This window comes from Clostridium sp. JN-9, from assembly GCF_004103695.1.
Taxonomy (GTDB): Bacteria; Bacillota; Clostridia; order Clostridiales; family Clostridiaceae; genus JN-9.
Genome location: NZ_CP035280.1, coordinates 2,940,878 through 3,056,220 on the forward strand (window position 1 = coordinate 2,940,878; position 115,343 = coordinate 3,056,220).

124 protein-coding genes, 2 tRNA genes, 1 pseudogene, 2 riboswitches and 1 other annotated feature (2 of these 130 running past the window's edge) are annotated in these 115,343 nt (G+C 33.5%); of the genes and pseudogenes, 6 read left to right on the plus strand and 121 right to left on the minus strand.

Annotated features, from left to right (window positions below):
• The 34 genes and pseudogenes from EQM05_RS14090 to cdaA form a co-directional block, all read right to left on the minus strand.
• Positions 1-1,763, minus strand: partial view of a BglG family transcription antiterminator gene (locus EQM05_RS14090; protein ID WP_128750643.1) — the 5' portion only. The gene continues 292 nt to the left of window position 1, outside the view; only the first 1,763 of its 2,055 coding nucleotides appear in the window; its start codon is at positions 1,761-1,763; its stop codon lies beyond the left edge, outside the window.
• 23 nt (positions 1,764-1,786) lie between these two features.
• A complete protein-coding gene (locus EQM05_RS14095) occupies positions 1,787-3,208 on the minus strand; it encodes a PTS mannitol transporter subunit IICBA (protein ID WP_128750645.1) in 1,422 nt (473 codons plus the stop codon).
• 200 nt (positions 3,209-3,408) lie between these two features.
• Positions 3,409-3,954, minus strand: a complete 546-nt coding sequence (locus EQM05_RS14100) for a phosphatase PAP2 family protein (protein ID WP_243108178.1) — start codon at positions 3,952-3,954, stop codon at positions 3,409-3,411.
• 172 nt (positions 3,955-4,126) lie between these two features.
• Positions 4,127-6,274, minus strand: coding sequence for a heavy metal translocating P-type ATPase (locus EQM05_RS14105; protein WP_128750647.1), 2,148 nt, complete (start codon positions 6,272-6,274; stop codon positions 4,127-4,129).
• Between the two features lie 190 nt (positions 6,275-6,464).
• Positions 6,465-9,026, minus strand: coding sequence for a magnesium-translocating P-type ATPase (gene mgtA / locus EQM05_RS14110; RefSeq protein WP_128750649.1), 2,562 nt, complete (start codon positions 9,024-9,026; stop codon positions 6,465-6,467).
• A gap of 427 nt (positions 9,027-9,453) precedes the next feature.
• Positions 9,454-9,615: riboswitch (M-box (ykoK) riboswitch) on the minus strand.
• Positions 9,616-9,706: 91 nt separating this feature from the next.
• Complete coding sequence (locus EQM05_RS14115) at positions 9,707-10,981, minus strand: transposase (RefSeq protein WP_128748436.1); 1,275 nt, start codon at positions 10,979-10,981, stop codon at positions 9,707-9,709.
• A gap of 273 nt (positions 10,982-11,254) precedes the next feature.
• Positions 11,255-11,794: an NUDIX domain-containing protein gene (locus EQM05_RS14120; RefSeq protein ID WP_128750651.1), complete on the minus strand. Its 540-nt coding sequence runs from the start codon at positions 11,792-11,794 to the stop codon at positions 11,255-11,257.
• A gap of 91 nt (positions 11,795-11,885) precedes the next feature.
• Positions 11,886-13,196, minus strand: a complete 1,311-nt coding sequence (locus tag EQM05_RS14125; RefSeq protein ID WP_128750653.1) for an MATE family efflux transporter — start codon at positions 13,194-13,196, stop codon at positions 11,886-11,888.
• 64 nt (positions 13,197-13,260) lie between these two features.
• Positions 13,261-14,079 (minus strand): MerR family transcriptional regulator, encoded by an 819-nt coding sequence (locus tag EQM05_RS14130; protein ID WP_164917309.1) that lies wholly within the window; start codon positions 14,077-14,079, stop codon positions 13,261-13,263.
• An 11-nt stretch (positions 14,080-14,090) separates the two neighbouring features.
• Positions 14,091-14,537: a hypothetical protein gene (locus tag EQM05_RS14135; protein WP_128750656.1), complete on the minus strand. Its 447-nt coding sequence runs from the start codon at positions 14,535-14,537 to the stop codon at positions 14,091-14,093.
• 72 nt (positions 14,538-14,609) lie between these two features.
• Positions 14,610-14,963 (minus strand): hypothetical protein, encoded by a 354-nt coding sequence (locus tag EQM05_RS14140; RefSeq protein ID WP_128750658.1) that lies wholly within the window; start codon positions 14,961-14,963, stop codon positions 14,610-14,612.
• Between the two features lie 173 nt (positions 14,964-15,136).
• Positions 15,137-15,676 (minus strand): DUF6155 family protein, encoded by a 540-nt coding sequence (locus EQM05_RS14145; protein ID WP_205694145.1) that lies wholly within the window; start codon positions 15,674-15,676, stop codon positions 15,137-15,139.
• Between the two features lie 252 nt (positions 15,677-15,928).
• A complete protein-coding gene (locus EQM05_RS14150; RefSeq protein ID WP_205694146.1) occupies positions 15,929-16,375 on the minus strand; it encodes an AlwI family type II restriction endonuclease in 447 nt (148 codons plus the stop codon).
• On the minus strand, positions 16,305-16,511 hold the full coding sequence (locus tag EQM05_RS15925; protein ID WP_164917310.1) for a hypothetical protein: 207 nt from the start codon (positions 16,509-16,511) through the stop codon (positions 16,305-16,307). The genes EQM05_RS14150 and EQM05_RS15925 overlap by 71 nt, the downstream gene beginning before the upstream one ends.
• Before the next feature lie 301 nt (positions 16,512-16,812).
• Positions 16,813-18,441 carry an IS1182 family transposase gene (locus EQM05_RS14155; protein WP_128748757.1) on the minus strand — a complete coding sequence of 543 codons (1,629 nt, stop codon included), beginning with the start codon at positions 18,439-18,441 and terminating at the stop codon, positions 16,813-16,815.
• Positions 18,442-18,785: 344 nt separating this feature from the next.
• Complete coding sequence (locus tag EQM05_RS14160) at positions 18,786-19,484, minus strand: sulfocyanin-like copper-binding protein (protein ID WP_128750660.1); 699 nt, start codon at positions 19,482-19,484, stop codon at positions 18,786-18,788.
• A gap of 254 nt (positions 19,485-19,738) precedes the next feature.
• Positions 19,739-21,565 carry a glutamine--fructose-6-phosphate transaminase (isomerizing) gene (gene glmS, locus EQM05_RS14165; protein ID WP_128750662.1) on the minus strand — a complete coding sequence of 609 codons (1,827 nt, stop codon included), beginning with the start codon at positions 21,563-21,565 and terminating at the stop codon, positions 19,739-19,741.
• Between the two features lie 409 nt (positions 21,566-21,974).
• Positions 21,975-23,324, minus strand: a complete 1,350-nt coding sequence (glmM, locus tag EQM05_RS14170; RefSeq protein ID WP_128750664.1) for a phosphoglucosamine mutase — start codon at positions 23,322-23,324, stop codon at positions 21,975-21,977.
• A 101-nt stretch (positions 23,325-23,425) separates the two neighbouring features.
• Positions 23,426-24,160: a polymer-forming cytoskeletal protein gene (locus EQM05_RS14175; RefSeq protein ID WP_128750666.1), complete on the minus strand. Its 735-nt coding sequence runs from the start codon at positions 24,158-24,160 to the stop codon at positions 23,426-23,428.
• 160 nt (positions 24,161-24,320) lie between these two features.
• The gene (locus EQM05_RS14180; protein WP_205694147.1) at positions 24,321-25,493 is read right to left on the minus strand and encodes an RNA-guided endonuclease TnpB family protein; all 1,173 of its coding nucleotides are present in this window, start codon (positions 25,491-25,493) and stop codon (positions 24,321-24,323) included.
• Positions 25,456-25,746, minus strand: a pseudogene (locus tag EQM05_RS14185) (recombinase family protein); the annotation flags it as partial. The pseudogene EQM05_RS14185 and the gene EQM05_RS14180, both read right to left, overlap by 38 nt.
• Positions 25,747-25,871: 125 nt before the next feature.
• A complete protein-coding gene (locus EQM05_RS14190) occupies positions 25,872-27,101 on the minus strand; it encodes an MFS transporter (RefSeq protein WP_128750670.1) in 1,230 nt (409 codons plus the stop codon).
• 26 nt (positions 27,102-27,127) lie between these two features.
• Entirely contained in the window at positions 27,128-27,766 is a 639-nt protein-coding gene (locus EQM05_RS14195; RefSeq protein ID WP_128750672.1) for a DUF4004 family protein, read from the minus strand.
• Between the two features lie 122 nt (positions 27,767-27,888).
• Positions 27,889-28,419: a 2-oxoacid:acceptor oxidoreductase family protein gene (locus EQM05_RS14200; protein ID WP_128750674.1), complete on the minus strand. Its 531-nt coding sequence runs from the start codon at positions 28,417-28,419 to the stop codon at positions 27,889-27,891.
• Positions 28,420-29,169, minus strand: a complete 750-nt coding sequence (locus tag EQM05_RS14205) for a thiamine pyrophosphate-dependent enzyme (RefSeq protein WP_128750676.1) — start codon at positions 29,167-29,169, stop codon at positions 28,420-28,422.
• Positions 29,169-30,236, minus strand: a complete 1,068-nt coding sequence (locus EQM05_RS14210; RefSeq protein ID WP_128750677.1) for a 3-methyl-2-oxobutanoate dehydrogenase subunit VorB — start codon at positions 30,234-30,236, stop codon at positions 29,169-29,171. Before EQM05_RS14210 ends, EQM05_RS14205 begins: the two co-directional genes overlap by 1 nt.
• 21 nt (positions 30,237-30,257) lie before the next feature.
• Positions 30,258-30,467: a 4Fe-4S dicluster domain-containing protein gene (locus tag EQM05_RS14215; RefSeq protein WP_128750679.1), complete on the minus strand. Its 210-nt coding sequence runs from the start codon at positions 30,465-30,467 to the stop codon at positions 30,258-30,260.
• A 14-nt stretch (positions 30,468-30,481) separates the two neighbouring features.
• Entirely contained in the window at positions 30,482-31,159 is a 678-nt protein-coding gene (locus tag EQM05_RS14220; RefSeq protein WP_128750681.1) for an ATP-binding protein, read from the minus strand.
• Positions 31,160-31,457: 298 nt separating this feature from the next.
• Positions 31,458-32,528, minus strand: a complete 1,071-nt coding sequence (gene buk / locus EQM05_RS14225) for a butyrate kinase (protein ID WP_128750682.1) — start codon at positions 32,526-32,528, stop codon at positions 31,458-31,460.
• Between the two features lie 41 nt (positions 32,529-32,569).
• Positions 32,570-33,481 (minus strand): phosphate butyryltransferase, encoded by a 912-nt coding sequence (gene ptb, locus EQM05_RS14230; protein ID WP_128750684.1) that lies wholly within the window; start codon positions 33,479-33,481, stop codon positions 32,570-32,572.
• Positions 33,474-34,568 (minus strand): butyrate kinase, encoded by a 1,095-nt coding sequence (buk, locus tag EQM05_RS14235; RefSeq protein WP_128750686.1) that lies wholly within the window; start codon positions 34,566-34,568, stop codon positions 33,474-33,476. Before buk (EQM05_RS14235) ends, ptb begins: the two co-directional genes overlap by 8 nt.
• Before the next feature lie 109 nt (positions 34,569-34,677).
• Positions 34,678-36,276: an FAD-dependent protein gene (locus EQM05_RS14240; RefSeq protein WP_128750688.1), complete on the minus strand. Its 1,599-nt coding sequence runs from the start codon at positions 36,274-36,276 to the stop codon at positions 34,678-34,680.
• Positions 36,266-37,498: a CdaR family protein gene (locus EQM05_RS14245; protein ID WP_128750690.1), complete on the minus strand. Its 1,233-nt coding sequence runs from the start codon at positions 37,496-37,498 to the stop codon at positions 36,266-36,268. Before EQM05_RS14245 ends, EQM05_RS14240 begins: the two co-directional genes overlap by 11 nt.
• On the minus strand, positions 37,468-38,316 hold the full coding sequence (gene cdaA / locus EQM05_RS14250; RefSeq protein WP_128750692.1) for a diadenylate cyclase CdaA: 849 nt from the start codon (positions 38,314-38,316) through the stop codon (positions 37,468-37,470). Before cdaA ends, EQM05_RS14245 begins: the two co-directional genes overlap by 31 nt.
• 259 nt (positions 38,317-38,575) lie before the next feature.
• Here cdaA and EQM05_RS14255 point away from each other — a divergent pair, with 259 nt between their 5' ends.
• Positions 38,576-39,583 (plus strand): hypothetical protein, encoded by a 1,008-nt coding sequence (locus EQM05_RS14255; protein ID WP_128750694.1) that lies wholly within the window; start codon positions 38,576-38,578, stop codon positions 39,581-39,583.
• A 72-nt stretch (positions 39,584-39,655) separates the two neighbouring features.
• Positions 39,656-39,782: riboswitch (cyclic di-AMP (ydaO/yuaA leader) on the plus strand.
• A 4-nt stretch (positions 39,783-39,786) separates the two neighbouring features.
• Positions 39,787-40,314 carry a cell wall hydrolase gene (locus EQM05_RS14260; RefSeq protein ID WP_128750696.1) on the plus strand — a complete coding sequence of 176 codons (528 nt, stop codon included), beginning with the start codon at positions 39,787-39,789 and terminating at the stop codon, positions 40,312-40,314.
• Between the two features lie 51 nt (positions 40,315-40,365).
• Here EQM05_RS14260 and EQM05_RS14265 read toward each other — a convergent pair whose 3' ends face one another.
• The 5 genes from EQM05_RS14265 to ptsP all read right to left on the minus strand — a co-directional run bounded on the left by EQM05_RS14265 (position 40,366) and on the right by ptsP (position 45,525).
• Positions 40,366-41,229, minus strand: coding sequence for an NAD(P)/FAD-dependent oxidoreductase (locus EQM05_RS14265; protein WP_243108081.1), 864 nt, complete (start codon positions 41,227-41,229; stop codon positions 40,366-40,368).
• A gap of 16 nt (positions 41,230-41,245) precedes the next feature.
• On the minus strand, positions 41,246-41,563 hold the full coding sequence (trxA, locus tag EQM05_RS14270; RefSeq protein WP_128750700.1) for a thioredoxin: 318 nt from the start codon (positions 41,561-41,563) through the stop codon (positions 41,246-41,248).
• 109 nt (positions 41,564-41,672) lie between these two features.
• Positions 41,673-42,911 carry a tetratricopeptide repeat protein gene (locus EQM05_RS14275; RefSeq protein ID WP_128750702.1) on the minus strand — a complete coding sequence of 413 codons (1,239 nt, stop codon included), beginning with the start codon at positions 42,909-42,911 and terminating at the stop codon, positions 41,673-41,675.
• Positions 42,912-42,956: 45 nt separating this feature from the next.
• Positions 42,957-43,691 (minus strand): DUF4652 domain-containing protein, encoded by a 735-nt coding sequence (locus tag EQM05_RS14280; RefSeq protein WP_128750704.1) that lies wholly within the window; start codon positions 43,689-43,691, stop codon positions 42,957-42,959.
• A 217-nt stretch (positions 43,692-43,908) separates the two neighbouring features.
• Positions 43,909-45,525: a phosphoenolpyruvate--protein phosphotransferase gene (gene ptsP, locus EQM05_RS14285; protein ID WP_128750706.1), complete on the minus strand. Its 1,617-nt coding sequence runs from the start codon at positions 45,523-45,525 to the stop codon at positions 43,909-43,911.
• Between the two features lie 293 nt (positions 45,526-45,818).
• Here ptsP and EQM05_RS14290 point away from each other — a divergent pair, with 293 nt between their 5' ends.
• Both EQM05_RS14290 and EQM05_RS14295 read left to right on the plus strand, forming a co-directional pair.
• Positions 45,819-47,822 (plus strand): sigma 54-interacting transcriptional regulator, encoded by a 2,004-nt coding sequence (locus tag EQM05_RS14290; RefSeq protein ID WP_128750708.1) that lies wholly within the window; start codon positions 45,819-45,821, stop codon positions 47,820-47,822.
• Positions 47,823-48,051: 229 nt separating this feature from the next.
• Positions 48,052-48,963, plus strand: coding sequence for an IS1 family transposase (locus EQM05_RS14295; RefSeq protein ID WP_128750710.1), 912 nt, complete (start codon positions 48,052-48,054; stop codon positions 48,961-48,963).
• Between the two features lie 166 nt (positions 48,964-49,129).
• Here EQM05_RS14295 and EQM05_RS14300 read toward each other — a convergent pair whose 3' ends face one another.
• The 6 genes from EQM05_RS14300 to iscB form a co-directional block, all read right to left on the minus strand.
• A complete protein-coding gene (locus EQM05_RS14300; protein ID WP_164917311.1) occupies positions 49,130-50,491 on the minus strand; it encodes a fructose-specific PTS transporter subunit EIIC in 1,362 nt (453 codons plus the stop codon).
• 73 nt (positions 50,492-50,564) lie between these two features.
• Positions 50,565-51,008 (minus strand): PTS sugar transporter subunit IIA, encoded by a 444-nt coding sequence (locus tag EQM05_RS14305; protein ID WP_128750714.1) that lies wholly within the window; start codon positions 51,006-51,008, stop codon positions 50,565-50,567.
• Positions 51,008-51,946 (minus strand): 1-phosphofructokinase, encoded by a 939-nt coding sequence (pfkB, locus tag EQM05_RS14310; RefSeq protein ID WP_128750716.1) that lies wholly within the window; start codon positions 51,944-51,946, stop codon positions 51,008-51,010. Before pfkB ends, EQM05_RS14305 begins: the two co-directional genes overlap by 1 nt.
• A gap of 27 nt (positions 51,947-51,973) precedes the next feature.
• Positions 51,974-52,738 (minus strand): DeoR/GlpR family DNA-binding transcription regulator, encoded by a 765-nt coding sequence (locus EQM05_RS14315; RefSeq protein ID WP_128750717.1) that lies wholly within the window; start codon positions 52,736-52,738, stop codon positions 51,974-51,976.
• 209 nt (positions 52,739-52,947) lie between these two features.
• Complete coding sequence (locus tag EQM05_RS14320; RefSeq protein ID WP_128750719.1) at positions 52,948-53,679, minus strand: tetratricopeptide repeat protein; 732 nt, start codon at positions 53,677-53,679, stop codon at positions 52,948-52,950.
• 81 nt (positions 53,680-53,760) lie between these two features.
• On the minus strand, positions 53,761-54,999 hold the full coding sequence (gene iscB, locus EQM05_RS14325; protein ID WP_128750721.1) for an RNA-guided endonuclease IscB: 1,239 nt from the start codon (positions 54,997-54,999) through the stop codon (positions 53,761-53,763).
• Between the two features lie 453 nt (positions 55,000-55,452).
• On the opposite strand from iscB, the gene glgP reads away from it, so the two are divergent.
• Positions 55,453-57,075 (plus strand): alpha-glucan family phosphorylase, encoded by a 1,623-nt coding sequence (glgP, locus tag EQM05_RS14330; protein WP_128750723.1) that lies wholly within the window; start codon positions 55,453-55,455, stop codon positions 57,073-57,075.
• A 263-nt stretch (positions 57,076-57,338) separates the two neighbouring features.
• Complete coding sequence (pepT, locus tag EQM05_RS14335; RefSeq protein WP_128750725.1) at positions 57,339-58,565, plus strand: peptidase T; 1,227 nt, start codon at positions 57,339-57,341, stop codon at positions 58,563-58,565.
• A gap of 62 nt (positions 58,566-58,627) precedes the next feature.
• Here pepT and citX read toward each other — a convergent pair whose 3' ends face one another.
• The 76 genes from citX to EQM05_RS14715 form a co-directional block, all read right to left on the minus strand.
• Positions 58,628-59,167, minus strand: coding sequence for a citrate lyase holo-[acyl-carrier protein] synthase (citX, locus tag EQM05_RS14340; RefSeq protein WP_128750727.1), 540 nt, complete (start codon positions 59,165-59,167; stop codon positions 58,628-58,630).
• A 4-nt stretch (positions 59,168-59,171) separates the two neighbouring features.
• The gene (gene citC, locus EQM05_RS14345) at positions 59,172-60,251 is read right to left on the minus strand and encodes a [citrate (pro-3S)-lyase] ligase (RefSeq protein WP_243108082.1); all 1,080 of its coding nucleotides are present in this window, start codon (positions 60,249-60,251) and stop codon (positions 59,172-59,174) included.
• Positions 60,229-61,767, minus strand: coding sequence for a citrate lyase subunit alpha (citF, locus tag EQM05_RS14350; RefSeq protein ID WP_128750729.1), 1,539 nt, complete (start codon positions 61,765-61,767; stop codon positions 60,229-60,231). The genes citC and citF overlap by 23 nt, the downstream gene beginning before the upstream one ends.
• A gap of 30 nt (positions 61,768-61,797) precedes the next feature.
• On the minus strand, positions 61,798-62,670 hold the full coding sequence (locus EQM05_RS14355) for an aldolase/citrate lyase family protein (RefSeq protein ID WP_128750731.1): 873 nt from the start codon (positions 62,668-62,670) through the stop codon (positions 61,798-61,800).
• A 29-nt stretch (positions 62,671-62,699) separates the two neighbouring features.
• Entirely contained in the window at positions 62,700-62,963 is a 264-nt protein-coding gene (gene citD / locus EQM05_RS14360; RefSeq protein ID WP_128750733.1) for a citrate lyase acyl carrier protein, read from the minus strand.
• Positions 62,964-62,975: 12 nt separating this feature from the next.
• Positions 62,976-63,533: a Fe-S-containing hydro-lyase gene (locus EQM05_RS14365; protein ID WP_128750735.1), complete on the minus strand. Its 558-nt coding sequence runs from the start codon at positions 63,531-63,533 to the stop codon at positions 62,976-62,978.
• A 17-nt stretch (positions 63,534-63,550) separates the two neighbouring features.
• Entirely contained in the window at positions 63,551-64,393 is an 843-nt protein-coding gene (locus tag EQM05_RS14370; RefSeq protein ID WP_128750737.1) for a fumarate hydratase, read from the minus strand.
• An 87-nt stretch (positions 64,394-64,480) separates the two neighbouring features.
• Positions 64,481-65,728, minus strand: a complete 1,248-nt coding sequence (locus EQM05_RS14375; protein ID WP_128750739.1) for a methylaspartate ammonia-lyase — start codon at positions 65,726-65,728, stop codon at positions 64,481-64,483.
• Positions 65,729-65,845: 117 nt separating this feature from the next.
• The gene (locus tag EQM05_RS14380) at positions 65,846-67,303 is read right to left on the minus strand and encodes a methylaspartate mutase subunit E (RefSeq protein WP_128750740.1); all 1,458 of its coding nucleotides are present in this window, start codon (positions 67,301-67,303) and stop codon (positions 65,846-65,848) included.
• A gap of 12 nt (positions 67,304-67,315) precedes the next feature.
• Positions 67,316-68,707 carry a methylaspartate mutase accessory protein GlmL gene (gene glmL, locus EQM05_RS14385; protein WP_128750742.1) on the minus strand — a complete coding sequence of 464 codons (1,392 nt, stop codon included), beginning with the start codon at positions 68,705-68,707 and terminating at the stop codon, positions 67,316-67,318.
• Positions 68,708-68,734: 27 nt separating this feature from the next.
• On the minus strand, positions 68,735-69,145 hold the full coding sequence (gene glmS, locus EQM05_RS14390; protein WP_128750744.1) for a methylaspartate mutase subunit S: 411 nt from the start codon (positions 69,143-69,145) through the stop codon (positions 68,735-68,737).
• 20 nt (positions 69,146-69,165) lie between these two features.
• Positions 69,166-70,128, minus strand: a complete 963-nt coding sequence (locus EQM05_RS14395; RefSeq protein ID WP_128750745.1) for a GntR family transcriptional regulator — start codon at positions 70,126-70,128, stop codon at positions 69,166-69,168.
• Positions 70,129-70,398: 270 nt separating this feature from the next.
• Positions 70,399-71,097, minus strand: a complete 699-nt coding sequence (gene cwlD / locus EQM05_RS14400; RefSeq protein ID WP_128750747.1) for an N-acetylmuramoyl-L-alanine amidase CwlD — start codon at positions 71,095-71,097, stop codon at positions 70,399-70,401.
• Positions 71,098-71,194: 97 nt separating this feature from the next.
• On the minus strand, positions 71,195-72,802 hold the full coding sequence (locus EQM05_RS14405) for a Na/Pi cotransporter family protein (protein ID WP_128750749.1): 1,608 nt from the start codon (positions 72,800-72,802) through the stop codon (positions 71,195-71,197).
• 89 nt (positions 72,803-72,891) lie between these two features.
• Complete coding sequence (gene rpsI / locus EQM05_RS14410; RefSeq protein ID WP_128750750.1) at positions 72,892-73,284, minus strand: 30S ribosomal protein S9; 393 nt, start codon at positions 73,282-73,284, stop codon at positions 72,892-72,894.
• Between the two features lie 25 nt (positions 73,285-73,309).
• On the minus strand, positions 73,310-73,744 hold the full coding sequence (gene rplM / locus EQM05_RS14415) for a 50S ribosomal protein L13 (RefSeq protein WP_128750752.1): 435 nt from the start codon (positions 73,742-73,744) through the stop codon (positions 73,310-73,312).
• Positions 73,745-73,766: 22 nt separating this feature from the next.
• Positions 73,767-73,991 carry a hypothetical protein gene (locus EQM05_RS14420; protein WP_205694148.1) on the minus strand — a complete coding sequence of 75 codons (225 nt, stop codon included), beginning with the start codon at positions 73,989-73,991 and terminating at the stop codon, positions 73,767-73,769.
• A gap of 100 nt (positions 73,992-74,091) precedes the next feature.
• Positions 74,092-75,423 carry a transposase gene (locus EQM05_RS14425; RefSeq protein ID WP_128747874.1) on the minus strand — a complete coding sequence of 444 codons (1,332 nt, stop codon included), beginning with the start codon at positions 75,421-75,423 and terminating at the stop codon, positions 74,092-74,094.
• Positions 75,424-75,545: 122 nt separating this feature from the next.
• A complete protein-coding gene (gene truA, locus EQM05_RS14430; RefSeq protein ID WP_128751135.1) occupies positions 75,546-76,280 on the minus strand; it encodes a tRNA pseudouridine(38-40) synthase TruA in 735 nt (244 codons plus the stop codon).
• Positions 76,277-77,086 carry an energy-coupling factor transporter transmembrane component T gene (locus tag EQM05_RS14435; RefSeq protein WP_128750755.1) on the minus strand — a complete coding sequence of 270 codons (810 nt, stop codon included), beginning with the start codon at positions 77,084-77,086 and terminating at the stop codon, positions 76,277-76,279. The genes truA and EQM05_RS14435 overlap by 4 nt, the downstream gene beginning before the upstream one ends.
• A 31-nt stretch (positions 77,087-77,117) precedes the next feature.
• The gene (locus tag EQM05_RS14440) at positions 77,118-77,975 is read right to left on the minus strand and encodes an energy-coupling factor transporter ATPase (RefSeq protein WP_128750757.1); all 858 of its coding nucleotides are present in this window, start codon (positions 77,973-77,975) and stop codon (positions 77,118-77,120) included.
• Complete coding sequence (locus tag EQM05_RS14445) at positions 77,960-78,805, minus strand: energy-coupling factor transporter ATPase (protein ID WP_128750759.1); 846 nt, start codon at positions 78,803-78,805, stop codon at positions 77,960-77,962. Before EQM05_RS14445 ends, EQM05_RS14440 begins: the two co-directional genes overlap by 16 nt.
• 106 nt (positions 78,806-78,911) lie before the next feature.
• Complete coding sequence (gene rplQ, locus EQM05_RS14450) at positions 78,912-79,253, minus strand: 50S ribosomal protein L17 (RefSeq protein ID WP_128750760.1); 342 nt, start codon at positions 79,251-79,253, stop codon at positions 78,912-78,914.
• 34 nt (positions 79,254-79,287) lie between these two features.
• Positions 79,288-80,235 carry a DNA-directed RNA polymerase subunit alpha gene (locus tag EQM05_RS14455; protein WP_128750762.1) on the minus strand — a complete coding sequence of 316 codons (948 nt, stop codon included), beginning with the start codon at positions 80,233-80,235 and terminating at the stop codon, positions 79,288-79,290.
• A 61-nt stretch (positions 80,236-80,296) separates the two neighbouring features.
• Positions 80,297-80,917, minus strand: coding sequence for a 30S ribosomal protein S4 (gene rpsD, locus EQM05_RS14460; protein WP_128750764.1), 621 nt, complete (start codon positions 80,915-80,917; stop codon positions 80,297-80,299).
• Positions 80,918-80,940: 23 nt separating this feature from the next.
• Positions 80,941-81,339 carry a 30S ribosomal protein S11 gene (gene rpsK, locus EQM05_RS14465; protein ID WP_128750766.1) on the minus strand — a complete coding sequence of 133 codons (399 nt, stop codon included), beginning with the start codon at positions 81,337-81,339 and terminating at the stop codon, positions 80,941-80,943.
• 12 nt (positions 81,340-81,351) lie between these two features.
• Positions 81,352-81,723 carry a 30S ribosomal protein S13 gene (rpsM, locus tag EQM05_RS14470; RefSeq protein ID WP_128750768.1) on the minus strand — a complete coding sequence of 124 codons (372 nt, stop codon included), beginning with the start codon at positions 81,721-81,723 and terminating at the stop codon, positions 81,352-81,354.
• A 132-nt stretch (positions 81,724-81,855) separates the two neighbouring features.
• On the minus strand, positions 81,856-81,969 hold the full coding sequence (rpmJ, locus tag EQM05_RS14475) for a 50S ribosomal protein L36 (RefSeq protein WP_017753001.1): 114 nt from the start codon (positions 81,967-81,969) through the stop codon (positions 81,856-81,858).
• Positions 81,970-81,985: 16 nt separating this feature from the next.
• A complete protein-coding gene (gene infA, locus EQM05_RS14480; protein ID WP_128750770.1) occupies positions 81,986-82,204 on the minus strand; it encodes a translation initiation factor IF-1 in 219 nt (72 codons plus the stop codon).
• Positions 82,205-82,211: 7 nt separating this feature from the next.
• A complete protein-coding gene (locus EQM05_RS14485) occupies positions 82,212-82,493 on the minus strand; it encodes a KOW domain-containing RNA-binding protein (RefSeq protein WP_128750772.1) in 282 nt (93 codons plus the stop codon).
• 189 nt (positions 82,494-82,682) lie between these two features.
• Positions 82,683-83,333 (minus strand): adenylate kinase, encoded by a 651-nt coding sequence (locus tag EQM05_RS14490; RefSeq protein ID WP_128750773.1) that lies wholly within the window; start codon positions 83,331-83,333, stop codon positions 82,683-82,685.
• Positions 83,334-83,355: 22 nt separating this feature from the next.
• Positions 83,356-84,633, minus strand: coding sequence for a preprotein translocase subunit SecY (secY, locus tag EQM05_RS14495; RefSeq protein WP_128750775.1), 1,278 nt, complete (start codon positions 84,631-84,633; stop codon positions 83,356-83,358).
• Complete coding sequence (rplO, locus tag EQM05_RS14500; RefSeq protein WP_128750777.1) at positions 84,634-85,074, minus strand: 50S ribosomal protein L15; 441 nt, start codon at positions 85,072-85,074, stop codon at positions 84,634-84,636. It abuts the gene before it with no gap.
• Positions 85,075-85,095: 21 nt separating this feature from the next.
• On the minus strand, positions 85,096-85,275 hold the full coding sequence (rpmD, locus tag EQM05_RS14505) for a 50S ribosomal protein L30 (RefSeq protein WP_128750779.1): 180 nt from the start codon (positions 85,273-85,275) through the stop codon (positions 85,096-85,098).
• Between the two features lie 12 nt (positions 85,276-85,287).
• Positions 85,288-85,785 (minus strand): 30S ribosomal protein S5, encoded by a 498-nt coding sequence (gene rpsE, locus EQM05_RS14510; protein WP_128750781.1) that lies wholly within the window; start codon positions 85,783-85,785, stop codon positions 85,288-85,290.
• Between the two features lie 15 nt (positions 85,786-85,800).
• Positions 85,801-86,160, minus strand: a complete 360-nt coding sequence (rplR, locus tag EQM05_RS14515) for a 50S ribosomal protein L18 (RefSeq protein WP_128750783.1) — start codon at positions 86,158-86,160, stop codon at positions 85,801-85,803.
• 18 nt (positions 86,161-86,178) lie between these two features.
• Positions 86,179-86,721 carry a 50S ribosomal protein L6 gene (gene rplF, locus EQM05_RS14520; protein WP_128750785.1) on the minus strand — a complete coding sequence of 181 codons (543 nt, stop codon included), beginning with the start codon at positions 86,719-86,721 and terminating at the stop codon, positions 86,179-86,181.
• A 22-nt stretch (positions 86,722-86,743) separates the two neighbouring features.
• On the minus strand, positions 86,744-87,142 hold the full coding sequence (gene rpsH, locus EQM05_RS14525) for a 30S ribosomal protein S8 (protein WP_128750787.1): 399 nt from the start codon (positions 87,140-87,142) through the stop codon (positions 86,744-86,746).
• A gap of 30 nt (positions 87,143-87,172) precedes the next feature.
• A complete protein-coding gene (locus tag EQM05_RS14530; protein ID WP_128750789.1) occupies positions 87,173-87,358 on the minus strand; it encodes a type Z 30S ribosomal protein S14 in 186 nt (61 codons plus the stop codon).
• 14 nt (positions 87,359-87,372) lie between these two features.
• Positions 87,373-87,915, minus strand: a complete 543-nt coding sequence (rplE, locus tag EQM05_RS14535; RefSeq protein ID WP_128750791.1) for a 50S ribosomal protein L5 — start codon at positions 87,913-87,915, stop codon at positions 87,373-87,375.
• 22 nt (positions 87,916-87,937) lie between these two features.
• Entirely contained in the window at positions 87,938-88,261 is a 324-nt protein-coding gene (gene rplX / locus EQM05_RS14540; RefSeq protein WP_128750793.1) for a 50S ribosomal protein L24, read from the minus strand.
• A gap of 20 nt (positions 88,262-88,281) precedes the next feature.
• Complete coding sequence (gene rplN / locus EQM05_RS14545) at positions 88,282-88,650, minus strand: 50S ribosomal protein L14 (RefSeq protein WP_128750795.1); 369 nt, start codon at positions 88,648-88,650, stop codon at positions 88,282-88,284.
• A gap of 28 nt (positions 88,651-88,678) precedes the next feature.
• A complete protein-coding gene (rpsQ, locus tag EQM05_RS14550; protein ID WP_128750797.1) occupies positions 88,679-88,933 on the minus strand; it encodes a 30S ribosomal protein S17 in 255 nt (84 codons plus the stop codon).
• 21 nt (positions 88,934-88,954) lie between these two features.
• Positions 88,955-89,167: a 50S ribosomal protein L29 gene (gene rpmC / locus EQM05_RS14555; RefSeq protein WP_128750799.1), complete on the minus strand. Its 213-nt coding sequence runs from the start codon at positions 89,165-89,167 to the stop codon at positions 88,955-88,957.
• Positions 89,157-89,600, minus strand: coding sequence for a 50S ribosomal protein L16 (rplP, locus tag EQM05_RS14560; protein ID WP_128750801.1), 444 nt, complete (start codon positions 89,598-89,600; stop codon positions 89,157-89,159). The genes rpmC and rplP overlap by 11 nt, the downstream gene beginning before the upstream one ends.
• A gap of 17 nt (positions 89,601-89,617) precedes the next feature.
• Positions 89,618-90,289 (minus strand): 30S ribosomal protein S3, encoded by a 672-nt coding sequence (rpsC, locus tag EQM05_RS14565; protein WP_128750803.1) that lies wholly within the window; start codon positions 90,287-90,289, stop codon positions 89,618-89,620.
• 15 nt (positions 90,290-90,304) lie between these two features.
• The gene (gene rplV, locus EQM05_RS14570; protein WP_128750805.1) at positions 90,305-90,640 is read right to left on the minus strand and encodes a 50S ribosomal protein L22; all 336 of its coding nucleotides are present in this window, start codon (positions 90,638-90,640) and stop codon (positions 90,305-90,307) included.
• A 21-nt stretch (positions 90,641-90,661) separates the two neighbouring features.
• The gene (gene rpsS / locus EQM05_RS14575; RefSeq protein ID WP_128750806.1) at positions 90,662-90,946 is read right to left on the minus strand and encodes a 30S ribosomal protein S19; all 285 of its coding nucleotides are present in this window, start codon (positions 90,944-90,946) and stop codon (positions 90,662-90,664) included.
• Between the two features lie 67 nt (positions 90,947-91,013).
• Positions 91,014-91,847, minus strand: a complete 834-nt coding sequence (gene rplB / locus EQM05_RS14580) for a 50S ribosomal protein L2 (protein WP_128750808.1) — start codon at positions 91,845-91,847, stop codon at positions 91,014-91,016.
• 50 nt (positions 91,848-91,897) lie between these two features.
• Positions 91,898-92,194: a 50S ribosomal protein L23 gene (gene rplW / locus EQM05_RS14585; RefSeq protein WP_128750810.1), complete on the minus strand. Its 297-nt coding sequence runs from the start codon at positions 92,192-92,194 to the stop codon at positions 91,898-91,900.
• Positions 92,194-92,814, minus strand: a complete 621-nt coding sequence (rplD, locus tag EQM05_RS14590) for a 50S ribosomal protein L4 (protein WP_128750812.1) — start codon at positions 92,812-92,814, stop codon at positions 92,194-92,196. Before rplD ends, rplW begins: the two co-directional genes overlap by 1 nt.
• A 17-nt stretch (positions 92,815-92,831) precedes the next feature.
• A complete protein-coding gene (rplC, locus tag EQM05_RS14595; RefSeq protein WP_128751136.1) occupies positions 92,832-93,467 on the minus strand; it encodes a 50S ribosomal protein L3 in 636 nt (211 codons plus the stop codon).
• Between the two features lie 79 nt (positions 93,468-93,546).
• Positions 93,547-93,855, minus strand: a complete 309-nt coding sequence (gene rpsJ, locus EQM05_RS14600) for a 30S ribosomal protein S10 (protein WP_128750814.1) — start codon at positions 93,853-93,855, stop codon at positions 93,547-93,549.
• A gap of 353 nt (positions 93,856-94,208) precedes the next feature.
• A complete protein-coding gene (tuf, locus tag EQM05_RS14605) occupies positions 94,209-95,402 on the minus strand; it encodes an elongation factor Tu (RefSeq protein WP_128750816.1) in 1,194 nt (397 codons plus the stop codon).
• Between the two features lie 40 nt (positions 95,403-95,442).
• Positions 95,443-97,506 carry an elongation factor G gene (gene fusA / locus EQM05_RS14610; protein WP_164917312.1) on the minus strand — a complete coding sequence of 688 codons (2,064 nt, stop codon included), beginning with the start codon at positions 97,504-97,506 and terminating at the stop codon, positions 95,443-95,445.
• 80 nt (positions 97,507-97,586) lie between these two features.
• Positions 97,587-98,057, minus strand: a complete 471-nt coding sequence (gene rpsG, locus EQM05_RS14615) for a 30S ribosomal protein S7 (protein ID WP_128750819.1) — start codon at positions 98,055-98,057, stop codon at positions 97,587-97,589.
• A 132-nt stretch (positions 98,058-98,189) separates the two neighbouring features.
• Positions 98,190-98,567, minus strand: a complete 378-nt coding sequence (gene rpsL, locus EQM05_RS14620; RefSeq protein WP_128750821.1) for a 30S ribosomal protein S12 — start codon at positions 98,565-98,567, stop codon at positions 98,190-98,192.
• A gap of 83 nt (positions 98,568-98,650) precedes the next feature.
• Positions 98,651-98,893, minus strand: coding sequence for a ribosomal L7Ae/L30e/S12e/Gadd45 family protein (locus EQM05_RS14625; protein ID WP_128750823.1), 243 nt, complete (start codon positions 98,891-98,893; stop codon positions 98,651-98,653).
• Positions 98,894-99,018: 125 nt separating this feature from the next.
• Positions 99,019-102,561, minus strand: a complete 3,543-nt coding sequence (rpoC, locus tag EQM05_RS14630; RefSeq protein WP_128750825.1) for a DNA-directed RNA polymerase subunit beta' — start codon at positions 102,559-102,561, stop codon at positions 99,019-99,021.
• A 21-nt stretch (positions 102,562-102,582) separates the two neighbouring features.
• A complete protein-coding gene (gene rpoB, locus EQM05_RS14635) occupies positions 102,583-106,296 on the minus strand; it encodes a DNA-directed RNA polymerase subunit beta (protein ID WP_128750827.1) in 3,714 nt (1,237 codons plus the stop codon).
• 294 nt (positions 106,297-106,590) lie between these two features.
• The gene (rplL, locus tag EQM05_RS14640) at positions 106,591-106,956 is read right to left on the minus strand and encodes a 50S ribosomal protein L7/L12 (protein ID WP_128750829.1); all 366 of its coding nucleotides are present in this window, start codon (positions 106,954-106,956) and stop codon (positions 106,591-106,593) included.
• Between the two features lie 24 nt (positions 106,957-106,980).
• Positions 106,981-107,481 (minus strand): 50S ribosomal protein L10, encoded by a 501-nt coding sequence (gene rplJ / locus EQM05_RS14645; RefSeq protein ID WP_128750831.1) that lies wholly within the window; start codon positions 107,479-107,481, stop codon positions 106,981-106,983.
• 31 nt (positions 107,482-107,512) lie between these two features.
• Positions 107,513-107,638 (minus strand) — a sequence feature (ribosomal protein L10 leader region).
• A 36-nt stretch (positions 107,639-107,674) separates the two neighbouring features.
• Positions 107,675-108,364: a 50S ribosomal protein L1 gene (rplA, locus tag EQM05_RS14650; RefSeq protein WP_128750833.1), complete on the minus strand. Its 690-nt coding sequence runs from the start codon at positions 108,362-108,364 to the stop codon at positions 107,675-107,677.
• 56 nt (positions 108,365-108,420) lie between these two features.
• The gene (gene rplK, locus EQM05_RS14655; protein ID WP_128750835.1) at positions 108,421-108,846 is read right to left on the minus strand and encodes a 50S ribosomal protein L11; all 426 of its coding nucleotides are present in this window, start codon (positions 108,844-108,846) and stop codon (positions 108,421-108,423) included.
• A 72-nt stretch (positions 108,847-108,918) separates the two neighbouring features.
• Positions 108,919-109,440 (minus strand): transcription termination/antitermination protein NusG, encoded by a 522-nt coding sequence (gene nusG / locus EQM05_RS14660; protein WP_164917313.1) that lies wholly within the window; start codon positions 109,438-109,440, stop codon positions 108,919-108,921.
• 171 nt (positions 109,441-109,611) lie between these two features.
• On the minus strand, positions 109,612-109,845 hold the full coding sequence (secE, locus tag EQM05_RS14665; RefSeq protein WP_128750837.1) for a preprotein translocase subunit SecE: 234 nt from the start codon (positions 109,843-109,845) through the stop codon (positions 109,612-109,614).
• Between the two features lie 35 nt (positions 109,846-109,880).
• Positions 109,881-110,030, minus strand: a complete 150-nt coding sequence (rpmG, locus tag EQM05_RS14670; RefSeq protein WP_128750839.1) for a 50S ribosomal protein L33 — start codon at positions 110,028-110,030, stop codon at positions 109,881-109,883.
• Positions 110,031-110,209: 179 nt separating this feature from the next.
• Positions 110,210-111,403, minus strand: coding sequence for an elongation factor Tu (tuf, locus tag EQM05_RS14675; RefSeq protein WP_128750816.1), 1,194 nt, complete (start codon positions 111,401-111,403; stop codon positions 110,210-110,212).
• Positions 111,404-111,485: 82 nt separating this feature from the next.
• Positions 111,486-111,561: transfer RNA gene (locus EQM05_RS14680), tRNA-Thr, on the minus strand.
• A gap of 13 nt (positions 111,562-111,574) precedes the next feature.
• Positions 111,575-111,649: transfer RNA gene (locus tag EQM05_RS14685), tRNA-Gly, on the minus strand.
• Between the two features lie 79 nt (positions 111,650-111,728).
• Positions 111,729-112,352 (minus strand): RNA polymerase sporulation sigma factor SigH, encoded by a 624-nt coding sequence (sigH, locus tag EQM05_RS14690; RefSeq protein ID WP_128751138.1) that lies wholly within the window; start codon positions 112,350-112,352, stop codon positions 111,729-111,731.
• A gap of 88 nt (positions 112,353-112,440) precedes the next feature.
• A complete protein-coding gene (locus tag EQM05_RS14695) occupies positions 112,441-112,953 on the minus strand; it encodes an NYN domain-containing protein (protein ID WP_128750841.1) in 513 nt (170 codons plus the stop codon).
• Entirely contained in the window at positions 112,950-113,759 is an 810-nt protein-coding gene (gene rlmB / locus EQM05_RS14700; RefSeq protein WP_243108179.1) for a 23S rRNA (guanosine(2251)-2'-O)-methyltransferase RlmB, read from the minus strand. The genes EQM05_RS14695 and rlmB overlap by 4 nt, the downstream gene beginning before the upstream one ends.
• A gap of 88 nt (positions 113,760-113,847) precedes the next feature.
• Entirely contained in the window at positions 113,848-114,369 is a 522-nt protein-coding gene (locus tag EQM05_RS14705; protein WP_128750845.1) for a dihydrofolate reductase, read from the minus strand.
• Positions 114,370-114,381: 12 nt separating this feature from the next.
• Positions 114,382-115,212 (minus strand): thymidylate synthase, encoded by an 831-nt coding sequence (gene thyA, locus EQM05_RS14710; protein WP_128750847.1) that lies wholly within the window; start codon positions 115,210-115,212, stop codon positions 114,382-114,384.
• Between the two features lie 57 nt (positions 115,213-115,269).
• Positions 115,270-115,343: the end of a ribonuclease III domain-containing protein gene (locus EQM05_RS14715; RefSeq protein WP_128750849.1), read on the minus strand. Its footprint extends 352 nt past the window's final position; only the last 74 of its 426 coding nucleotides appear in the window; its start codon lies beyond the right edge, outside the window — the gene reads right to left on this strand; it ends in the stop codon at positions 115,270-115,272.

The following is a 115,343-nucleotide window of genomic DNA, read 5'->3' on the forward strand; positions in this document are numbered from 1 at the left end:
GAATTTGGAATTACTACACTTCCTGCTTTTTCCCTGTTTAGTATAAGTTCCTCCACTTCCTCTTTATTGCTTATTATATTTTCATCATAAACGCTTTCAGAAATGAATCCAATCATTTCTTTAAATGATTTGGTATCTATGGTTTTTAGCTGCAGACTCTTCAGCATATTATTTATCATCTCATATTTTTCTTCTTCTGAACCATTATTATTTTCAGCTTTATATAGGGATGTAATCTTATTAAATGAACTCTGATTTCTCTTATGCTGTTCCAGGTAATGGTTAATATTATCAATATCATTCTGCTTAAGAAAAGGAGAAACAATTATAATATTATCCTTAGGATTTTTTCCTGTATCAATATTCACTGTGGAAAGCACAATATCATATTCATCATTGCTGCTGCACCAATCCTTAATGGATTTAATTGCAACTCTGTCAATGCTGGGTATTGCTGATTTAACCTTGTTTAAAAGTATTCTTGCTGTTCCAATGCCATTTGGGCAGATAATCAGTGCAGAAAATTTATTGGTTAAACTTCCTGTGCGTTCTATGGCTGCACCCACATGCATTGTAATAAAGCCAATTTCATCTTCAGGCATTGTAATGTTATATTTTGAAAATACCAGCCTGCAGGCATTATTTACCACACTAAACAAACTTCCGTAATATTTTTTTATTTCATCAACTAAAGGGTTCTTAACCTGTATTCCCATTTTAATTCTATATAAAGCAGGGTTGAAATGCTGAGAAAGTCCCATAATTAACTGCTCATCACAGTTAATTTTAATATTCAGCCTTTTTTCTACTTCATACAGAACTTCTTTGGATAATTCCTCTAGGGACATTCCAAGTTCCGCAAATTTTCCATCTGATTTATATATATATTTGTTTCCTAAAAGCTGTATTGCAATATATACAAGCTCACTATCAGGTATATCTATATTTAAAGAAATTAAATAGTCTTTTATTTTCTTTGTAAAAGAAAACTCATTGGATGATAGTACGTCATGTATTAAATAATCAGGCAGGCTTATTGGTGAACCAAGCTTTACTTTTTTTAATGACAGCATAATGTGAATCAGCGAACTGAAATAAGCCATGTCATCCATCTTTACCATGTCATTGCTGACAATTTCTAATATATCTTTTGAAATATTAATAAGTTCCTTATGAAAAAACATATTAAAGAAAGCATGTATTGCAGGATCCTGCTTGTCTTCATATACATAAGCAAGCAGTTCATCTATGGGCTTATATTCATATAATAGTTCTAAAAATGTGTTTCTTTTTACCCATTCTGAGCCTATTACGATAAGTCCATATCCTCTCTTTCTTTCAAGGCTTAAATATCTCACTGCAAGCCACTGCTGAATTTTATCTACATAAAGACTTATAGTTCCCTCCACCACATTAAGCTGATAGCTGAAATAAGCAGATTTTATGGGTTCCTCTGAAAGGAGAAGCTGTGCAGTAATAAGCAGCATTCTTTGCTCTTGAGATACCAGCCACTGCATGGGTATTCCTCCCAATGAATGTTTTAGATTATTTAACTTTCCTGTTTTCCCATTAATATTTAAATTTGAGTTGTTTTCCTTTATTGCTATGCCATCATGTTTCAATACAATATTAATAGCAGCTATTTCTCTTGATATAGTTCTGTTGCTGACATGAATCTGCCTGGAAAGATCCTTTATATTTAAAGGACCTTTATCCAATATGGCATTTAAAATAAACCTTTGTCTGGCAGTTAATTCATTCATATATTCACCCGCCATTTACAATATTATTTTTTTAAAGTTTTAATATATTCATCGTAAACTTTGTTGTCCAGAAAATTTTTTATCGTAATAATTTTTGCATTTGGGCATGACTGTGAAGCTCTTTCAGCAAGGCTTTCCTGTGTAAATACTACCTCAGCATCCTTTGGTATTTCACTAACTGCTGAGTGTTTTACATTTATTTTTAACCCTGCGTCATTAATTTTCTTTTTAAGTATAGATTCTCCCATTGCAGATGAACCCATACCTGCATCACAAGCAAATACTATTAAAGCTGGTGCTTCTGCTGACATTTCAACCTTTTGTCCTTTACTTTCTGCTTTCATTCCCTGTACTAATGTTTTTGCACTGTCAAAGGTAGAATCATCTTCAGCTGCATTACTACTCTTTACTATTATGGATCCTATTAAGAAGGAAACTACAGCGCCTACTAATATTCCTAATAATACAGGTGTAAGGCCGCCTTTTGGACTCATTGCTATTTCTGCAAATATACTTCCTGGTGAAGGAGAAGCAACAAGGCCTGCCCCAGTGATTACGAAAGTTAAATCAGCTGCCATTCCTCCGCCGATTACTGCTAAAAGAAGCACTGGATTCATTAAAACATAAGGGAAATATATTTCGTGAATTCCACCTAGAAATTGAATGATTATTGCTCCTGGCGCTGATTGCTTTGCATTTCCCTTACCATACATCCAGTATGCAAGAAGTATCCCAAGTCCTGGTCCTGGATTTGACTCCAGTAAGAAGAAAATTGATTTTCCAACTTCTTTAACCTGTGCTATACCAAGAGGGTCAAATATTCCATGATTAATTGCGTTGTTTAAAAATAATATCTTACCTGGTTCAACAAATATTGCTATAAGAGGAAGTAACTTTGCGTTTGTTACCCATTGAGCTGCATTTCCAAGTGCCACTGAAAATGAATTAACAACAGGTCCTATTACTGAATAGGCAATTATTGCTAAGATTCCTCCTAAGATACCCGATGAAAAGTTATTTACAAGCATCTCAAATCCTGTTGCTATTTTGCCGTCAATAAGCTTGTCAAACTTTTTAATACAATATCCTCCTAGTGGTCCCATAATCATTGCTCCTAAGAACATTGGTATGGAAGAACCAATAATAACTCCCATAGTTGCTATGGCTCCCACTACACCACCCCTGGTACCATATACAAGTTTACCCCCTGTATATCCTATAAGTACTGGAAGCAGGTAGGAAATCATTGGGCCAACAAGTTTGCCAAGATATTCATTTGGTAACCAGCCAGTAGGTATAAATAATGCCGTTATAAGTCCCCATGCAATAAATGCTCCAATGTTTGGCATAACCATTCCAGAAAGAAATGCGCCAAATTTTTGAAGCTTGGCTTTACCGCTTGAACCTCCTTTTGTATTGGAATTGGTTTTACTTGAAATCTCCATATAACATACCTCCTTGTCTTGATACTTATAATATATTTCATGGTAAACGTTTTTACAACACTCACTACTTCAATGCTGACAGCATCTATCAGTGACAATTTTGAGATTTGGCATGCCCCTAGGATTCATAAGCTTCTTTATGTGCAAAAAAATAGAGAAGATCAGTAATCTCTAATCTTCTCTATTATTAAATAAATATCTTAATTTCTTTGTTTTTGCATACTTAACTTATTGCATAAATATAATGCTGCTTTGCTGCATATTAATCCCAAAACTATACCCGCTGCCACATCTGTAGGGTAATGTACATATAAATACAGTCTTGAAAATGCTATAATTGATGCCATAGAATAAAACTCAAGAGCATAATCCTTAAAATACTTTGCTAACACTCCTGCAGCTGCAAATGATGATGCAGCATGACCTGAAGGGAAGGAAAAAGATAAAGGCTCTGCAATTAACAGCTTCATAGAAGGTACATGTGTGAAAGGTCTGGATCGCTGAACTAAATGCTTTAATATTCCTTCTCCTAAAATTGCACTGAATAGTAATGCTATTAAAGTAATAAAACCAGCCTTTCTGTATTTTTTACTTATTAATAAAATTATTCCTATAACGATCCATATAAATCCGCCGTTTCCTAATGAAGACATAATAACCATAAACTTATCCATAATTGGCCCCTGCATATAATCCTTAATATAAATAAGAATTGAATTATCTAATCCTTGTACTGATGATATTATTGCATTCAATGTAATCGTCCTTTCATTTTACAATCTCTTTTAAACAAAGCTGACTATTATATTATGTGTTTTCATATATATTATCACTATATTAAATTAAAATTCCATTAAAATAAGCAGATTTAAAAAAAAATCGTCATTTCGACGATTTTTCCAAAGATATAGTTATATATTAGATATCTTTAACATTCATAACTCTCATAGAATTTAAAACTGCAATTAATGTTACTCCTACATCTGCAAATACAGCTTCCCACATTGTAGCTATACCAACTGCACCTAATATAAGGACTATAGCTTTAACTGTTAATGCAAATATAATATTCTGCCATACAATTTTCTTGGTTCTTTTAGCTATATTTATAGCACTTACAATCTTTGAAGGCTCATCATTCATTATAACTATGTCTGCAGCCTCAATTGCAGCATCTGAACCAAGCCCTCCCATTGCAATGCCTATGTCAGCCCTTGCAAGTACAGGAGCATCATTTATTCCATCACCTACAAATGCAAGTTTCCCGATGGATGATATTTGTTTATCAAGCTGCTCTAGTCTTTCAACTTTCTGATCTGGTAAAAGCTCTGCATAGACTTCATTCAGTCCTAATTCTTTTGCAACCTTTTCCCCAACCTGCCTGCTGTCACCTGTAAGCATAACTGTTTTTTTAATCCCAATTCTCTTAAGTTTGGAGATTGCTTCCCTGGAGTCATCTTTAATCTCATCTGATATTAATATATATCCTGCATACTTTTTATCTAAGGCTACATGAACTACTGTTCCAGCTTCGTCTACATTACTAAATTCAATGTTGTCCCTATTCATCAGTTTCACATTTCCTGCAAGAACTTCTTTTCCACTAACATTAGCCTTTATTCCATAACCTGATATTTCCTCATAATCACTTATGTTATCTTTATTAATTTCCTTGTTGTATTCATTTAAAATAGATGCTGCAATAGGATGATTTGAATAGCTTTCTGCATATGAAGCATACTTTAACAGTTCATCTTTTGTTATTCCGTTTTCATTGCTTATTTTTGTTACTTTAAATACACCCTTTGTTAATGTTCCAGTTTTGTCAAATACAATTGTTTCAACATTGTTTAGTGCTTCTAAATAGTTACTTCCCTTAACCAAAATTCCATTTTTTGATGCACCTCCAATGCCCCCAAAGAAACTGAGAGGAACTGATATAACTAATGCACAGGGGCATGATACCACTAAAAACACCAAAGCTCTGTATAACCAGTTAGAAAATTCAGCACCTGGAATTATAAGTGGAGGTATAACTGCCAGAAAAGCAGCAGCAAAAACAACAGCTGGAGTGTAGTATCTTGCAAATTTAGTTATAAAGTTTTCAGTTGGAGCCTTTCTGCTTGTGGCATTTTGCACCAGATCTAATATTTTGGCTACTGTTGATTCCCCAAATTCTTTAGTAACTTCAATTGTTAAAACACCATTTGTATTGATAAATCCTGCAAGTACATCATTTCCTGCCTGAACTTCTCTTGGAACTGATTCCCCTGTTAATGCAGATGTGTTAACCATGGATCTGCCTTCAAGTATTCTTCCATCCAATGGTATCTTCTCACCTGGTTTAACAATAATTCTATCCCCAATTCTGGCATCATCCGGATCTATCCTTTTTTCTTCATTACCAGCAATAAGGTTTGCATAATCAGGCCTTATATCCATTAAGGATGAAATTGATTTTCTTGAACTGTTTACGGCAGCGTCCTGAAAATATTCTCCTATCTCATAGAACAGCATTACTGCAACTCCCTCTGGAAATTGTTTTATTGAAAATGCGCCAATTGTTGCTATAGTCATTAAGAAATTTTCATCAAAGACCTGGCCTCTTGCTATATTTTTAATTGCCTTTATTACAACTTCTCCGCCAACTAAAATATAACTTGTAAGGTAAATTGTAAGTTCTGTCCAGAATGAAAATTTAAATATCAATCCTATAGCAAACAGTGCAGCACCTATACCAAGTCTTATAATTTCATTCCTGTTTGATTCATTCTTTTCTTCATCCTCTAATGATTTCACATTCTTTTTGGTATTTTTCGCAGAACTTTCATCAGGCTCTATTATCTTAACATCTGGCTCAATTGTATCTATAATTTTTTTAGCCTTATTTATTATCTCCTCTGACTTGTCAGCATCACTTATTTCAATGGTGATTGTCTTATTTGCGAAATTCATGGAAGCCTGTTTTACACCCTCAAGAGCATTTATCTTAGCTTCTATTTTTGCTGCACAATTTGCGCAATCCAGTCCATCTAATATAAGCTTTTTCATTAATACCGACTCCATAAAATCCCTTCCCCTCTATTTATTGATAATAAATGTTTAAATTTTATATATTCAATTTATGAACATATGAATAGGCATTCATATGTTATGATATAATTATATGCCTTTTGTTATTAAAAATCAACTATAGAGTCAATATTTGAAAATTAAAAAACAGGCCGTATATTATTAATATAAGCCTGTTTTCATTTTATTCAATATCATATTTTTTTATATACCATACTTTTACTATTTGAGTTAACACTACATAACACAATAATGTAAGTGCTAACAGTAAATAATATAATGCAGGTAATTTAGTAAACCCAAATGCACTTGCAAGTGGTGAATTAACTAATATTACACCAAAAATCACTATCAATAATGAAGTTATCATAAGAGGATTACTTGCCCTGCTTTGAATAAATGGTATTTTATTTGTTCTTATTACATGTATTATTAATGTCTGTGTAAACAGCGATTCAAGAAACCAGCCTGTTTGGAACAATGCTGGATTATTCCAGGCATTAAATATAAATAACATCATAAGATAAGTGGTGTAATCAAATATAGAACTAATTGGCCCTATATGAATAATAAAGCGCTTTATTTCATCAACTGCCCACTTTCTCGGTATTGATATCCATTCATCATCTACTGAATCTGTAGGTATAGTAGTCTGTGATATATCATACAATAAATTATTAGTTAAAACCTGTATTGGCATCATTGGTAAAAAAGGTACAAATATACTTGCCCCAAGCACACTGAACATGTTGCCAAAATTAGAACTTGCAGTCATTTTAATATACTTAACTATATTTCCAAATACTCTTCTTCCTTCAAGTACACCTTCTTCAAGTACAAGCAGATTGTTTTCAAGAAGTATAATGTCTGAAGACTCTTTTGCAATATCAACAGCTGTGTCAACTGAAACTCCTACATCTGCTGCTTTAAGTGCCGGAGCATCATTGATACCATCTCCCATAAAACCAACTACATGTTCTCTGCTTTGCAGTGCTTTTATTATTCGTTCTTTGTGCATTGGTGAAAGTTTAGCAAAAACAGAAGTTTTCTCTGCTGCCTTACTTAATTCTTCATCGGACATCATATCTATCTCATTGCCTAGAAGTATTTTATCTACAGGTAAATTAACTTCCTGACAAATCTTCTTGGTTACTGTTTCATTATCTCCTGTAAGAACTTTCACATCCACATTATATTTATGGAATTTGGAAATGGCCTCTGCTGAAGTATCCTTTGGCGGATCAAGGAATGCCAAAAATCCAAGTAATGTTAATCCGCTTTCATCTGATACAGCATATTCTTTTTTATTTTTATCAAATATCTTATATGCTACTGCAATAACCCTGTAACCTTCAGCATTTAAATTCCATATCATATTTTCAATTTTATCTGTCATTCTGCCCATAAAAGGTTCTGTACCTTCTTTAGTTTCATATACATTACATAAACTTAATACTTCCTCTACAGCACCTTTACAAATTAATACATGCTCCATTCTTTTGTTTTCTACAACAACTGACATTCTTTTTCTTATAAAATCAAATGGAATTTCATCTATTTTATCATATTTCTTCTCAATATTAAAATAATCTTCTTCCTCATCTTTATGAGCAAGAATAGCAGTATCCATAACATTTCTTAATCCTGTTTGATAAAAGCTATTGATAAACCCATACTTTAAAACCCTTTTCGAGTCATTACCATAGATATTTAGATATTTTTCAAGAATAACTTTACCACAAGTAATGGTGCCTGTCTTATCTGTACAAAGCACATCCATTGCTCCAAAATTTTGTATGGCATTTAATTTCTTTACTATTACATTCTTTTTTGCCATAGTCATGGCACCTTTAGTTAAATTTACTGTAACAATCATAGGAAGCATCTCTGGAGTAAGACCTACTGCTACTGCAATACCAAATAAAAAAGCCTCAAACCAATTTCCTTTAGTTAAACCATTAATAAGAAATACCAGTGGTGCCATAACAAATATGAATTTAATCATTAGCCATGTATACTGGTTTACACCTTTATCAAAACTAGTCATTGGTCTTTCAGCAGTTAATTTACTGCTTAATTGACCAAAGTAAGTCTTCTTACCTGTAGTCAGCGCAACAGCAATGGCAGTGCCGCTTTCTACGTTAGTACCCATAAAACATAAGTTAGGGTTCTCCAGTTCACTTTCCCAATGACCGTCTACAACATTTTTCTCTACTGGAAGTGACTCTCCAGTAAGAGATGATTGATTTACAAACAAATCCTTGGATACTACAAGCTGTATATCCGCTGGTATCATATCACCTGATGCCAAATGAATAATGTCACCTGGTACAATCAGTCTTAGGGGAATTTCTTTTTGCATTCCATCTCTTATTACAGTGGCAGTAGTGCTTACCATTGATCTTAATTCTTCAGCAGAATTATCTGCTCTTACTTCCTGCACAAACTTTAATACTACCCCAAGTATAATCATTATTACCATTACTACTGCTGCACTTGTATCTCCAGTAATATATGATATTACTGCAAGTACAGCCAGTAAAATAACTAAGGGGTTCTTTAAGTTTGATAATAATTTCTTAATTATGGAGTTGTTTGTACCTTCTCCTATTTCATTATATCCATACTTATCAATTCTTTCCTCTGCTTCTTGTTCAGATAATCCATTAATAGTAGTATCTAAATTTTTTAAAATAGTTTCAATAAATTTATTTTCAATTGAATTTACTAGCTTTTTTAATACCATAACAGCCACCTCACTTTTACTAAATTCTTCATATAACCAATTTAATACTTTATCTGTTATGCTATATACTTTGCAAAAAAAGCAATAACAGAGTAAGGATTAAGAAACTGCTTTTTAATCCCATTAATTGGCTATTAATTACAAGATATCTTTGCTGATTTTAGTAAATAAACAGTGAAGACATTGAAAACTTCCAATAAAAGAAAGGCGTATAGAAAAGGTTATTTAAATATTCATAACTACAATTTTAGATGGGACTCTTCTATGAAAAGAATGTCATCTAAGATAGTATATATTTTATTCCTCTTGCAAAATAAGCCTTTGTCTTCACAGTTCATACTACCGGCTCCAGCATCCATCCTTTTCACCTCCGAAAATTCAAAATAAAAAACCTCCGTCAAAACCTGAGCATGACGAAGGCATAAAAAGCAATGCTTTCTCGTTCAAGTTTTGGCTCTGCAAGGCAATGAAGCTGCATTAGATTAAGCCTTCTTTGTTCGGCAAAATCTGCTGACCAGTTCAAAGTGTTTCCACTCTTTTTCGGCAGCAACCCGTATCCTTGTAGTAACCTCACCTACCGAGGTTTATTCAATTTACAATATTATTTTATGCTCATCATCCAGAAATGTCAACACATTTTTAATTTAGAGTTTCCCCAAAATTAATATCTTGAATTAAGGTTATCCTACTAATTCTAGTACCTGAGCCATAATTAGTTGTTGTGTAGTCTTGGTTTTGGAAACCGGTTTAATAAAATTTTTAATACCAGTATGCGTTTTCTTTAATACTGCATAAATACCATCAGCTAATGCATAATAATTAAAATCAGGTATATCATAAATACGCTTAGATATGTTTTGAATGCATATGATTAATGCACTTTCTCCTCTTTTTTCTGAAAGTGTTGCAGCAAAACCTATAATTAAGGTTAGAAATAAATTCATAGTTCTTATTGAATTTAAACTTCTTACTCTTATATTTTCAAAATCAAACTGCTGTTTTTTAAATCTGAAATATTCTTCTATCTTCCAACGTTTAATGTAAACCTTAATTATAGCTAAGGTTAATTTCTTATCATTAGGCTTAATATTGCTGATAAGCATCATAGGTATTTTGCCAAAGCCTCTTATTACTACAAGTGTAAGAGGCTTATCAGGTATATCTGGCAATGTTATTTGTATAAAGCTAAATTTGCATTTTTTAGCCCTACCAGCTTTATTGGTGACTATAGTCGAAAACTTTCCTTTATACTTGTTTGCAAGTTTAAGTATATTCATAACTTTACCATTATGAATAACATTTCTATTGCCTTTTGCTCGAATAACAAAGTTTTCTTTATTATCTATAAAGTATTCATAAAACTTTCTGCTATCATAACCCCTATCAAGAGCTTTAATGCCCTTATTATTAAAACTTTGTCTAATAAAATTTAATCCTTTAAAAGTTTCTTCATTCTCACTTACAAAGCCTTTTTCAATGTTTGAATACATTTTTGAGTACACAGATATAGGCATACTATACTTACTTGTAAGTGCAGCAATTTCAAGACAATTATATCCATTGACATTGGTTTCACCTGTGCTGCCATCACGTACCTTGCCCATAGCTTCTAAAACTTTACTATTACGTTTTGTGATTTCAGAACCATCAACGCAAAATACTGTATTGTCATTAATGTATGGTTTTATTTCAGAAATGTAGTTGTTTATTACAACACTTTGTTTATCAAACGTTCTAAGGTTATTAGAAAGTCTTTCAATGGTTTTCTTTAAAGAGATATCCTCTTTAAGAGCTCTTGATATGCCACTTAAAAGCACAGTCTGGCTTTCTGAAATTCCATAAATCATCTGTGCAATAAATTTATAATTAGGTCTTGATAAATTTATTGAGATTTTTTTTGAAAAAGTTAATAATTTTCTTTTTATTTGGTACGATAATTTGCTATAATTAATCATGAATAAAACATCTCCATCTGCTATTGATTTTTGTTTTGTCGCAAATTCATTATATCAAAACAATGGACTGTTTTATTCATTTTTTATGCAATTTTATAAATCTGTGGATAGTTTTAAATCTTAAATTTACTTATCCACAGGTTTTATTTAAATAGTCTTTTAAAAAAAGGGGAAACTCTAAATTTTTAATCTGTAGATAGTTTTAAATCTTAGATTTACTTATCCACAGCTTTTATTCAAATAATCTTTTAAAAAAGGGGAAACTCTAAATTATTAAGAAGGATTATGTTTAGCAATTTTGTTATCATTTTGGCGATTTAATAATAACCTTAATATATTTGTTTCTCTTTTAATGAATTCCAAACCCTCTTTACTCTCATAAGTACTATTTTGCTTTATTGCCTCATCTATAGTGACATATTCTAAATGATAACCAAGTTCTGCTTCATACTTGTCCAGATTAGTGTGTGAAATTTCATTTTCAATTACTTTACAGAAATAATAATATGAAATTTGTTCAAATACTTCATTATCATAAAGGCTTTTTCTTATTTCCTTAACCTTGCCATATACCTTTATGGAGGAAGTATCTATATTCAAACCAGTTTCTTCTTTTGTTTCTCTTATTAGTGTTTGTTGATGTGTTTCTCCATTCTCAATGCCTCCGCCTGGAAACTTGTAGTAACCTGCTTTTTCACTTTTCACCAGGGCTATTTTTTTATTAGTAAGTATTATTGCACGCACTGCCTCTCTGAAGAAGCGCGGCATAGAATCATCATAATTATTTGAATCCATTACAATTAACGTTTTCATCTATAACCTCACAAATTAAATTTTTAATACATATGATACTTATTATTTATAGTTTTATTATATTTATTTATACTTACCTTCTTTTGATATGTCATTTGTCAAGTGGATGACACCAATCCCTTCTCTCATACTTCTTCTGGCTGGCCATTACTACTAAGAAGACTAATAATTCTCCGCCTAAATTACTAAGCCATATTCCGTTATCACCTATTAATCCTGGCAATATGAATAAAGAAATTTGCGTGGCCATAAATCCTCTAAATACGCATATGGCAGTTGAAATTTTGCACATTTTGATGCTTTGAAAATAGGCAGATTCAATTACATTAATACCAGCAAAGAAAGTTCCCAAGCTAAATATCTTAAGTGCATTATATGTTACGTTTATCAAATCCATATCGTTAGTAAAAAATGATATTATCCGTTTTCCAAATAGTAGGAAAACAAAATAATTAACAAAGGCTGCTGCAAGTACACTTTTTATAGATAGTGAATAATAGTATTTAACTTTATCCTCTTCTTTAGCCCCATAATAAAAGCTTAATAGCGGCTGCATTCCTTGGGCTATGCCCACAAATATCATATTTATCACTGTTAAAGTATAGTTTATTATGCTGTAGGTTGCAGCACCAGTTTCCCCAATTCTTTTTAAAATTACCATGTTAAAGGCCATGGTTACAACTGCTATGGTACACTCTGTTAAGAATGCTGGAAATCCTATTATTGTTATATCTTTGATTGATTTAAAGGATATTTTGCATTTTTTAAATCTGAGGATTCCTTTTCCACTTAGAAAGTAAATAATTGCTATGGTCATGCTTACAAGTTCACCTAACCCTGTAGCAATAGCAGCCCCTATAACTCCCCATTTAAATATAAAAATAAATATATAATCCAGCAATATGTTAGTTAGTGATCCTGATATCATTGCATACATGGCAAGCTTTGGTGCACCATCATTTCTTAAAAAACAGTTTAGTCCCTCGCTTAAAACTAAAGGTACAGAAAATATGAAACAAAATTTTATATAATTATACACATCCTCTATTAAAGAATCCGGTGCTCCCAAGGCATAAGCTATAGGCTTTGAAAAAAATACACCTACAATAAGTAGTACTATTGCCACTATAATCAGAAATAAAATAGATTCATTAAATTTATCTATAGCATCCTCATTTTTGCCAGCCCCCAAGTTCATGGCAACTAAGGTTGATCCACCAACAGAAATTATTAGCGCTAATGCCGTGGCTATCAGGTTTGGTGGAAATGCTATATTTACTGCTGCCAATGCATTGCTTCCTACCCCTTTGCCAACAAACATTCCATCCACAACTATATATAATGATGTCACCAGCATTCCGATTACAGCTGGAATTACATAGTTGAAAAATTTTCTTATCAATATAATCTCCTCCTTACAGAGAAGAATTATATACTCTACAACTATTGTAGAGTCAATAAAATTCTTACTTTGCAACCTTTATAAATAATTCTATAAAACCTTTCTCTCTATCATCACAAAACTCTGAAGCTATATAGCTTTCATACAAAGACCCTTCAGCCTTTAAGTTTTCATCCTCAATAAATTTGAAGAGTAGTCTTACATATTTTTCGTAGTTACTATAATAGTCAATATAAAGGATAGATGCATATAATCCTTCTTGAAGTTCACAAACCTTAATGTTTTCATCATCTTCTATATCGTTGTCCGTAATATTAAAATAAATATTATATTTTGCCTCTTTATTTTTGTTAAACTGTTCATAGTTTATTTCATACAGAACTTCCAAATTCAAAAGGTCATCTAGCTTAGGGAATGTATTTAAGGCTTTTCTAAAACTTATTTCTGCATCCTCTAAATTTTTATTCTCCATATTTACCTTAGCAATCTTCTTTTTAGGTTTTTCATTTAAAAATGCTGTTTCTAAAGGCTTCGCAAGCATAGATTTTATGTGTTGGTTTTTCTTTTGAATTAAGTTCCTTTGCTTTTGAAGCTCCTTAATTTGTCTATCCATTTCATATTCTTGATTTTGTAAGAGTCCAAGTGCATCTTCTATATTAGCTTTGTTTGATATAATTTCTTTTATTTCTGAAAGGGATAATCCTAATTTTCTATAAAATATTATTAAATCTAACTTATAAAATTGTTCCAGAGAATAATACCTGTATCCATTATCCTTAGCTAAACTGGGTTTTAAAAGTCCTAATTTATCATAATGTCTTAAGGTTTGAACAGATAAATTGGATAGTTTAGATATCTCTCCTATTGAAAAATATTTCTCCATAAAAACCTCCATCAATCTTGCAAGAATGCTAATACTTCATCTTTTATATCACTAAAGGATAACTTTGCAGTTAATTCAATACTATACTTTTTATCAAGTCTTTTAATTAGTCCTGAGCCTAAAAGGTAACCAGCATCACTTATACCCAATACCTGAAACCAATCTCCAAAGAAGTTGCGAACTCCTATGTCATTATCCTGTAGTGCCTCTAAATACAACCTTTTTAATTCTTTAGTATTTTCATTACATTTTAGAATCCACTCTTTACCTCTGCTGTCAATTTCATTTAGCAGCAATTTGTTTTGAAAATATTGAGCAAAGCCTTCTTCGTATATTCTCCATATTCCTATATTATAATTATTTCTTTCAACTCCGTCTGGCAGATTATCCTCGCCTCTTAATTGGAAGTGAATAACATGACAAAGTTCATGTGCAGCAAGAGATTGCAGCTTTCCCATGGTATGCCAACCAAGTTCAGCAATCTTATCTATGCCAAATAAAACTGACCTCTTGCCGCCATAAAAATCTACTCAACCTGCACTATTACAAAGGCCCGCATATAAAACAACATTTATATCTATTGTCAATCTAAATACTTCCTCCACTTTTTCATTTATATCACATATGATTGAAAGAATGTTACTATAGGCCTCTTTCATCTTAGAAAAATCATTCTTAGTTCTATTAAAAACCATGGTGCTTGCTATATCTCTCCAATCGTATCCAATGTTTTCATAATCCTTTTTACATTTATTTTCAAGTTCGGGATATTTGCTTATATAGCACTTTTCCCACAAATCAATTTTATCTTCTACTGAAGCATCTAATTTATCTTTAAAGCATTCTTCAAAATCCTTAAAAGTATCAATTATTTTAACTCCCATAAACTACACCTCCATTTATTAAATTATACACTATCTTATACATATAATGGAATCGACTAAATAAAAAAAGAACCACTTTGTCTAAGTAGTCCCTTAATACGCCTTTGTCTTTTACTGTTTAATTAGAATCATCAATAAGAATATCCAACATCTTATTTTTATTATTAATAAAATTATTCACCTTCGAAATCGCTATAATAATCGTAATATATCTCATTCATATTTTCATTAAATCCCCAACCTATACAACCAGTATTAAGTTTTATTTCATCAGCCTTATTTTTAAATTTCTCTTGTAAGTCATTTTTAAAAATATATTCCAACGCATTATTATATGCTCTTTCAATGGTGTTATAAAATCTTTCATCTATGTCACCAAATTCATTAGTGAACTCTACACCTACCTCTGCATAATAAAGCATAAGTTCAGCAATTAACTGAGTATTATTGGATATCTTCTTAAAGTCACTTATAGCCTTGTTTACATTTGAATATCTCATTTTACCAAGGCCTCTATCAGGAAAGAATTCATTTTCGATAATCTTTTTATATTTTTCAAAGACTTCTGTTTCAGAAGCAGGATTTAATTTTACTCCATAGTATTGTTTTACTTCCGGGAACTGCTTTGTTAATTCTATTATCTCTTTTATTAGTCCATCATTGCTCTTATCTTTCAAATATGATTTTAGATCATTTATCTTTAAGTTTGACATAGTTTTTTTCTCCTTCATATAAATAAAATTTATTACTATTATTATATATAAAAAGGAAGCCCAATGTAAGCTTAGATCTCAAAATATCATAATAAACTTACTGTTTATATAAAAATATATCTTAAAAAGGAACATGGCTTATCGTGATATCTGCTTTTCATGATATCTTCTTTTCTAGTTAACTAGCTGCTTTTAGAATTGAAATTATAAGAAAGAACCTTATTATACATTACTCCTTTTAAGCATTGTGAATTAAAGGCCATTACTCCAAGCTTCTATAATATTGTCAAAATTACCAACCCATTGTGTGCAATCCATATAGTTCTTAGAATCCTCATAAATTAAATCAATTAAATTTTTTATATGTTTATTATTAATCCTAATAGAATTTTGATTTTTCTTTTCTATGGCAATATTTAAAATTTTCGTATACTGTTCAATACTTAATGGTATTATTTTTTGAATTTTGCCTTCATATCCCATCTTAATGCTAAACCAAAAGGTATTTAATGTATCCCTATGAATGATTGGCGCTATAAATAAACAATAATTTTCTTTATTTTGTTCCTTGCTCTCAAAGTCCCTTAGATGTCTCATTACTGGTTGTCCTTCATTAAACCATTGATCTCTACTTTTTAATAAAGTAATAACTCGTTCTTTCAAAGATTTTATTATTAATATTGTTTGTATTATCTTCATATATTTTTCCCTCATATTTTATACTGGCACATTTTTTATCTGCTGTAACTTCTTCATCTGTAGAACCACATCTACACACACCTATTTTTTCACCTACAAAACTTTCAAACCAAATACAGTTTCCACAAGTATTCATTTCCTTTTCCTCCAACAATACGTTTTGAGAGTATTATCCCATAACTTGCATTTTATATACCTTGACTATATTTGTTATAAATTTTATTCATAGCATTGCCTGTTGCCTCTATAAAGGGGCTGTCGCATTAGCATAAAAAAATATGCTAACGCGGCAGCATTTTTTTTGTGTTTTATAGAAAATTTAATGATATTTTAGTCCCCAATGAGCTTGATAATTAAAAAAAGACGCACTTTAATAAGCCTTTCATATTAAGGCTTTTTTTGATTTGCAGAGTTTTTAAAATTTTAAAGTTTGATAATTATGCACCTTTTTTAAGTGGAAAAAGATGCGTTTCAGTTCTATCTAACTGAATTTTATTATGTAGCTTATTTATATTATGTGCCATTGCTAACAAAATACTTTCTGCCAAAACATTCTTTTTACCTTTGCATAGATATCTACGAAATCCCATATCCTGTTTTATCTCTCCAAAAGAGCCTTCGGCTTGAATACTTCGATTCATTCTCAACTCGCAACCATCATCACTTATAATTCTTTCAAGATCCTCTTTGCGAAGCATGTTGAATAGTTTTGAAGTCTCAAGATTTTTAACCCTTTCTTCTAATGGCGTTTTACAGTTATGTCCTCTTATGCATTTACTCTTGTAAACACAGTTACTGCAGTCCTCACAAGTATAGATTGTTTTTTCACTTATATAGCCAGTCTTACTTTTCCTTTTTACTATTTTATTTACTGTTAGTTTCTTATTATTTTTGCAAGTATAATAATCGCCCAATTCAGTATAATCCATGTTTTCTATTCTGCTTATATCATGTTTATATTTTCTTGTTTTTGATATTTCATAATTTGCTGGTTTAATATATGATAGCTGTCCATTTTCTTTGATATAAAGATAATTTTCTTCACTCTCGTAACCTGAATCCGCATCAATTTTAAAATACTTAAAGTACAAGGAATCCTCCATGCTTTTTATAAATGGAATCAATGTTGTTGTGTCCCCAGGCTTATCGCAAACAGTAACCCATACTATATATTGGGAATCTACTCCATTCTGAACATTGTAACCTGGTTTTAACTGACCATTTTTCATAGCATCCTCTTTCATCCTCATAAAGGTTGCATCTTTATCTGTCTTGGAATAGCTATTACGTTTACCGCAGGTATGGATTTTCTGTGTATATTCTTTTAACTTTCTAAGGTATTCCTCAAGTTTTTCAATAGAACGTTGAATAGGAGTTTTCCTTTTACCACATCCATGTACAAATTCAATATTTTCTTCCTTTTTCAAGGCGTAAAGCTTTTTGCGTAGCTTTTTTACATGTTTCATTTTTACTTTGTTTTCGTATACAAGCTTTATTCCATACAATTCCTCACATTCGGCTACAAAATCAGCTAATTTAGAAAGTAATCTCTCCAGGTTTTTTGAAACTGCTTTTTTCCAGACGAAAGTATACTTGTTAGCACATGCCTCTATCTTTGTACCATCAATAAATATAGTATCTCCTGATATTTCTCCAATCTCATAAAGAAAATTTGACATTTCAGCCATTATTGTTTCTGAGCACGGGGCAAAATGAATACTACGAAATCTTGCAAAAGTAGAATGATCTGGTGCTGGTGAACCTTCTAAAAGGTACATGAAATTTACATCTCTTTTGCAGGATAGCTCCATTGCTCTTGATGAATAATTATGATTCATATAGGAGTAAAGTACAATCTTCAGCATCTGACGTGGCGTAGCCTGATTTTCCCTTATTCGGGAATAAGTCGAATATAAATCTGTTAAATCCATCTCCTCTACAAATTGACTTAGCAAACGCACTGAATCATTATTGGGAATCATGTACTCAATATTTAATGGAAGTTTTAATTGATAATTTCCACGATATAAAGTATAATTTTTGTGTGAATTAATGTATTTTCTCATATGTTAATTTTACTATAAATCTTTCACTCTTTCGAGTGGAAGATTTATTTTTATGTAAAAAAGCTGCCGCACCAATTATTTTAGTGCAACAGCCCCTTTTACCATATAAATTTTTCAGGGCTTATAATACCAATTTTTACAGTTTCATTGTCTTCATAAACTGGTATCTTGCATGGAAAAAATAGCCCAAATCATCTTATAAATATAGAACCGTTCTTGAATCTTCAGCATATCGGAAAAATTCATTTTGACTTGATACTACTGCTCCGTCAATTAATTGATTTTCTTTAATATCTAATTTTTTCATTTGTATTCCTAAATTAAAATATCATTTTTTATTTAATTTATTGCACTATTATTTTTCCGTACATTCCTTGTGCAGCATGGCCTGGATATTGACATATATAATAAAAACTGCCATCATGACTTGCTGTGAATGATACTGATGCTGAATAAAGCTTTCCATTTGCTGCACTTGGAATTGGATTTATAAAACTTCCCGGATAAACTTCGCCCTGCATCATAGACATATATCCATAGGGAGGCGCTGCACTGGTAATTTCTAATGCATGTGACACGTCTTCATCCTCATTGATCAATTCTAAAGTTACAGTGGAATCTCTTGGGATATATATTGTAGGATTTATTAAACCAGCTGCTTCAAATTTATCATCTGCCTGTTTACCACTGGCCAATAGCACTATATTTATACTGTTTCCAGAATAAGTTATACTATTACTTTGTTTATCAATTTTTGCATTTGCTGTGGAATTTTTTATTTCCTCATTAACTTTATCTTCGCTTATTAACCCTTGTAAATATGAACTTGAATTGTAACCTCGGTTTCTTCCCATCATTCCATATCCATAAGATTCGTTTCCTCTTCTGCTGTAGTTATTTGCTGTATTCAAATTGCTGCTGTTATTATTAACTACTTTAGCCGCTGCATTTGTTCTATAGTAAGATTTGGGTATTATATAAGATGCACATAAAAGCAAACTCAATGCTATAAGACTTGACCATAATAATTTTGATGATTTCATTATTAATCTCTCCTCACTTTAATTAATATATTTTCTATTTAAATAATACTAATAAATTATGTGGGAATTATGGAAACTTTATATTGAATTTGCAATAAAATTGTTATGTGATCATTGAATAATCTTTAAAATAACAAAAGGCAGAGATAATCACTTTCAATGATTATCTCTACCCTTATTCAAATAAGTTCCCTTAAACTTATTATATTTTAAGACTTCTTAGAAATACTGCAAAAGGCTATTCCCTTTTTAACCTATTCTACAGTAACTGATTTTGCTAAATTTCTTGGCTTATCTACATCGCAGCCCTTTTGTACTGCCATATAGTATGCAAGTAACTGCAAAGGTATAACTGAAAGAACCGGAGTTAATATATCCAATGTTTCAGGAATATATCTGGCTGAATCAACAGTTTTTTCAACCTCTGTATGACCTTCCTGTGCAAAAGCTAATACTTTTGCTCCTCTTGTTTTTATTTCTTTAATGTTACTAACCATTTTTTCAAATAATTTCTTCTGAGTGGCAAGAACTATAACAACAGTTCCATCCTCTATAAGAGCTATTGGGCCGTGCTTTAATTCTCCGCCTGCATATGCATCTGCATGAATATAGGATATTTCTTTTAACTTTAATGAACCTTCTAAGGCAACTGCATAATCAACGCCTCTTCCTAAGAAGAACATATCCTTGTGCATATAGTTTTTTGAGGCAAATTTCTGAACTACTTCCTTATTTTCAATTGCCTTTTCAGCCTTTTCAGGAAGTTTCAGCATCTCAGCTTTTATAGTTTCAATTTCTTCACTGCTTAATGTTCCTTTTTCCTGTGCAAAATACAATGCAACCACATATAATGCAATAAGCTGTGTTACATATGCTTTTGTTGAAGCAACCGCAATTTCAGGTCCTGCCCAGGTGTACAGTACATCGTCTGCTTCTCTTGAAATAGAACTTCCAACTACATTTGATATAGCTATAACCCTTGCTCCCTTTTCTTTTCCTAATCTTAGTGCTGCTAAAGTATCAGCTGTTTCACCAGATTGGCTTATCACTATCATCAGTGTTTTTTCATTTACCAGAGGATCTCTGTATCTGAATTCTGATGCAACGTCAACCTCTACTGTTATTCTTGCAAGCTTTTCAATGGCATATTTGCCTACTAAACCTGCATGGTAAGCTGTACCACATGCAACAATATATATTTTATCAATATTTGCTATTTGTTTTTTTGTTAAAGTAATGTCATCAATTGTTACAGGTTTCCCAAGCATAATTCTTGATGTCATTGTATCTTTAATAGCCTTTGGCTGTTCATGAATCTCTTTCAGCATAAAGTGCTCATATCCGCCTTTTTCAGCAGCATCGGCATTCCATGTTACATGGAAGATATCTTTATTTATTTCTTCTTTTTCATCAGTATAGAGTTTTACACCATCTTTTGTCAAAACAACAAATTCCTTATCATTTAAAAGATAAATATCTCTTGTATGATTTAGTACTGCTGGTATATCTGAAGCTATGAAATATTCATCCTTACCTAAACCTACTATTAATGGGCTGTCTTTTCTAACAGCTACTATTTTATCTGGTTCTTCAGTACTAACTACACCAATGGCATAACTTCCTTCCATTTTTGAAACAGCTTTCATTACTGCATCTAAAAGGTCCCCCTCATAGTAGTAGTCTATTAGCTGAGGAATAACCTCAGTATCTGTTTCAGAAACGAATTTATATCCTTTTTTAGTTAACCACTCCTTCAAATGAAGGTAGTTTTCAATTATTCCATTGTGGACAACGCTGATAGTTCCTTTTTCATTGGAATGTGGATGTGAATTAACATCTGACGGCTCTCCATGAGTAGCCCATCTTGTGTGGCCAATGCCAATTTGTCCAGGTGCCTTTTCAGTCTTAAGTTTTTCCTCAAGGTTTACAAGTCTTCCTTTACATTTAACTACCTGCAGGCTGTCTTTATCAATTACTGCCACACCTGCTGAATCATATCCTCTGTATTCCAGTTTTCTAAGTCCTTCAATTAAAATATCTGAGGCTTGTTTTTTACCAATATAGCCTACTATTCCGCACATAAATATCTTCCTTCCTAAATTTAGAAACACTTCTACCCTTACATTTCAGGGATAAAATTGAATCCAACCCCCTAAAATTGAATTTTGGTTGGTATTTAAAAAGTTTTTAACACCTGATTGATGTTGTTCCAGAAATCACTTTCTGGCTTTACCAATCTTTAACGGTAGTGCTTACCGCGGGGCATCCGCCGAAGACTTCGATACTCCCCGTCCTCGTCAAGTTAATCCAAAAGGCTTAACTTCTGGCGCTTTAAAGATTTTGTATATTTACTAATTCTCACCTGCCTTTGTAATTTAATGTTACCTCCCATATTAAAGGGGACAATATATTATATTAATATAATTGTCCCCAGGTCAATAAAAATAAATTTTATTTTATATAATAATTAATTTTTGAAATTTAACTTCATTAATTTGCTTTCTTCTCAATTAGTTCTGCTAAAGAATGAGCCATCCCATCAAGTTCCTGCTGGTCTTCCCCTTCCAGCATTACCCTTACAAGCGGTTCTGTTCCTGAAGGTCTTATAAGCACTCTTCCGCATCCATCTAATCTGGCTTCCATCTTCTTTATTTCAGCAATGATTTCTTCATCTTTCTCATGAATATCCTTTTTATCATTTGGTACAGAAGCATTGACCAATACCTGAGGCAGTTCCTTCATCATTGAAGCTAAATCTGAAAGTTTCTTTCCGGATTTCTTTACTATTGATGCAATTTGGAGAGCTGTTATAAGTCCATCACCAGTAGTATTAAAATCCAGGAAAATAATATGACCTGACTGTTCTCCACCCAGCTTATAGTCCTCCTTAAGCATTTCTTCAAGCACATATCTGTCTCCAACTTTTGTTTTTACAGATTTTATTCCAATTTTATTTAAAGCAATATCAAGACCCAGGTTGCTCATTACTGTAACTACAACCGAGCTTTTATTTAATTTATTCTTTTCATTTAAATATTTTCCACAAATAGCTATAATAAAATCTCCATTTATTAACTTGCCGTTACTGTCTACAGCAAGGCATCTATCAGCATCTCCATCAAAGGCAAATCCTAAATCACAATTTTTTCTTACAACATAATCCATAAGTTCTTCAGGATGGGTTGACCCGCAATTCTTATTAATATTAATTCCATCAGGATCATTATTAATTACTAAAACTTCGGCTCCAAGTTCTTTAAAAGCTTTTACTGAAGTAATATAGGATGCCCCATTTGCACAGTCTAAAGCTATTTTCAAACCATTTAAGTTTACATCAATAGTAGATTTTGCAAACTCCACATAATCTCCAATAGCTTCACCGCATTCCTGAGTTTTTCTTCCCAGGCTGGCTCCAGTTGGTACTGGTACTTCTGCAAAATTGCTTTCAATAACGCTTTGAATCTTATCCTCTAATTCATCCTTTAGTTTATAACCTTCACCATTGAAAAACTTAATTCCATTGTATTCCACAGGATTATGTGATGCAGAAATTACTACACCAGCATCTGCATTGTATTTTCTTGTAAGATATGCCACTGCTGGTGTTGGGATTACTCCTACACATACAGCTTCCGCACCAACAGATAAAATACCCGACACCAATGCTGATTCCAGCATGTCACCAGATATTCTTGTATCCATTCCAACTAATATCTTAGGCTTATGAGCTCCTTCTGTAAGAACATATGCCCCTGCTTTTCCTAATTTATATGCCAATTCAGCACTTAATTCACTGTTTGCTATACCTCTGACTCCATCTGTACCAAACATTCTTCCCATAATAATAATTACCTCACTTTATTTAGCTTTTGGGTTTTGCATATTATTTAACATTATATATTATATTATACTATTTAAGGTATAACAACTCTTATTATTGGTTACAGTTTTTTCTGTTCAGACACATGAGCCTTTGGATCCACTTCTATACTGTCCTTATATTCCACTGTGTGTATATTACAGCCCTTACCTATAACAACTTTATTTCCCCTTACTATGCTTGCCATTGTATACTCAAGGAAAATATCATCACCTTCGATTATGCTCACTGTAAGCTCTTTTCTTTCTGATGTGAAAATGCTATTTAACATCTTGCCAAGTGAGCTTCCCACTCTATACCCTTCAACTACTTTTATTTTTTCTCCTCCTATTTCTCTTGCTCGGCATCTTCCATCTATTTCAATATCTATATTATCCGCATTTAGTAAGCCTCCAATGTCAAATCCGCCCCTGGCAATAAAGCTCTCAGCGTTACAATCCCCGTTAATTTCTGATGCCCCTGAAATTTCAACTTTGTTAGCTGAAAGATTCCCCTTTATTTCAGAAGCCCCGCTGGTCTTTATATTATTGGTACTAACATCTCCCCTTATATGTGATGCCCCGCTTATTGTAATTTCTTCGGCAGATACTTCTCCCTTTATGTCAGAAGAGCCGCTGGTTTTAATATGCTTTGCTTTAACACCACCCCTTATTTCAGAAGCCCCGCTGCAGTGCAGGTCTGTGCATTCTATGCTCCCGTTTATTGAACATGCCCCGCTTAATCTTACGTTCAGAAATTTTCCTCCACCTGCATTGCCAGCACCTGACAATCTTAAATCATTTAAATTTTCCTCCATATAAATTTACTGCTACTCAAAATATGGTCAAATGTACCCATACTGAGAAAATTCCTGTTTCATCGTACTCTGCCTTGCCTAAGCTACTACAGTTTGTATAGCACTCCACAGGCGTAAATTCCCGAAATAGCCTTCGGTACACATATAAGCGCTTGTTTAATTAAGCTATCTTATATTCTTTAGCATTAGCTAAATTGATTGAAGCATTTAAATCTCTATCAATAGAAGTATTGCAATTATCACATTTATACACCCTATCTGATAGTTTTAAATCTTTCTTAATCCTGCCGCAGCAACTACAGGTTTTACTACTTGGATAAAATCTATCAACTATTCTTACTTCAATACCATTTTGTTTACTTTTTGAAATAAGTTTAATTCTAAATTCATAAAACTTTTGCTGTGCAACTGCCTTTGCTAAATGTCTATTCTTCATCATTCCTCTTACATTCAAATCTTCTATTGTTATAAAGCTTGGTTTTTGCTTTATTAACTCATGCACAATCTTATTAATATAATCGGTTCTAATATTCGTAAGTCTTTGATGAAGTTTTTGCACCTTGACTATTTGTTTTTGGATATTTTGACGAGTAGTTTCCCCTTTCTCTTTTTTATTTCTTAATTTTAAATTTTCATATTTTCTTGAAAGTTTTCTTTGCTCACGTTTCAGTTTCTTTTCAATTTTCTTAACTTTTATAGTCTTATTAATATTCTTTTTAGTTATTCCATTAGAATAAACTGCAAATTCTTTAATCCCCAAATCGATGCCTATTCCAATAGATGTAGTTTTATTGTTTGTTTCAGTATCTTCATCAACTAATACAGAAACATAATATCTATCAGCTTTCTGACTTACTGTTCCACTTGTTATTCTGCCATTAGCTGGTATATAACCGTATTCCTTGAGCCTAATCCAGCCTAAAGTTGGTATTTTAATCCTATGCCTTTCAATATTCCAGTCTGTTTCATTGTTTTTGGGGAAGTAGGCTTTAACGTCTTGATTTTTCTTTTTCTTGAATTTTGGGAAACCAGTTTCACCTTTGAAGAACTTCTTAAAAGCTTTTTCTCCATTCATAATAGCCTGTTTAACTGCTTTTGAAGATACTTCTTTTATCCAAAGTTTATCTTGATTATTAGGTATATACTCATTATTAAACCATTTAGAAAAACCCATGCCGCTAACAAATCTTTTTTCTTTTTCATAAACTTCTTTATTATGAGCAATATAGAAGTTATATATGAATCTGCTTACCCCAATGGTTTGATGTATCTTTATTATTTGTTCTTCTGTTGGTTTAATCTCTGTTTTGTATGCTTTTTTCAACTTCTTCATCTTCCTTTATTTTTTTTATACTTTCTTAAGCCATAAATTCTGCAGCTAAAAACATGAAGTATTGAGATTACAGATGTCATTCACTCATCAATAAGTTTATCCCATCTTTGCGATTATAATTCAATCCACTTCCATAATCTTCAATCACTTCATCTACAATAATTCCTTTTGCATTAGCATATTGTTTAAGAAATATAACTTGATTTTTTAAATCATCTTTTTGATTAGAAGTTGAAACTCTTGTATATATAACTACCTTTAATAATTCAGCAAATTCTTTAGGCTTATAGTTCTTACTCAAATATAATCACTCCTTTTTTTGTGATTATATTACATCATGTCTGAATATATTTGCATATAAACTTATAAACTATTTTATTACTCCTTTCTATTTTTAAATTTTGTCAGCATCCTCATAAATGCTGAAGCAAATAACATAATTATTCCTATAATTATCCATGAGGTTGTATAGCCATAGTTTTTCAGCCATGTTCCCATAACTGCAGGCCCTACAGCTCCTCCAGCCCCGTATATCAATGGAAGTATTCCATTGATTCTTCCCCTGTGAGATGCAGGAGTATTATTAGCAACAAATGTTGATGAATTAATTGTTATAATAATTTCTCCAATTGTTAAAATAAAAATTGATAAAAAGAAAAACTGAAGCTTAAATACAAATGCCAGCATTCCTAGTGATATACTGTAAAGCAGCCCGCCTAAGGATATAACCTTTAAAACTTCTGCCTTATGGGTTAATCTTACTGCTAATGGAGTTAATACTATTACTATAAATCCATTAAAGGCTCCCATCATTCCATAATATCTGGCTCCTGCATTTCCATAATAATCTCCTAACTGCATTGGTATTGCAAATCCCCACTGAGTGTATGCGAACTGATAAAAGAATAATATAAAAGCATATATCAAAAGTATTGGTCTCTTGGATAATACCTTAAATACAGAGCCTTCCTCATTTTTCTCAAGTACTCTCTCTTCGTTTTCAAACTGTTCATTGTCATTTCTATATTTAGTTTCTTTAACAAAAATAAGAATAAGTATAAGGGACAATAATGTTGTTATACCATCTCCTATGAACACAATGGATAAATGATTTTCAAACAGCAGTCCCCCAATAAATGGCCCAATACAGTATCCCAGGTTGTGCCCCATATATAAAAGAGAATATGCCTGTTTTCTATTACTTGGAGTGGTCAAGTCAGCAATCATTGAATCATGAGCTGGAGAACATACTGATGAAACTATTGGTGCTGCCATAAGTATATATGCCATTGTCATACCTGGCTTTAAAAAACCGCATAAAATAAATATTATTGCTCCAAGGCCTTGAAAAATAACAAGTATTAGCTTCCTTCCTATTTTATCTACAAGTTTTCCTCCAATTATCATTCCCGGTGCAGTAAACAGTGCTATTGAAGTTATAAAAATTCCTGCTTCATCCTTTTGCATTCCTATTTTTTTTGTTAATATTAAGGCTAATAAAGGGTAAACAAAGCTTCCTATACTGTTTACCATTCTGGAAATAAAAATGACATAGACTTCCTTAGGCAGATTTTTATACTGGCTTATTAATTTAATATCACGCCCCAAATATATTCCCCCCACCTTTAAACCAATTAATTTTTATCTGATTCAATATTATATTCTTTTAATTCAGAGATTATCTCCTGAATACCTATCCTACATACCAGTTTCGATGATGAATCCAAATAGATATTTTTGAAATCAGAAATTAAAATACAGTTAGTTACTCCCAGCTTTCTAATAATCAGCATGTAAAAATTTACATTTTGCAGATTGTTATAGTTTTCCTTTAAGGTATTAATTGATAACTTTGCTTCATCAAGACTTACCAGTGCTGAGTTAAGCAGTTTATCCAATGTTTTTACAAGTATCATACTTTCAAAGTTAAATTCTTTTATTTCCCCAAAGTTATCATTAAAAACTTTTAAGCTTTGTTTCGTAACAATGTTTCTTTTTATCAGTTCATCTTTTGTGATATTTATATTTATAGGATTTGAAGTAAGCTTTTCAGCTAATACATCCAAGGGTAGGTCCTCTTTTAGCGATTTTATTTTCTCTATCCTTAAAAGGATTTTTTCCTTCGGAAAGAAAGTTTCCTGTCCTGTAAAGGAGGACTTTTTTATAAACCACTCCTCGGGTATTAATTTTTTTCTTTTCCATCTGTACAGTTGACCATATGATATTTCCGTCAATTCCAGCAATTCTTTCTTGGAAATTAAATTATCTTCCATATTTACACTATCCCTCCTTTAGAATAGTGTAACATAACATTGTTTCATTGTAAATATAAAAAATAGGTTCTATAAAAATATTTATAAAACCTATTTTTCTTCTAAGAAATTTAGTATAAAGTTTAACTTACAAATTCCATTCCCTTTTCAATAGCTTCTTTATTAATATCAAAGAAACTTTCTTTGCCATGAGCTTTTAAAGCATCAAGCAATTGATCAGTGGAAACGATTCCTGTCTTTTTAACCAATGCACCAAGCAATATCATGTTTGCGATTTTTTTGCTTCCCATCTTCTCTGCAATGGTCTGAGCAGGAATAGCTATAATCTCAAGATCATTTCTCACAGGCATTCTGTCAACTAAGTCTGAATCCATTACTATTAACCCGCCGGAATTCACTGCTTCTTCAAACTTATCCAGTGAAGGTCTGTTCATAACAATAAGAGTATCAGCTTTTGTAACTATAGGAGACCCTATAGATTCATTTGTGAGAATAACTGAGCAGTTGGCAGTGCCTCCTCTCATCTCAGGTCCATATGATGGCAGCCATGAAACATTTAAATCAGCATCCATACCAGCGTAAGCCAGAAACTTACCCATGGAAAGTATGCCCTGACCTCCAAAACCAGCAAATATCAATTCTTGTGATGCCATTTATTTCACCTCCGTAGTTATATCCTTTTTTACTCCAAGAGGATAATATGGTATCATATTATCTCTTAGCCACTGGAAAGACTCCTGAGGAGATAATCCCCAGTTAGTTGGGCATATTGAAAGCACCTCTATTAATGAGAACCCTTTTCCAGCCAATTGATTCTCGAAGGCCTTTTTAATTGCTTTTTTTGCTTTTACTACATTTGGAACAGTATCCACAGATACTCTTTCTACATAGCAGGCTCCATCCAGTGTTGAAATCATCTCTGATACTCTTATAGGATGTCCTGCAAGTTTAACATCTCTACCATATGGAGTAGTTTCAGTCACCTGCCCTGGAAGTGTTGTTGGAGCCATTTGTCCTCCAGTCATTCCATAAATGCAGTTGTTTACAAATATTGTAACTATATTTTCTCCTCTTGTTGCTGCATGTACTATCTCAGCTGTACCTATTGCAGCAAGATCTCCATCTCCCTGATATGTGAATACTACTGAATCAGGATGAGTTCTTTTTATTCCTGTTGCCACAGCAGGTGCTCTGCCATGAGCTGCTTCAAACATATCACATGCAAAGTAGTCATATGCCAGCACAGCACAGCCAACTGGTGCAACACCAATGGTTTTATCTAAAATACCTAATTCATCAATAACCTCTGCCACAAGTCTATGAATGATACCATGAGTACATCCAGGGCAGTAATGTGTTGGAACATCCAATAATGCTTTTGTAGGTTCAAATACTATTGACATTATTTTGCACCTCCTACCATAGCCTTTACTTTAGCTAATATATCTGATGGATCCGGAACCATTCCGCCAGTTCTTCCATAGAAATCTACCGGCTTTCTTCCATTCACTGAAAGTCTTACATCTTCAACCATCTGTCCGCAGCTCATTTCCACTGACAAATAGCCATGCTTTGTATTATTTACAGTTTTTTCAAAAGCCTCTGCTGGATATGGCCATAATGTAATTGGCCTTATGAGACCAACCTTTATTCCTTCCTTTTCAGCCATCTTTATTACATTCTTACATATTCTTGAGGTAGTTCCGTAAGCAACCATGATTAAATCGCAGTCACCTTCACAGTTATACATTTCATATCTTGTTTCTTTTTTAGTTATTTCTTTATATTTATCCTGAAGATGCATATTATGTTTCTCTAATACATCGGGTTTTAAATATAAAGAATTAATAACATTATGCTTGGCTCTTCCGTTTAAGCCATTTGCTGCCCAGTCTTTTTCAGGTAACTGCTTCTTTTCTCTTTCTTTAAATTCCACAGGTTCCATCATTTGTCCAAGCATACCATCTCCCATTACCATGCAGGGAGTTCTATATAAATCTGCCACATCAAATGCATCCTGTATTAAATCTACCATTTCCTGTATTGTAGCTGGAGCAAATACAGGCATTTTATAATCTCCATGTCCTCCGCCTTTAGTAGCCTGGAAATAATCTGACTGCGCTGGCTGTATGCTCCCAAGGCCTGGACCACCTCTAACAATATTTATAATTACACATGGCAGTTCAGCACCTGCTATATATGAAATTCCTTCTGATTTTAAACTTATTCCAGGTGAGCTGGAAGATGTCATACTTCTTACACCGGAGCCTGCTGCTCCATATACCATATTTATTGCAGCGACTTCACTTTCTGCCTGAAGAAATACTCTGCCAATCTTAGGCATCTTTCTTGACATATATGCAGCTACTTCAGTCTGTGGGGTAATTGGATAACCGAAGAAGCATTGACAGTTTGCTCTTATAGCAGCTTCTCCTATGGCTTCGTTACCCTTCATTAATACTTTTTCCATGGATTGTCCCCTCCTATTATATTATTTCTCCACAGTAATTACACAATCAGGACACATTCTTGCACAGAATGCACATGCTATGCATTCTTTCATTTTTTCTTCAGTTATAGTTGCAGAATGATATCCTTTGATATTAAGCTTTTCAGAAAAACTTATGATTTTCTTTGGACAAACTACAACACAATTACCGCAGCCCTTACATCTTTCTTCTCTAAAAGTTACCTTTGCCATACCATTTCCCTCCTTTAATAATTTTCATCTTTCATCCATGGTGTTTTCATATAAATATTAATGGGCAGTATATCACCATGAACTTTTCCCCTTATATTGTCTTCAAGATCTTTTCTGCAAACTGTGTATTTATAAGGTATGTTAATTTTTTTACTTAGTTCCGATACTAATTTGTCTCCTTTCAAAATATCTTTTTCTGAAGTTTCATATGACATATTAGTATTTGATACTAAATAATTAACTTTTAACCTTGAAGATTTCTCTATGGTCCTTAAATATTCAATGGTACTTTCTGTGTCTGAAGTCAGCGGCCTGTTATTATTTATTACGAAGAACATATTATATGGTTCTTCCTTAAAGTATTTATTATATTGCCCTAATACCACAGCCCCTAAATCATCACCGCCCACATCCATGACTACCTGATAACTTTTGTCATTGAAAACAGCATAGACTTCCGGGGTCACAACCATTAATTCTGCATTTGACAAATCTGGATTTGATGCAATTACCCTAACCCCCTGTTGTTCTAAAGTTTTTCTTACATCTCTTGTACAAAAATATGGGTTTACAATATCTACATCTACAATAGCGGTTTTATTTCCTTCTTTAGCCAGCTTAATTGCATAATTAATTGCAATTTCAGTCTTGCCGCTGCCAAAATGTCCTGTGAATACATTTATTCTACTCAAGCAATCACCTCTTTTAAATTCTTAAACCCTTTGAATTATTCTAAATCTGCATTTTAAAAAGTATTGAAATCGTATACATAAAGATGATTATGTGTGTATAGAACTGCAATAATTTTCCTACTAATATATGTTATTTATCCCAAATTCAATTATATCATATTATAATTTAATAATCTAACAAAATTTTATTTTTTTATGAAAATTAAATGATTTATTTCATAATAGCTTCTAAGTACAAGTAATAATGCAGAATCAGCACTAGCCAATTCTGCATTACTTAAAATACTTATTAAAATTTTTATTTATATTCCTTAGCTTCTTCTTCTCCGCTTAGTACTCTAAGTCCGCCTTGTGCTAGTGCAAGTAATTCATCTTCACCAGGATAAACAGTTATTGGAGCTATAAATGAAACCATTTTTCCTATATCTTCAGTAGCCTGCTTACTGTATGCTATTCCTCCTGTTAAAATAATTCTGTCTACTTTTCCGTGCAGGACTGCAGCACATTTACCTATCTCTTTACCAAGCTGGTATACAAAAGCATCATATATTAATTTAGCCTTTTTATCCCCTTTTTCAACTGCAGAAGTCATATCTCTAAAGTCATTTGTATTAAGATATGCAACTATGCCTCCCTTTCCATTGATTTTTTTCATCAATTCTTTTTCTGTATATTTTCCGCTAAAGCATAATTTTATCAAATCTCCAACTGGAAGCTCTCCTGTTCTTTCTGGAGAAAATGGTCCTTCTCCTATTAGTGCATTATTTGTATCAATAATTCTTCCGGCTTTGTGAGCTCCAACAGAAATACCGCCACCCATGTGGGCTACTATTAAGTTCAGATCTGAATATTTTTTCCCGATTTCCTTAGCATATCTTCTTGCCACTGCCTTTTGATTTAGTGGATGGAATATACATCTTCTTGGGATTTCAGGCATTCCTGAAATTCTTGCAACTTCCTGTAATTCATCTACAACTACAGGGTCAACTATAAATGCAGGTATATGTAATGGTTTTGCAATATTATTGGCAATTATGCCTCCTAAATTTGATGCATGCTGTCCCTGAAATCCTATTTTTAAATCATGAAGCATAGCATCATTAACGCTATAAGTACCGCTTGATATTGGTTTTAATAATCCTCCTCTGCCTACAACAGCATCCAGAGTATTAATGTCAAAGTCCTTTTTCTTAAGAACATTTAGTATTAATTCCTGTCTAAATTGATATTGATCATATATAGTATCATATTTTCCGATTTCCTCTGTGGAATGTCTTAAAGTTTCCTCTAAAATTTTAGTTTCATCTTCATACACTCCAATCTTTGTTGAAGTAGAACCAGGGTTAATAATCAATAATTTATATGACATGTTTTTCCCTCCTAAAATCTTTAATAATATATGATTTAGCTTTATTTTCTTGACTGTTCTGCAACTAAAGCAGCCATGGCAATTGAATTCATTTTAGTTTCATGGCTGTCATTTCTTGAAGTTAAAACAACAGGTGCAGCTGTTCCTACCAGTATCCCGCCGTTTTTTGAATCAGATGCATATGTTAATGTTTTATACATTATATTTCCTGAATCTATATTTGGTAATAGGAGTATATCTGCCTTTCCTGCTACAGGACCTGTTACTTTTTTATGAGCAGCAGCTTGTTCTGATAATGCATTATCCAAAGCTAGTGGTCCATCAACAATACAACCTTTAATCTGTCCTCTGTCACTCATTTTTGACAGTGCAGCTGCATCTAAAGTAGGCTGCATTGCAGGATTAACAACTTCAACTGCACATATTGGTGCAACCTTTGGCATTTCTATGCCTACTGCATGAGCAACACTTACTGCATTATTTATTATATCAACCTTGTCTTTTAATTCTGGATACATATTAAATGCTACATCAGTTAAAAAGATTAATCTGTCAAATTTAGATATTTCAAATACTGCCACATGGGACATTAGCTTTCCTGTTCTTAAGCCTACTTCTTTATTTAGTACTGCTCTAAGGAAATTAGCTGTATCCACCAAGCCCTTCATCACAATATCTGCCTTACCTGTGGATACAAGTTCAACAGCTTTTAATGCAGCTTTTTTCATATCCTTTACATCTACCAGTTCAAACTTAGAAAGATCCATATTAATTTCTTTTGCAACTGCTTTTATCTTGTCCACATTTCCTACTAAGATTGCATTTGCAATTCCTCTTTCATTTGCATCCTTAACAGCCTCAAGCACTGGTCTGTCTTCAGCTACTGCCACTGCTACTTTTTTCATTGGCTGTTCACTGGCCTTTTTTAACAATTCATTAAAACTTTTAATCATTAATCTGCACCTCTTCCTCGTATACTTTGTATTTTTCTTCACCTTTTATTATTCTTAAAGCTCCTTGTGCTAATGCAAACATTTCGTCTTCTCCAGGCACTATTTCCACAGGCGCTATAAAACTAATCATGTCTGATATCCATTTTGTAAGTCTTTTATTGTAAGCCATGCCTCCTGTTAATATAATTGCATCTACTTTACCAAATAGTACTGTTGACATTGCTCCAATTTCTTTTCCCAATTGATATGCCATGGCCTTTAAAATTAATTCTGCCTTTTTATCTCCGCTTTCAATTAATTTATCCACTACTCTTCCATCATTGGTTCCAAGGTAACCCATGAGTCCGCCTAAGTTGTGAGCCTTCCTTTTAAGTTCATTATAAGTATATTTCCCGCTGTAAGCCATTTTTACCACTTCTGAAGCAGGCAGCCCTCCAGCTCTTTCTGGTGAAAAAGGTCCTTCTTCATTAGCATTATTTGCATCCAGTATTCTTCCGTTTTTCACTGGGGATACTGAAATTCCTCCTCCTATATGTGCCACCACATAAGAGCTGTTGTTGAATTTTTTACCTAGTTTTAGACATGTTTTCCTTGTAACAGCTTTAATATTAAGTGCATGCACCAGAGATCTCCTTGGAATATCCGGCAGCCCGGAAATCCTTGCCTTATCCTGATACTCATCTACTGATACAGGATCCACTATAAAGGCATTAACCCCTGCCAGATCAGCTATGTCCTTAGCAATTATTCCGCCTAAATTTGACGCATGCTGCCCCTGATATCCTCTTTTTAAATCTTCCAGCATTTTATCGGTAACTATGTAAGTCCCGCCAGGCATTGGTCTTAAGAGTCCTCCTCTGCCAACTACCACTGATATTTGTTCTAATTTAATTTTATTCTCATTAAGCCAATTTAAAATTACATTTTCCCTCATTTGTCTTTGGTCATAAATAGTTTTATATTTATTTATTTCATCTATGTCATGAGATAGATTTTCGCTTAAAATACACTGTTCTTCTTTAAATAAAGAAATTTTTGTAGATGTGGAACCTGGATTTATTGCTAATATAAATTCCCCTTTATTCATAATATACACCCCATAGTTTATATTTTAACAAATAAAATTGTCAAAACTTTATTTTTCAGAATATTTAATATATTTTATAAATATAGATATAAAGTAAATCAGCCATTTACTAAATAGAATTATATAGTTTCATTATGTTTTCAGAAACCTTTAATCCATCCACAGCAGCAGATATAATTCCCCCTGCAAAGCCAGCTCCTTCACCACATGGATACAGCCCCTCTGCTGAAATGCTTTCTAATCTGTCATTTCTTTCTATTCTTACAGGAGCCGAAGTCCTGGTTTCAATACCAGTTAAAATTCCATTACTTGTGGCAAATCCAGTTATTTTTTTATCAAACTGAATCAATCCTTCTTTTAATGTTTCTATAACGTATGGAGGCAGACATTGTCTTAAATCTCTGAATTCATATCCAGGTTTATAACTTGGTTTTATACTTCCTATTTTCATGCTTATTTCATCATTTAAAAAATCTTCAATAAGCTGAACAGGAGCAATATAATTACCTCCACCCAGCTTATATGCCAGGTTTTCATAATGCCTTTGAAACTCCATACCGCTAAGAGGGTTATTCCCCTGAAAATCATTAGGTCCTACTGTTACAACTATTGCTGAGTTTGCATTTTCTTTATTTCTTTTATAATTACTCATACCATTTATGGCAAGCCTGTTTTCCTCGGAGGAAGCAGCTACCACTTCTCCACCTGGACACATACAGAAGCTGTATACGCCTCTTCCAGTTTTTTTGCTGGTATAAGTTAATCTGTAGTCTGCTGCTTTTAATCTTGGATGGGAAGCATATTGTCCATATTGATTTTCATTTATTAATTTTTGACTGTGCTCACATCTCACTCCAATAGCAAATGGTTTTACAGTTAAAAGTATACCACTTTTGTAAAGCATTTCATAAGTATCTCTTGAACTGTGTCCAATAGCTAATATTAATACTTCGCAGGGTATCTCCTCTCCGTTTACTATGATACTTTTAATTTTTTTATCTTTTATTCTCAATTGTTGAAGCCTGCTGTTAAATCTGATTTCGCCGCCAAGTCTTTCAATCTCTTCTCTTATGTTTTTTACCACCCCTTTTAATATGTCAGTGCCTATATGAGGCTTGCCATTATATATTATTTCTTCCGGAGCCCCAAACCTGACAAACTGCTGAAGTACATAGTCGCACCTTGGATCTTTAATTCTTGTTGTTAGCTTTCCATCTGAAAAAGTGCCGGCTCCCCCCTCTCCAAATTGAACATTGGATTCTAAATTTAATCTTCCGGTTTTCCAGAATTCTTCTACGGATTTAGTTCTGGTTTCCACATCCTCTCCTCTCTCTATAATTAAAGGCTTAAAACCCTTTTGCGCCATTAAAAGACCGGCAAACATTCCTGCCGGTCCCATACCTACTATCACTGGTCTGCTGCTGAGTTTTTTTGTCCCCAGCTGAAAGTCAGCCTCATATTTTTCTTTTTCAAGTTTAATATTATTATCATGAAGCCTTGAAACGATTCTCTCCTCGTTTTCACAGCTTAATTCTACAGTATAATTAAACTTAATAGTATTCCTTCTCCTGGCATCTATAGACTCTCTGAGTATTTTAAAATTTTTAATATACTCATCCTTTATTTTAAGCTTTTGTGAAGCTTTTTTTCTTAATAAATTGATATCTTCATCAATATCTAAAATTATATTGCTTACTCTAATTGCCATTATTACCCTCCAGTATTTTTTTCTTTATGTTAACCTGTATTGAAGGCGGATCCACAGAAACTTTTGTAAAACCCTGGGGTATCGTAACGTTCACTTGAGTAGTATGATCTCCTTCTAAGGCACCGCTTAGATCCACTGCAGCTGTGATATCTCCATTGTTCAGACTGTTTATAACGCTGTCAGCTGCCGTAACCGTTACAGATACCTGTTTTGTATTCAGTACTGCATCATAGCCGCTCTGTAAGTTATTAATGGTTACACTCACTGGCAAAGTTCTTTGAGATATTTTTTCACTTGTGATTTTAGCTTTTACATATCCGTTATTATTTATTAAAAATACCCCCTGAGGCACCACAAGCTTAACATCTGTACTATCATTCCCATTTAACTTGGATAAGTCCACGGGCTCAGTATCTATAGACTGTATGTTGTCTATAGCACCATCGTCCCCGGCAATATCCACCTTTTCAGGGATTGTCTCAAATCCCTTTAAAATCAATCCATTACTTAAATTGCCCTTAGTTTTTACATTTATACCCACTGTTTTAACTTTTTTTATTGGTACCATTACTTCTACAGCTGCAGGCTGGAATTTTACATAATTAACTTTATTATTGGAATTATCCACGGCAGATAAAACCACATTACTTGTAAAATCTTTAGATAAATTATCTATCCTTATCTTCCCTAAAAGGCTTGTAACCTGATTTACATACTTTAAAGGGCCGCTGACCTCAATTTCACTTAAGCTTGGTTTAGGCTGCAGCTGGTAAAAACCGGTTTTAGCTTTTCCCTCTATGCCTATTTTAATTGGGACTTTCTTTTTTGCATATTCATCTACATTTAATTTAACCCAAAGCTTTTCTGTATTTACTATCTTTATATTATCTGGCTGCTGCACAAGCTTAACAGGTACAATGTTTTCTCCTTTTTTTATAGCGTATCCGCTTAAATCAACTCTTAATTTAAAGTTTGATGGTTTAACAGAATATACATCTGAAGTAACACCGCTGATAGTCAGATTAACATATAATGGCTGATCATCAATTAATGCTAATTTAGAATTGGTAAGCACATCTTTATTTACTATTTCCACAGGAACAGAAATAGTGTTTTCCCTAACAGGGTTTTCTACACCATTAATGTATAGCCAAAGCCCAAAAGCTGCAATGATACAGCATATTCGAATTATTATTTGATTCCTTTTAACTTTTTCGTCCACGCCATCACCTGCTCCCTAAAAGTTAACTTTTTAAGTTGTCTCTTTTTAATTATTCTACTTAAAATATTTTTCAGTTTATTTTTATCATAATTTCTAGTTATACTTCCGTTAACTGCCAGAGATATAGTCCCTGTTTCTTCAGATACAACTATTACAAGGGCATCAGATGTTTCAGAAAGGCCGATAGCTGCTCTATGTCTGGTTCCTAATTTTTTATTTAAATCGTTATTACTTGTTAATGGCAGAAAGCATCCTGATGAGACTATTCTATTATTTCTTATAATTGTTGCCCCATCATGCAAAGGAGTATTTACTACAAAAATGTTTTCAAGCAAAGCAGAGGATACCAAAGCATCAAGTTTAGTACCTGTGTTTATAATTTCCCCAAGGCCTGTAGTTTGCTCAATAACAATAAGTGCACCAGTATTTGTTTCAGATAAATTCTCTACTGCTGTTGTAATTTCCTCAAGTACCTCTGTCATAATACTTTCATCCTGTAAAATATGTCTATCGTTAAATGCGCTTCTTCCAAGGTGTTCAAGGGCTCTTCTGATTTCCGGCTGGAAAATAATAACAAAAGATAAGACACCTATTGTGATGGTTTTTGAAAGAATCCAGTTTAACATAGTCAGATGCAGCAATGAACTTATTGGTATTAATAGAAATATAAGAACTAATCCTTTTAATAGCTGCTCTGCCCTTGTTTCTTTGATTAACATATATAACTTATAAAAAATGTATGATACTACTAAAATATCTAAAATCGACCAAAGGTCAATATGTTTAACTGAGTTAATTAAGATCTCAATGATCTGCACAGAATTCACCCTTTCAAAGTTAATACTAGTATTAATTATACACTATTTAATTATGTTTATATCAATAATTCTGTTATTATTGACTATTTATTAATATTTTTTTTGCTTATGATAATTGATTTACATCTCTAATCTTTATATAATTATATCAATTATTTTTAATTATAAAAAGTTCTAATAATAACTTTGAAAGAATATATAATGTATTATATAATATGGTTAATATGGAATATGCAGTTAACAGTGGGGAGGAGATTAAATGGATTCAAAAACTAAAAAAATAATAAAAATTACTTCCATTACCATTGGTATTATAGCCGCGATTTTTGTGATTTTTTATGGGACATACTATTTTACTGTATCCAGATCATATAGTGAATATGAAAAGCAAGTGAAATATTACACAGATAAAATAAATGAAATAAATGAATCTACCTCGTCCCTTATAAAGCAGCAGACTATAGACAGCAATAAATCTAAAAAGGATTTGCCTTCAAAAATTGATTCTTTAATAGAAATAAAAAATCACATTCAGGCAATTAATCCATCAGAAAAATATTATAAAATTAATTCCAGCTTAGTAGATGGGCTTAACACTAATATCCTCATTTACAAGCAGATTATTTCAATAATTTCTAATCCGGAAAGCAAGGATATTGAAAAATCTTTAGAGAATTTGAAAAGCTATAAAGATAAGTGTATTAATTCTTATTCTTTATTTAAAACAAAAAAATTATCTGTTTCTTTATCCCCATCATCATTGCAATTTATAAATAATTCTATTTTTTATACTTCACAGCTTATACGATTAAATAATGATAAAACAATTAAGGATGGTCAAAATTCTGAATTTATAAACAGCATAGACAGTATTTTAAATGATTTTCTTGCACTTAAGAAGGATTATAATTCACAGATAGAAGCATCCAGAAAAAGCAGGAAATTTAATGATTTACTTTTTGACCTCAGTAAAGATACCACCTCTTTTTTAGCATTAAAAAGTAAACTTTCTAATATTATTGTTCCAGCTAAAGGTGTTAATCTGTATAAAACATTTAGAAATACAATGGACAGCTACTCTTCTTACTTAGACAGCATCTATAAGGCAGTTAATTTTGAAAACTCTCAATTAAACTCTGATTCTAAAGATAACTCTTCAATCGATGCAAATTATACATTTTCAAAAGATAAATATAATACAGTAAATGATAATCTTGAAGAATTTTATAAAATATACAATGAGTTTAAAAATGGAAATAATAAATAACTGAAACAGGAACTTAAAACTTTAAGTTCCTGTTTTTTTAAATTTATGTATTTTTTTTAAAAAAGGTGAAATAATAATCAATAGCCTAAGTTTTTAAATAAACGCGGGGAAACCAGTTTTTTGGGGTGAATCGCTTCAAGCGTAGGTTATGCCTTTACCAAACCCGTCAGCTAACCCCGTCGGTAAAAGGAGAGATATAAAAAATGAAAAAACTTACAACATTTTTATTGTTTTTCTGCTTAATCTTGTGCTCTTTAAACTTTAAGGTTAAAGCATCCTATGATGAAAATGCTGAAAATGACTTATTTAAACAGGAATATGACGTTGTCCAGGTATTTAACAATGGAAATAAAGATATTTACATCACAGATGATGATATTTACTTAATGGCACAAGTAGTATACGCTGAGAGCAGATCAGAACCTTATGCAGGAAAAGTAGCAGTGGCCTCAGTTATTTTAAACAGAGTAAAGGATCCTAAGTTTCCAAAAACCATAAGCGGAGTAATAACTCAGAAAAGTGCTTTTTCCTGTGTACAAAATGGGAAAATAACTGTTGTGCCAGATGAAAGCAGCTACAAAGCTGTTTTAGATGCACTTAAAGGAAATGATCCTACCGAAAAGGCAGTATTTTTTTACAATCCTAAAATAGCTACATCCAAATGGATGAAAAATGTAAAAAAGGATAATATAAAAACTATAGGCAATCACGTATTCTTTGTATCAAAGTAAAATAAAAAATACTAAAGCAATAAAGCTTTAGTATTTTTTATTTTATATTAATTATTTTATTGAGTCTAAATAAGCTGCTGCACTTAAAGCAGCCACCTGGCCTTCACCTGCTGCCTTCATATATTGATAAGGCTTTCCAGTGCAGTCTCCAGCTGCAAAACATCCTTGTATATTTGTACTCATATTTCTGGATACCTTTATATGGCCATTCTCCATATCAAGACCAGGAACCAATTGATTAGGAGATATACTATCCTTTAATACAAATATACCATCTGTTTGTATTTCTCTATTTCGCAGTAATAATTTATTAACTCTGTCTTTTCCCTGGATTTCAAGGGGAATGTCCTTAACTATTTCTATGTCAGGATTAATATTATATTCACTTTTGTATAAAGGAACATAATATAATTTTGAGGCTAGTTCACTAACATAGTTTGCCTCTTCTTCTGCTTCCTTTGTATAAGCAATAATTGTAACAGGCTTATTTCTATAAAGAGGTGCATCACAGGTTGCACAATATCCAACACCTTTCCCAAGGAATTCTTCTTCACCTTTTAAAGGCTTTCCATACTCCATACCAGTAGCCAAAATCACTGTTGCTGCCTCAAACATCTTATCATTTGCCATAAGTGAAAAATAATCTCCCATGGCATAAATTGCTGTTATTTTCTCCTCATTAATATTAATATCCATTGAATTAATATGGTTTGTGAATTTAGCTCTTAATTCCCCACCAGTAAGACCATAAAATCCTAAATAATTATTAACTTTTGGAGCCTTGATTAATTTATTGCTTAAATATTTGTATCCAAAAAGTATTATATTCTTATTCCTAATCTTAGCATTTATGGCTGCTGAAATTCCAGCTGGGCCGCTTCCAACAATAGCAATATCATATCGCACTGATAACACACTCCTATTTATAGAACTAAATATGATTCTCTATTAATGATTTAATGGATTGCTTTGGTCTAAAGCCAACCATTGTATCTACAACTTTACCGTCTTTAAATAACATTACAGTTGGTATACTTGCTATTCTGAATTGAGATGAAACCACAGGGTTTTCATCAACATTCACTTTAACAAACTTAGCTTTTCCATCTAATTCGCCTGAAATTTCATCTAAGACTGGTGACAGCATTTTACATGGTCCACACCATGGAGCCCAAAAATCAACTACAACTGTTTCATTTGCATTTATAACCTCCAAAGGAAAATTATTATCATTTACTTGATTTACCATATCTATACCTCCATTATACCCCGTATGGGTACCTTATTAATTATATTTTACTCCACTTTTGTGGAAAGGTCAATATTTGTTTTCCTCAGGTATTCCCAAATAATGACTATTAATTATTTAAAATCTGTTTTATATTTGAGTTATTATATATTGAATCAGGATAACTATTTACCAGCCGTTTTGCATATTCTTTTGCTTTTGCTTTATCTATTTCACCATAAATTACTGCTAATCTGTATAATACGGTTTCCTCATAATCACCCTTAAAGCTTTCATCATATATAGTATAGTATTTTAAAGCCGTTTCCATATCATTACTTTCTTCGCTTGTTAATCCCAGAAAATAAACAATATGAGGATAAAGATAACTTTCTTTACCAACTGTGTATGCTTTTGAAAACTCATTAATACTATCTTTGTATTTTTTATTTTTTAAATATGCACTTCCATTATTATAAAAGCTTTGTGTTCCATCTTTTTTTAAAGTATTAACAGCATTATTTAAAAGGGTTTTATTATTAATGCTTAAATCTTTGTCCTTCCATGACTGATAAATGTCATACATAGTATTATAATCACCATTGTTAATAGAAGCTTCCAATTGGCTGTATGGAAATGCCGTGTTTACTTTGTCTTTTGTGTCCACAGGCTTTTTTACAGCTGCAGAAATTTCAGGCTGTTTATTTGTATTGTTTACAATAGATGCTTTTTTATTAGTATTTTCTTTTGCAATTTTATATTTATTAAAGAATCCCTGGCCCAATGCCAGATAAATAATAACTACTGCCGCTATTACTAGTGTGGCAGCAGTTATTATTTTCTTATAATTATATGTTTTTTTAATACCGTAAAAACTTTTTAATATTTTTAGTATCTGTCTGGATTTATCATTTTTTCTATCCAATGATACTGCTTTATTTACATATTTAAATGCAGTATCATATTCTCCTGATTTAATATAACAATCTGCAATGGCATTATTAACATTTATTGCATTAAAATCACTGTCCATGCACTTTATAAGCATTTCCTCAGCTTCATCAATCCTTAGATCTTTAATCAGCCCCAATGCCCTTTTATATCTATCTTCCATATCTTTATCGTCTTTGCTGTCATTTAGGTAATTAAGGGCTACATCATTTTTATTCATTTTATAATTGAGCTGCCATATAACCTGAGCTTCACTTAACTTGCCTGTTAAATAATACAGCAATCCCTTTAAATTTAATGCAGAACTGTTTCTATTATTTAATGCTATGCTTTTATTACATAATTCAAAGGCCATACTTATATAACCATCATTGTATTTATTTAATGCCTTTAAATAATACTTTGTACTTTTGTCCATTTTATGGCTCCTTACTGGTATTGTACATATATTTACCAAGCTTATTTATTTAAGCATAGTAAGCTTGGAATATGGTATGGTAAATTCCTCATAATGTGATTTTGTAAAATTGTCATCTTCATAAACCAGCATTTTAATATATAAATCATAGTTACCATCTTTACTTTTAACTTTTGTTACAGCTGTAACATTTTGTTTATCCTCTGCCTTATATGCCAAACTTACCTTCCCCGTTGCAATATTTAAATTATATAAACTCCCGCCTTGTGAAACTGTGCCATAGCCCATGCCTATTACTACTAATAGATTTTTATCGTCCCACCACTGAACATACTTTGGAGAATTCTGTTTTTTATTATCAGCTATTTCGTAGCTGTACATTTTTCCGCTGCCATCTTTTACAATAATCTTTCCTATTCCCTCTTCTGATGCTGTGTCTCCCTTACCTTCTATAGATGCTTGTACAGTGCCATATACCTTCCATGGTGTATTGAACTTTGGACTTGATGTTGTTTCTGTTTTATTAAATTTAGGAACAGTTGGATCTACAGTTTCAGTATTGGTAGTGTTTGTAGTGCTTGTAGTTTTTGAACTGTTGTCTTCAGTTTTGCTTGTTTGATTTTTGCTGGGTGCTGGTGCAGACTGCTGCTGATTATTTGAACTGGAATTAGTTGAAGGTTCTGCACCTTTTTTATTACTACTGCAAGCTGTTAAAGTTAATATTAAAGATATTATTAAAGATGTGCTTATTATTCTTTTTAAATATGCTTTCCTTGTCATTTACATCACTCCCAATTATTATTTTTATTATTTCTTTAAATAAATCCAAATTAGAAGAATATATATCTAATTATAGCAAATATATTGTTATTATAATACCATTAAAAAATATAATTAAGTAAATTGGGCCATAAATAAGGCGGCTCTGCTGTAGATGCATTATTATGTCAGCATCTTAAGCAGAGCCAATGAAAAAATAATTAAATATAAGGCGTTATTAATTGTTCATAATGAGCTGTTTTGCTTTAAGCATTGAGGATGCACTCATGGAGAACTCATCTAAGCCATATTCCACAAGAGTTGGAATTGCTCTTTCATCTCCTGCCATTTCTCCACACATTCCACACCATTTTCCTTCTTTATGAGCAGATTCTATTGTGATTTTTATTAACTTCAATACTGCTGGGTGCATTGGATTATATAAATATGAAACTTTTTCATTCATTCTATCTGCAGCTAATGTATATTGGATCAAATCATTTGTTCCAATACTAAAGAAATCAACATACTTTGCAAGTTCCTCTGAATTAACTGCTGCAGCTGGTATTTCCACCATAATGCCCACTTCCATGTCATCTCTGTATGGTATACCTTCTTTTTTCAGTTCCTCAGCACATTCTTTTAATATTTCCTTTGCCTTTAAATATTCCTCTAAGGAAGATATCATTGGGAACATTATCTTTAAGTTTCCATATACAGCTGCTCTTAATAATGCTCTCAGCTGAACCTTAAATATATCTGTTCTGTCAAGGCATAATCTTATGGCTCTGTAGCCTAAGAAAGGATTCATTTCTTCTGGCATTGGAAGGTAAGAAAGTTTTTTATCCCCGCCAATATCAAGTGTCCTGATAACAACTGGTCTAGGATTCATTTTTTCAACTGCAAATTTATATGATTCAAATTGTTCTTCTTCAGTTGGCATACTATCCCTGTCCATATATAAGAACTCTGTTCTGAACAGGCCTACACCATCTCCGCCATTTTCAATAACCTTTAGAACGTCAATTGGTTTTCCTATATTTCCTGCTACCTCTACGTGTTTCCCGGCTTTAGTAACAGTTTTAACCTTAATAAGCTTTTTTAACTCTTCTTTTTCTTTTTCATATGCTTCTTTCTTATTCATATATTCTTTTAAAGTTGCTTCATCAGGATTTACAATAGCCACCCCTTCTATTCCGTCAACTATAATTTTGTCTCCATTTTTAACAGACTTCGTTATATCATTCATTCCAACTATTGCAGGTATTTCTAAAGTTCTGGACATTATTGCGCTGTGAGAAGTTCTTCCTCCCACATTTGTTAAGAAGGCTATTACCTTATTTTTATCCAGCTGTGCTGTATCTGATGGAGTCAGGTCATGAGCTACTACTACTGTATTTTCAGGAAGATTTGCAAGGCCGTCAGGATTCTTACCAACCAAATTAGCTAATATCCTGTGTCCAACATCTTTTACGTCTGCGCCTCTTTCTCTCATATATTCATCTTTCATGGAAGCAAATATTCCAGAATACATTTCAACTACATCGCTTAATGCTTTTTCAGCATTAACTTTATTATCTTTTATTTTTGTTTTTACAGCTCCAGTAAATTCAGGATCATCTAACATCATTATATGGCTTTCGAATACTGCTGCTTTATCCTTTCCAAGTTCTTTTTCTGCTTTTGTTTTTATTTTAATTAATTGTTCTCTTGATGTATTTAAAGCTTTCTCTAATTTTGTCTGTTCTGATGCTATATCACTTATTGCTCTTTCCACAATGGAAATTTCACTATCATCTTTTATTACTACATTACCAATTGCGTATCCTTTTGAAGCTGCAATACCTTTTTTCATTTTCTTATCCTCCTACAAATTTCTACATAATTCATCAAAGCACTAAATAAAATAAGCAATTTTTATGCCAATACATTAAAATCTCTTACAACTGCCTTTTTATGCGCTTTAATTAGTTTATGCAAATCATCATATTTTTAGTATATTGATAAATTTTATCAATATACTATAACTATTATATCATATTTTTAAAAATATACTGGACAACCCTCTATATTGTAATGTATTATGAGGTTGATACTTTTTATCAATAATTTATATAAAACTGATACTTTTTATCAAGGAGATAACATATGTATAAAAATAGTATAGTAGTAAATATTCATAACGGTATTCATATAAGAATAGCCGCAATGATTGTTCATAAAGCCTCAGAATTAACCTCAAAGTACAATGTTAATTTATATGTAAGAAATATTTCCACCAAAGAGCCTCTGGCTATTAGTATGCTTGCTCTTGTTTCACTTAAAATAAGGGAAAATGAATTGATCGAAATATCCTGCAGAGAAGATTCATTATCTGGCAGGCAGGCTGTTCTTGAACTATGCAGCTTTATAACCAATGATATTGAACGGGATAACAAGGCTTTTGCAAACCTTGATGATATTATAGAAGAAAATAATATTGCAAACGAACAAATTTTAGATAATATTCCTATTGGAATTATTGTTATCGATACCAATTCATATATTACAACTATGAATGATTATGCCTTAAAGCTTATTGACAAAACTCCAAAGGATGTAGTAGGAAGATATGTTAAGCATATTATTCCTACATCAGACCTTCCAAAGGTAATTGCATCTAAAAGAAAATATATTGGTACAACACAGCATATCAATAACCATATATGTATTGTAAACAGAGCTCCCATATTTTCTAATAAGAAGGTAATAGGTGCTATTGGTATGTTCCAGGATATATCTGAGCTCGTTGGTATGCAGGAATTAAATGAAAAATTTCAGAAGATACTGGAAACATCCCATGATTTAATATGTTTTGTTGACGAGGACAGAAAGATAAGCTACGTTAATCCAGCCTATGAATTTAATTTTAATGTAAATGCTGCTGATATTTTAGGAAAGGATTTAAAGGCTTTATCACCAAATGGACTTAGATTATCTGTTTTTAATTCTAAAAAGAATATGGAAAATGTTATACATAGCAAAAATGATAAGAATGTTGTTTCCACTGTTGAACCCATATTTATAAATGGTAACTTTAAGGGTGTGCTTTCAATTTCCAAGACTGTAGATGAAGTAAAAGATCTATATAAAAAACTAGAACAATCTAAAGAAGAAATCAATTATTATAAATCAGAATTAAAAAGACATGCTAATTTAAGCAGCAGTTTTAGTGACATTATAGGAAACAGCAGTACTTTAAAGGACAGCCTTCTTATTGCAGAAAAAGCATCTAATTCAACTTCCACAGTACTAATAATGGGTGAAAGCGGTACTGGCAAAGAACTAGTTGCAAAAGCTATCCATAACAACAGCAGCCGTAAAGATAAGCCTTTTGTACGAGTAAACTGTGCTGCCATTCCTGAAAATTTACTTGAAAGTGAATTGTTTGGATATGAAAGGGGTGCCTTTACAGGTGCAGTTAAAAATAAACCAGGCAAATTTAATGTTGCTGATGGCGGTACTATCTTTTTAGATGAAATTGGAGACATGCCTATGTCAATGCAGGTTAAACTTCTAAGAGTCATTCAGGAAAAGGAATTTGAAAGTGTTGGTGGTATAGAAACTCAAAAGGTGGATGTTAGAATAATTGCAGCCACAAACAGAAACTTGGAAAAAATGATAAAAGGGAACTCCTTTAGAGAGGATTTATATTACAGGCTTAATGTTATTAATATATCTCTTCCTCCATTAAGAAACAGAAAAGAAGACATAAACTGCCTGGTGGAACACTTTATTGTTAAACTTAATAAAAAGCTTGGAAAATCAATTGAAAGCATTGATAAAGACTGCCTTTTATATCTGCAGGATTACCACTGGCCAGGTAATATAAGGGAACTTGAAAATATTATAGAAAGAGCTATGAATTTGTGTGACGGCAAAACGATTACTTCAAAAGATCTTCCTTTTTATATTACAAATAGTACTCCCAGGGAAGGGAATCTTATAAACCTGGTAAATAATCAGCTTATGCCCCTTGAAGCTTATGAAAAGGAACTTATTACTTTAGCAATGGAAAAATACAAAAGTTATAATAAGGCAGGGAAAGTTTTAGGAATAACCCACAGAACTGTTTCATTGAAATGTAAAAAATATAACATACCAACTAATTGAAAAAATAAGGGGCCGTCAAACCAATGAATTTACGTACAGTATATTGTAATATTTATTCTTAATGCGGCAGCCCCTTAAACTTTAGGTTTTTGGGACTGCTACGATGATTAGATATTTATTTTCTATAGACACATATGGCTCTTTTAAATAATAATGTTGATGTGAATAGGACAATCCTTTAATGGTAATAATTAAAATACCTACATATTACTGAAAGGATTGGATTACCATGGAGAATAAAAAATGTACTGATATAAATATATTATCTTATTTTGCTTCATTAAGACATGATTATGAAAGAAAATGCCCATACTGTGGCTGCACCCATACAGTGCTATACGGAAAATACAATGGTAAACAAAGATATATATGCAAAAGCTGCAAAAAAACCTTTAATGATTTTACAAACACGCCAATTGCAAGGACTCATTTCCCTGAAAAGTGGGAGGCATTCATTAAGTGTACCATTGAGGGCTTATCCCTTAAGGCGGCAGCCAGGGAAATTGGCGTTTCTTATGTAACACTATTTTACTGGAGGCACAAGCTGCTCTCTGCTTTAAAAATGGTTAAACAAAATAAGATGCAGGGAAAGTTTGAACTTGAAAATTTTTTCTTAAAATTCTCCCGGAAGGGACAGAAAGGCATTGAACATGATGAAAAGAGAGTTCATGATCAAAGCGTAAGTTACATTAATATCAGCAATAATAAAGTCTGTGTTATTACAGCACTGGATTCACATAAAAATATTTATTCCAGAGCAGTGGGAATGGGACGTATGAATGCAATGGATATGGAAAATTATATTGGAAAAATATTAAATAAAAATAAGCAGGCAGTCTCAAGACCGAAAAGCTTTTTTGCCATGTTCTTTAAAAGAAAGAAAATAAGGGAGATTAATAAATTCCTTGATAATAGCTCTGAAGCAGTAAAATATAGATGTGACTGCATGGAATGGATGTACCGTTTTAGAGGAGTAGCAACAAAGTATTTAAATAATTATTTGAGCTTATTCAAATTCTTAAAGAGTTCTAATTTTAATAATATTTCATCTACAATAAATATATTTATAGAAGCAATAAGTAAAATTAATATTGAAAATACATATATAAATATGAGAAATGCTGAAATTAGTTTTAATTGACCTGTCTCTATGGGAATTTGTTACTTTATCAACACTATTTAATAAAAGAGCCATATATCTAAAGCAGGAAAGATTAGAGAACAGAAGTTTCAGTCTTTAATAAAAAAAGACTCGCATTAGCAGTTTTAACTGCTAATGCGACAACCCCTTTACAAAATCCTATTTATTATTGTTCGTATACATTCTTTTTAACTACTGAAAGTAACATAGCTGAAACTACCATACCTGCTAATATTGCTATCAGGTAAAGGAATAGGTGTTGAACTACGTTTGGTATTACTAAAACCCATATTCCGCCGTGAGGAACTGCCAGTGTGCATCCAAACAGCATTGATAATGCTCCTGTTACTGCTGAACCAGCCATTATTGATGGTATAACTCTGAATGGATCTGCAGCTGCAAATGGTATTGCACCTTCTGTAATAAATGATACTCCCAATGCCCATGCTGCTTTTCCTGCTTCTCTTTCCTGTTCATTAAATTTATTCTTTGCTATTACTGTTGCTAATGCAATTCCAAGTGGAGGAACCATTCCAGCAGCCATTACTGCTGCCATTATTGTTGTTCCGCCTGATGCTAAAGTTCCTGTAGCAAAAACATATGCTGCCTTGTTAAATGGACCCCCCATATCAAATGCCATCATACATCCTAATACTATACCAAGAATAGCTGCATTTGCACCCTGCAAACCATTTAGCCATGCTGATAATCCATCATTCATTGCTTTTACTGGGTTGCCTAATACAAATATCATTATTAATGCTATAATTGCAGTTGATAGAACTGGTATTATCAAAACTGGCATTAATCCTTCCAATGTTTTTGGTAGTTTAATATACTTTTTTATTAAAACTACTATATATCCAGCCAGTAAACCTGCCAGTAAAGCTCCAATAAAACCTGCTCCCACAGTGTTTGCTAATGCTCCCCCTACAAATCCCGGCACCAGTCCTGGTCTGTCAGCTATTGAATAAGCCATATATCCTGATAATACTGGAAGCATAAGTGCAAATGCCTGCTTTCCTGTACTGAATAATGCTTCCGCAAATGTCCCTGGAGTTTTATATACATATATTCCACCAAAAGCAAATCCCAAAGCTATAAGTAATCCTCCAGCTACCACGAATGGTATCATATATGATACGCCTGTCATAAGATGCTTATAAATGCCTTTTCTTTCAGCTTTTTCAACTTTTACTTCCTGTCTTTCTTTTTTCTTCTCTACTGGCTTTGCCTCTAATGCTTTGTTCATAAGTCCTTTAGCATCTTTTATGGCATCCTTTACAGAGACTTCAACCATAGGTTTTCCTACGAACCTTGATTTATCAACGTTAGTGTCAGCTGCAATGATAACAGTATCTGCTTCCTTGACCTCTTTTTCTGAAATTACATTTTCAGCCCCCACTGAACCCTGAGTTTCGACTTTAATTTCATGCCCCATTTCCTTAGCTGCCATTTGTAATGCTTCCGCTGCCATATACGTATGCGCAATTCCTGTAGGACAACTTGTAACGGCTACAATTTTCATAATTTTTCTCCTCCCATAGAGTTTTAATATAAATATATAATAAAATTAGTTCGTACTAATATTAGTACCATATTTATTCGAATGCCTTAATGAATTCTTCAAAACTAGTGGCGTTCATAATCATTTCTCTTATCTCACTATGCATAAGTTTTCTTGAAATTTCACTAAGTGCCTTTAGATGCACATCACTAGACTCTTCGGGTACAGCAATTAAAAAAAATAAATAGGCAGGCTTGTCATCCATAGATTCATAATCAATGCCTTTAGTACTTTTGCCAAAGGCTATTGAAGGTTCTACAACAGCTTTACTTTTTCCATGAGGAATTGCAATTCCCATTCCTATACCTGTTGAAAACTCTTCCTCTCTCTTTAATACTGCCTTTTTAAATTCTTCTTTATCACTTATTTTACCGTCCTTATATAATATATCTATCAATTCATCAATAGCTTGATTTTTATTCACAGCTTTAAGGTCAAAACTTACCCTCTCTTTTGAAAACATGTCCTTTGTACTCATTATAAACACTCCTTCTTTTCAATTCTTACATCATTTAACAATTCATTTACCTGTTCTAAAGTGCATGCTTCAGTTCCTTCTAGGGAAACTGTCGCCGCCCCGCAGGCTGTAGCAAATCTTAAAGTATCTGCATCATCATAATTTTTTATGTGTGCATACACCATGGCTGATACCATAGAATCTCCAGCTCCAACTGTACTTTTCACATTTACTTTCAAGCTATTGCTTTTGTAAATTCCATTTTTAGTTATATATATTGCTCCCTTATCACCAAGAGAAATCATAACCTTCTCAATCCCCTGTTGTAATAAGTATTGTCCTGCACCAATTATTTCATTTTCATTTGTATCATCTATATTAAGTAATTTCTTAAGTTCATGATTATTGGGTTTTATAATATGAGGTTTTGCCTTCACTCCCTCCATTAGTAATTCACCATCTGCATCCATAACTACTATTGCTCCCTTTTCCTTTGCAATGATAGTTAATTTATAATATATGTCCTTTGGTATGGACGGACTTACTCCTCCAGAAAGCACTACAATATCATTTTTCTTACATAATATTTTAAATTCATCTATAAACTTCTGCATTTTTTTGCTATCTACTTCCGGTCCAGGCTCATTTATATCAGTATGAGTGTTATTTAAAACATCCACGATTTTAGTATTCGTCCTTGTATCTCCTTCAATGGATATAAATTTATTGGAAATTCCTCTTTTATTAAGTTCTTCAACAAATGACCTTTCCCAGATACCGCCTAAAAAGCCTGTACAAATAGATTCAACCCTAAAGTTTTTTAGTACTTTGGAAACATTAATTCCTTTTCCTCCAATATCATACCTTAGACTTTCTACCCTATTTACACTTCCTACATTTAATCCATTTAAAGTTATAGTTTTATCCATGGCAGGGTTTAAGTTAACTGTTATAACCATGTCTTCACTCCTATCTAAAGTAGTTTATCAAATTTCTGCAACTATTATTTCAACTCCTGAATCTCCAAAGTTTTTTATTTCACTGTCATCCAGTCCATGATTAGTAATTATTGTAGAAACAGCTCTAATTGGACAAATAACAGAGAAACATACTTCATTAAATTTTGAATTATCTACTGAAACAATTACCTTATTTGCAACATTAATCATAGCTTTTTTAGTTTGTGCTTCAACAAAATTAGGGGTAGTCACTCCTTCTTCAATAGATATTCCATTAGCACCTATAAAGGCCTTATCAACTCTAAAATTCTTTAATACACTTTCAGTAATATGGCCTACCATTGCTCTTGTGGTATTTCTTAAGCTTCCACCTGTAACTATAAGATCTATTCCTTCTTTGTTGGCTAGTTCTGAGGCTATATCTATAGAATTAGTAATTACGGTAACATCTGCTGCAGTTATATTTTTCGCGATTTCTAAAGTTGTAGTTCCCGAGTCTAGGATAATAGTATCTCCGTCTTCTATCATCTTAGCAGCTACTCTTCCAATTAATATCTTTTCATCACGATGTGCATCCTCTTTATCTTTAAAAGATGGTTCAAAATTTGTTCTGTTTATTCCCACAGCCCCGCCATGTGTTCTTGTTAGCAGTCCCTTCTCCTCCATTTCCTGGAGATCCCTTCTTATTGTTGATTCTGATACATTAAATACCTGTGAAATGGTGGAGACCTTTATACTGGTTTGTTCACTTAATAATTCAGCAATCTTCTGCTGTCTTTCTTCTGCAAACATATTTATCACTCTCACTAAAAAATATTTATGCTCATTTGTATTTACTTTTGATTATTACTGATTGATTAATTTTATAATAAATCATGAATGAGCATAAGTCAACAGTAAATAGTAAATTTATTCAATAAATCAAAATAAAATGAGCATTAACTTTCAATTAAATGAAAGCTATGCTCATTTTAAGCAAATATACAGTTTATATAAATGCACTAATTTATTAATGCTTTAAATTCCGGAGAATTCTTTACCGGATTAAAATCTGCTTCTTTTGCAGCCTCAGCTTTTATAGCATTGTCAAGTGCAATAGCTTGTTTTAAATATTTAACTGTATTCTCCACATCCCCTTTTCGACCATATATACTTGCAATACCGTAATATGACCATGGATTGTTCTTATCTACTTCTAAAGCCTTATTATACCAGTTAATGGCCTCATCATAGTGTCCATATAATTCATTTGCCAAAGCCTTGTTAAATCTTCCATATGGGAAATCAGGCTTAATTTCTAATGATTTATCTATATTTTTCATTCCATTTTCATAATCATTTCCATAGCACTGAGTAATTCCCTTTATATTATAGGCCATATAATAGCTTGGATCCTCCGCAATAAGCTCATCTGCCAGCTTTATAGCTAAATCATAGTTTTTATTAAAAAAAGCATCATGAGCCTGATTATATTTGTCATTCATAGATTTCTGCTTGTCCTGAAGAGCCTTATTTTCTTCCACCGATTTAGTTTTAGCTGCATCATCTTTGGCTTTAAGCTGTGTGTCACTTTTCACTTTGCTGTCCTGCAAAGCTCTATTGATTTTATTTTCCGTGTATTTATTATATGTAATCAATGCTGCTGCCGTAAAACACAGTACAGTAAAAATAACTATTTTTGCTTTAAAAGAAAGCTTACCAAACAGTCTATTACTTCTATTAAAAAAGCTCATTTTATATCCTGGTTATAAAAATCGTAACAAAGCATAACCAAACCTCCATTCTAAATTTATTTTTGCATTTTACGACTGTTTTTAAAACCAATATATCTTATTAAATCTCCATAATAACTTACAAGGCTTAATTCCATATCTTTTCAATATTTTATTTTCTAAAGTTGTTATATTACATTGTTTTTTCTCTGAATATAATGCAGTTATATATCCAATATAGCTTTCGCCATTCTTTTTAGTATATTTGATTAAATCTCTATGCTTAAATCCTAAACATTCATAAGTTTTAGCCTTAGATTTCCTTCTCATAGGTTTAATAATATAATCTTTTATATTACACAGTTCATTATTAATTATTAAATCACTTGCAACCAATGCGTCATTACTATGCGTTTTATCTATATTCCAGTCAATTCTTTTATTGGCGGTATCTCCACCAGTAGTTAATACAAGTTTTCCTAATTTAGATAATTCATTTCTTAACCAATTTTTGCCTTGCATAACATGTTGAGCATAATCAAGCCTTATATTTTTACCATTAATCATTAATTGATAATATTTAATAAATTTTTCTTCCTGTCCTTTTGTTTTATCATGACAGTTGCTACAAAGTGTAATTAAATTGTCTTGATTATTTTTACCTTTAAGTCTTTTGGGGACAATGTGATGAACTTCTAATACACAATTAGATTTACCGCACTCCATACATTTACAACCATCTCTTAATATAATTGCTTTCCTTATATTTTCATCTAGTCTATTGGATTTTTGATACTGCCATCTATATAACTTTTTCCCATCCGTTAATGCTCTTATATCAATTGTAACATCTTCTAAATGAAATTTTTTTATGTTAATGAATCTCAACAATTGATTGATAACTCTAATTATAGATTGTTTCTTTTGTAATATACTTGGTGCAACTCTACCTTTTCTAGTTGACATACTTCTATTGCTAAATCTCGCTTGTCTATATCTTTTGTGACTTCTTTTATATCTTCTATATCCACGTCTAACATCCATTAATCCCTTAATGTCTTGTCTTAGTTCAATAGTTCCTTTAAATATAGGCTTATTATAAGTTTTACATTTTTGAATTAATGAAATTCCTACATGACTACTCCCATCATCTATTCCACAAATTATTTCAGTTTCTTTATCTATTTTGACTTCATAATTTAATTGAATAACCATAGGATATTTTTGTAATAATTTAGCTTTCTTTTTTCTAATTAGTATCCATGCTTTATTAGTATTTGTGGGTGCTAATTTATTATTTGTAAAATCCAATACAAAAGCATATTCTTTTTGTTTTGACATTTCTGTCGTCTCCTTTCGGGAATTTTTCTTCTTGCCAAAGACATAATGGAGTTCATATGATTAGGTGTTTGACTTCATAACCTAGAAGTCGGTCATCCTTCCTCATTCTTAGAGCCTCAAACTGAAGAGTACATTCAAGGGTAAGTCTTTAACTTCCATTAAATCATAGTTCATCATGCTATTTCTTTTTCAAAAAACTACACTCACTTTGGCTTGAAAACACCAAATAGTCTAGTAACAGGCCTAAAGGTTACGGCATGTTACTATTTGTTATGATTTTTAACAACTATTTAAAGTTCCTGTTAAAGATAAACAATATAATTATACTATAAAGCATAATAGTGTTATTTAAAAGAATTTTATAGTGTGTTAAAAAAATATTTGTGCAACCGATTGCATAAACCCTTTGCATTGTGTATAATGAAAACATAAATTAAATCTTGGAGGTATGTCATGGATACAAGTAAATTGCCTAAAGTTGCTTATTTTTGCATGGAATATGGCTTAGAATCTGATTTTAAAATATATGCAGGTGGTCTTGGAATACTGGCTGGTGACTATTTAAAAGGAGCTAAGGACTTAAATGTACCTTTAGTCGGTATAGGTATAAAGTGGAAGCAGGGATATACTGATCAGGTTATAGATCAGGACGGAAACCCATACGATACCTATCATAATTATAACTATGATTTCTTGGAAGATACAGGCGTAAAGGTATCTGTTAAAATTAGAAATGTGGATGTAGTATGTAAAGTCTGGAAGACTGAAAAGTTCGGTAATAATACTCTTTATCTTCTAGATACTGATATACCAGAAAACCAGGATGCCTGGATTACAGGACAGCTTTATGGCTGGTTCGGTGAAGAGAGAATTGCACAGGAAATTGTACTTGGCATAGGCGGTGTGAGAGCCCTGAGAGCATTAAAGATTCCAGTAGATATTTATCATTTTAATGAAGGCCATGCTGATTTAGCAGCTCTGGAATTAATCAGGGAAAAAATGAGCTCAGGTAAATCCTTTGAGGAAGCCTTAAAATTAACAAGGGAGGAAGTTGTGTTTACAACTCATACACCTATATTACAGGGAAATGAATCTCATCCACTGGATAAACTTGAATATATGGGTGCATTTAATGGACTGACAAGAGATCAGATGATTTCGCTAGGAGGAGATCCTTTTAATATGACTGTAGCGGGTTTGAGACTTTCCAGAAAATCTAATGCAGTTGCAAAGCTTCATGCAGTTACAGCAAACAAAATGTGGAAGGACGTTTCCGGGAGATGTGAAATAATAGGAATAACAAATGCCATTCACACACCAACCTGGGTTGACAGCAGAATGACCAGTGCTTTCCAGGAAAATAGAGCTCTGCTGCCTGTTCACCAGGAAATAAAGAAAGAAACCATTAAATTTATTAAAGAAAGAACAGGAGTTAATCTGGATGCTGATAAGTTACTCATTGGTTTCTCCAGAAGAGCTGCTCCATATAAGAGAAGCGATTTAATATTTACCGAGCCCAAAATTATAGATCCATTATTGAACAGCGGCAGGGTACAAATTGCATTTTCCGGCAAAGCACATCCATTGGATGATACAGGTAAAGCAATTGTAGCTAATTTAGTTCAAATGATGAAGAAATACCCTAACAGTGTAGTATTTCTTGAAAATTATGATATGAATATTGGCAGGATGCTTACAAAAGGATCTGATATCTGGCTTAATAATCCAAGAAGACCTCTTGAAGCCAGCGGAACTTCAGGAATGAAAGCTGCCATGAATGGTGTATTAAACTGCTCAATACTTGATGGATGGTGGCCTGAAGCATGTAATGACGGAGTTAACGGATGGCAGTTTGGTAATGGTAAATCCGTAGATGATTTTAAGTCTGTGGAGGAATTAGACAAAAACGACTCTGATGCATTATATGACACTCTTTTAAACAGAGTAATTCCAACCTATTATGAAAACAAAGATAAGTGGGAAAAAATGATGATAGAAAGTATCAAATCCACAAGGGAATACTTCTCTACAAAGAGAATGCTTGAGGAATATTATAAAGAACTTTATATGAAATAAAACTATATTTTATAAGGTCATCCATAAAACACATTGGATGACTTTATTATTTTATGCATTGTTTATTTCTTATTTATCAATTAATTGCATTATTTAATTTATATATTAGCAATTTTCTGAAGGTTAATAGTTATTTTAAATAATATTCTAAATTCTTTATGTTTTTCCCGCTTTGTTTGTTATTTTGTATAAAAAATGGTATAATAAAATTGTTTTAAAGGTTTACAATATTACATTTATTTTTGAGAAAAGGAGATATGAATATGTCAAATGTAGTTGAAAAGTTATTAAAATACGTTACTTTTGATACCCAATCAAATGAAGAATCTACAACAGTGCCTACAACTTCCAAGCAGTTAGTTTTAGCAAAGGAACTTGTAAAAGAATTAGAATCCATTGGAATGAAAGAGGTTTCATTAGATAAATATGGATATGTAATGGCAACTCTTCCTTCAAATACTGATAAAAAGATTCCTGTAATTGGTTTCTTATCTCATATGGATACAAGTCCAGAAATATCCGGAGAAAATATAAAACCGCAAATAATTGAAAATTATGATGGAAATGATATAGTTCTTAACAAAGAAAAAAATGTTATTCTTTCCACAAAAGATTTTAAAGAGCTTAAGGAATATAAAGGTAAAACTCTGATTACCACAGATGGCACAACTCTGCTTGGTGCTGATGATAAAGCAGGTATAGCAGAAATTATGACTGCTATGGAACATCTTATTAATCATCCAGAAATAAAACATGGGAAAATTCGTGTAGCATTTACTCCTGATGAAGAGGTTGGCAAAGGAACTGACTATTTCGATGTAACTAAATTTGGCGTTGACTTTGCATATACTCTTGATGGAGGTGCAATAGGAGAACTTGAATATGAGAACTTTAATGCTGCAGGAGCAAAAATTAAAATCAATGGAAAAAGTGTGCACCCTGGATCTGCAAAGGATACAATGATAAATGCAATACTTGTTGCAAATGAATTTATATCTATGCTTCCAGCAATTGAAACACCTACACATACAGAAGGATACGAAGGCTTCTATCATGTTGTTAGTATTAACGGCGGTGTTGAAGAAGCTACAATGAATATGATAATAAGAGATCATGATAAAACAATATTTGAAAACAGAAAACAAAATGTTGAGAAAATTGCAGTTGAATTAAATAAAAAATATGGAGAAGGAACTGTTAATGCTGATATTAAAGATCAGTACTACAACATGAAAGAAAAGGTTGAGCCTGTAAAACATATAGTTGATACTGCTTTTGAGGCTATGAAGTCCTGCGGAATCGTTCCAAAAGTTCAGCCTATAAGAGGAGGTACTGACGGAGCTCAATTATCATTTAAAGGAATACCTACTCCAAACCTGTTTACAGGCGGTCATAACTTCCACGGTAAATATGAATTTATTCCAACATTTGCAATGGAAAAAGCTGTAGACGTTGTTGTAAAAATCATTGAACTTTACTCAAATAAATAATTTGCAATTAAAAGGATTATGGAATTTATCTTCCCATAATCCTTTTTTATCCACACTGTGGATTAAATCTGCTTATTAATATAATCATTATATTTAAGCTTTATAAACTCTTCAATTTCTTCAAGTGAATGTTTTCTGCTTCTGGCGCAGTTATGAGCACTATCTTCACAAATAAAGCATTTTCTCGGTGGCATATTAAGATCTTTTCTGCTTATACCTCTCCCCTGGCTGTATACATCTATATCCACCAGTCTTCCTAATGGATGTTTATCCTCTATAGAAACAACTGCTTTTTTTATTTCATATGGCTTACCATGAACTGCCATAATAAATATTGGGCCTTCAGCGCCTAAATACCATTGAACATTTAAATAGTTTTTAAATTCCCGCAAAAGTTCTCTGCCTATTATAGTACATACTCCAATACTTATATTATTACACTTATTTTCTCCCGGATAGTTAACTCTTAAGGATATAATTGTACATTTGTATTTTTCCTCAAGAAGAGAAATTAGCCTTACCCTGTTTTCTCTTTCATTTAGTATTTCATAAATGGAATACTTTTTTATATCTTTAATATTATAATCAAATAATTTGTCCATAATCTTAATGAGGTGAATTAGATTTTTTAATTTTATCTAATACCACCTGTCCCTCCTTAGAATTTAAAAACTGCCAGGTAACTTCTGGGACAAGGTATTTTACTTCCTTTAATTTGCCTTCTCTTATTAACTGTCTCACTATAGAAGCAGATATATAATTATCTTCATATTTATTTCTTTCTATTTCTATAAGCTTGACTCCGTACCTTGGAAGTATTCTTTTTAATGTTTCATTATAACTGTTTGTTACACTGCAGTATGGCTCACAGCCAACAAATCTTTTATTTATATTTAATCTGCTGCAAAAATATTTTCCAAAGATAGATGCATCAATTTCCTCATAGGCCCTGGTTCTTAATTCTTCTTTTCTTATAAAGTAAGAAGGGAATGTTGCTTTGGATATAATATACTGACCTCCGGGAATTACATTAACATTTGATAAATCACTGACCCCATTCTTAACCAGATTATATCTGTCCTTAAATGGGAATAAGGACTTATCTTCCTGAACTATGAACAATAATACCTTTTCACACTGTGCTGATGCCTTCTCAATTAAATATCTGTGCCCTAGTGTAAAAGGATTGCAGTTCATTACCAATGCCCCATTTTTGATTTCTGTATTAATACTATATTGCTTCACAAGGCTGCTTAAATATTTGTTTATGTTTGAAATTCCATATTCAAGCAGCACAGCATTTTCAGTCTCACAGAGTATGCTGAAATTTAGTGCTTCAAATACTTTTGCTTTATCAGGCTTTGTAAAAATAAAGCTTTGATAAATCCCCTGGTCAAACATTGTATTTACCAATTCTGTAATTAAAGTGCCTGTAACATTTTCCCCGCGTAATTCCTCTGAAACAGCAAAGCATTTAAATACATTCCCTGCTTTTGAACAGGTTGCTTTTATGGCTTTCTGTTCATCTCTAAGAACAATTGTGTAATCAACATCCTTATCCAGAATAAGATTAAATTTTTGAAGAAATTTATCAACCTCTTCTTTGTCCCTTGAATTATTTAAATTCACTTTCTCAAGCTGAAGACCAAACATAACATTCTCCTTACATTGGCTTTCTAACCACATCTATAACAGTACCATCCCTGTACTCTACTACAGCAACAACCTTATCACTGGTTTCTATGGGCTTAGGCTTTCCTGTGATTTTCTCTGCCATTAGCTTTAATTCCTCTATTGGCATAACAGTGAGATTTGTTTTACTTAGTTTTTCTATAAGATCTTTTCTTAAAGGATTTACTGCAATTCCTCTTTCTGTAACCAGTACGTCTATAGACTCTCCTGGTGTGGTTATAGTGGTTACCGCATCTTTGATTATGGGCAGTCTTGCCTTCATAAGATTTGTAACTACAATTGACAGCTTTGCACCTGCAGCTGTATCACTATGACCGCCTGATCCTCCCATAATAACTCCATCTGATCCTGTTGTTACATTTACATTAAAATTAGTATCAATTTCAGTTGCTCCAAGTATCATTACATCCAGGTTATTTACAACAGCTCCCTTATTATGAGGATTTCCATACATAGATCCTGACATGCCCATATGTTTTGAATTATCCCTGTATGATTCAACTGCTTTAAGATCAAAGCATTGTACATCAAATATATTATTAAATAAACCTTCATTAAGCATATCCACGATATAAGCTGTTACTCCTCCTGCTGCAAAACTTCCTACTATATTGTTTTTCTTCATGATTTTCTCCAACTCCACAGCAACTGCAAGTGAAGTCCCACCAGCTCCGGTTTGAAATGACATACCGTCTTTTACCAGTCCAGAAGCTTCAATAACCTGTGAAGCCATTTTTGCAATTTTAAGTCCTACTGGATCCTTTGTTATTTTAGTGGTTCCGGATACGATACCTGCTGGATTACCTATAGAATCAACTTTTACTACATAGTCAACATATATTTGACTTATTTCTATGGGACATGCTGGATATGGTACTAAATTATCTGTAATAGCAATAACTTTATCCGCAAACATAGCATCACTTACAGCATAACCTAGAGAACCACAGGCAGATTTACCATAAACTCCATTAATATTTCCGTATGTATCTGCAGTGGGTGCTGCAACAAAAGCTATGTCTATGTGTAAGTCTCCGCTTTCAATGGCTCTTGATCTTCCTCCATGTGTCATCATTACTGCAGGCTTTTTTAACAACCCATCAGAAACAGCTTTTGCAACTGGTCCTGAAATATAATTAGCATATATTCCAGTGACTACTCCGCTTTTAATATACTCAACTAATGGTTCATGTATTGGGAATATGGAACTGGCTGCTACAGTTATATCTTTAATTCCCCTCTTAGCCAGTGCATAAATAACATTATTTAATATAAAATCTCCATTTCTCAGGTGATGATGAAATGATACACACATTCCATCCTTTAATTCAACTTTGTCTAAAGCCTCATCTATACTGTTTAATACTTTATCTTCACCTGGCTTAACAGATTTTACTTTCACAGAAGATATATTTACTTCATTATAATTTGCAAATGCTCCCTGAAAGGGTTTAACTTTTCCATAGCCCTCTATGTATTCAGGTAACTTTCTCTGAAGTATATTTTTCATTTAAATTCCTCCTTATGGCTTAATAGTTTTCTATATAAGCCCAAGCATTTTTGCTAATTCCACTGTAGTTACAGCTCTATTTATAACAGGTGCATCTACCATCTTACCATTTAACGAAAACACCCCCAAGCCCTTGCTAAAGGCTTCATCCCTGGCTTCTAACACCTTTATGCTATGCTGAATTTCCTCATCTGTTGGAGCCAGAACCTGGTGTATGGTATCTATCTGTCTTGGATTGATTGAAGCCTTACCAGTAAATCCAAGAGCCTTTGCTTTTTCAGTATCCTTTGCAAGGCCATCATAGTCATTTGTATCTGTAAATGGTGTATCTATAGCATCTACTTTTGCAGCTCTGCAGGCAGCTGATACTCTGTTTCGAGCATACAAAATTTCTTTTCCCTTCTTTGTTCTCTTTATGCCAAAGTCTAAAGTAAGATCTTCTGCCCCTAACAGCACTGCTGATACCCTGTCTGAAGATTTAATAATATTGTAAACATTTTCAAGGCCATACGCAGTTTCAATAATAGGAATCAGTTTTATGCATTTTTCCTCAAAGTCTTCCTGGTTCTCAATTTCACTGAGCATTTTATCAATGGTTCTCAGCTGATCTTCAGTAGCCTTTGGTATCATTAATGAATCTGGTTTAACTCTTCCAATTGCATCAATATCCTTTTTGCCATAATTCGTATCCAGAGGATTCACCCTGACAACCAGCTCAACTTTTGAAAAATCTAAGAACTTTATTGCTTCACTTACTAAAGTTCTTGCACTGTCCTTTTCAGTAAGACTTACGGCATCCTCAAGGTCTAATATGACTGAATCAGCCCCAAGTATAGCAGCATTTTGAAGCATACCGGGATTATTGCCTGGCATAAAAAGCATTGTTCTTCTCAATTTTTTCATTATAATTCACCTCAAATCTTTAATGGATTTTATTTTGCCCTGTCTATTGCAGTTTTCACTCTTGCCCTTATTGTATAATCCAGTGCTCCCTTATCCTGAGCCTTTACAGTAGCACTATGCACTCCAGCTTCATTTAAAGTATCCATAATAACCTTTCTTATCTGCTCTCCAAACTGTTTTTCCACTATGCTCTGAAGTTCCAGTTCAATTCCATTGTTTTCATTTGGCATAATCATTATTAATATATCATTAGATTCTAAAGTGCCTGCTTTTGCAACTTTATTTATTTTCATTTACAGATCCTCCTATTTTAAAGAGTTTAAATATTCCTTCTGGCCGATTTCATACAGGTTATTACCTTCACTGTCAATTACCACAACCACAGGAAGATTTTCAACTTCAAGCTTTCTTACGGCCTCTGATCCTAAATCCTCATAGGCTACAAGCTCTGCCTTTTTAACAGCTTTGCCCATCAATGCTGCAGCACCTCCAATAGCAGCAAAATAAACAGCTTTATTTTTAACCATAGATTCTACCACTTCTTTTGATCTTAATCCTTTTCCTATCATTCCCTTAAGTCCAATATCCAGGAGTTCAGGTGCATATGGATCCATTCTATAGCTTGTAGTTGGTCCTGCTGATCCTATTGGTTCTCCAGGCTTTGCAGGTGTTGGCCCTACATAATATATTATTGCGTCTTTTACATCAAATGGAAGAGGTTTATTTTCATGCAGCAGATCTACTAATCTTTTATGTGCAGCATCTCTTGCTGTATATATTGTTCCTGTTATTAATACACTGTCTCCAGCTTTTAATTCTTTTACTTTTTCTTCAGTTAATGGAGTTACTATTTTCTTTTCCATGCTATTATTCCCCTCCCCTAAAATTCTACTTCATCATGCCTTGTTACATGACAATTTATATTTACAGCTACAGGAAGTCCTGCTATATGTGTTGCATAAGTTTCTATATTTACTGCCAGGGCTGTGGTTAATCCGCCAAATCCCTGAGGTCCAATTCCAGTTTCATTTATTTTCTTAAGAAGTTCTTCTTCCAGGGATGCATAAAACTTATTATGATTTCTTTCTGATAAAGGTCTTATTAAAGCTCTTTTTGCAAGATTAGCAGCTTTGTCAAAAGTTCCCCCTATTCCTACTCCTACTACAATTGGAGGACAAGGATTGGGGCCGGCTTCCTTTACAACTTTTAATATGAAGTTTTTAACTCCCTCTAATCCATCTGCAGGTTTTAACATTTTTATCTGGCTCATGTTCTCAGAACCAAATCCCTTAGGTGCTACAGTTATTTTAAGCTTTTCACCTGGTACCACATCATAATATATTACTGCAGGAGTATTATCTTTAGTATTTACTCTGTTGAGGGGATCTTTAACTACAGATTTTCTTAAATATCCCTCTTCATATCCCTGTCTTACACCTTCATTAATAGCATCTTCAATGCTTCCACCCACAATGTGCACATCCTGGCCTAATTCAACAAAAACGCATGCCATTCCCGTATCCTGACACATTGGCATGTTTTCAGCTGCTGCTGTGTCTACATTATCCAGTATTTTATTTAATATTCCTTTTGCCATTGGCCACTTTTCATTATTTGAAGCTTCTTTTATTTTATTTTTAACATCTTCATTTAAATGTATATTGGAATTTATACACATTTTCTTTACTGCTTTCACTATTTCGGCTGTGTTTACCTCTTTCATGATTAATCCCTCCTCTAAAATTTTATTGATATACAGAAAGTAAATATAATGATTGAAAAGGCAGTTTAAATAAACTGCCTTTTATATTTATTTATTTTTTCTTCTGTTTATAAGCGCAAGGACTCTGTTCATTTCGTTATTTACAATCATAAATCCTTCATCAACGCCCATTCCTGGTTTAGCAAGTACCTGCTTGGCACCGCAGGCCATTCCTATATTAGTAGTAACTTCTGCTGATCTATTGGTCTCGTTGCATGTTCCACCGCAATATGCTCCCATACCGTGTTTTTTACAGTACATAATTGCATCGGCAATATTATTTACTCCTCCTAAATCAGGAGTTTTAATCTGAACCATATGCCCTGCCTTATTATCTGTGAAGAACTTTACGTCATCTACAGTATTGCACCATTCATCTGCAACTAATTCAACATTTATTCCTCTATTATCTAATTCAGCTCTTAAATCTCTTAATGCTTCCATTTGTTTTTGTCTGTCTTCTACGTCCATTGGTCCTTCAATTCTTAAATGGAATGGTTTTGCTGCTTCTTCAAGAGTTTTGATGTAATCTGCCATTGCTTTTGTGTCACATTTAAAAGCTATTCCAATTGTTCCATATACATCTATGTGAAATATTGGGTTATAGTCTTCCCTTGTTCTTAATTTTAAAACTCTGTTTCTAAGCCATTTAACATATTCTAATAATTTTTCACCCTTTAAACCAAGCTTCTGCTCAACATTGTTAATTAAAGCGTGAGGCATTACATCTGCACCTTTAATTATCATTTTATCTACATTGTCATATCTGTCGTCACCAGACTGAGTGAATATTGGTACAGCCTTTATTTCCTCTCCAGGATTATATTCATTTCTTATTACTTCAGCCATAGTTATCTTATGAGCTTTTGCCACAGCATCAAGAATAGCCTGAGTTATTCCATATCTTATTGCAGTATGTAATCTTTTGCCGTTAATATGCATTTTATCAAATTCTTCTGCTAATTCTTTAAAACTATCTAAATTTCTGCCAATTAATTTTGGAGCAATTTCATTTTCTATTACAGGTATAAAATCCTTAGCAAGGAATAGTGGATCTCTTCCGCCTGCACCTGAGTACTGAACTGCAGCACAGTCTCCATAAGCTACCTGACCGTCTTCAAGTACTATCATTACCGATATGGATTCTCCGGCCATTCTAACCTGAGTAAATCCATCTGTAACTGGCTCTCCGGTATATGTAAAACCATCATGACCGGCACCTTTCTTTATTGCCCTTTGATCATCAAAATAAAACCCTGTTCTTCCTGCAGAACAAACAACATCTGTAATTTTCATGTCATCCACCTATCCTTTAATATATTTATTAAATTTACCTGCATTTAACAACTTTTTAAATGCAGATACTTTTCTTGGCACAATGTAATGTTTTTAATCCAAAGTATGCGATAATTCTTATTTCTTTTCAGGTCTTCCAATTAATTGACCTTTGCCAACTGCAAAAATGTCATCTATAGTCATTTGGAATGATATTTCTCTGTTTTCATATTTTGCTCTCTCTGAAAGCTTTTTAGTATTATAATTTTTTAATTCCTCGGTAAAAGGCAGATTTCCAAAGTTCAGATATCTAACTGCACCATTATTATCTCTTGCAGGCATCATTATGCCGGAATTAAATTTACTTGGTGCAAATGGAACATCTACAATCCCTGATTCAAAACCTTTTACAGTTCCAACTGCTAAATCTCCATTGCCTAATTCTAACAATTTGTCAATTATGCACTTTGTTTCAGCCTTTATTATGGCCATTTCAGTTTCCAGCTCTTTTGACATAGGAAGTCTTTGTCCCTGAAGCATATTTAATGCCATTTTTGTTGCCTTAATGCCTGCAGCATTTGCTTCTTTTGTTGGGATACCTAATGCTTCATGAGGAGTTTTTACAATTACCTTGGTTGCTCCTGCAAGTGCTGCTGTTGCAGCTCCTGTAGATATAACTCCAAAAGCTTTTGCTTCATCCTGAGGGAAGCCTCCCATCCATTGATGAAATACTGTTGTTATATAAACATCATTATAACCATATTGCTTTAAGTATTCATTTATCTGCTCTTCAAGTGCTCTCAAAGCAGCCACGTCCTGAATTAAATTGCCGCATTGTCCATATCCAACTGTTATATTTTTTACACCTTGCTCAGCTGCAAGAAGGGTTTCTATTATTGCAACTGCATTTGATGTACTTGGCGGCACCAGTGTTCCTGTTAATGGTCCAAATGGTTCTCTGTTTATTGAAACTCCATGTTCTTCATAATAACCCACTAATCTATCGCAGTACTGCCAGTCTAATAGTGATTTTTCAATTGATACATTTTTTGCATATGGAATATTGTATGATATTCCGCCGCCTTCATTTGATGTCCATCCTGATGCATGTATTATTTCTGCCAGCAGCCTTGCATCTGGTGTACCGTGTCTTGCCTGTAAAGGTAAATCCAAAGCTTCAAATACCTGTCTGCATCCATGCACTCCATGATTTACTGCAGGAAATCCATTTAGTAGGGATCTTCCAGCAGCTAAGCTTTCCTTAATGCCTACTTCACACTCATCATATCTGTTCTGCCTTGTATAACTGTCTATAGTTGAAGGAAGTAAATCTGCCCCTCCTTCATTTTGTAAATGCTGAAGCAGTTCAATGTGTTCATTGATTAAAGCAACACCTGCTCTTGGCTGAGCCAGGGTAATACCTTTTTCTTTTGCATCCTTTAGTTTTGCTGGAAAACTTTTAGATGCAGGCACTTTTTTTAAATATTCAACAGCCTCATCTAAATTAACATCTTTACCGGTTGGCCATTGATTAATAACTTCTTCTCTAACTTTAAAGAATTCCTCTTCAGTCCATTTTTTATTTTTAAGTTCCATGAAAACTTCCTCCTATTCAACTTTAACCAAGTATTTTTTCAATATTCTTACGGCCATATCAGGGTTGTCTTCAGCCAATAATCCCATAGCTGACATTATGTAAGTTTTATCTAGTAAAAATTCAGGATTCATTGGCTTTAAATAATTAGGATTTGTATTATCAAAGGTACCAGCTTTCAATATATCTGCCGGATTTTTACTGTGTACTAATACTCCTCCTGTACCAATAAGATATTTTACTTCTAATAGGTCTTTTCCCTCCTGGGTGAATAAAACGCCCATTGGTGTATACATACTCTCTATGGTTCCCACATGTCTTTCCAGTGCAATTTCAGTTGATACTTTTGCCATTGCTTCATCAAATTTAATTTCAAGTTCTGTTTTAGGTACCATTTTGATATTTTCTGCTCTATATTTACAATTTGCTTCCACATCAATACTTTTATCATTAAGGTATTTTTGAACTCTTCTTGTTCCTGCTGCTTCCCAGAGAGATACTGCCGAATATCTCATTCCCAAATCACCTTCAACAGTTCGTTTTGCAAAAGGCTCTTCAAGTCCTCTCATGGTAACACCAGGTTTTGTAGGTTCTCCATCTGCTAAGGAATGTACATCTGTAGTGGCGCCGCCTATATCAACAACTATTAAGTCTCCTATTCCTGCTTCCTTATCACTGCCCTCACTAAGAACTCTGGCAGCCTTTAACACTGCTGCAGGTGTAGGCATAAGTATACCGTTTATATAATTTTCTGCTATTTTCATACCCTTTGCTTCTATTATTTTTTCCATAAATATCTGTCTTATTACTTCGCGGGCAGGTTCAACATTTAAAACGTTTAATTTAGGCATTACATTCTCAGTTATTCTATAAAAAATATTATTGCTTTTAAATATCTCTTCTATTTTATCTTGTGCAACTTTATTACCAGCTACTACAATAGGAAGCTTAACTCCATGCTGTGCCAGCATATTTGCATTGTGAATAATACACTCCTTATTTCCTCCATTTGTACCACCTGCAAGTAGTATAATATCTAGATTTGAATTTTTTATTTCTTCTATTTCTTTTCCTGTTAATTCATAGCTGTAAACTTTAAGCACTCTTGCTCCTGCACCTAAAGCCGCACGTTTTGCTGCTTCTGCTGTTAAATCAGGTACTAAACCAATAGCCACCATTTTTAATCCGCCTGCTGCAGAAGAACATGCAAATTTTTTTATAAAATTTACATGCTTATTTTCTATTTGTTTTTCTATTTTTTTAAATGCATTGTTAAAACCAACCATTATGTCGGTGTCTACGGTGGTAATATCCTTAGCTGTAGCCAGTATTTCTTCATTTTCTATATCTACAGCCGTAAGTTTAGTGTATGTGCTTCCAAAATCAATAAGCAAGTAAGCTTCCACTTCTATCACTCCCAAATACAAGTTATGCTATGCTTCTATTTTTAGATCATGTTTTAAGTCCTTAACCCCAATCTCTGGATCAGATCCTGGCGGGTAAACTCTGTCAAATCCCATTGCTTTAAATTTATTGTAAGTATCTTCCCATTTCTGTTTACCTACTACAAGATTTCCACCAACATAAAGTAATATTCCTTTTAATCCTGCTTCATCACATTTTTCTCTAAGTCCTCTGCAATCTATTTCACCGTGTCCATATAGTGATGAAACCAAAATTGCTTCTGCATTAGTTTCAATTGCAGCATTTATAAAATCCTCTTGTGGAGAAAGAACTCCGATATTAATCACATTAAATCCTGCCTGTGTAAATACATGATTTAAAATTTTATTGCCCACTGCATGACAGTCTGAGCCTATTACGCCTAATACTATTGTTTTCATTAAAAAGGACCTCCTAAAGATTATTTATTTAATTCAATAATTTTTGATTTAAGAGCTTTTACGGAATCATAATCAAGGCTGTATAAAAACTCTATTATTTCTTTATTGTCTGTATTTAACTGCATTATATCCTTATATCTGCCAGGTGAAACAATAAGAACATCTGATTTATTAATCAGATCACTCAGCTTATGCTTGTCTGTGGAATTTGTAAATTCTATGTTCAGGTTACCTAACCCGGCCTTTTCCAATGCATCTTTTACCTTAAACATAAATTCTTTTGATATGCATACAAATGCAAATTTTACATCATCTGAATATCTTGCTATCTTTACTATGGTTCCCATATCTGCATTAATAGCTACACCTAATACTTCTTTGTTAAAGCTTTTTATTAAATCCCTAACTTCATTAACATGATTAAATGTAGATATGATTATTTGTGATTCTTCAACTAATTTTTTAGTGGAAGAATTCATATTTTGTAAGTCCCTAATTGTTAATGCCTTTACATTCATGTAAGTATTGTCACTTAACTGTTTGCTGAACATCTTAGCTTGTTCTATATTGCATTCTATGTAAATGGCCTGGGTCTTCCTCATAAGTTCTTTTTTTTCTTTTACTCTTTTTATTACGATTTCTACAAATTCATCTGCATCCATACCTGTCTCTAATGCTTCTTCAAAACCTAAATCAACGAATTTGATTATTTTGTCTTTTATATTTTCTGCTTTCCAGGTATTAGCCTCTTCTGCCACAAAAGTGCCCTTTCCCTGATATGAACTCAATATGCCATCATGTTCTAATTCATTATAGCTTGTACTTACTGTATTCCTGCTGATTTTTAACTGTTCTGCCAGCTCTCTTTCAGTAGGCATCTTGCTTCCAACTTTGAGAGATCCTTCTTTTATTAATCTGATTATTTCCTTTTTCACTTGTATGTATAATGGCACCCCGTTATTCTTAACTATTTCTATCCCCATCTTATCACTCCCAAAGTTTAATGGACCAATGGATTAATCCATTGACGTTTTTATAATACCATTATATTTTAATTAGAGCAATGCTTCAATATATATAATCTGAAAATATATTTTATAAATAGTAATCAAATTAATAATGTTTTGTGTTTTTTGTTATCAATATTAAAAATTTACTCTCAAAATTACTAAATTAAATAAAAAGATGACAAATTTTCTGGCAAATTTGTCATCCTTTTATTTATAAGTTTTTGCAGGATATATGAACAAGCCTTAATTGCTTTGGTAGTACTCCTCAACTGATTTAGCAATAATATCCGCTATTTTAAGCTGATATTGCTCACTTTTTAACATCTGTTCTTCATTGTAATTTGATAAGAATCCACATTCAACTATTACCTGGGGTATTGGATTGTCTCCTAATAGTACTTTATAACTTTGCCCTGCAGGTTTTTCTACCCTTTTATTTCCGTCATTAATATTATTTTTAAAATTGTCCTGTAAGACCTTTGCCAGTTTTTCGCTGTTACTATTACTGCCGTACCATACTTGTGCTCCATAATATTTTCCCTCTGGAAACATATTAAGATGTATGCTTATAAACATATCACATTTACTTTCATTTTTCATTTTAAGTCTGTTATTCAAATCTTCTATTTTCTTTTTTCTTATTTTTCCTTCATTTGTATAGAGTCCTTTATCCTCTTCTCTTGTCATTATAACCTTATATCCTTGTTTGCTGAGAATATCCTTTAATTTTAAAGATATAGATAGATTTATATCTTTCTCAACTGTACCTGATTTTGATACAGCCCCGCCATCAATTCCACCATGACCTGCATCAATTAATATAGTTTTATCTTTAGCATCAGTGGTAAATGCTTTTACACCGCTGAATTGAAATTGTACAGCAGATATAATTGCTAAAAAGCAGATAATGAGAATAACAAGTTTCTTACGCTGTTTAAACATTTTATCCCTTCTCTTCTTAGTTATACCCTACTATTTTATCCAATTTTAAATGAAAAAATCGGTACAATTTTTACTAAATCTACACTACAAATCCTTATTATCTGTTTAATATTGTCTCTGCTATATTTGTGGAGTGATCCCCTATCCTTTCCATGTTCCCCAGCATTTCCAAAAATATAGTACTAGCTTCAGGAGAGCAGATTCTTTTGTTTAATCTATTTATGTTATTTTCTCTAAAACTCTTATCACATATATCTATTTGTTCTTCTATATTTATAACCTCCTGAGCAATATCCTTATCATTATTTTTAAAACTCTCAAGGCTCTTATCCAAGGCACTTATAGTTTCACTGTACATTTTTTTTATTTCATCTATTGATTGCTCTGAAAAAATAACTTTTTTCTGCATTTTTTCAAAGGTCAGATCTGCTATATTTTCCGCATGATCCCCTATTCTTTCAATATCATTTACCACATGAAACATTGAAGTTACAATATTCAGCTTTTCTTCTGACAATTCCTCATTAGACAGTTTAACCAAAAATGAGGTTATATCATTTTCTAATCTGTTTATAACTGTTTCATTAAAGTACACTTTATTAGCCAAGTCGTCATCATTTAATTCAAAAGCTTGAACAGCAGATTCAATATTGTCCTTTGCTTTTTTTGCCATTCTGTTAATTTCCTTTATAGTCTGCGCTACGGCAATAACCGGAGATTTTAAAAGTCTTTCATCTAAATACTTAAGTCTTATTTCTTCAACATTATCTTCTCCTGGAATTATTGCATTTACCATCTTTACAAGATATGGAATGAACCATACCTGAATAAATGTATTTGCTATATTAAATAAAGTATGGGAATTTGCAATCTGCCTTCCAACATTATTTGAAGAAATATATGTTACAGCATATATAAATGGGTTTAATAAAATACTGAATATAATTACTCCTATTATATTAAATATTAAATGTATAAGAGCTGCCTTTTTAGCAGTCTTACTGGTGCCAACGCTGGATAATAATGCAGATGTACATGACCCTATATTGTCTCCAAACACTATGGGTATACATACATTTAAAGGCATAGGTGCCACTGCAGATAAAGCTATTAATATTCCAATTGTAACAGCTGAATTTTGAATAACTATAGTTAAACATAATCCGATAAATATTGATAAAAATATATTCCCGGATAGAGTACGTATAAAACTAATATACCAGGTTGTATCAGCTGTAAATTTAATTGAATTTTCTATAAGTGACATACCTAAAAATAAAATGCCGAGCCCAAGTAAAACACTACCTATCTCCTTTTCTTTTTTACCTTTGGAAATAATTATTAAAACTGATCCTATTCCTATAAATAATGGGGTTACAGCATTGATTTTGAAGGCCAATAGCTGTCCAGTAATTGTAGTTCCTATATTAGCTCCCATAATCACACCTGCAGCCTGATATAAATTCATAATCCCTGCATTGACAAATCCCACTATCATAACTGTAGTAGCACTGCTGCTCTGTATTCCCGCTGTTACAACAGTACCAGCCAGAACTCCGCGCAAAGGATTTGCATTAACAGTCTCAAATTGTTTCTTTAATTTTTCTCCAAATATGCTTTCAATTCCATCACCCATTAGTTTCATTCCATATAAAAGCAATCCAACCCCGCCAATAAATTGGAAAATAACCGTTGTTAAGTTCAAAATAAACCCCACCCCAAATCCTATTATATGGTAAAAATAAAGAATCCCCAAAACATAAGTGTTTTGGGGATTGTATTGTCTTGTAAAAACTATCTTTTTGAAAATTGTGGAGCTCTTCTGGCTTTCTTAAGACCATATTTCTTTCTTTCTTTCATTCTTGGGTCTCTAGTTAAGAAACCAGCCTTTTTTAATTCTGGTCTTAAATTTGCATCAGCCTTTAACAAAGCTCTTGAAATACCATGTCTTATAGCTCCTGCTTGACCTGTAAATCCACCACCACATACATTAACAACTACATCAAATTTGTCCTTTGTTTCAGTTAAAGTTAGCGGCTGATTTATTATTAGCTTTAATGTTTCAAGTGGGCAGTAAGCATCTATATCTCTATTATTTATTGTTATTCTACCTTCACCTGGTACAAGTCTTACTCTTGCGATTGATTTTTTTCTTCTTCCAGTTCCAAAATACTGTACTTTAGCCATTTTATATCCTCCCTTCAGACATCAATTAGTATCTTAATTCTAATACTTCAGGCTTCTGAGCTTCATGTTCATGCTCTGAACCTCTATATACTTTAAGTTTTGTTAACATTTTTCTTCCAAGTACTCCTGGAGGAAGCATTCTTCTAACAGCTTCCTGAAAAACAAATTCAGGTTTTCTTGCTATAGCATCTCTGTATGGCATTTCTTTTAAACCACCCGGATATCCTGTGTGGTGTCTTAACATTTTTTGATCTAATTTTTTTCCAGTTAAAACAACTTTTTCTGCATTTATTATTATAACAAAATCTCCTGTGTCTACATTTGGTGTGAAAGTTGGTTTATTTTTACCTCTTAAAATTGTAGCAACCTGGCTGGCAGCTCTTCCAAGCGGCTTTCCAGCAACATCAACAACATACCATTTTCTTTTAATATCTTCTGGTTTTGCTATGTATGATTTCATCTTTTTACCTCCCGTGTAATCTTTAATATAATAATACGATCTCTATATAAAGATCCGGGGCTAGTGGATCTTCTATACTTTGAATACAAACATTTATATTATAATACAATCTGCCAGGTGTGTCAATGACTTGTGTTATAAACCAGCCTTGAAAGGTGAAATTGTTTCTGTCTGCTAAATTCAACTTATTTTCTTTAAACGCCATGTTATCCACAATTCTTTTTTCTGGATTTATACTTATCCACAAAAATATCCGGCACTACACCAATTTGTTTTTCTTGTGGATAAATTTTTTGTTCAAGTTAAATTTACTCTTGGCAGACATCACTTCCTTTGATATAATCATTTTAGGCGGTTGATATGCTATGCATATCAACTTGAAATATATCTTCCCTTGTTAGTTGCTGTCCAAAGCTTGCTAGCAGGTCAGAGGATATATTTTTTTGTTTCTTTTTTATATCATTGGCTTTCAAATAATACCATTCATACAGTTGCTTGATTGTATCAGATATCTGCAGCATCAGGTAATGATTCTTCATCGCTTGGACATTCCAGCTGCATACATGTGTGATATTTCCCTGCCAGTTTTTCTGACGATTGAAGCCTTCATTTTCTATTTTCCAGCGTTTTCTTCCCGCAGCCGCTAAATTTTCCGCATTTTTGTCTGTAATCCTAAGACTGGTCAGCCACTGGAATTCTGTCCATACATTTTTCCCTTTTATTACTTTTTCCTCCCAGTATCTAAGCATATTTACGGGTTTTTCTTTGTAATCTATTTCATTCACATATTCCGCATGACCTGATGTTCCCTTCTCTGGTATTGCTTCATATTCTGCGGCAATACTTGGGATACTCCCGGTTTTATACCTGATAATAAAATCCCAGTGATTTTTTCTGCATATCTCCATAACTTTTTCTGATGCATACAGGCTATCCGCCAACAATATTATTGGAAGGCGCGGAAATCTTTTTTTCAGCTTAGCTGCAAGTCTTTGAAACGCCTTAGTTTCACAGTCCTGTTTACGCTCTTCCTCACTCATACTTTTTTGACGCAGAGCGTCTTCTCCATTATTCTCCACAAACTCACTTGCTATACTTACAATCAGTTTTTCTCCCAAAACGATTTTTGCTTCTAGAACATCGCTGTGATAACTGACTTTTTCATCCACTGTTCCTTTATTGTGATGTCTTTCAAGGCATTGCTCATTGATCTGGCGACTTCCGGAATATAACTGTGACCCATCAACAATCAAAAGCCATTTCTTCTGATACCTGGCATCATCAAATGTCTTTCTTCGTATCAGACTATACACCATGGACTGCTGGATTTCCTGCAATTGAGACGTAGCCAACTTCTCCAGATATTCATTTACGGTTACTCCGTGTGGGAGATATGACCTATCACTTTCTCCAAGAAAGTTCATAATGTTTTTTACCACCTTGTCATCATTAAACTCATATGTCATAGATTGCATGCTTACAAGCCCAGCTATTCCTTTGTAATACACAGTTCCAAGCATTACTTTATTGGAATAATCAATATAGCTTTGATGCCTAGGATCCAGCGTCCCTGCAAACTTCTGAAACAACTCAGGAAAATACTTCTTTTGGATTTTATTACATTCTGCCGCTGGATTTTTTTCTATTCTCCGATTTATACGATCCTGTTCTCTTCCCATTTTTACCTCACTGCGAATAAGTTTTTATATTATTTTACTACACTTATTGCAGATTGGCATGAAATCAGATTAATTTGTGCGAATTTTTTTACCTTTCATAGCTGGTTATAAACATTTTGTTTCTAATAAAAAACTTCATCAAGGCACAAGCCTTTTCCTGGCACACATTTGCCTGCTCTTTTTCTATTTTTTGACTCTATAATATCTTTTATATCCTCTGGCTTAATCCGTCCTACACCAACATCTATTAAGGTACCTGTAATAATTCTCACCATATTATATAGAAAGCCGTCTGCAGATATTATTATTCTTATAAAATTGCCTTCCTGCTCTATTTTAAGTTCTGAGATTGTTCTGACAGATGTTTTTACGTTGCTGCCAATACTTCTAAATGCCTCAAAGTCATGAGTTCCTATAAAATAACCAGCTGCCTTTCTCATTAACTCCACATTTAACTTTCGTTTATATAAATATGAATACTGCCTTCCAATAGATATTCTCTGCTTTGCATTAACTATTGTGTATATATATCTTTTTCCTTTACAGTTGTATCTTGCATGAAAATCCAAAGGCATTTCCTCTGCCTTTAAAATAACAATGTCATCCGGCAGAAGATTATTTAAAATATCCCTGAATCTTTCTCCTGGTATCTTTGTGTTAAGCAGAAAGTTGCATACATATCCTTTTGCATGAACACCAGAATCAGTTCTGCTGGCTCCATAGATATTTATTTTTTCATTAGTAAATTTAAATAAAGCATCTTCAATAACCTGTTGTATTGTTATTGCATTTTTTTGTCTCTGCCAGCCGGAATAGCAAGTCCCATCATATTCAACTGTCAGCTTAATATTTTTTATATTTTCCACTTAAATCTACTCCAAATTGAAACTGCCACCAGCACAAATGTACATATTGATGCTATTAAATCCCTTTGAGTAAGTTTCAGCTGTTTCATTCTTGTTCTGCCTTCTCCGCCTCTATAACACCTTGCTTCCATTGCCATAGCTAATTCATCAGCTCTTCTAAAGGAACTTATGAATAACGGGACAAGCAATGGAATTAAGTTTTTAGCCCTTTGAATTAAATTACCTGATTCAAAATCCGCTCCCCTGGCCATTTGAGCTTTCATTATCTTGTCAGTCTCATCCAGCAAAGTAGGGATAAATCGAAGTGCTATAGTCATCATCATTGCTAACTCATGTGCCGGAACACCTATTCTTTTAAAAGGATTTAACAACTTTTCTATACCATCTGTAAGCTCTATAGGTGATGTTGTTAAAGTTAAAAGAGATGTACCAACTATTAAAAATACAAGTCTTACAACCATAAAAGCAGCTAATATTAATCCTTCTTTATATATGGTGATAAACTTCCAAGACCAGATTACTTCCTTACCATCTGCCATTAGTATATTGAGTAAAGCTGTTATAATAACAAGTACAAATATTGGTTTTAACCCCTTGTAAATATATTTAAGCTGGACTTTAGATATATATATACTAAATATAGTAAATGCTATTATAAATATATAACCCTGAAAGCTATTTACCACAAACAAGTTTATAATATATATTAAAGATATTAATATTTTAATTCTTGGATCTAATTTGTGAACAAATGAATCTCCTGGTATATACTGACCTATTGTAATATCTTTAATCATTTATTAGTTCTCCTAACATAAAGTATATTAATTATTTATTCTTATTAAACAACTTTACAATTGCTTCTTTAGCCTGATCTATAGTATATATATCATCCGATAAATCATACCCCTTTTTTCTTAACTCCCTTATAAGATATGTTACCTGAGGTACAGCTAAGCCAACACTTTCAAGAGTATCTATCTCCTTAAAAATCTCACTTGGTTTACCATCCAATATGCATTTGCCTTCATTCATCACCAATATCCTGTCTGCAAGATTTGCAACATCCTCCATGCTATGTGATACCAGTATAATAGTCATGTTATACTCTTTATGCAATTTTTTTATCTTCCCTAAGATATCATCTCTGCCTTTTGGATCAAGTCCTGCAGTAGGCTCATCAAGTATTAGAATTTTAGGTTCCATAGCAACTACACCGGCTATGGCTACTCTTCTTTTCTGACCGCCGCTTATTTCAAATGGCGATTTATCTTTATACTTTTCATAATCTAGTCCAACAATATTCATTGCTCTTTCTACTCTGGTATTTATGTCATCATCGCTTAACCCCAGATTTCTAGGTCCAAAAGCAATGTCTTTTTCTATAGTCTCTTCAAACAGCTGATACTCAGGATACTGAAAAACAAGTCCTACTTTCTTTCGAATAGTACTCATTTTAACATTTTTACTGCTTATATCAATATCATCAATAATTATTTTACCTGAATCAGGTTTTAACAATCCATTAATATGCTGAATAAGTGTAGATTTTCCAGAGCCAGTATGCCCAATAAGTGCCAGAAACTCTCCATCATTTATAGTAATACTTACATTGTTAAGAGCTGTTTTTTCAAAAGGTGATCCTTTCATGTATATGTGCGTTAGATTTTCTATAATAATTGACATAATCCATTCACCATCTCATCAATTGTTAATATATCACTTTTAAGCGGTAATCCCATCTTCCTTAATTCGTATGCCAATTCAGTCATTTGTGGTACATCCAGACCAATAGTTTTCATTTTCTCTACCTGACTGAAAATTTCCCTCGGATTACCTTCCATAGCTATCTTTCCTTCATCCATTACTATTATCCTGTCCGCCTCTGTTGCCTCTTCCATAAAATGTGTAATTAATACAATTGTTATATTAAATTTTTTGTTCAATTCCTTTATTGTGCCAATTACTTCTTTCCTTCCAGATGGATCAAGCATGGCTGTAGGCTCATCCAGAACAATGCATTCCGGCCGCATAGCTAATACTCCTGCAATAGCAACTCTTTGCTTCTGACCTCCAGAAAGCAAATGAGGAGCATGTTTCTTATATTTATACATATCAACTGTTTTCAAAGAATCATCTACTCTTTTCCTAATTTCAGTTGGCTCAATTCCAAGGTTTTCTGGTCCAAATGCTACATCTTCTTCTACTATAGTTGCAACAATTTGATTATCTGGATTTTGGAATACCATTCCTGCCTTATGCCGAATGTTCCAAGTATTATTTGTATCAGAAGTATCCATACCATCTACATATACCTTGCCATCTGAAGGAATCAATAATGCATTTATATGCTTAGCAAGGGTAGACTTCCCTGAGCCGTTTCTTCCAAGAACAACAATAAATTCTCCCTTTTTTACATGAATATTAACGCCGTTTACTGCTATTTTGCCTTTTTCTTTTTCACTATTACCATATTGGTAAACCACATTGATACAGTCAATCATTTTTTGTTCCAAAGGAAACACCTCTATTACTAAGCAATGATTTATAATATATTATAGCAAGATTATTATGTATTAAAAAGGGGACTAAGCTCTATGATATACTTAATCCCCGAAATATTTATACTAGTTCTAGTATAACCATTTCAGCTCCGTCTCCTCTTCTTGGGCCAACTTTATACATTCTTGTGTATCCACCGTTTCTTTCTGTATATTTAGGAGCTATATTTTCAAATAAGTTTTTAACTACTTCTTCCTCAGTAACAAAAGAAAGAACTTGTCTTCTAGCATGTAAGTCTCCTCTTTTGGAAAGAGTTATCATTTTCTCTGCTAAATTTCTAGTTTCTTTTGCTCTTGTTTCTGTTGTCTGTATTTTACCATGTTTTAAGAAACTAGTAACAAGATTTCTAAGCATTGCTCTTCTCTGATCAGTTGGGCGTCCTAACTTACGCTGTATAGCCATTTCTGTACCTCCTTATCTAAATCTTTACGATCTATTATTCTTCACTCTGTTTTAATCCTAATCCTAAAGCCGCTAACTTTTGCTCAACTTCTTCAAGTGACTTTCTTCCCAGGTTCCTAACCTTCATCATATCATCCATAGTTCTTTCTGTCAGCTCCTGTACAGTGTTTATTCCTGCTCTTTTTAAGCAATTGTAGCTTCTAACAGAAAGATCTAGTTCTTCAATAGTCATTTCAAGAACTTTTTCCTTCTTATCCTCTTCTTTTTCAACCATTATTTCTACATTGTTTGCATGATCTGTTAATGTCATAAACAATTTAAAATGTTCAATAAGAATCTTAGCGGATAAACTTACTGCATCTTCAGGCATTATTGTCCCATTAGTCCATACTTCAAGGGTTAATTTATCATAGTCAGTAATTTGACCTACTCTTGTGTTTTCAATAGCAAAATTAACTCTTTTCACAGGTGTATATATGGAATCAACAGCAATTGTGCCAATTGGCATGTCAGCTGTTTTATTTTTATTCTGAGTAACGTACCCTCTACCTCTGTTAATAGTAATCTCCATATATAATTTTCCAGCCTCGTCAACAGTCGCAATATGTAAATCCTTATTAACTATTTCAACGTCACCATCAGTTTTAATATCTCCAGCCTTTACCTCACAAGGTCCCTTTGCATCAATATAAATTGTTCTTGGTCCCTCGCCTGTCATTTTTATTGCAAGAGATTTAATATTTAATATTAGCTCAGTAACGTCTTCTTTTACTCCCTGTACAGTAGAGAATTCATGAAGTACACCGTCAATTTTCACATGATCTGCAGCAATTCCTGGTAATGATGAAAGAAGAATTCTTCTTAAAGCATTACCAAGAGTTATTCCATAACCTCTCTCTAATGGTTCTACAACAAATTTACCATATGTACCATCAGGAGTTGTTTCAACACATTCTATTTTAGGTTTCTCTATATCTAACATTTACATAACCCTCCTTCTTTTAATATACTCTTTATTTTGAGGGCAACTGATTCTACATCAATTATTTACTGTATAACTCAACTATTAGTGTTTCATTTACAGGTACATCAATGTCTGCTCTTGAAGGTTCTGCTACAACTCTTCCTTCAAAATTTTCAACATTAGCTTGCAGCCAATTTGGTAATGTCTTTGGGTTCTCAGCAAATACTTTGAATTTCTCTGTAGCCTTGCTTTTCTCGCTTACAGTTATAACATCATTTACTTTTAATGTATATGATGGAATATCTACCTTGTGCCCATTTACTAAGAAATGACCATGTGTTACTAACTGCCTTGATTCACTTCTTGAGTTGCCATAACCTAATCTAAATATTACATTATCCAATCTCATTTCTAAAAGCTTAAGTAAATTTTCACCAGTAATACCTCTTAATTTATCTGCTCTTTCATATATTGTTCTAAACTGGCTTTCTAATATTCCGTATATCCTTTTAGCCTTTTGTTTCTCTCTTAGCTGTAAGCCATAGTTTGATATTTTTTTTCTGCTCATTCCATGTTGTCCAGGTGCATAGCCTCTTCTAGCAAATGCACATTTATCTGTATAACATCTATCACCTTTAAGAAATAATTTTAAGCCTTCTCTTCTGCATAATCTGCATGATGGTCCGGTATATCTTGCCATTCATTACACCTCCTGTTTCTATACTATACTCTTCTTCTCTTTGGTGGTCTACATCCATTATGTGGAATAGGGGTAACATCTTTAATTAATGTAACTTCTAAACCTGCTGCTTGTAGGGATCTTATAGCAGCTTCTCTGCCTGCTCCCGGTCCCTTTACATAAACTTCAACACTCTTTAATCCGTGTTCCATTGCTGCTTTTGACGCTGTTTCAGCTGCCATTTGAGCTGCATATGGAGTACTCTTTCTTGAGCCTCTAAATCCTAATCCACCAGCGCTAGCCCATGATATTGCATTTCCTACAGTATCAGTTATTGTTACTATAGAGTTATTGAAAGTTGATTTTATATGAGCACATCCGTGTTCAATGTTTTTTCTTTCTTTTCTTCTTCTTGTTTTTTTAACCTTTGATCCAGCTGCCATCATTTACCCTCCTTACTTCTTCTTTTTAGCACCTATCATTTTCTTTGGTCCTTTTCTAGTTCTTGCATTTGTCTTAGTCTTCTGACCTCTTACTGGAAGACCTTTTCTATGTCTGATACCTCTGTAACATCCTATTTCTATAAGTCTTTTAATACTAAGAGCAACTTCTCTTCTTAAATCGCCTTCAACTTTGAAGTTTTTGTTAATGTAATCTCTTAGTGCATTAACTTCTTCCTCAGTAAGATCTTTTACTCTTGTATCTGCATTAATTCCTGTAGCTGCAAGGATTTCGTGTGAACTAGGTAATCCTATACCGTATATATAAGTCAGACCTATTTCTACTCTTTTTTCCTTTGGTAGGTCAATACCTGCTATTCTTGCCATTAAAGTTTACACCTCCTGAAATCTAATTGATATACTATATTTATTTATATAAAGTCCTAGGTCATTAGAATAATATCTAATGTCAGCCGCTCCTAAAACATTATTAGCCTTTGGCTTAAGTCTTTTATTTAATTAGCCTTGTTTTTGTTTGTGCTTTGGATTTTCACAAATAACCATTACTTTTCCTTTTCTTTTGATTACTTTGCACTTTTCACACATAGGCTTAACTGATGGTCTTACTTTCATAGCTAACCCTCCTTAATTACTTTGCTCTCCAGGTTATTCTACCGCGAGTTAAATCATATGGAGATAACTCAACTGTAACCTTATCGCCTGGTAATATTCTTATAAAATTCATTCTTAATTTTCCTGATATATGTGCCAGAATCTTCTGCCCGCTTTCTAGTTCTACTTCAAACATTGCATTAGGTAAAGCTTCTAAAACAGTACCTTGCATTTCTATTACATCATCTTTTGACATAAGGTAATCAAACCTCCTTATTAGGGTCATAAGACTGCAAAAACTTTCTAACAATAGAATTACTTATTTTTTTCCCAGATAATATTGATTCTCTAATATCATTGGCTATTACATTAGTAAAGCTTAAATGTCTTATCTTTTTCTTTTTTGGTTTTTCAACTGCTCTCAGGTCACCGTCGGATATATATACATAATTTTCATCTAAAATTCCAACAACAATAAAGTACCTTCCGCTATCTCTACCGTTTTTAGAACAGACTACTTTTCCAATATTACAATTCAAGTCCATAAAGTCACCCCTTATAGCAAAGTTAAAATCTCTGGTCCATTATCTAGTATTGCTACAGTATTTTCATAGTGAGCTGATAAACTTCCATCTACTGTAACCACTGTCCAGCCATTTGGTCTTACTTTTACATTGAATTGACCAAGTTACCTTGATAAGACTTTCAGCTTCTTTTGAAACACTGCCAACTATTTAGATATCGCTCCCTAGAAGTGTACAAATATTTTTAAACACTTCATCAATTGTACCAGTACCATCCACTACAGAAAGTACCTGGTGCTTCTTATAGTAATCTATAAGTGGTTGTGTCTGCTTACTATACACATCTAGTCTATTATTTACTGTTTCCTGTGAATCATCTTTTCTTTGGATTAATCCACTGCCACATACATCGCACTTTCCTTCAGTTTTAGGAGGATTGAATTTTACATGGTAACTTGCTCCACAGTTAGAGCATACTCTTCTTCCAGTCATTCGTTCTAAAACATAGTCAAAAGGAACATCTATAAGTAAGGCACTATCAACTTTTGTATTTAAACTTCGTAAAATTTCATCTAATGCCTCAGCCTGTTGTACAGTTCTTGGGAATCCATCCAGCAGAAATCCATTTTTACAATCTTGCTGTTTTATTCTGTCTTCAACAATTCCTATTGTAACTTCATCAGGCACTAACAATCCTTTATCAATATAACCTTTTGCTTCAATTCCTAAGGGTGTTTTTTCAGAAATATTTTTTCTGAATATATCTCCCGTTGATATATGTGGTATTGAAAATTTACTACTAATTGATTTTGCCTGAGTGCCCTTTCCAGCTCCTGGGGGGCCTAACAAAATTATTTTCAAATGAACCATCTCCAACTACTTTTTACTTTAAAAATCCATGATAGTGACGCATTACCAGCTGAGATTCTATTTGTCTCAAAGTTTCTAGTGCAACACTAACAATAATTAATAGTCCAGTACCGCCAAATCTTATACCTTTAAAATTTGAATAGCCTTCCATTATTATTGGGAGCACAGCAATTATTCCAGCAAAAGCCCCACCTATAATGGAAATCTTTCCTAATACATTTTCAATATAATCGGATGTAGGTACTCCTGGTCTTATCCCTGGTATAAAGCCTGAAGATTTATGCATGTTTTCTGCCATTTCTTCTGGTTTAAATGTTACCTGAGTGTAGAACCAGGTAAAGAAAATTGTTAGTACGAAGTATGTTAGGGCATACTGCCAACTACTTTCTTTAAATATGCTGTACTTTCCTGCAGTAATAAACTTATAAAAAGCTGAGTTTGGCCAAAACTGTCCTATTGTAATTGGAAACTGCATTACTGATATTGCAAAAATTATGCCTATAACGGCAGATGCATTAACATTAATAGGTATATGTGTAGACTGTCCTCTATACACTTTGCCTCCAACTGTTTTACCAGCATATTGTACAGGAATTCTTCTTTCTGCTAAACTCATTACAACAACTGCCAAAAATAATGCTACAACCACGGCAATAAATATTATAACCTCTACAAAATTAACTGTTTCTGCCTTTTGAAGACCTGCTATCTGATTTATAGAAGAAGGAAATCTTGAAATAATATTAATAAAGATCAATATTGAGATTCCATTACCTATACCATGTTCTGTAATCTTATCACCAAACCACATCAAGAATGTTGATGCAGTAGTAAGAGTTAAAACCATCATAAACATATTAAATTTAGAAGTATCAGTTATAGCACCCTGCTGTGAAATTATTGCGTAAGTGCTGAATGATTGAATCAATCCAAACACAACAGCAAAGTATCTTGTATAATTTTGAATCTTTTTTCTTCCCTCTTCGCCTTCTTTTGATAATTGCTCTAAAGAAGGAATTGCAATAGTCAATAATTGCATTACTATGGATGAATTGATATATGGTACTACTCCCATAGCAAATATACTAAATGAACTAAACGCACCACCTGACATGAAATCATAAAATCCAAATAAGGATCCACTATTAACAAGCGCTGCTAATTTACTAGTATCAATCCCAGGGACAGGAATATGATTTCCCATCCTGAAAATTGCAACCATAAATAGTGTAAATAGAAGTCTCTTTCGAAGATCAGGAACTTTCCAGGCATTACGTAGGGTTGATAACATCTATATCACCTCAGCTTTTCCTCCAACTGCTTCTATTTTTTCAGCAGCGACTTTAGAAAACTTGGATGCCTTAACAACTAACTTCTTTGTTAATTCACCATTTCCCAATACCTTTACTCCATTCTTTGCCTTCTTTACTATTCCTTTTGAAAACAATAATTCTGGAGTTACTTCTGTACCATCCTCAAATATATTTAATTTATCAACATTGATAAAAGCAAATTCTTTTGCAAATATGTTTGTAAAACCTCTTTTAGGAAGTCTTCTGAATAAAGGCATCTGACCTCCTTCAAAACCTGGCCTTACTCCGCCGCCTGATCTTGACCTTTGACCCTTTTCACCTTTACCTGAATTTCTACCTAGACCTGAACCAGTACCTCTTCCTAATCTCTTAGGTGATTTTCTAGCTCCTTCTGCTGGTCTTAACTCATGAAGTTTCATCTATTCCACCTCCTCTGATTTTTACGCTTCTTCAACTTTTAGAAGATAGCTTACTTTATTAATCATACCTTTTATTTGAGGAGTATCCTCATGTTCAACTATACTATTTATTTTCTTTAATCCAAGAGCATTAACTGTAGCAATATGATCTTTTTTTCTTCCAATTAAGCTCTTTGTCAAAGTTATTTTAAGTTTAGCCAAGGTAAATCCCTCCTAACCTAAAATCTCTTCAACGGACTTACCTCTTAAGTTAGCTATTTTTTCAGCTGTTCTTAATCCGGCCAATCCGTTAATTGTAGCATTAACCATGTTTCTTGGATTGTTTGAGCCTAATGATTTAGCTCTAACATCCTTTAATCCAGCAAGTTCAAGTACTGCTCTTGCGGGACCTCCAGCTATAACTCCTGTTCCTTCTGGAGCTGTTTTAATCAATACTCTGCCAGTTCCAAATTCTCCCATGATGTCATGTGGAACTGTTGTACCTACCATTGGTACTTCAACTAAACTCTTTTTAGCATCTTCTACTGCTTTTCTGATTGCCTCAGGTATTTCTACGGATTTTCCCATACCAACACCTACGTGGCCATTTTCATCTCCAACAACAACTAAAGCACTGAATCTGAAATTTCTACCACCTTTAACAACCTTAGCAACTCTGTTTATAAATACAACCTTTTCCTTTAGATCTAAAGTGCTAGGATCGATTCTCATTTATTTCCCTCCTTTTTAGAACTGTAAGCCAGCTTCCCTTGCGCCTTCTGCAAGTTCCTGTACCCTTCCGTGGTATATGTATCCACCTCTATCAAAAACTACTTCTTTAATACCGTTATCTAAAGCCTTTTTACCTATCATTGTTCCAACTAACTTTGCAGCTTCTTTATTGCTTCCAATGCCTTGGAAATCTTTTTCCAAACTTGATGCTGAAGCTAGTGTCTTTCCAGCAACATCATCTATTATTTGAGCATATATGTTCTTTTCACTTCTAAATACAGCTAATCTTGGTCTTTCAGCTGTTCCAAAAACTTTCTTACGAACTCTTAGATGACGCTTTTCTCTGGATTTCTGCCTATCTTGTTTTTTAAACATGTAATTCACTCCTTTCTATTACTTCTTACCAGTTTTACCTTCCTTACGTCTTATAACTTCGTCATCGTACTTAATTCCTTTTCCCTTGTAAGGTTCAGGTTTCCTCCAAGTTCTGATTTCTGCTGCTACTGCACCTACTAATTCCTTGTCAATTCCTTTAACAATTATCTTGTTTGCAGCAGGCGTTTCAAAAGTAATGCCCTCAACTGGTTCTATTTCAACTGGATGTGAATATCCAAGGTTCATAACTAATTTCTTACCTTGTAATTGAGCTCTGTAACCAACTCCAACTAATTCCAATGTTTTTTGGAAACCGGTTGTAACTCCAATTACCATATTGTTTACTAAAGCTCTTACTAATCCGTGTTGAGCTCTTGTTTCTTTGTCTTCATTCTCTCTTGTAACTACAATGAAGTTATCTTCCAAAGCTATGTTTACTTTGTTTGGCATAGTCTTTACCAATTGACCCTTAGGTCCTTTTGCAGTAACAACGTTATCTGGCGTTACTGTAACATTTACACCATTAGGTATTGCTATTGGAAGTTTTCCTATTCTTGACATAATTACACCTCCTGTTCGTTCATTACCAAATGTAGCAAAGAACTTCTCCGCCTACTCCAAGTTTTCTTGCTTCTCTATCTGTAACAATTCCATTAGATGTTGATATCAAAGCAACACCAAGTCCGTTTAATACCTTTGGAATTTCTTCTTTTCTACAATAAACTCTTAATCCTGGCTTTGAAATTCTCCTTAAACCAGTTATTACTCTTTCTTTGTTCTGACCATATTTCATCGTTATTCTTAACATATTTACGGAGCCATCTGCATACTCCTCAATATTTTTTATATATCCTTCTTGAAGCATTATGTTTGCCATAGCCTTCTTAATGTTAGAAGAAGGTACTTCTACTATTTCATGTTTAACTACGTTTGCATTTCTTAAACGAGTTAATAAATCAGCGATAGGATCAGTCATTCCCATTTATTGTGCCTCCTTTCATATATAACTATATTACCAACTAGCCTTTTTACAGCCTGGTATTTCGCCTTTGTAAGCTAATTCTCTAAAACAAATACGGCAAATTCCAAATTTCTTGAGTACTGAATGTGGTCTGCCGCATATTCTGCATCTTGTATAAGCTCTAGTTGGGTACTTAGGTTCTTTACTCCACTTTTCTATTAAAGCTTTTCGTGCCACGTTTTTACCTCCCTTTATTGAGCAAATGGCATTCCAAGGAATCTTAATAACTCTCTTGCTTCCTCGTCAGTCTTTGCAGTAGTAACAAAAATTATATCCATGCCTCTTACTTTGTCAATCTTATCATATTCAATTTCAGGGAATATTAATTGTTCTTTAATTCCTAAAGAATAATTTCCTCTTCCATCAAATGATTTGTCAGACACTCCTCTGAAGTCTCTAACTCTTGGCAATGCAATGTTCATTAATTTATCTGCAAATTCATACATTTTTTGTTTTCTTAATGTAACCTTACATCCTATTGGCATATTTTCTCTTATTTTAAAGTTAGCTATAGATTTTTTTGCTCTTGTCAATATTGGCTTCTGACCAGATATTATTGTCATATCACTAACTGCCGATTCTAAAACTTTTTGGTTTTCTTTGGCCTCACCAACTCCCATGTTGATGATGACTTTCTCAAGTTTTGGTACTTCCATAACATTAGCGTAGTTAAATTTCTCTATTAATGCTGGAATTACTTCTTTATCATACTTCTCTTGTAATCTTGGAATCATCTATTGTACCTCCCTTCGAAAATTAGAATGTTTCTCCGCACTTTTTGCAAACTCTAACTTTAGTTCCGTCTTCTAAGACTTTATGACTAATCCTAGTTGCTTTCTTACATTTTGTACAGTATAACATAGCTTTTGAACTATATATAGGAGCTTCCTTTTTGATTAAGCCGCCCTGCACATTTTCTTTATTTGGTTTTTGATGTTTTGTAACAACATTAACATCTTTAACCAATATCTTTCCTTTTTTAGGAAATACTGCTAATACCTCGCTGATCTTACCTTTATCTTTACCTGATACAATCATAACAGTATCCTTTTTTCTAACATGTATTTTATTTAAAGTCATTATTTAGCCACCTCCCTATCCTAAAGAACTTCAGGTGCTAATGATAAAATTTTTGTAAATTCTCTATCTCTTAGCTCCCTTGCAACAGGTCCGAAGATACGAGTTCCTCGTGGCTGTTTATCGTCTTTAATTATTACAGCTGCATTTTCATCAAATCTTATATAAGAACCATCTGCTCTTCTTAAACCTTTTACTGATCTAACTATGACAGCTTTGACAACTTCACCTTTTTTAACAACACCGCCTGGTGTTGCGCTTTTAACGCTAGCAACTATTATATCACCAATGTTTCCCCATTTTCTCTTGGAACCACCTAATACTCTAATGCACATAATTTCCTTAGCGCCTGAATTATCTGCAACCTTCAACAATGTTTGTTGCTGAATCATGAAAACAACCTCCTTTCAGCATTAAATGCTATTTTGCCTTTTCAACTATTTGAACAAGTCTCCATCTTTTTTCCTTTGATAATGGTCTTGTTTCCATAATCTCTACTCTATCATTAATTTTAGCTTCATTATTTTCATCATGAGCCTTAAATTTCGTTGTTCTATTAATAGTCTTTCCGTAAAGTGGATGGCGAACTTTTGTTTCAACAGCAACTATAATAGTTTTATCCATTTTATCTGAAACAACTCTTCCTATTCTTGTTTTTCTATTTCCTCTTTCCACAAGACAAACCTCCTTTCAGATTTACTGTTCAAATTTCCTTAGTTCTTCTTCCCTAAGGATGGTCTTAATCTGGGCTATAGACTTCTTTACTTCTTTTATTCTCATTGGATTTTCTAATTGACCTGTGGCTAATTGAAATCTTAAATTAAACAATTCTTGCTTTAGGTCACTTAGCTTTACTTGTAAATCTTGAGGACTGTTTTGTCTTAGATCTTGTAATTCTCTAGCCTTCATTAATTTCACCACCCATTTCCTCAAAATCTCTTCTTGTTACAAACTTTGTTGAAACAGGAAGTTTATGTGCAGCAAGTCTCATAGCTTCTCTTGCTATTTCTTCTGTAACACCAGATAATTCAAATAATACTCTGCCTGGTTTAATAACTGATACCCAGAATTCAGGTGAACCTTTTCCTGAACCCATACGTGTTTCAGCAGGCTTTTCTGTTACTGGTTTGTCTGGGAAGATCTTTATCCAGAGCTTTCCTCCCCTTTTAATGTATCTATTGATAGCTATTCTGGCAGCTTCAATCTGATTGCTTGTAATCCAGCCACATTCTGTTGCCTGTAAAGCAAAATCTCCGTATGCAATGAAGTTTCCTCTAGTTGCCTTACCTTTCATTCTGCCACGTTGTACCTTACGATGCTTAACTCTTTTAGGCATTAACATGTCCTATTCCTCCTTCCTTATGCGTTGGCTTCTTCCTTTATTGAGTTTTCCTTTTTTGTTGGAAGAACTTCGCCTCTATATACCCATACTTTTACTCCGATTTTTCCATATGTTGTATTTGCTTCAGCAAATCCATAATCTATATCAGCTCTTAATGTCTGTAGTGGAATTGTTCCTTCATGATACTGCTCAGTTCTAGCTATTTCAGCACCACCAAGTCTTCCAGCACAAGCTGTTTTAACACCCTTTACTCCTGTTTTCATTGCCCTTTGTATTGTTTGTTTCATAGCTCTTCTGAAAGATATTCTCTTCTCAAGCTGCTGAGCAATGTTTTCAGACATTAACTGAGCGTCGCTGTCAGCTGATTTTACTTCTACAATATTAATTAATATATTTTTATCAGTTACAAGCTTCTGCAAGTCTTTCTTAAGTGCTTCTATGCCTGAACCGCCTTTTCCTATAACCATTCCTGGTTTAGCTGTATATATGTTCAATTTTACTCTTTTAGCTGCTCTTTCAATTTCAATTTTTGAAATTCCAGCATTACGCAACTTATTTTTCACGAATTTTCTTATGGTATTATCTTCTACTAAGTAATCAGCAAAGTTTTTACTACCTGCATACCACTTAGCATCCCAGTCTTTTATAACACCAACTCTTAGACCGTGTGGATGTACTTTCTGTCCCATCTGTTTCCCTCCTTCTTAAGCTCTTTCTTTTACTACAACAGTAACGTGGCTAGTTCTTTTCAATATTCTAAATGCCCTGCCTTGAGCATGTGGTTGAAATCTTTTTAATGTAGGTCCCTGACAAGCATATGCATCAGAAACATACAATCTGCTTACATCTAAATTTAAATTATTTTCTGCATTTGCTACAGCTGATTTTAATACCTTGTATATAACTTCAGCCGCATCTTTTGGAGTATAATTTAATATAGCAAAAGCCTCATTAATATTTTTCCCTCTAATTAAGTCAAGAACAACTCCAACTTTTCTCGAAGACATTCTCACATATTTAGCTATAGCTTTAGCTTCCATTGTTTTGACCTCCTTTCTAAGTTACTTCAAACCGGTAGTTTTTTCTGATTTATCAGCATGACCTTTGAAAGTTCTTGTGAGAGCAAATTCTCCAAGCTTATGTCCTACCATATCTTCAGAAATATATACTGGAACATGTTTTCTTCCATCATGAACAGCAATTGTATGACCTATCATCTGTGGGAAAATTGTTGAACTTCTTGACCAGGTCTTTAAAACCTTCTTTTCTCCACTTTTATTCATATCATTGATTCTTTTTAATAATACTTCTTGAATGTAAGGTCCCTTTTTTACGGATCTACTCACTTTTTTGGCCTCCCTTCACACAATGTGATTCATAGTTATTGAAGAGAATAATATTATTCTCTTCAGACTATTTAGCATTTCTTCCTTTAATAATAAATCTATCTGAATACTTTTTATGTTTTCTGGTCTTGTATCCAAGTGCTGGTTTGCCCCATGGAGTTAATGGGCCTGGATGACCTACAGGTGCCTTACCTTCACCACCGCCGTGTGGATGATCATTAGGATTCATTACAGAACCTCTTACAGTTGGTCTTACGCCCATGTTTCTCTTTCTTCCAGCTTTACCAAGGTTAACAATTTCATGTGTTAAGTTTGAAACTGTTCCTATTGTTGCTTTGCATTCTATTCTTACGTATCTCATTTCACCGCTTGGAAGTCTTAATGTAGCGTACTCTCCCTCTTTAGCCATTAACTGTGCGGAACTACCTGCTGATCTAACAAGCTGAGCTCCTTTTCCAGCTGATAATTCAACATTGTGAATTATTGTACCTACTGGGATATTTTTTAATGGTAAGCAGTTTCCTGTCTTTATATCTGAATCTGGGCCTGATACAACTGTATCTCCAACTTTTAAGCCAACTGGAGCTATTATGTATCTCTTATCACCGTCAGCATATACTACCAGTGAAATGAATGCTGATCTGTTTGGATCATATTCAACTGTAGCAACTTTTGCTGGCACACCATCCTTATTTCTTTTAAAATCAATAATTCTATATTTTTGTTTAGCTCCACCACCAATGTGACGAACTGTTATTTTACCGTTGGCATTTCTACCACCAGTTCTTTTTTTTGATACAAGAAGTGACTTCTCTGGTGCATCTGTTGTTATTTCCTCAAATGTACTTGCAGTCATCTGTCTTCTTGATGGAGTGGTAGGATTAAACTTCTTTATTGCCATTTGGTTTCCCTCCTTCTCTTAGCTTATCTGGTTTCTAACCAATACCTGCTTTATTGCATTCCTTCAAAGAATTCTATTGATTTGCTTTCTTCTGTTAACTTAACAATAGCTTTCTTTTGATCTGCTCTTTTCCCAATATGAACGCCGACTCTTTTTGTTTTTCCAAGAGTTTTAATAGTTTTTACATCTGCTACTTTAACCCCAAAAACATCTTCAACTGCTCTTTTTATTTGAGATTTATTAGCGTGTATGTCAACTATGAAGGTGTATTTCTTATCAGTCATGGAAGCCATGCTTTTTTCTGTTACAACTGGTCTTCTTATAATATCATAATTTGTTAACTTCATTATGCATACACCTCCTCAATTTTTGATACAGCATCCTTAGTCACAATGAATTTATCATACTTTAATATTTCATATACATTTAAATTGTTAACTGGTAAAACAGCTACTCCTTCAATGTTCCTTGCTGATTTATAAACATTTTGGTTTGCTTCAGCTGTAACAATTAAAGTTTTATTGGCATTAAAAGCCTTCAATACAGCTACCATTTCCTTAGTTTTTGGAACAGCTACTTCAAGGCTGTCAATTACTATTAACTGATTATCAAGAACTTTACTTGATAATGCTGATTTCATAGCAACTTTTCTCATTGACTTTGGAATAGAAACTCTGTAATCTCTTGGCTTTGGTGCGAATACAATTCCACCATGAATCCATTGTGGTGCCCTTATAGAACCCTGTCTGGCTCTACCAGTTCCTTTTTGTCTCCAAGGCTTTATTCCGCCTCCTGAAACTTCAGATCTTGTTTTACTGCTTTGTGTTCCTTGTCTTTTATTAGCTAACTGAGCAACTACAACCTGGTGTAATGCATCTTTGTTAACTTCAAATCCAAATACGCTGTCAGACAATTGGATTTCATCAACTTTCTGTCCTTCTTTATTAAATAATCCTACTGTAGGCATTCTGCATCCTCCTTTCTCTAAGCTTCAGCTTTTACTGAATTTTTAATAACTACAAAGCCCTTGTTTGGACCAGGAACTCCGCCCTTTATTAAAATAAGGTTTTTCTCAGGTATGATTTTTGCTACTTGTAAGTTTAAAACAGTAGACTTAACATTTCCCATATGTCCTGGTAATTTCTTGTTTTTAAATGTTCTTGATGGATCTGAAGATGCTCCCATTGAACCTGGTGCTCTATGGAATTTTGATCCATGGCTCATAGGTCCTCTTTGTGCATTCCATCTTTTTATTGTACCCTGAAAACCCTTACCTTTTGAAACTCCGGTTACATCAACTTTTTCACCTGCTGTAAATGTGTCAGCCTTTATTTCCTGTCCTACCTGATAATCACTAGAATTCTCAAGTCTGAACTCTTTTACTAATTTCTTTAATGTAACACCTGCTTTATTGAAGTGTCCTTTCTTTGGCTTGTTAACTAATTTTTCTCTTACATCAAAAAAGCCTACCTGTATTGCTTCGTAACCATCCTTTTCTACTGTTTTCTTCTGAGTTACTACACATGGACCTGCTTCAATAACTGTAACTGGTACTATTTTACCAGCTTCATCAAATATCTGAGTCATACCAAGTTTTTTTCCTAGTATTGCTTTTTTCATCATTTACACCTCCTAAACATATTAGCGGACCACTTTATGGTCATAATAGTTCGTAATAGTGATCTATCTATTACAATAATTATAGTTTTATTTCTATGTCTACTCCTGCTGGCAAGTCTAATCTCATTAAAGCATCAACTGTTTTTGGTGATGGACTTATAATATCAATTAGTCTTTTATGTGTTCTGATTTCAAACTGCTCTCTTGAATCCTTATACTTATGTGGAGCCCTTAAGACTGTAATTACATCTTTTTCTGTTGGTAGTGGAACTGGGCCTGCCACCTTTGCTCCTGTAGTTTTTGCGGTTTCTACGATTTTTTCAGCTGATTGATCAAGAATATTGTGATCAAAAGCCTTTAATCTAATTCTTATTTTTTGTTTTGACATTTGATTCCCTCCTTTTCTTGCACGCTTTACTTCATACGTACAACAGCGGATACGTTCTGTAAACTGCTCCGGGTGTTGCATATAATATTCAATAACAAACCCTTTGCATCAGAACTACTGTCGCCTGATTCGAGATCATGGCATACTCAGTCAAGAATTACCCGGAAGCCCGGCAACCTCTTGCCTCATCGCTGTTATCACATTACAACTCTTATAGTATACAATATTTTTTTTTATTTGACAAGTATTTTTTTAAAAGGCTTAAATGTGTGTTTCGTTAAATTAAAAGGGGAAAGGCGTCCCTCTCCCCTAAGCATAATTTTTAATTCATAGATGTTTCAGCAAATTATTAATTATTCAATAATTTTAGTAACAACACCTGATCCAACTGTTCTTCCGCCTTCTCTTATAGCAAATCTTAATTCTTCGTTCATTGCAACTGGTGTTATTAACTCAACTGTCATATCTATATGATCTCCAGGCATTACCATTTCTACTCCATCTGGTAATTTTATTGATCCTGTTACATCTGTTGTTCTGAAGTAAAATTGTGGTCTGTATCCATCAAAGAATGGAGTATGTCTTCCGCCTTCTTCTTTCTTTAATACATATACCTGACCTACAAATTTATGATGTGGATGTACTGAACCTGGTTTTGCTAATACCTGGCCTCTTTCAATTTCTTCCCTCTGTATTCCTCTTAACAATGCTCCTATGTTGTCTCCTGCTTCTGCTCTGTCCAGTGTCTTCCTGAACATTTCTACGCCTGTTACTACTGTCTTCTTCTTTTCTGTGCTTAGGCCTACGATTTCTACTTCATCGCCTATTTTTAATTCTCCTGTTTCTACTCTTCCTGTTGCAACTGTTCCTCTTCCTGTTATTGTCATTACATCTTCTACTGGCATTAAGAATGGTTTGTCAGTTGCTCTCTTTGGTGTTGGTATATAGCTGTCTACTGCATCCATTAATTCATATATGCATTTTGTTGCTTCTGGATCATCTGGATTCTCTAATGCTTTTAATGCTGATCCTACTATTATTGGTGTGTCATCTCCTGGGAATCCATACTCATTTAATAGCTCTCTTACTTCCATTTCTACTAATTCTATTAATTCTGGATCATCTACCTGGTCTGCTTTGTTTAAGAATACTACTATGTACTGTACTCCAACCCTGCTTGCCAACAGTATATGCTCTCTTGTCTGAGGCATTGGACCATCTGCTGCACTTACTACCAGGATTGCTCCATCCATCTGAGCTGCTCCTGTTATCATGTTCTTTACATAGTCAGCATGTCCTGGACAGTCTACGTGTGCATAATGTCTCTTATCTGTCTCATATTCAACATGTGCTGTGTTGATTGTGATTCCTCTTTCTTTTTCTTCTGGTGCTTTATCTATTTCGTCATACTTTGTTGCTGATGCATAGCCTTTCTTTGACAGTACCATTGTTATTGCTGCTGTTAATGTTGTCTTACCGTGGTCTACGTGTCCTATTGTTCCTATGTTTACATGTGGTTTTGTTCTTTCATATTTTGCTTTTGCCATTTTTCATTTCCTCCCTTTGATGTTAATTATTATTTTATCATTATTTTTCTCCAACTATTTTTTCTACAATACTCTTTGGAACTTCTTCATAGTGATCAAACTGCATTGTATAAACTCCTCTGCCTTGTGTTCTGGATCTAAGTACTGTTGCATATCCAAACATTTCTGACAGTGGAACGAATGCTCTAATAACCTGTGCACCATTTCTTGATTCCATTCCTTCAATTCTGCCTCTTCTTGAGTTAATGTCTCCCATTACATCTCCCATGTATTCTTCAGGTACAATTACTTCTACCTTTTCCGTAGGTTCAAGCAATACTGGGTCAGCTTTTGATGCTGCATTTTTAAAGGCCATGGATCCAGCAATTTTGAAAGCCATTTCTGATGAGTCAACATCATGGTATGAACCATCAACTACTTTAACTTTGAAGTTTATTGTTGGATATCCTGCAACTACACCATTTTCTGCAGCTTCCTTAATACCATTATCTATTGGCTGAATATATTCCTTTGGAATTGCTCCACCTACAACAGCATTTTCAAATGAATATCCTTCTTCTGATGGTGACATTTCAATCCAGCAATGTCCATATTGTCCACGTCCACCAGATTGTCTTACAAATTTACCCTCAGCTCTAACAGATTTTTTAATTGTTTCCTTATAAGCAACCTGAGGCTGACCAACATTACATTCTACTTTAAATTCTCTTGTAAGTCTGTCAACTATTATTTCAAGATGTAATTCTCCCATACCTGCAATAATTGTCTGTCCTGTTTCAGTATTAGTATATGTTTTAAATGTTGGATCTTCTTCTGCTAGTTTGCTTAGCGCTATGCCCATTTTTTCCTGACCAGCCTTTGTCTTAGGCTCTATTGCAACAGATATAACTGGTTCTGGGAATACCATACTTTCAAGTACGATAGGATGAGCCTCATCACAAAGTGTATTACCTGTAGTAGTATCTTTTAATCCGATTACTGCTCCAAGATCACCTGCTCTTAATTCTTCAACATCCTGCCTATGGTTTGAATGCATCTTAACTAATCTGCCTATTCTCTCTTTCTTTCCCTTAGTTGAGTTTAACACATATGTACCGCTTGTCATTACACCTGAATAAACTCTAACGAAAGCTAACTTTCCTATGAACGGATCTGTAGCTATTTTAAATGCCAATGCAGACATTGGTTCATTATCATCTGACGGCCTGTGCTCTTCTTCATTAGTATCTGGATTTGTACCTTTTATAGCTGGCACATCAAGTGGTGATGGCATATATTCAACCACAGCATCGATCATTGGCTGAACTCCCTTATTTTTGTATGAAGAACCACATACTACTGGAACCAAAGAGTTATCAATAACACCTTTTCTAATTGCTTTATTTATTTCTTCAATTGTTAATTCTTCACCATCAAGGTATTTCATCATTAATTCTTCATCTTGTTCAGCTACAGCTTCTAGTAAATTTGTTCTGTATTCTTCTGCCTGATCTTTTAATTCTGCTGGTATCTCTACCTCATCCATTACTGTCCCTAAATCATCTTCATATATTATAGCTTCATTTTTAATTAAATCTACAATACCTTTAAATTTATCTTCTGCTCCTATTGGAATTTGAATTGGCACTGCATTACAATGTAATCTATCTCTTAAAGTGTTAATACACATAAAGAAATCAGCACCAGTTGAATCCATTTTATTTACATACACCATTCTAGGTACTTTATAATTATCTGCCTGTCTCCATACAGTTTCAGTTTGCGGCTCAACACCACTTTTAGCATCTATAACTGTAACTGCACCATCAAGTACTCTTAATGACCTCTCAACCTCAACTGTAAAATCTACGTGTCCGGGTGTGTCTATAATATTTATAACATGATCTTTCCACATACAAGTTGTCGCAGCTGATGTTATTGTTATACCTCTTTCTTGTTCCTGAACCATCCAGTCCATTGTAGCCTGGCCTTCATGGACTTCACCAATTTTATGGGTCTTACCTGTATAGAAAAGTATTCTTTCTGTAGTAGTCGTTTTTCCAGCATCTATATGTGCCATTATTCCTATATTACGATACTTCTCTAATGGATACTCTCTTGCCACTATTTTTTCCTCCTCTCAAGCTGTGAATTTTAGATTTGACAAAACTGTTCCGGTAAGTGAACCAAAACAGTTTTGTATTATTAATATCTGTAATGTGCAAATGCCTTGTTTGCCTCTGCCATTTTATGAGTTTCTTCTCTCTTTTTAACAGCTGCTCCAGAATTATTAAATGCATCTAACAATTCTCCAGCAAGCCTTTCTTTCATGTATTTTTCTCCTCTTTTTCTTGCAGCACCTAACATCCATCTAATTCCTAATGTCTGTCTTCTTTCAGGTCTAACTTCCATAGGTACCTGATATGTAGCACCACCTATTCTTCTTGCTTTAACTTCAAGAAGCGGCATTACATTATTCATAGCTGTTTCGAATACTTCAATAGGATCTTTACCTGTCTTTTCTGCTATTGTATCAAAAGCTGCATAGCAAATTTTCTCTGCTACACCTTTTTTACCATCTTCCATTATGCTGTTTATTAATTTTGTAACAACCTTACTGTTGTATAGTGGATCTGGTAATACATCTCTTTTTGCTATATGTCCTTTTCTTGGCACTTTTCTTCCCTCCTTAACAATTGTATTTAAGTTCATCGGTACTCGGCTTGTAAGCCGCAAAATGCTTTGTACTTCTGCAAGTTTTAAATATCTATTTTAAATGCCGAAGACACAGCATCTTAATTCAAATTATTATTTTTGCTTTGGTCTTTTTGCGCCATACTTAGATCTACTCTGCATTCTGTTAGCAACACCTGCTGAGTCTAAAGCACCTCTAACAATATGATACCTTACACCTGGAAGGTCTTTTACTCTTCCACCTCTTATAAGAACAACACTATGCTCCTGTAAGTTATGTCCTACACCTGGAATATAAGCAGTTACTTCATAGCTGTTTGTAAGTCTTACTCTGGCAATTTTTCTTAAAGCTGAGTTAGGCTTCTTTGGCGTAGTAGTTTTAACTACAGTACATACTCCTCTTTTTTGAGGGCATTCTTTTAGTGCTGGTGCATTTGATTTGGTTGTTATTGTCTTTCTGCCTTTTTTTACTAATTGGCTAATTGTTGGCATTAGTTACACCTCCTTCATAGTTTTCTTACAAACTTTTACTAACATACTTTTAAAATGTATATTAAATTTTAGTTATAAGCTTATTAATCATTTAGAATTAAAGCTGCTGATGCTCCTACGTCTATGCCACATAGTCTGCCTAATTCCTTCATTGTATCAACATATTTAATTTCAACAGTATGTTCTTCAGCAAGACTTTTAACCTGCTGAATTAACTTTTCATCAGCATCACATGCAATATAAACAGTTTTTCCCTGTCCAGATTTAATGCATTTTATTGTCTGCTTTAACCCTATAGCTTTCTTACCTGTAAGCCTATGGACCATAATTGACCCTCCCTATAGGAATAATGTTTGCAGGGCAAAGTTCTAATTACTGAATATTTAAAACTATGTCCCTGCAAAAACATACAGATGTATTTTATCACTTTAAATTTATTATGTCAATAAACTTAAATCTTAGCATCTTCATTATTTGTTAAGCTTTTTTCTGGCTTTTCCTTTTCTGTATTAATTCTTACAGATCTATATCTAGTCATACCAGTTCCAGCTGGAATCAGCTTACCAATTATTACATTTTCCTTTAGTCCAAGTAATGGATCAATTTTACCTTTTATTGCAGCATCTGTAAGAACTCTAGTTGTTTCCTGGAAGGAAGCTGCTGATAAAAATGAATCAGTTGCTAAAGCTGCTTTTGTTATTCCTAGTAATGCTATTCTGCCTTCTGCCGGTTTACCACCAGACTCTTCAACCTTTTTATTTGCATCTTCAAAGTCAAACATATCAATCAATACACCTGGCAGCAGATCAGTATCACCCTGATCTTCAACCTTTACTTTTCTTGTCATTTGCTTTATTACGGTTTCAAGATGCTTATCATTTATATCAACACCTTGAAGTCTGTAAACTTTTTGAACTTCAGATAAAAGATAATTTTTTACACCGTTAACTCCCTTAATTCTAATAACATCATGCGGGTTAACTGAACCTTCAGTTATCTCATCTCCAGCATTAATTATATCTCCATTTGAAACTTTAAGTCTTGAACCAAATGGTATATCGTAGCTTACCTCTTCTCCGGAATCAGAAACTACAATAACAGTTCTCTTTTTCTTTGTGTCTTCCATTTTCACTGTTCCTGAAATTTCTGATACAATTGCAAGTCCCTTAGGTTTTCTTGCTTCAAATAACTCTTCAACTCTTGGTAAACCTTGTGTAATATCTGATCCGGCAACACCACCAGTATGGAATGTTCTCATTGTAAGCTGAGTTCCTGGTTCACCTATACTTTGTGCAGCAATTATTCCAACAGACTCGCCTATACTTATTTTTTTTGCTGTAGCCATATCCATACCATAACATTTAGCGCAGACACCATGTCTTGATTTACAGGTAAATACAGATCTGATCTTTACTTTATTAATTCCGGCTTTCTCAACTTTTTCAGCAAGGTTAACATCCATATAAGTATCTCTAGGAACCAATACCTCACCAGTAGATGGATTGATTATATCCTCTGCTGAATATCTTCCTGTAAGTCTTTCCGTAAGAGACTCAATTACTTCATTACCTTCTTTAATCTGTGATACTTCAAAGCCTTCCGTTGTTCCACAATCTTCTTCCCTTACAATTACATCCTGGCTGACATCTACCAATCTTCTAGTAAGATAACCTGAGTCAGCTGTCTTTAAAGCTGTATCAGCATTACCCTTTCTGGCACCATGAGTGGAAATGAAATATTCCAGGATATCCAGACCTTCTCTGAATGATGAACGAATTGGCAATTCAATAATTTTACCAGAAGGATTTGCCATAAGTCCTCTCATACCAGCCAATTGTTTTATCTGGCTTCTGGAACCTCTGGCTCCAGAATCTGCCATCATGAATATTGGATTAAATCTATCCAGGTTATCCATTAGTGCATTTGCTATATCTTCTGTAGTTTTGGTCCATTTATCAATAACTCTTTCATATCTTTCTTCTTCAGATATGAAACCTCTTCTATACATTTTTTCTATCTTATCAATGGCCGCATCAGCCTCTGCTAATAATTCTTTTTTAGCCTCTGGAACTACCATATCTGAAGTTGATACTGTTATTCCACTAACAGTAGAGTAATGATATCCCTTTGCCTTGATTTTATCAAGCATTATTGACGTTTGAGTTGGTCCATGTTTTAAGTAGCATTTATCTATTATTTTACCTAAATTCTTCTTTGCAACCAAAAAGTCCACTTCAAGTTTAAATTCATTTTCAGGCTTGCTTCTATCAATAAATCCTAAATCCTGCGGTATGGATTCATTAAATATTAACTTTCCGGGTGTAGTTTCAATTATACCTGTCTTTAATTGTCCATCAACAGTTTTAAACATTTTTACCTTAATCTTAGCATGAACATCAATTTCTTTTAATTGATAAGCCATAAGTACTTCATCAACAGATGAAAATGCTTTACCTTCACCTTTGACACCATCTTTATCGATAGTTAAATAATATGATCCTAAAACCATATCCTGTGTAGGTACAACAACTGGTTTTCCATCAGATGGCTTTAATATATTATGTGCTGCAAGCATTAAGAATCTTGCTTCTGCCTGAGCCTCAACAGATAATGGTACATGAACAGCCATCTGGTCACCATCAAAGTCAGCATTATAAGCAGTACATGCAAGTGGATGTAACTTAATAGCCCTGCCCTCTACCAGTATTGGCTGAAAAGCCTGAATTCCAAGTCTGTGTAGTGTAGGAGCACGATTAAGCAATACTGGATGATCTGAAATTACCTCTTCTAAAACATCCCATACCTGAGTCTGAACTCTTTCAACCATTCTCTTAGCGCTCTTTATATTATGTGCTAAACCACTTTGAACTAATTTCTTCATAACAAATGGTTTAAACAATTCAAGAGCCATTTCCTTTGGAAGTCCGCATTGATACATCTTTAGTTCTGGTCCTACTACAATAACAGAACGTCCAGAGTAATCAACACGCTTACCAAGCAGATTTTGTCTGAATCTTCCTTGCTTTCCTTTTAACATATCAGATAATGATTTTAAAGGCCTGTTTCCTGGTCCAGTAACTGGTCTCCCTCTTCTTCCATTATCAATTAATGCATCAACAGCTTCCTGCAGCATTCTTTTTTCATTTCTTACTATTATCTCTGGTGCTCCAAGATCTAATAATTTTTTCAATCTGTTATTTCTATTAATAACTCTTCTATATAAGTCGTTTAAGTCAGATGTGGCAAATCTTCCTCCATCGAGCTGAACCATTGGTCTTAAATCAGGGGGAATTACCGGAATAACATCAATTATCATCCAGTCTGGCTTATTATGGGACTTTCTGAAGGATTCAACAACCTCAAGTCTTCTTATAATCCTTATTCTCTTTTGTCCTGTACTTGTTTTTAAATCTTCCTTTAATTCAGCTGACAAGCGATCTAAGTCAAGCTCTTTCAGCAGTACCTTTACAGATTCAGCCCCCATGCCGGCAACGAAATTTTCTTCTCCATATTTATCGCAGGCCTCCCTATATTCCTTTTCATTCAGAAGCTGTTTCTTCAGTAGTGGTGTTTCCTTTGGATCTAACACAACATATGAAGCAAAATATAGAATCTTTTCCAATGCTCTTGGTGACATATCAAGAATAAGTCCCATTCTTGATGGTATGCCTTTAAAATACCATATATGAGAAACTGGAGCTGCTAATTCAATATGTCCCATTCTTTCACGTCTTACTTTAGCTTTTGTTACTTCAACACCGCATCTATCGCATACAATTCCCTTATATCTAATTCTTTTATACTTTCCGCAGTGACATTCCCAGTCTTTTATTGGTCCAAATATTCTTTCACAAAAAAGACCATCTCTTTCTGGTTTTAAAGTCCTATAATTAATGGTTTCAGGTTTCTTCACTTCACCTCTTGACCATTCTCTTATTTTCTCCGGTGAAGCAAGACCTATTTGTAGTGCATCAAAATTGTTTAATTCAAACAAGGGTACATCCTCCCTTCAAAATTAATGTTCATCATTAAAATCATCAATTTCCAAATCACTCTGAAGCTCATCTAATGGTAAATCATCATAATCTATATCATCTTCTAAATCTGTTTCGGAATTGCTGTCATCATTTTCATCTTTATACTCTGCATCTGGTACTGGAGGGACATCATCCTCTGTTCCTTCAATATTTACTTCAAGATCTTCAGCTTCATCATCAACAGATTCCTTAATTTTAATCTCTTTATTTTCATCATTTAATACTTTAACATCAAGACATAATGCCTGAAGTTCCTTAATAAGTACTTTAAATGATTCTGGTACTCCTGGCTCAGGGATGTTTTCACCCTTCACTATTGCCTCATAAGTTTTTACTCTTCCTACAACATCATCAGATTTAACAGTTAATATTTCCTGAAGTGTATGTGCTGCACCATATGCCTCTAATGCCCAAACTTCCATTTCTCCAAATCTTTGTCCGCCAAATTGAGCTTTACCTCCTAAAGGCTGCTGCGTAACTAATGAATAAGGTCCTGTTGATCTGGCATGAATCTTATCATCTACTAAGTGAGCAAGTTTTAGAATATACATATATCCTACCGTTACCCTGCTATCAAATGCTTCTCCGGTTCTTCCATCATACAGCATTGTTTTACCATCTGCATCATATCCGGCCTTCTTTAAACATTCAACAATCTCTTCTTCCCTGGCACCATCAAAAACTGGTGTTGCAATGTGCCAGCCTAATTCACTAGCTGCCCATCCTAAATGAACTTCAAGTACCTGCCCAATGTTCATACGTGAAGGAACACCCAATGGATTTAAGCATATCTGAAGTGGTCTTCCATCTGGCAGGAAAGGCATATCTTCTTCAGGTAAAACTCTTGATATAACACCTTTATTACCATGTCTGCCAGCCATTTTATCTCCAACTGATATTTTTCTTTTCTGAGCTATATAACATCTAACAAGTTTATTAACTCCTGGAGGTAATTCGTCTCCATTTTCCCTTGTAAATACTTTTACATCTACAATTATGCCTGCTTCACCATGAGGAACTCTAAGCGAAGTATCTCTGACTTCTCTTGCCTTTTCACCGAATATAGCTCTTAGAAGCCTTTCTTCAGCTGTTAACTCTGTTTCTCCCTTTGGGGTTACCTTACCAACTAAAATATCCCCTGATCTAACCTCTGCTCCTATTCTTATAATTCCTCTCTCGTCTATATCTTTAAGAGCATCTTCACCTACATTTGGAATATCCCTGGTTATTTCTTCAGGTCCGAGCTTTGTATCCCTGGCTTCTGCCTCATACTCTTCAATATGAATAGAAGTAAATACATCCTCTCTAACTAATTCTTCAGAAATAAGCATAGCATCTTCGTAGTTATAGCCTTCCCATGTAATAAATCCCATACGAATATTTTTGCCTAATGCAATTTCACCTAAATCAGTAGATGGTCCGTCTGCTAAAACTGTACCCTTTTCTACTCTTTCATTTTTGCTTACAATAGGTCTTTGATTTATACATGTTCCCTGATTTGATCTCTTGAATTTTAATAGTCTGTAAATATCCGTACCACCGTCAGAATCTCTTTTAACTCTTATTTCATTAGCACTAACATAGGATACAGCTCCGGCATTTTTAGCCTTTGGTAGCACCCCTGAATCAACTGCAGCTTTATATTCTATTCCTGTACCAACAATTGGAGCCTGCGGCTTAAGTAATGGAACTGCCTGACGCTGCATGTTTGATCCCATTAGGGCACGGCTGGCATCATCATTTTCCAAAAATGGTATCATTGCAGTTGCTACAGATACTAATTGTCTTGGAGACACATCCATTAAATCTACCTCTGTATTAGGTACCAATATAACATCTTCAAGTGATCTGACAGTTACCTTTTTATCTATAAAATGTCCCTCATCATCAAGAGGTTCATTAGATTTAGCAATCAAGTATTGATCTTCTTCATCAGCAGTCATATAAGTTATATCCTTTGTTACAATTCCTGCTTTCTTATCAATTCTTCTATAAGGCGTTTCAATAAATCCATATTCATTAACTCTTGCATATGTAGCTAAAGAGTTAATTAAGCCTATATTAGGTCCTTCTGGAGTTTCTATAGGACACATTCTGCCATAATGTGAATGATGAACGTCTCTTACTTCAAATCCAGCTCTTTCTCTGGATAATCCACCTGGTCCTAATGCTGAAAGTCTTCTCTTATGAGTTAACTCTGACAATGGGTTGGTCTGATCCATAAATTGTGACAGCTGAGAACTGCCAAAGAACTCTTTTATAGCCGCTGCCACTGGTCTTATATTTATTAAGGCCTGAGGTGTTATTACTTCCTGGTCCTGAATCGTCATTCTTTCCTTGACAACTCTTTCCATTCTGGAAAGACCTATTCTAAATTGGTTTTGTAACAATTCGCCTACAGATCTTAGTCTCCTGTTTCCTAAATGATCTATGTCATCGGTATTTCCAACATTATAAGTTAATCCTAATTCGTAACTTATAGTTGCATATATATCGTCCCTGATAATATGCTTAGGGATCAATTCATGAATTCTCTTTTTTATCTGTTCCTTAATTTCGGCTTCATCATTTGAGTTATCCAGTATTTCCTTTAATGTTGGATAATGCACATTTTCTTTTATATTTAAATCGCTTATATCAAATTCGACAAATTTATGTATGTCTACAAAATGATTTCCAATTACTTTATGAACCTTATCTTCAACTTCAATTTTTACAGTATTAATTCCACTATTTTGAATATCTAATGCTACGTCTCTGTCAATTCTTTCTCCTTTTTGGACAAAAATCTCTCCAGTCTGTGGATTTACGATATCTTCTGCAGCAATTTGATTAGCAATTCTTAAATGCAATGCTAATTTCTTGTTAAATTTATATCTTCCTACTCTAGATAAGTCATATCTTTTTGGGTCAAAAAATAGAACATCAATTAGTGATAAAGCGCTATCAACAGTTGGAGGCTCACCTGGTCTTAGTCTTTTATAGACTTCCAGTAAAGCTTCATCTCTGGTTTTAGTATTATCTTTTTCAATTGTTGCTTTTAATCTTTCATCGTCTCCAAATAGTTCAACAACTTCAGCATCTGTACCATATCCCAATGCTCTTGCAAGAATAGTTATTGGTAGTTTCCTTGTTTTATCTATTCTAACGTAAATAACATCATTTGAATCTGTTTCGTACTCAAGCCATGCTCCTCTATTTGGTATTACTGTAGCAGAATAAAGCTTCTTACCAGTTTTATCCACAGACATGTCATAATACACACCCGGTGATCTTACCAGCTGACTTACAATAACTCTTTCTGCTCCGTTGATTATAAAAGTTCCTTGCTCTGTCATGAGAGGAAAATCTCCCATAAATACTTCTTGTTCCTTTACTTCTCCAGTTTCCTTATTAAGTAGTCTTACTTTGACCTTTAAAGGTGCTGCATAAGTAGCATCTCTTTCCTTACATTCTTCAACTTGATACTTGATGTTTTCTAAGTCAAGTTTGTATCCGACAAATTCCAGGTTTAAGTTACCTGTATAATCCTGAATAGGATTAATATCGTCAAAAACTTCCTGCAGACCTTCCTTTAAGAACCAATCGTAGGAATCCAATTGAACTTCAATTAGGTTAGGCATTTCTGCTACTTCTTTAAGTTTTGAAAAGTTCATTCTTGTTCTTTTGCCAACTTTGACAGGATGTACCATTGACTTTCACCCCTTGCATAAACTAAAAATAACCAAAAACACAACAGTTTATAGATTTATGTCTTTGGAATAAATACACTATTATAAAATAGTATTGCCTTTTATGTAAAAAAAATTCAGTACTTGTAAAACTTGTATAGTTTCGCATTGTAACTAATAATCAATGCAATTAATTATATTATCATATAAATATTCTATTGTCAATGCAAGTAACAAAACTTTTACTATTATTCTTATATATACTTAAAAAGAGGCACTTAATGAAAAGTGCCTCTTTCTGACAAACACTAATAACTATTTTAATTCAACTTCTGCTCCAACTTCTGTAAGTTTTGTTTTAATTGATTCTGCTTCGTCTTTGCTTACAGCTTCTTTAAGTGTCTTTGGAGCTCCGTCTACTAATTCCTTAGCATCCTTTAATCCAAGACCAGTTATTTCTCTTACTGCTTTTATAACTTTAATTTTTTCTGATCCAATGCTCTTTAATACTACATCGAACTCAGTTTTTTCTTCTGCAGCTGGAGCTGCAGCACCAGCACCTGCTGCTGCAACTGGAGCAGCTGCGCTTACACCAAACTCTTCTTCACATGCTTTTACTAATTCATTTAATTCTAAAACACTCATTTCCTTTATAGCTTGAATGATTTCTTCTTTATTCATAATTAAGCACCTCCAATAATTTTATTAAGCTTCTTTTGATTCTTTTGATTCTTTAATAGCATTTAATAAGTATACAAAACTTGATAATGGAGCTTTGAAGCTTCCAAGAAGTTTTGCAATAAGAACATCCTTTGATGGAATGCTGGCAATTTGTTCAATTGTTTGTGCATCATAAACTTTTCCATCAATGATACCGCCTTTTAATTCCAACTTTTTATGTTTTCCAGCAAAATTCTTTAATATTCTTGCTGGTGCAGTAGCATCTTCATATCCAAAAGATACTGAAATTGGTCCGTCTATAATACTTGTAGCTTCTTCAAAGCCACATTCCTTAGCAGCTAAAGTTGTCAAAGTATTTTTAAAGACTCTGTACTCAATACCTGCATCTCTTAATTGTTTTCTAAGTTCTGTATCCTCTTCAACAGTTAAGCCTTGGTATTTAGAAAATACTATGCCTTGAGCTTTTTCAAACTTTTCCTTTATTGCTAATACTTTTGCTTCTTTTAATTCCCTGTTTTTACTCACTGCTTGCCACCTCCTTACAGTTATAAGTACAAATCATATAATTAAAGGTCCCTCCATAGACATGAAGAGACCAATTGTAATCAATTATGTTCTCCTCGGCAGGCCCTTATGGTTACGCTTATGCACCTACTGTCTGTGGAAAATTTTTATTCAACTTTTTGTATTATAACATTTACTGTATGCTAAGTCAATACTACTCTAATACTTTTGTTGGGTTTATTTTAACTCCAGGTCCCATAGTACTTGAAACAACTACTGACTTAATGTATTGACCTTTTGCTGCAACTGGTTTAGCTTTTACTATAGCTTCCATTAAAGCATGGAAGTTAGTAGCTAATTTTTCAGATTCAAATGATTTCTTTCCTATTGGAACGTGAACGATAGAAGTTTTATCAACTCTATATTCTACCTTACCAGCTTTAATGTCTGATAATGCTTTTGCTACATCAAATGTAACAGTTCCTGATTTAGGGTTAGGCATTAATCCCTTAGGTCCTAATACTCTACCTAGTCTACCAACAACACCCATCATATCAGGTGTAGCTACGACTACATCAAAATCAAACCAATTTTCTTTTTGAATTTTATCTAAATATTCTTCTGCTCCTACATAATCTGCTCCAGCAGCCTCGGCTTCCTTAGCCTTTTCGCCTTTAGCGAACACTAAAACTTTAACAGTTTTTCCTGTTCCATGAGGAAGCACAACAGCTCCTCTAACCTGCTGATCTGCATGCCTTGGGTCAACGCCAAGTCTAACAGCCAGTTCAATTGTTTCATCAAACTTAGCTTTGGATGTTTTAACAACTAATTCCATTGCCTCAGCTGGTGTATATAATACATTTTTATCAATAAGCTTAGCACTTTCATTATAATTCTTTCCCATATGCCAATCCTCCTTTGTGGTATTAACGGTTTTTACCTCCCACTAATTTAAGTTAACTATTCTTCTACAGTTATTCCCATACTTCTTGCAGTTCCTGCAATCATGCTCATAGCTGATTCAACTGAAGCTGCATTTAAGTCAGGCATTTTTGTTTCAGCAATCTGCTTTAGCTGAGCCTTAGTGATTTTTGCAACTTTTGTCTTGTTAGGAACTCCTGAGCCGCTCTCAATTCCAACTGCTTTCTTTAAAAGAACAGCTGCTGGTGGAGTCTTTAGTATAAAACTAAAAGATCTATCCTGATATACTGTGATTACGACTGGAATTATTAAACCTGCCTGTTGGGCAGTTTTGGCATTAAATTCCTTACAGAAACCCATAATGTTTACACCATGCTGACCTAAAGCTGGACCAACTGGTGGTGCTGGAGTAGCTTTTCCTGCAGGAAGCTGAAGCTTAATCATTCCTACTACTTTCTTAGCCATGTATTTATACCTCCTATTATGTGGTAATACGGACTTTAGTCCTCCCACTTATTAAGACTTTCGTCTTTTTAGCTAATCTAGTTTTTCTATTTGACTAAAATCTAGTTCAACAGGTGTTTCCCTGCCAAACATATTAACTAACGCTTTAATCTTATGTTTTTCCTGGTTAATTTCCTGAATTACAGCTGGGAAATTCTCCAAAGGACCTGAAGTAACTTTTACTGTTTCCCCAGCCTTTACATCTATGCTGACCTGCTTTTCAGCAATTCCCATAGATGAAACTTCCTCATCTGTAAGTGCAACCGGCTTAGATCCTGGACCTACAAAGCCAGTAACACCTCTTGTGTTTCTAACTATGTACCACGAATCATCCGTCATTATCATTTTTACTAATACATATCCTGGAAATATCTTTTTAAGAGTAATCTTTTTCTTACCATCCTTTACTTCAACCTGTTCTTCCATTGGAACCTGGACATCATGAATCCATTCGCTCAGATTTCTATTTTCAACAGTTTTTTCAAGGTTTACCTTTACCTTATTTTCATAACCAGAATATGTATGTACAACATACCATCTAGCTCTCTCTGCCATAATCTTAGGGACGGTTTTCAAATATCCACCCCTACCTCCTTTTTAACTATATTTACAAGTTACCTTTATTATAGAGTTTTAATTCAACTATTATTCCATGCATAAGTAAAAAAGCTGTAATTATACGCCTTTACAAATGCATAAGCTTAATTTTATGATAAAACTCCTGTATTAAGACTTAAAGATAATCTTAAAGAGGCTACTAAAACCAAAATCAAATATTGCAATAAATACTATATATATCAGACAAAATATAAGTACTGTAATAGCTGCTTTTTTTGTATCTTCCTTTGAAGCCCAAGTAATTCTTTTAAACTCAGCCTTCATTCCTGTCAAATACTTTATTAATCCATTTCTAGGAGCTTTAACTGCTTTTGCGCCATTAACTTTTTGTTCACCAGCCATTATCTTCACATCCTTAAAAGTTATAAAAGCTCATACTATTTTGTCTCTTTATGTAGTGTATGTTTATGGCAAAATGGGCAATACTTTCTCATTTCTAATCTATCTGGGTCATTCTTCTTATTTTTCATTGTATTGTAATTTCTCTGCTTGCAGTCTTGACATGCTAAAGTAACTTTTACTCTCATTGTTCTACACCTCCCGGTATTTATCCTGTCATATATAAAAGCTTAAATGCTATATAACACATAATTTTGCACTACCTTAATAATTTATCATAAGATAGTTGTTATGTCAATATTTCATTAACTTGCTTTTAAAAGGACCAGGTCTAGAAACCCAGTCCTAAATTTCAGCAAATTATTAATTACTCAATAATTTTAGTAACAACACCTGATCCAACTGTTCTTCCGCCTTCTCTTATAGCAAATCTTAATTCTTCGTTCATTGCAACTGGTGTTATTAACTCAACTGTCATATCTATATGATCTCCAGGCATTACCATTTCTACTCCATCTGGTAATTTTATTGATCCTGTTACATCTGTTGTTCTGAAGTAAAATTGTGGTCTGTATCCATCAAAGAATGGAGTATGTCTTCCGCCTTCTTCTTTCTTTAATACATATACCTGACCTACAAATTTATGATGTGGATGTACTGAACCTGGTTTTGCTAATACCTGGCCTCTTTCAATTTCTTCCCTCTGTATTCCTCTTAACAATGCTCCTATGTTGTCTCCTGCTTCTGCTCTGTCCAGTGTCTTCCTGAACATTTCTACGCCTGTTACTACTGTCTTCTTCTTTTCTGTGCTTAGGCCTACGATTTCTACTTCATCGCCTATTTTTAATTCTCCTGTTTCTACTCTTCCTGTTGCAACTGTTCCTCTTCCTGTTATTGTCATTACATCTTCTACTGGCATTAAGAATGGTTTGTCAGTTGCTCTCTTTGGTGTTGGTATATAGCTGTCTACTGCATCCATTAATTCATATATGCATTTTGTTGCTTCTGGATCATCTGGATTCTCTAATGCTTTTAATGCTGATCCTACTATTATTGGTGTGTCATCTCCTGGGAATCCATACTCATTTAATAGCTCTCTTACTTCCATTTCTACTAATTCTATTAATTCTGGATCATCTACCTGGTCTGCTTTGTTTAAGAATACTACTATGTACTGTACTCCAACCCTGCTTGCCAACAGTATATGCTCTCTTGTCTGAGGCATTGGACCATCTGCTGCACTTACTACCAGGATTGCTCCATCCATCTGAGCTGCTCCTGTTATCATGTTCTTTACATAGTCAGCATGTCCTGGACAGTCTACGTGTGCATAATGTCTCTTATCTGTCTCATATTCAACATGTGCTGTGTTGATTGTGATTCCTCTTTCTTTTTCTTCTGGTGCTTTATCTATTTCGTCATACTTTGTTGCTGATGCATAGCCTTTCTTTGACAGTACCATTGTTATTGCTGCTGTTAATGTTGTCTTACCGTGGTCTACGTGTCCTATTGTTCCTATGTTTACATGTGGTTTTGTTCTTTCATATTTTGCTTTTGCCATTTTTCATTTCCTCCCTTTGAATTAACATTTCCCTCATCAAGTAAACTTACCCTGGTGTGTTGCGTGTAAGCTATAATTTTTTTGGAGCCCGCGACCAGGATCGAACTGGTGACCTCCACCTTACCAAGGTGACGCTCTACCTACTGAGCTACGTGGGCAATTTTTTATTATTGGAGCGGGAGACGGGAATTGAACCCGCGGCAACTAGCTTGGGAAGCTAGTGTTCTACCGCTGAACTACTCCCGCTCAATAGCAATGATATAATACATATACCGATTATAAATTTTAATATAATAATGCTGGTTTGTCAATATGTATTTAAAAATTATTTATTTAAACACTTTTCCAGCTTTCTTTTTACCCTTTGCAGTGCATTATCAATTGATTTAGCATGTCTATCTAAATCGCAGGCAATTTCCAGATAGGACTTTCCATCTAAATATGACATTAATACTTCCATCTCTAAACTAGACAAAACTTCTCCAATTTCAGATTGAATATGATTTAATTCTTCCCTGCTTATAACTAGTTCCTCGGGATCTGCAACTTTCGCTTCTGATAAAACATCCATGAGTGTTCTGTCAGAATCCTCGTCATATATAGGCTTATTAAGAGATATATAGGTGTTTAAAGGTATATGCTTCTGTCTTGTTGCAGTTTTTATTGCAGTAATAATCTGTCTTGTAACACAAAGCTCTGCAAAAGCTTTAAAAGATGATAATTTATCGGTTCTAAAATCTCTTATGGCCTTATATAACCCTATCATTCCCTCTTGATATATATCTTCCTTGTCAGCTCCAATTAAAAAATAAGATTTAGCCTTAGCTTTAACAAAATTCTGATATTTGTTTATAAGAAATTCCTGTGCCTTTATGTCCCCATTTTTAGCTAAAACTGCTACTTCCTCATCCATTTTATCTTCATATATGGAAGTTGCCTTGTTTTTCATAACCCCATTATCCAAGCTATCTCCCCCCAATCTAAATATAAGCCACAAAACAATTATACATTACATATAATTTTTCAGTCAAGTAAATTTAGTCGCTTCTTCGAATTTTTTCTAGCACTTCCAGTATATCCTTATCAAGTCTTTCCTCAAGAGTCGACTTATTTGAACTTTTTATCTTATTTAATTTCTTTTTAATCGCTTGTTCACTACCCGTAACCTCATGGTAAAATTCTAAGGATGACATTCTGGTGGCACCCCTTTGAAATACAACCTGCTGTTCAAGGGAATCAGAAGTTACTACAGACACATCTATTTTTCTGCCAATATTATTTACATTCTTTTCAATAAAACTATCTGCAGTCTCTCCCTCTTTAGTATACACTACTATTATATTTGAATTTATTTCTTCCCTCTTCTCCAAACTACCTTTTTTTAAATGAGCATCAAATACTAAGTATAATTTACAATTATTGTATACTGCATAATTTTCAAGAATTTCAATTAACTTTTGTCTGGCGATTTCCAGATTAATATCTTTCGCAGCTCGAAGGTCAGACCAACTGTTAATTACATTATAACCATCTACAAATATTGTTTTCACTTTACTTCTTTAGTTATTTTTTGTTTTAATATTTCATACATTAGTATTCCACCTGCCACTGAAGCATTTAAAGATGAAATTTTTCCTACCATTGGTATTTTAACAAGTACATCACACTTTTCTTTTGAAAGCTTTGATATTCCTCTGCCTTCGCTTCCAATTATTAAAGCGGTCCCTCCTGAAAAATCCACATTATAACTGTATTTACTGCCTTCCATATGAGCTCCATAAATCCAAATACCTTTTGCTTTTAGCTTATCAATAACAGAATTAATATTTGTAACTTTAGAAATCATCATATGTTCAACTGCACCTGCTGAGGATTTATAAACAGCAGGTGTTACTCCTACATTTCTTCTTTTAGGAATAATTATGCCATGTACTCCGCATGCTTCTGCAGTTCTTACTATTGACCCGAAATTATGCGGGTCTTCTATTTCATCCAATATTACTATGAAAGGTTCTTCGCCTTTTTTATCTGCATACTCTAAAATATCTTCTACTTCACAATATTTAAATGGTGTTACTTGAGCTATTACACCCTGATGAGATCCAGTTACAGACATTGAATCAAGTTTTCTTCTATCAACTTCTTTTATTACAACCCCTTTTTCTTTAGCAAGTGCTGTAATAACACTTATGGAGCCTGAAGTATCCCCTTTCGCAACTAATATCTGTTCCACAGTACTTTGTCCCTTTAGAGTTTCAATCACGGCATTCCTGCCCTCTACAATATCCTCACGTATTTCCTTTGATTCATTATTTTCAAAACTCTTTTTGTAATTAGCTGGAGCTTTTTCTGTAATCCCTTTTACATTTTTATATTTATTTTCATTTTTTCTTGCATCTTTAGACACATATCTTCCTTCTCTGCCTTTGCTTTCTTTATTTCTATTATTTGTTTTGTTCACCATTATTCCTCTTTCCTATATTGTTTACATATTTATTAAAACTGTATTGTATATTATTATAATTTTTTAATTCGCTAACAGATACTAATGCCCAGCCGCTTTCTTTATCCAGGTTAGCAAAGTACTTATCAGCAGGATATGTGTTTTGTATTTTTGTAACATAGGCTTCTGTACAGTATGGTAAAAACTGAGAGTATATTGACTCTCCTCCTATTACAAATACATCATTCATTGGATATCTCTTTATCTTTTCAAATACTTCATTAACCGAACGGCATATAATCACTCTGTCATCATTAAAGCTTTCATTTTTACTAAGCACAATATTTACTCTGTCCTTCAGAGGATTTTTCAAAGGAAAAGATTCAAATGTTTCCCTTCCCATAACCACAACTTTCCCCAATGTCATTTGTTTGAAGAACTTCATATCTTCCGGAATTGACTGCAATAATCTGCCTCCACAGCCAATTCCCCAATTCAAGTCTACAGCAACAATAGCTTTCATGTCATCCGCCTCCTATATAGCAACAGGGATATTCTTTATTTGAGCACCGCTTTTGTATCCTTCTAATACAAAGTCATCAACCTTAAAATCATAAAAATCTTTTTTATCTGGATTAATTAATAATTTAGGCGCAGCATAAGGAGTCCTTTGAATAAGTTCTTTAATTAAAGGTATGTGCCTGTCATATATATGTGCATCTGCAATAACATGAACAAATTCTCCAACCTCTAAATTGCTTACCTGAGCCAGCATATGTACAAGTATTGCATATTGAGATACATTCCAATTGTTGGCCACCAAAACATCCTGTGATCGTTGATTAAGTATAGCATTAAGTTTTTTACCTGTAACATTAAATGTCATGCTATATGCACAAGGATATAAATTCATTTCATGTAAATCATTATGATTGTACATATTAACCATAATTCTTCTACTATATGGATTGTGCTTTAAATCATATAATACCCTATCAACTTGATCAAATTCTCCTTCCTGGTATTTATGCTTGATACCAAGTTGATATCCGTAAGCTTTGCCTATAGAGCCATCTTCATTTGCCCAGCTGTCCCAAATGTGGCTGTTAAGATCTTTAACATTATTGGATTTCTTTTGCCATATCCAAAGCAATTCATCTATTGCTGCCTTTAAATTTGTTGGCCTTAATGTAAGAATAGGGAATTCCTTGGAAAGGTCATATCTATTAATAACACAAAATTTCTTAATTGTATGAGCAGGTGTACCATCAGGCCATTTAGCCCTTATAATTTGGCCTTCAGATGAAACTCCATTTTCAAGTATATCTTTGCACATTTCAATAAAAATATTATCAGCTTTACTCAAAATAAAACTCCTTTCATATCTATGGTTTTTTATTTAGCTGTTATGTACTATATCTATTTAACTCTTTTGCTTATGTTTTAAATCAACAATTTCTTTAAACATGTAATTTAATCTATCCATCTGTTCCGTTA

Bases quoted from the DNA above. Each gene is read 5' to 3' on its own strand.
- EQM05_RS14095 (WP_128750645.1), bottom strand. From the start codon at position 3,208: ATGGAGATTTCAAGTAAAACCAATTCCAATACAAAAGGAGGTTCAAGC.
- EQM05_RS14105 (WP_128750647.1), bottom strand. From the start codon at position 6,274: ATGGAGTCGGTATTAATGAAAAAGCTTATATTAGATGGACTGGATTGC.
- mgtA (WP_128750649.1), bottom strand. From the start codon at position 9,026: ATGGTATTAAAAAAGCTAGTAAATTCAATTGAAAATAAATTTATTGAA.
- EQM05_RS14115 (WP_128748436.1), bottom strand. From the start codon at position 10,981: ATGATTAATTATAGCAAATTATCGTACCAAATAAAAAGAAAATTATTA.
- EQM05_RS14120 (WP_128750651.1), bottom strand. From the start codon at position 11,794: ATGAAAACGTTAATTGTAATGGATTCAAATAATTATGATGATTCTATG.
- EQM05_RS14130 (WP_164917309.1), bottom strand. From the start codon at position 14,079: ATGGAGAAATATTTTTCAATAGGAGAGATATCTAAACTATCCAATTTA.
- EQM05_RS14135 (WP_128750656.1), bottom strand. From the start codon at position 14,537: ATGGGAAAGCTGCAATCTCTTGCTGCACATGAACTTTGTCATGTTATT.
- EQM05_RS14140 (WP_128750658.1), bottom strand. From the start codon at position 14,963: ATGGGAGTTAAAATAATTGATACTTTTAAGGATTTTGAAGAATGCTTT.
- EQM05_RS14145 (WP_205694145.1), bottom strand. From the start codon at position 15,676: ATGTCAAACTTAAAGATAAATGATCTAAAATCATATTTGAAAGATAAG.
- EQM05_RS14150 (WP_205694146.1), bottom strand. From the start codon at position 16,375: ATGAAGATAATACAAACAATATTAATAATAAAATCTTTGAAAGAACGA.
- EQM05_RS15925 (WP_164917310.1), bottom strand. From the start codon at position 16,511: ATGAATACTTGTGGAAACTGTATTTGGTTTGAAAGTTTTGTAGGTGAA.
- EQM05_RS14155 (WP_128748757.1), bottom strand. From the start codon at position 18,441: ATGAGAAAATACATTAATTCACACAAAAATTATACTTTATATCGTGGA.
- EQM05_RS14160 (WP_128750660.1), bottom strand. From the start codon at position 19,484: ATGAAATCATCAAAATTATTATGGTCAAGTCTTATAGCATTGAGTTTG.
- glmS (WP_128750662.1), bottom strand. From the start codon at position 21,565: ATGTGCGGAATAGTAGGCTATATTGGTAAAAAACAAGCCTCAGATATT.
- glmM (WP_128750664.1), bottom strand. From the start codon at position 23,324: ATGGGAAGAATGTTTGGTACAGATGGAGTCAGAGGTATAGCAAACAGT.
- EQM05_RS14175 (WP_128750666.1), bottom strand. From the start codon at position 24,160: ATGGAGGAAAATTTAAATGATTTAAGATTGTCAGGTGCTGGCAATGCA.
- EQM05_RS14180 (WP_205694147.1), bottom strand. From the start codon at position 25,493: ATGAAGAAGTTGAAAAAAGCATACAAAACAGAGATTAAACCAACAGAA.
- EQM05_RS14195 (WP_128750672.1), bottom strand. From the start codon at position 27,766: ATGGAAGATAATTTAATTTCCAAGAAAGAATTGCTGGAATTGACGGAA.
- EQM05_RS14200 (WP_128750674.1), bottom strand. From the start codon at position 28,419: ATGGCATCACAAGAATTGATATTTGCTGGTTTTGGAGGTCAGGGCATA.
- EQM05_RS14205 (WP_128750676.1), bottom strand. From the start codon at position 29,169: ATGTCAATAGTATTTGAACCTACAAAAGCATTATTGGATGTTCCAACA.
- EQM05_RS14210 (WP_128750677.1), bottom strand. From the start codon at position 30,236: ATGGAAAAAGTATTAATGAAGGGTAACGAAGCCATAGGAGAAGCTGCT.
- EQM05_RS14215 (WP_128750679.1), bottom strand. From the start codon at position 30,467: ATGGCAAAGGTAACTTTTAGAGAAGAAAGATGTAAGGGCTGCGGTAAT.
- buk (WP_128750682.1), bottom strand. From the start codon at position 32,528: ATGTCATATAAATTATTGATTATTAACCCTGGTTCTACTTCAACAAAG.
- ptb (WP_128750684.1), bottom strand. From the start codon at position 33,481: ATGATTAAAAGTTTTAATGAATTGTTAAAAAAGGCCAGTGAACAGCCA.
- buk (WP_128750686.1), bottom strand. From the start codon at position 34,568: ATGAATAAAGGGGAATTTATATTAGCAATAAATCCAGGTTCCACATCT.
- EQM05_RS14240 (WP_128750688.1), bottom strand. From the start codon at position 36,276: ATGGCAATTAGAGTAAGCAATATAATTTTAGATATTGATGAAGATATC.
- EQM05_RS14255 (WP_128750694.1), top strand. From the start codon at position 38,576: ATGGATTCAAAAACTAAAAAAATAATAAAAATTACTTCCATTACCATT.
- EQM05_RS14260 (WP_128750696.1), top strand. From the start codon at position 39,787: ATGAAAAAACTTACAACATTTTTATTGTTTTTCTGCTTAATCTTGTGC.
- trxA (WP_128750700.1), bottom strand. From the start codon at position 41,563: ATGGTAAATCAAGTAAATGATAATAATTTTCCTTTGGAGGTTATAAAT.
- EQM05_RS14275 (WP_128750702.1), bottom strand. From the start codon at position 42,911: ATGGACAAAAGTACAAAGTATTATTTAAAGGCATTAAATAAATACAAT.
- EQM05_RS14280 (WP_128750704.1), bottom strand. From the start codon at position 43,691: ATGACAAGGAAAGCATATTTAAAAAGAATAATAAGCACATCTTTAATA.
- ptsP (WP_128750706.1), bottom strand. From the start codon at position 45,525: ATGAAAAAAGGTATTGCAGCTTCAAAAGGATACGCAATTGGTAATGTA.
- EQM05_RS14290 (WP_128750708.1), top strand. From the start codon at position 45,819: ATGTATAAAAATAGTATAGTAGTAAATATTCATAACGGTATTCATATA.
- EQM05_RS14295 (WP_128750710.1), top strand. From the start codon at position 48,052: ATGGAGAATAAAAAATGTACTGATATAAATATATTATCTTATTTTGCT.
- EQM05_RS14300 (WP_164917311.1), bottom strand. From the start codon at position 50,491: ATGAAAATTGTAGCCGTTACAAGTTGTCCTACAGGAATTGCGCATACG.
- EQM05_RS14305 (WP_128750714.1), bottom strand. From the start codon at position 51,008: ATGAGTACAAAGGACATGTTTTCAAAAGAGAGGGTAAGTTTTGACCTT.
- pfkB (WP_128750716.1), bottom strand. From the start codon at position 51,946: ATGGTTATAACAGTTAACTTAAACCCTGCCATGGATAAAACTATAACT.
- EQM05_RS14315 (WP_128750717.1), bottom strand. From the start codon at position 52,738: ATGTTTGCAGAAGAAAGACAGCAGAAGATTGCTGAATTATTAAGTGAA.
- EQM05_RS14320 (WP_128750719.1), bottom strand. From the start codon at position 53,679: ATGAGCTTTTTTAATAGAAGTAATAGACTGTTTGGTAAGCTTTCTTTT.
- iscB (WP_128750721.1), bottom strand. From the start codon at position 54,999: ATGTCAAAACAAAAAGAATATGCTTTTGTATTGGATTTTACAAATAAT.
- glgP (WP_128750723.1), top strand. From the start codon at position 55,453: ATGGATACAAGTAAATTGCCTAAAGTTGCTTATTTTTGCATGGAATAT.
- pepT (WP_128750725.1), top strand. From the start codon at position 57,339: ATGTCAAATGTAGTTGAAAAGTTATTAAAATACGTTACTTTTGATACC.
- citX (WP_128750727.1), bottom strand. From the start codon at position 59,167: ATGGACAAATTATTTGATTATAATATTAAAGATATAAAAAAGTATTCC.
- citC (WP_243108082.1), bottom strand. From the start codon at position 60,251: ATGTGGTTAGAAAGCCAATGTAAGGAGAATGTTATGTTTGGTCTTCAG.
- citF (WP_128750729.1), bottom strand. From the start codon at position 61,767: ATGAAAAATATACTTCAGAGAAAGTTACCTGAATACATAGAGGGCTAT.
- EQM05_RS14355 (WP_128750731.1), bottom strand. From the start codon at position 62,670: ATGAAAAAATTGAGAAGAACAATGCTTTTTATGCCAGGCAATAATCCC.
- citD (WP_128750733.1), bottom strand. From the start codon at position 62,963: ATGAAAATAAATAAAGTTGCAAAAGCAGGCACTTTAGAATCTAATGAT.
- EQM05_RS14365 (WP_128750735.1), bottom strand. From the start codon at position 63,533: ATGGAAAAGAAAATAGTAACTCCATTAACTGAAGAAAAAGTAAAAGAA.
- EQM05_RS14370 (WP_128750737.1), bottom strand. From the start codon at position 64,393: ATGAAAGAGGTAAACACAGCCGAAATAGTGAAAGCAGTAAAGAAAATG.
- EQM05_RS14375 (WP_128750739.1), bottom strand. From the start codon at position 65,728: ATGAAAATTACAGATGTTGTTTGTTCTGCAGGAAGAACAGGGTTTTAT.
- EQM05_RS14380 (WP_128750740.1), bottom strand. From the start codon at position 67,303: ATGGAACTTAAAAATAAAAAATGGACTGAAGAGGAATTCTTTAAAGTT.
- glmS (WP_128750744.1), bottom strand. From the start codon at position 69,145: ATGAAAACAATAGTATTAGGCGTAATAGGCTCAGACTGTCATGCAGTG.
- EQM05_RS14395 (WP_128750745.1), bottom strand. From the start codon at position 70,128: ATGGGGATAGAAATAGTTAAGAATAACGGGGTGCCATTATACATACAA.
- cwlD (WP_128750747.1), bottom strand. From the start codon at position 71,097: ATGTTTAAACAGCGTAAGAAACTTGTTATTCTCATTATCTGCTTTTTA.
- rpsI (WP_128750750.1), bottom strand. From the start codon at position 73,284: ATGGCTAAAGTACAGTATTTTGGAACTGGAAGAAGAAAAAAATCAATC.
- rplM (WP_128750752.1), bottom strand. From the start codon at position 73,744: ATGAAATCATACATAGCAAAACCAGAAGATATTAAAAGAAAATGGTAT.
- EQM05_RS14425 (WP_128747874.1), bottom strand. From the start codon at position 75,423: ATGGGAAGAGAACAGGATCGTATAAATCGGAGAATAGAAAAAAATCCA.
- EQM05_RS14435 (WP_128750755.1), bottom strand. From the start codon at position 77,086: ATGATTAAAGATATTACAATAGGTCAGTATATACCAGGAGATTCATTT.
- EQM05_RS14440 (WP_128750757.1), bottom strand. From the start codon at position 77,975: ATGTCAATTATTATAGAAAATCTAACGCACATATACATGAAAGGATCA.
- rplQ (WP_128750760.1), bottom strand. From the start codon at position 79,253: ATGGCTATACAGCGTAAGTTAGGACGCCCAACTGATCAGAGAAGAGCA.
- EQM05_RS14455 (WP_128750762.1), bottom strand. From the start codon at position 80,235: ATGTTAGATATAGAGAAACCTAAAATAGAATGTGTTGAAACAACTCCT.
- rpsD (WP_128750764.1), bottom strand. From the start codon at position 80,917: ATGGCAAGATATACCGGACCATCATGCAGATTATGCAGAAGAGAAGGC.
- rpsK (WP_128750766.1), bottom strand. From the start codon at position 81,339: ATGGCAGCTGGATCAAAGGTTAAAAAAACAAGAAGAAGAAAAGAAAGA.
- rpsM (WP_128750768.1), bottom strand. From the start codon at position 81,723: ATGGCAAGAATAGCAGGTATTGACCTACCAAAGGAAAAAAGAGTAGAA.
- rpmJ (WP_017753001.1), bottom strand. From the start codon at position 81,969: ATGAAAGTAAGACCATCAGTTAAGCCTATGTGTGAAAAGTGCAAAGTA.
- infA (WP_128750770.1), bottom strand. From the start codon at position 82,204: ATGTCAAAAGATGATGTAATAGAAATGCAAGGTACTGTTTTAGAAGCT.
- EQM05_RS14485 (WP_128750772.1), bottom strand. From the start codon at position 82,493: ATGGACTTGAATTGTAATATTGGAAAAGTAGTCTGTTCTAAAAACGGT.
- secY (WP_128750775.1), bottom strand. From the start codon at position 84,633: ATGTTATCAACCCTACGTAATGCCTGGAAAGTTCCTGATCTTCGAAAG.
- rplO (WP_128750777.1), bottom strand. From the start codon at position 85,074: ATGAAACTTCATGAGTTAAGACCAGCAGAAGGAGCTAGAAAATCACCT.
- rpsE (WP_128750781.1), bottom strand. From the start codon at position 85,785: ATGAGAATCGATCCTAGCACTTTAGATCTAAAGGAAAAGGTTGTATTT.
- rplR (WP_128750783.1), bottom strand. From the start codon at position 86,160: ATGTTTAAAAAACAAGATAGGCAGAAATCCAGAGAAAAGCGTCATCTA.
- rplF (WP_128750785.1), bottom strand. From the start codon at position 86,721: ATGTCAAGAATAGGAAAACTTCCAATAGCAATACCTAATGGTGTAAAT.
- rpsH (WP_128750787.1), bottom strand. From the start codon at position 87,142: ATGGGAATGACTGATCCTATCGCTGATTTATTAACTCGTTTAAGAAAT.
- rplE (WP_128750791.1), bottom strand. From the start codon at position 87,915: ATGATTCCAAGATTACAAGAGAAGTATGATAAAGAAGTAATTCCAGCA.
- rplX (WP_128750793.1), bottom strand. From the start codon at position 88,261: ATGACTTTAAATAAAATACATGTTAGAAAAAAGGATACTGTTATGATT.
- rplN (WP_128750795.1), bottom strand. From the start codon at position 88,650: ATGATTCAGCAACAAACATTGTTGAAGGTTGCAGATAATTCAGGCGCT.
- rpmC (WP_128750799.1), bottom strand. From the start codon at position 89,167: ATGAAGGCTAGAGAATTACAAGATCTAAGACAAAACAGTCCTCAAGAT.
- rplP (WP_128750801.1), bottom strand. From the start codon at position 89,600: ATGTTAATGCCTAAAAGAGTTAAGCATCGTAAGGTACAACGTGGCAGA.
- rpsC (WP_128750803.1), bottom strand. From the start codon at position 90,289: ATGGGACAGAAAGTACATCCACACGGTCTAAGAGTTGGTGTTATAAAA.
- rplV (WP_128750805.1), bottom strand. From the start codon at position 90,640: ATGGAAGCTAAAGCTATAGCTAAATATGTGAGAATGTCTTCGAGAAAA.
- rplB (WP_128750808.1), bottom strand. From the start codon at position 91,847: ATGGCAATAAAGAAGTTTAATCCTACCACTCCATCAAGAAGACAGATG.
- rplW (WP_128750810.1), bottom strand. From the start codon at position 92,194: ATGAAGTTAACAAATTATGATATTATAAGAAGACCAGTTGTAACAGAA.
- rplD (WP_128750812.1), bottom strand. From the start codon at position 92,814: ATGCCTACAGTAGGATTATTTAATAAAGAAGGACAGAAAGTTGATGAA.
- rplC (WP_128751136.1), bottom strand. From the start codon at position 93,467: ATGAAAAAAGCAATACTAGGAAAAAAACTTGGTATGACTCAGATATTT.
- rpsJ (WP_128750814.1), bottom strand. From the start codon at position 93,855: ATGTCAAAACAAAAAATAAGAATTAGATTAAAGGCTTTTGATCACAAT.
- tuf (WP_128750816.1), bottom strand. From the start codon at position 95,402: ATGGCAAAAGCAAAATATGAAAGAACAAAACCACATGTAAACATAGGA.
- rpsL (WP_128750821.1), bottom strand. From the start codon at position 98,567: ATGCCAACAATTAGCCAATTAGTAAAAAAAGGCAGAAAGACAATAACA.
- EQM05_RS14625 (WP_128750823.1), bottom strand. From the start codon at position 98,893: ATGGTCCATAGGCTTACAGGTAAGAAAGCTATAGGGTTAAAGCAGACA.
- rpoB (WP_128750827.1), bottom strand. From the start codon at position 106,296: ATGGTACATCCTGTCAAAGTTGGCAAAAGAACAAGAATGAACTTTTCA.
- rplL (WP_128750829.1), bottom strand. From the start codon at position 106,956: ATGAATAAAGAAGAAATCATTCAAGCTATAAAGGAAATGAGTGTTTTA.
- rplA (WP_128750833.1), bottom strand. From the start codon at position 108,364: ATGGGAAAGAATTATAATGAAAGTGCTAAGCTTATTGATAAAAATGTA.
- rplK (WP_128750835.1), bottom strand. From the start codon at position 108,846: ATGGCTAAGAAAGTAGTAGGAATGATTAAGCTTCAGCTTCCTGCAGGA.
- nusG (WP_164917313.1), bottom strand. From the start codon at position 109,440: ATGGCAGAGAGAGCTAGATGGTATGTTGTACATACATATTCTGGTTAT.
- secE (WP_128750837.1), bottom strand. From the start codon at position 109,845: ATGGCTGGTGAACAAAAAGTTAATGGCGCAAAAGCAGTTAAAGCTCCT.
- rpmG (WP_128750839.1), bottom strand. From the start codon at position 110,030: ATGAGAGTAAAAGTTACTTTAGCATGTCAAGACTGCAAGCAGAGAAAT.
- tuf (WP_128750816.1), bottom strand. From the start codon at position 111,403: ATGGCAAAAGCAAAATATGAAAGAACAAAACCACATGTAAACATAGGA.
- sigH (WP_128751138.1), bottom strand. From the start codon at position 112,352: ATGAAAAACAAGGCAACTTCCATATATGAAGATAAAATGGATGAGGAA.
- EQM05_RS14705 (WP_128750845.1), bottom strand. From the start codon at position 114,369: ATGAAAGCTATTGTTGCTGTAGACTTGAATTGGGGAATTGGCTGTGGA.